This is a genomic window from Streptomyces sp. NBC_01288, assembly GCF_035982055.1.
GTDB lineage: Bacteria > Actinomycetota > Actinomycetes > Streptomycetales > Streptomycetaceae > Streptomyces.
This window is the reverse complement of the sequence record NZ_CP108427.1, coordinates 6740870-6856212: the sequence shown is the minus strand read 5'-3', so window position 1 is coordinate 6856212 and position 115343 is coordinate 6740870. Positions and strand designations below refer to the sequence as shown.

106 protein-coding genes are annotated in these 115343 nt (G+C 70.4%); 55 read left to right on the top strand and 51 right to left on the bottom strand.

Features of this window, described 5'->3' with window-relative positions; translation table 11 throughout:
• Positions 1 to 39: 39 nt before the first annotated feature.
• From OG194_RS31085 to OG194_RS31020, 14 genes are all read right to left on the bottom strand, one after another.
• Positions 40 to 1182, bottom strand: coding sequence for a MinD/ParA family protein (locus tag OG194_RS31085; RefSeq protein ID WP_327404099.1), 1143 nt, complete (start codon positions 1180 to 1182; stop codon positions 40 to 42).
• 34 nt (positions 1183 to 1216) lie between these two features.
• Positions 1217 to 2572, bottom strand: a complete 1356-nt coding sequence (eccD, locus tag OG194_RS31080) for a type VII secretion integral membrane protein EccD (RefSeq protein ID WP_327404098.1) — start codon at positions 2570 to 2572, stop codon at positions 1217 to 1219.
• Between the two features lie 14 nt (positions 2573 to 2586).
• Entirely contained in the window at positions 2587 to 2892 is a 306-nt protein-coding gene (locus tag OG194_RS31075) for a hypothetical protein (protein ID WP_327404097.1), read from the bottom strand.
• A gap of 39 nt (positions 2893 to 2931) precedes the next feature.
• Positions 2932 to 3480: an HD domain-containing protein gene (locus tag OG194_RS31070; RefSeq protein WP_327404096.1), complete on the bottom strand. Its 549-nt coding sequence runs from the start codon at positions 3478 to 3480 to the stop codon at positions 2932 to 2934.
• A gap of 229 nt (positions 3481 to 3709) precedes the next feature.
• On the bottom strand, positions 3710 to 4456 hold the full coding sequence (locus OG194_RS31065) for a DUF6508 domain-containing protein (protein ID WP_327404095.1): 747 nt from the start codon (positions 4454 to 4456) through the stop codon (positions 3710 to 3712).
• 5 nt (positions 4457 to 4461) lie between these two features.
• Entirely contained in the window at positions 4462 to 4866 is a 405-nt protein-coding gene (locus tag OG194_RS31060) for a hypothetical protein (RefSeq protein WP_327404094.1), read from the bottom strand.
• The gene (locus OG194_RS31055; RefSeq protein WP_327404093.1) at positions 4859 to 5257 is read right to left on the bottom strand and encodes a hypothetical protein; all 399 of its coding nucleotides are present in this window, start codon (positions 5255 to 5257) and stop codon (positions 4859 to 4861) included. The genes OG194_RS31060 and OG194_RS31055 overlap by 8 nt, the downstream gene beginning before the upstream one ends.
• Positions 5258 to 5343: 86 nt before the next feature.
• Positions 5344 to 5745, bottom strand: a complete 402-nt coding sequence (locus OG194_RS31050) for a hypothetical protein (RefSeq protein ID WP_327404092.1) — start codon at positions 5743 to 5745, stop codon at positions 5344 to 5346.
• A gap of 17 nt (positions 5746 to 5762) precedes the next feature.
• The gene (locus OG194_RS31045) at positions 5763 to 6125 is read right to left on the bottom strand and encodes a hypothetical protein (protein WP_327404091.1); all 363 of its coding nucleotides are present in this window, start codon (positions 6123 to 6125) and stop codon (positions 5763 to 5765) included.
• Between the two features lie 81 nt (positions 6126 to 6206).
• Positions 6207 to 9008: an ADP-ribosyltransferase gene (locus OG194_RS31040; protein ID WP_327404090.1), complete on the bottom strand. Its 2802-nt coding sequence runs from the start codon at positions 9006 to 9008 to the stop codon at positions 6207 to 6209.
• Positions 9009 to 9010: 2 nt separating this feature from the next.
• Positions 9011 to 9415 (bottom strand): DUF6507 family protein, encoded by a 405-nt coding sequence (locus tag OG194_RS31035; RefSeq protein ID WP_327404089.1) that lies wholly within the window; start codon positions 9413 to 9415, stop codon positions 9011 to 9013.
• Positions 9416 to 9555: 140 nt separating this feature from the next.
• Positions 9556 to 9870, bottom strand: a complete 315-nt coding sequence (locus tag OG194_RS31030; protein ID WP_327404088.1) for a pore-forming ESAT-6 family protein — start codon at positions 9868 to 9870, stop codon at positions 9556 to 9558.
• A gap of 77 nt (positions 9871 to 9947) precedes the next feature.
• Positions 9948 to 10280: a hypothetical protein gene (locus OG194_RS31025; protein WP_327404087.1), complete on the bottom strand. Its 333-nt coding sequence runs from the start codon at positions 10278 to 10280 to the stop codon at positions 9948 to 9950.
• Between the two features lie 219 nt (positions 10281 to 10499).
• A complete protein-coding gene (locus OG194_RS31020; RefSeq protein WP_327404086.1) occupies positions 10500 to 11678 on the bottom strand; it encodes a PP2C family protein-serine/threonine phosphatase in 1179 nt (392 codons plus the stop codon).
• Between the two features lie 162 nt (positions 11679 to 11840).
• Here OG194_RS31020 and OG194_RS31015 point away from each other — a divergent pair, with 162 nt between their 5' ends.
• The gene (locus tag OG194_RS31015) at positions 11841 to 13103 is read left to right on the top strand and encodes a GNAT family N-acetyltransferase (RefSeq protein ID WP_327404085.1); all 1263 of its coding nucleotides are present in this window, start codon (positions 11841 to 11843) and stop codon (positions 13101 to 13103) included.
• A gap of 38 nt (positions 13104 to 13141) precedes the next feature.
• Here OG194_RS31015 and OG194_RS31010 read toward each other — a convergent pair whose 3' ends face one another.
• Both OG194_RS31010 and OG194_RS31005 read right to left on the bottom strand, forming a co-directional pair.
• Positions 13142 to 13957 carry an Fpg/Nei family DNA glycosylase gene (locus OG194_RS31010; RefSeq protein WP_327404084.1) on the bottom strand — a complete coding sequence of 272 codons (816 nt, stop codon included), beginning with the start codon at positions 13955 to 13957 and terminating at the stop codon, positions 13142 to 13144.
• A 69-nt stretch (positions 13958 to 14026) separates the two neighbouring features.
• The gene (locus OG194_RS31005; RefSeq protein ID WP_327404083.1) at positions 14027 to 14512 is read right to left on the bottom strand and encodes a ribose-5-phosphate isomerase; all 486 of its coding nucleotides are present in this window, start codon (positions 14510 to 14512) and stop codon (positions 14027 to 14029) included.
• A gap of 215 nt (positions 14513 to 14727) precedes the next feature.
• Here OG194_RS31005 and OG194_RS31000 point away from each other — a divergent pair, with 215 nt between their 5' ends.
• A complete protein-coding gene (locus OG194_RS31000) occupies positions 14728 to 16170 on the top strand; it encodes an amino acid permease (protein WP_327404082.1) in 1443 nt (480 codons plus the stop codon).
• Positions 16171 to 16189: 19 nt separating this feature from the next.
• On the opposite strand, the gene OG194_RS30995 is transcribed toward OG194_RS31000, so the two are convergent.
• Positions 16190 to 18202 carry a serine/threonine-protein kinase gene (locus OG194_RS30995; RefSeq protein ID WP_442811811.1) on the bottom strand — a complete coding sequence of 671 codons (2013 nt, stop codon included), beginning with the start codon at positions 18200 to 18202 and terminating at the stop codon, positions 16190 to 16192.
• Between the two features lie 248 nt (positions 18203 to 18450).
• On the opposite strand from OG194_RS30995, the gene OG194_RS30990 reads away from it, so the two are divergent.
• Positions 18451 to 19191 (top strand): LPXTG cell wall anchor domain-containing protein, encoded by a 741-nt coding sequence (locus OG194_RS30990; protein ID WP_327404080.1) that lies wholly within the window; start codon positions 18451 to 18453, stop codon positions 19189 to 19191.
• A gap of 132 nt (positions 19192 to 19323) precedes the next feature.
• Entirely contained in the window at positions 19324 to 20649 is a 1326-nt protein-coding gene (locus OG194_RS30985) for an FAD-binding oxidoreductase (protein WP_327404079.1), read from the top strand.
• On the opposite strand, the gene OG194_RS30980 is transcribed toward OG194_RS30985, so the two are convergent.
• Positions 20633 to 21214: a biotin transporter BioY gene (locus OG194_RS30980; RefSeq protein WP_327404078.1), complete on the bottom strand. Its 582-nt coding sequence runs from the start codon at positions 21212 to 21214 to the stop codon at positions 20633 to 20635. The two genes, OG194_RS30985 and OG194_RS30980, sit on opposite strands and share 17 nt — an antisense overlap.
• A 450-nt stretch (positions 21215 to 21664) precedes the next feature.
• Between OG194_RS30980 and OG194_RS30975 the strand changes: the two genes are divergently transcribed.
• The 10 genes from OG194_RS30975 to OG194_RS30930 all read left to right on the top strand — a co-directional run bounded on the left by OG194_RS30975 (position 21665) and on the right by OG194_RS30930 (position 33120).
• A complete protein-coding gene (locus OG194_RS30975) occupies positions 21665 to 22864 on the top strand; it encodes an ROK family transcriptional regulator (protein ID WP_327404077.1) in 1200 nt (399 codons plus the stop codon).
• A gap of 263 nt (positions 22865 to 23127) precedes the next feature.
• Positions 23128 to 24198: an ABC transporter substrate-binding protein gene (locus OG194_RS30970; RefSeq protein WP_327404076.1), complete on the top strand. Its 1071-nt coding sequence runs from the start codon at positions 23128 to 23130 to the stop codon at positions 24196 to 24198.
• Positions 24195 to 25079: an ABC transporter permease gene (locus OG194_RS30965; RefSeq protein ID WP_327404075.1), complete on the top strand. Its 885-nt coding sequence runs from the start codon at positions 24195 to 24197 to the stop codon at positions 25077 to 25079. Before OG194_RS30970 ends, OG194_RS30965 begins: the two co-directional genes overlap by 4 nt.
• A complete protein-coding gene (locus OG194_RS30960; RefSeq protein ID WP_327404074.1) occupies positions 25055 to 25789 on the top strand; it encodes an ABC transporter ATP-binding protein in 735 nt (244 codons plus the stop codon). Before OG194_RS30965 ends, OG194_RS30960 begins: the two co-directional genes overlap by 25 nt.
• A 147-nt stretch (positions 25790 to 25936) precedes the next feature.
• The gene (locus OG194_RS30955; protein WP_327404073.1) at positions 25937 to 27271 is read left to right on the top strand and encodes an LLM class flavin-dependent oxidoreductase; all 1335 of its coding nucleotides are present in this window, start codon (positions 25937 to 25939) and stop codon (positions 27269 to 27271) included.
• 12 nt (positions 27272 to 27283) lie between these two features.
• Positions 27284 to 28174 carry a TauD/TfdA dioxygenase family protein gene (locus OG194_RS30950; RefSeq protein ID WP_327404072.1) on the top strand — a complete coding sequence of 297 codons (891 nt, stop codon included), beginning with the start codon at positions 27284 to 27286 and terminating at the stop codon, positions 28172 to 28174.
• A gap of 75 nt (positions 28175 to 28249) precedes the next feature.
• Positions 28250 to 28885 carry a superoxide dismutase gene (locus OG194_RS30945; RefSeq protein WP_327404071.1) on the top strand — a complete coding sequence of 212 codons (636 nt, stop codon included), beginning with the start codon at positions 28250 to 28252 and terminating at the stop codon, positions 28883 to 28885.
• Between the two features lie 184 nt (positions 28886 to 29069).
• Entirely contained in the window at positions 29070 to 31268 is a 2199-nt protein-coding gene (locus OG194_RS30940; RefSeq protein ID WP_327404070.1) for an MMPL family transporter, read from the top strand.
• 5 nt (positions 31269 to 31273) lie between these two features.
• Positions 31274 to 32479, top strand: a complete 1206-nt coding sequence (locus OG194_RS30935) for a sensor histidine kinase (protein WP_327404069.1) — start codon at positions 31274 to 31276, stop codon at positions 32477 to 32479.
• On the top strand, positions 32476 to 33120 hold the full coding sequence (locus OG194_RS30930; protein ID WP_327404068.1) for a response regulator transcription factor: 645 nt from the start codon (positions 32476 to 32478) through the stop codon (positions 33118 to 33120). Before OG194_RS30935 ends, OG194_RS30930 begins: the two co-directional genes overlap by 4 nt.
• Positions 33121 to 33131: 11 nt before the next feature.
• Here the strand turns inward: OG194_RS30930 and OG194_RS30925 are convergent, their stop codons facing one another.
• Together OG194_RS30925 and OG194_RS30920 are read right to left on the bottom strand one after the other, a co-directional pair.
• A complete protein-coding gene (locus OG194_RS30925; RefSeq protein ID WP_327404067.1) occupies positions 33132 to 33746 on the bottom strand; it encodes a histidine phosphatase family protein in 615 nt (204 codons plus the stop codon).
• Complete coding sequence (locus OG194_RS30920; RefSeq protein ID WP_327404066.1) at positions 33743 to 35182, bottom strand: FGGY-family carbohydrate kinase; 1440 nt, start codon at positions 35180 to 35182, stop codon at positions 33743 to 33745. The genes OG194_RS30925 and OG194_RS30920 overlap by 4 nt, the downstream gene beginning before the upstream one ends.
• A 71-nt stretch (positions 35183 to 35253) precedes the next feature.
• Between OG194_RS30920 and OG194_RS30915 the strand changes: the two genes are divergently transcribed.
• The 3 genes from OG194_RS30915 (at position 35254) to OG194_RS30905 (ending at position 38295) form a co-directional block, all read left to right on the top strand.
• Positions 35254 to 36294 carry a 2-hydroxyacid dehydrogenase gene (locus OG194_RS30915; protein ID WP_327404065.1) on the top strand — a complete coding sequence of 347 codons (1041 nt, stop codon included), beginning with the start codon at positions 35254 to 35256 and terminating at the stop codon, positions 36292 to 36294.
• Positions 36295 to 36571: 277 nt separating this feature from the next.
• Entirely contained in the window at positions 36572 to 37993 is a 1422-nt protein-coding gene (locus OG194_RS30910; RefSeq protein ID WP_327404064.1) for an FGGY-family carbohydrate kinase, read from the top strand.
• Positions 37994 to 38100: 107 nt separating this feature from the next.
• Entirely contained in the window at positions 38101 to 38295 is a 195-nt protein-coding gene (locus OG194_RS30905) for a hypothetical protein (protein ID WP_327404063.1), read from the top strand.
• Positions 38296 to 38307: 12 nt separating this feature from the next.
• Here the strand turns inward: OG194_RS30905 and OG194_RS30900 are convergent, their stop codons facing one another.
• Entirely contained in the window at positions 38308 to 38961 is a 654-nt protein-coding gene (locus tag OG194_RS30900; protein ID WP_327404062.1) for a mycothiol-dependent nitroreductase Rv2466c family protein, read from the bottom strand.
• A gap of 150 nt (positions 38962 to 39111) precedes the next feature.
• Between OG194_RS30900 and pepN (OG194_RS30895) the strand changes: the two genes are divergently transcribed.
• Both pepN (OG194_RS30895) and OG194_RS30890 read left to right on the top strand, forming a co-directional pair.
• A complete protein-coding gene (gene pepN / locus OG194_RS30895; RefSeq protein WP_327404061.1) occupies positions 39112 to 41724 on the top strand; it encodes an aminopeptidase N in 2613 nt (870 codons plus the stop codon).
• Positions 41725 to 41945: 221 nt separating this feature from the next.
• A complete protein-coding gene (locus tag OG194_RS30890) occupies positions 41946 to 42983 on the top strand; it encodes a hypothetical protein (RefSeq protein ID WP_327404060.1) in 1038 nt (345 codons plus the stop codon).
• Positions 42984 to 43055: 72 nt separating this feature from the next.
• Here the strand turns inward: OG194_RS30890 and OG194_RS30885 are convergent, their stop codons facing one another.
• Entirely contained in the window at positions 43056 to 44273 is a 1218-nt protein-coding gene (locus OG194_RS30885; protein WP_327407259.1) for a glycosyltransferase, read from the bottom strand.
• 154 nt (positions 44274 to 44427) lie between these two features.
• Positions 44428 to 44844, bottom strand: a complete 417-nt coding sequence (locus OG194_RS30880) for an ATP-binding protein (RefSeq protein ID WP_327404059.1) — start codon at positions 44842 to 44844, stop codon at positions 44428 to 44430.
• 203 nt (positions 44845 to 45047) lie between these two features.
• Between OG194_RS30880 and OG194_RS30875 the strand changes: the two genes are divergently transcribed.
• Together OG194_RS30875 and OG194_RS30870 are read left to right on the top strand one after the other, a co-directional pair.
• Complete coding sequence (locus tag OG194_RS30875; RefSeq protein WP_327404058.1) at positions 45048 to 45929, top strand: helix-turn-helix domain-containing protein; 882 nt, start codon at positions 45048 to 45050, stop codon at positions 45927 to 45929.
• 4 nt (positions 45930 to 45933) lie between these two features.
• Entirely contained in the window at positions 45934 to 46140 is a 207-nt protein-coding gene (locus tag OG194_RS30870) for a DUF397 domain-containing protein (protein WP_327404057.1), read from the top strand.
• Here OG194_RS30870 and OG194_RS30865 read toward each other — a convergent pair.
• On the bottom strand, positions 46129 to 46497 hold the full coding sequence (locus tag OG194_RS30865) for a helix-turn-helix domain-containing protein (RefSeq protein ID WP_327404056.1): 369 nt from the start codon (positions 46495 to 46497) through the stop codon (positions 46129 to 46131). The genes OG194_RS30870 and OG194_RS30865 overlap by 12 nt on opposite strands.
• Positions 46494 to 46868, bottom strand: coding sequence for a type II toxin-antitoxin system RelE/ParE family toxin (locus OG194_RS30860; protein WP_327404055.1), 375 nt, complete (start codon positions 46866 to 46868; stop codon positions 46494 to 46496). The genes OG194_RS30865 and OG194_RS30860 overlap by 4 nt, the downstream gene beginning before the upstream one ends.
• A 180-nt stretch (positions 46869 to 47048) precedes the next feature.
• On the opposite strand from OG194_RS30860, the gene OG194_RS30855 reads away from it, so the two are divergent.
• A complete protein-coding gene (locus OG194_RS30855) occupies positions 47049 to 47309 on the top strand; it encodes a hypothetical protein (RefSeq protein ID WP_327404054.1) in 261 nt (86 codons plus the stop codon).
• 26 nt (positions 47310 to 47335) lie between these two features.
• Positions 47336 to 47506: a hypothetical protein gene (locus OG194_RS30850; protein ID WP_327404053.1), complete on the top strand. Its 171-nt coding sequence runs from the start codon at positions 47336 to 47338 to the stop codon at positions 47504 to 47506.
• 80 nt (positions 47507 to 47586) lie between these two features.
• On the opposite strand, the gene OG194_RS30845 is transcribed toward OG194_RS30850, so the two are convergent.
• From OG194_RS30845 to OG194_RS30825, 5 genes are all read right to left on the bottom strand, one after another.
• A complete protein-coding gene (locus OG194_RS30845; RefSeq protein ID WP_327404052.1) occupies positions 47587 to 48726 on the bottom strand; it encodes a serine hydrolase domain-containing protein in 1140 nt (379 codons plus the stop codon).
• Positions 48727 to 48841: 115 nt separating this feature from the next.
• On the bottom strand, positions 48842 to 50623 hold the full coding sequence (locus tag OG194_RS30840) for a TIGR03767 family metallophosphoesterase (protein ID WP_327404051.1): 1782 nt from the start codon (positions 50621 to 50623) through the stop codon (positions 48842 to 48844).
• Positions 50624 to 50875: 252 nt separating this feature from the next.
• Positions 50876 to 51334 (bottom strand): NUDIX hydrolase, encoded by a 459-nt coding sequence (locus OG194_RS30835; RefSeq protein WP_327404050.1) that lies wholly within the window; start codon positions 51332 to 51334, stop codon positions 50876 to 50878.
• A 129-nt stretch (positions 51335 to 51463) separates the two neighbouring features.
• Positions 51464 to 52354 (bottom strand): pyridoxamine 5'-phosphate oxidase family protein, encoded by an 891-nt coding sequence (locus OG194_RS30830; RefSeq protein ID WP_327404049.1) that lies wholly within the window; start codon positions 52352 to 52354, stop codon positions 51464 to 51466.
• Positions 52355 to 52356: 2 nt separating this feature from the next.
• Positions 52357 to 52818 (bottom strand): VOC family protein, encoded by a 462-nt coding sequence (locus tag OG194_RS30825; protein ID WP_327404048.1) that lies wholly within the window; start codon positions 52816 to 52818, stop codon positions 52357 to 52359.
• Positions 52819 to 52928: 110 nt separating this feature from the next.
• On the opposite strand from OG194_RS30825, the gene OG194_RS30820 reads away from it, so the two are divergent.
• Together OG194_RS30820 and OG194_RS30815 are read left to right on the top strand one after the other, a co-directional pair.
• Positions 52929 to 53492: a CGNR zinc finger domain-containing protein gene (locus tag OG194_RS30820; RefSeq protein WP_327404047.1), complete on the top strand. Its 564-nt coding sequence runs from the start codon at positions 52929 to 52931 to the stop codon at positions 53490 to 53492.
• Between the two features lie 113 nt (positions 53493 to 53605).
• Positions 53606 to 56899 (top strand): S8 family serine peptidase, encoded by a 3294-nt coding sequence (locus OG194_RS30815; RefSeq protein ID WP_327404046.1) that lies wholly within the window; start codon positions 53606 to 53608, stop codon positions 56897 to 56899.
• A gap of 62 nt (positions 56900 to 56961) precedes the next feature.
• Here OG194_RS30815 and OG194_RS30810 read toward each other — a convergent pair whose 3' ends face one another.
• Both OG194_RS30810 and OG194_RS30805 read right to left on the bottom strand, forming a co-directional pair.
• The gene (locus OG194_RS30810) at positions 56962 to 57696 is read right to left on the bottom strand and encodes a hypothetical protein (protein WP_327404045.1); all 735 of its coding nucleotides are present in this window, start codon (positions 57694 to 57696) and stop codon (positions 56962 to 56964) included.
• A gap of 1 nt (position 57697) precedes the next feature.
• Positions 57698 to 58216, bottom strand: coding sequence for a sigma-70 family RNA polymerase sigma factor (locus tag OG194_RS30805; RefSeq protein WP_327407258.1), 519 nt, complete (start codon positions 58214 to 58216; stop codon positions 57698 to 57700).
• Positions 58217 to 58530: 314 nt separating this feature from the next.
• Here OG194_RS30805 and OG194_RS30800 point away from each other — a divergent pair, with 314 nt between their 5' ends.
• On the top strand, positions 58531 to 59547 hold the full coding sequence (locus OG194_RS30800; RefSeq protein WP_327404044.1) for an aspartate-semialdehyde dehydrogenase: 1017 nt from the start codon (positions 58531 to 58533) through the stop codon (positions 59545 to 59547).
• 93 nt (positions 59548 to 59640) lie between these two features.
• Here the strand turns inward: OG194_RS30800 and OG194_RS30795 are convergent, their stop codons facing one another.
• Positions 59641 to 60117, bottom strand: coding sequence for a DUF1203 domain-containing protein (locus OG194_RS30795; protein ID WP_327404043.1), 477 nt, complete (start codon positions 60115 to 60117; stop codon positions 59641 to 59643).
• Between the two features lie 112 nt (positions 60118 to 60229).
• Between OG194_RS30795 and pepN (OG194_RS30790) the strand changes: the two genes are divergently transcribed.
• Positions 60230 to 62833, top strand: coding sequence for an aminopeptidase N (pepN, locus tag OG194_RS30790; RefSeq protein ID WP_327404042.1), 2604 nt, complete (start codon positions 60230 to 60232; stop codon positions 62831 to 62833).
• A 34-nt stretch (positions 62834 to 62867) separates the two neighbouring features.
• Here pepN (OG194_RS30790) and OG194_RS30785 read toward each other — a convergent pair whose 3' ends face one another.
• The 4 genes from OG194_RS30785 to OG194_RS30770 form a co-directional block, all read right to left on the bottom strand.
• Positions 62868 to 64190 (bottom strand): M14 family zinc carboxypeptidase, encoded by a 1323-nt coding sequence (locus OG194_RS30785; RefSeq protein WP_327404041.1) that lies wholly within the window; start codon positions 64188 to 64190, stop codon positions 62868 to 62870.
• A 109-nt stretch (positions 64191 to 64299) separates the two neighbouring features.
• Positions 64300 to 65073 carry an SDR family NAD(P)-dependent oxidoreductase gene (locus OG194_RS30780; protein WP_327404040.1) on the bottom strand — a complete coding sequence of 258 codons (774 nt, stop codon included), beginning with the start codon at positions 65071 to 65073 and terminating at the stop codon, positions 64300 to 64302.
• Positions 65074 to 65167: 94 nt separating this feature from the next.
• On the bottom strand, positions 65168 to 66496 hold the full coding sequence (locus OG194_RS30775; protein ID WP_327404039.1) for a sigma-70 family RNA polymerase sigma factor: 1329 nt from the start codon (positions 66494 to 66496) through the stop codon (positions 65168 to 65170).
• Positions 66497 to 66529: 33 nt separating this feature from the next.
• Positions 66530 to 67474, bottom strand: a complete 945-nt coding sequence (locus OG194_RS30770) for an EamA family transporter (RefSeq protein WP_327404038.1) — start codon at positions 67472 to 67474, stop codon at positions 66530 to 66532.
• Between the two features lie 152 nt (positions 67475 to 67626).
• Here OG194_RS30770 and OG194_RS30765 point away from each other — a divergent pair, with 152 nt between their 5' ends.
• A complete protein-coding gene (locus OG194_RS30765) occupies positions 67627 to 68121 on the top strand; it encodes a MarR family winged helix-turn-helix transcriptional regulator (RefSeq protein ID WP_327404037.1) in 495 nt (164 codons plus the stop codon).
• Positions 68122 to 68175: 54 nt separating this feature from the next.
• Here the strand turns inward: OG194_RS30765 and OG194_RS30760 are convergent, their stop codons facing one another.
• A complete protein-coding gene (locus OG194_RS30760) occupies positions 68176 to 69609 on the bottom strand; it encodes an FAD-dependent monooxygenase (RefSeq protein WP_327404036.1) in 1434 nt (477 codons plus the stop codon).
• Positions 69610 to 69708: 99 nt separating this feature from the next.
• On the opposite strand from OG194_RS30760, the gene OG194_RS30755 reads away from it, so the two are divergent.
• Positions 69709 to 70293: a TetR/AcrR family transcriptional regulator gene (locus OG194_RS30755; protein ID WP_327404035.1), complete on the top strand. Its 585-nt coding sequence runs from the start codon at positions 69709 to 69711 to the stop codon at positions 70291 to 70293.
• A 91-nt stretch (positions 70294 to 70384) separates the two neighbouring features.
• Here the strand turns inward: OG194_RS30755 and OG194_RS30750 are convergent, their stop codons facing one another.
• The 3 genes from OG194_RS30750 to OG194_RS30740 all read right to left on the bottom strand — a co-directional run bounded on the left by OG194_RS30750 (position 70385) and on the right by OG194_RS30740 (position 73168).
• The gene (locus OG194_RS30750; protein ID WP_327404034.1) at positions 70385 to 70663 is read right to left on the bottom strand and encodes a hypothetical protein; all 279 of its coding nucleotides are present in this window, start codon (positions 70661 to 70663) and stop codon (positions 70385 to 70387) included.
• A 66-nt stretch (positions 70664 to 70729) separates the two neighbouring features.
• Positions 70730 to 72856, bottom strand: coding sequence for a 4-alpha-glucanotransferase (gene malQ, locus OG194_RS30745; protein ID WP_327404033.1), 2127 nt, complete (start codon positions 72854 to 72856; stop codon positions 70730 to 70732).
• Positions 72857 to 73168: a hypothetical protein gene (locus tag OG194_RS30740; protein ID WP_327404032.1), complete on the bottom strand. Its 312-nt coding sequence runs from the start codon at positions 73166 to 73168 to the stop codon at positions 72857 to 72859. It abuts the gene before it with no gap.
• Positions 73169 to 73532: 364 nt separating this feature from the next.
• On the opposite strand from OG194_RS30740, the gene OG194_RS30735 reads away from it, so the two are divergent.
• The 4 genes from OG194_RS30735 to OG194_RS30720 all read left to right on the top strand — a co-directional run bounded on the left by OG194_RS30735 (position 73533) and on the right by OG194_RS30720 (position 76598).
• On the top strand, positions 73533 to 73931 hold the full coding sequence (locus OG194_RS30735) for a hypothetical protein (RefSeq protein ID WP_327404031.1): 399 nt from the start codon (positions 73533 to 73535) through the stop codon (positions 73929 to 73931).
• Between the two features lie 218 nt (positions 73932 to 74149).
• The gene (locus OG194_RS30730; RefSeq protein WP_327404030.1) at positions 74150 to 75283 is read left to right on the top strand and encodes a hypothetical protein; all 1134 of its coding nucleotides are present in this window, start codon (positions 74150 to 74152) and stop codon (positions 75281 to 75283) included.
• A complete protein-coding gene (locus OG194_RS30725) occupies positions 75280 to 75858 on the top strand; it encodes a hypothetical protein (RefSeq protein WP_327404029.1) in 579 nt (192 codons plus the stop codon). Before OG194_RS30730 ends, OG194_RS30725 begins: the two co-directional genes overlap by 4 nt.
• Positions 75855 to 76598 (top strand): ATP-binding cassette domain-containing protein, encoded by a 744-nt coding sequence (locus tag OG194_RS30720; RefSeq protein ID WP_327404028.1) that lies wholly within the window; start codon positions 75855 to 75857, stop codon positions 76596 to 76598. The genes OG194_RS30725 and OG194_RS30720 overlap by 4 nt, the downstream gene beginning before the upstream one ends.
• 89 nt (positions 76599 to 76687) lie before the next feature.
• Here OG194_RS30720 and OG194_RS30715 read toward each other — a convergent pair whose 3' ends face one another.
• A complete protein-coding gene (locus OG194_RS30715) occupies positions 76688 to 77224 on the bottom strand; it encodes an HNH endonuclease (RefSeq protein ID WP_033284586.1) in 537 nt (178 codons plus the stop codon).
• Positions 77225 to 77568: 344 nt separating this feature from the next.
• Here OG194_RS30715 and OG194_RS30710 point away from each other — a divergent pair, with 344 nt between their 5' ends.
• Complete coding sequence (locus tag OG194_RS30710) at positions 77569 to 78663, top strand: mechanosensitive ion channel family protein (RefSeq protein WP_327404027.1); 1095 nt, start codon at positions 77569 to 77571, stop codon at positions 78661 to 78663.
• Between the two features lie 194 nt (positions 78664 to 78857).
• Positions 78858 to 79478 (top strand): Uma2 family endonuclease, encoded by a 621-nt coding sequence (locus OG194_RS30705; RefSeq protein WP_327404026.1) that lies wholly within the window; start codon positions 78858 to 78860, stop codon positions 79476 to 79478.
• Between the two features lie 21 nt (positions 79479 to 79499).
• Here the strand turns inward: OG194_RS30705 and OG194_RS30700 are convergent, their stop codons facing one another.
• Entirely contained in the window at positions 79500 to 79811 is a 312-nt protein-coding gene (locus OG194_RS30700; RefSeq protein ID WP_327404025.1) for a hypothetical protein, read from the bottom strand.
• 266 nt (positions 79812 to 80077) lie between these two features.
• The gene (locus OG194_RS30695; RefSeq protein ID WP_327404024.1) at positions 80078 to 80542 is read right to left on the bottom strand and encodes an ATP-binding protein; all 465 of its coding nucleotides are present in this window, start codon (positions 80540 to 80542) and stop codon (positions 80078 to 80080) included.
• Between the two features lie 165 nt (positions 80543 to 80707).
• Between OG194_RS30695 and OG194_RS30690 the strand changes: the two genes are divergently transcribed.
• Positions 80708 to 81589: a helix-turn-helix domain-containing protein gene (locus tag OG194_RS30690; RefSeq protein WP_327404023.1), complete on the top strand. Its 882-nt coding sequence runs from the start codon at positions 80708 to 80710 to the stop codon at positions 81587 to 81589.
• Positions 81586 to 81762, top strand: a complete 177-nt coding sequence (locus OG194_RS30685; RefSeq protein WP_327404022.1) for a DUF397 domain-containing protein — start codon at positions 81586 to 81588, stop codon at positions 81760 to 81762. Before OG194_RS30690 ends, OG194_RS30685 begins: the two co-directional genes overlap by 4 nt.
• On the opposite strand, the gene OG194_RS47695 is transcribed toward OG194_RS30685, so the two are convergent.
• Together OG194_RS47695 and OG194_RS30675 are read right to left on the bottom strand one after the other, a co-directional pair.
• On the bottom strand, positions 81743 to 82402 hold the full coding sequence (locus OG194_RS47695) for an alcohol dehydrogenase catalytic domain-containing protein (RefSeq protein ID WP_442811655.1): 660 nt from the start codon (positions 82400 to 82402) through the stop codon (positions 81743 to 81745). The genes OG194_RS30685 and OG194_RS47695 overlap by 20 nt on opposite strands.
• Positions 82403 to 82968: 566 nt before the next feature.
• Positions 82969 to 83547 carry a hypothetical protein gene (locus tag OG194_RS30675; RefSeq protein WP_327404020.1) on the bottom strand — a complete coding sequence of 193 codons (579 nt, stop codon included), beginning with the start codon at positions 83545 to 83547 and terminating at the stop codon, positions 82969 to 82971.
• A 353-nt stretch (positions 83548 to 83900) separates the two neighbouring features.
• Here OG194_RS30675 and OG194_RS30670 point away from each other — a divergent pair, with 353 nt between their 5' ends.
• From OG194_RS30670 to OG194_RS30605, 14 genes are all read left to right on the top strand, one after another.
• Positions 83901 to 84734 (top strand): hypothetical protein, encoded by an 834-nt coding sequence (locus tag OG194_RS30670; protein ID WP_327404019.1) that lies wholly within the window; start codon positions 83901 to 83903, stop codon positions 84732 to 84734.
• Between the two features lie 201 nt (positions 84735 to 84935).
• Positions 84936 to 86162, top strand: coding sequence for an ROK family transcriptional regulator (locus OG194_RS30665; RefSeq protein ID WP_327404018.1), 1227 nt, complete (start codon positions 84936 to 84938; stop codon positions 86160 to 86162).
• A 183-nt stretch (positions 86163 to 86345) separates the two neighbouring features.
• Entirely contained in the window at positions 86346 to 87683 is a 1338-nt protein-coding gene (locus OG194_RS30660; RefSeq protein ID WP_327404017.1) for an ABC transporter substrate-binding protein, read from the top strand.
• Positions 87684 to 87690: 7 nt separating this feature from the next.
• The gene (locus tag OG194_RS30655) at positions 87691 to 88659 is read left to right on the top strand and encodes a carbohydrate ABC transporter permease (RefSeq protein ID WP_019065214.1); all 969 of its coding nucleotides are present in this window, start codon (positions 87691 to 87693) and stop codon (positions 88657 to 88659) included.
• A 2-nt stretch (positions 88660 to 88661) separates the two neighbouring features.
• On the top strand, positions 88662 to 89555 hold the full coding sequence (locus OG194_RS30650) for a carbohydrate ABC transporter permease (RefSeq protein WP_019065213.1): 894 nt from the start codon (positions 88662 to 88664) through the stop codon (positions 89553 to 89555).
• Positions 89556 to 89668: 113 nt separating this feature from the next.
• Complete coding sequence (locus tag OG194_RS30645) at positions 89669 to 90934, top strand: 6-phospho-beta-glucosidase (RefSeq protein WP_327404016.1); 1266 nt, start codon at positions 89669 to 89671, stop codon at positions 90932 to 90934.
• Positions 90925 to 91896 carry an N-acetylglucosamine kinase gene (locus OG194_RS30640; protein ID WP_327404015.1) on the top strand — a complete coding sequence of 324 codons (972 nt, stop codon included), beginning with the start codon at positions 90925 to 90927 and terminating at the stop codon, positions 91894 to 91896. The genes OG194_RS30645 and OG194_RS30640 overlap by 10 nt, the downstream gene beginning before the upstream one ends.
• 185 nt (positions 91897 to 92081) lie before the next feature.
• Entirely contained in the window at positions 92082 to 93527 is a 1446-nt protein-coding gene (locus tag OG194_RS30635) for a hypothetical protein (RefSeq protein WP_442811653.1), read from the top strand.
• Between the two features lie 14 nt (positions 93528 to 93541).
• Entirely contained in the window at positions 93542 to 94603 is a 1062-nt protein-coding gene (locus tag OG194_RS30630) for a glutamate ABC transporter substrate-binding protein (RefSeq protein WP_327404014.1), read from the top strand.
• 65 nt (positions 94604 to 94668) lie between these two features.
• A complete protein-coding gene (locus tag OG194_RS30625) occupies positions 94669 to 96000 on the top strand; it encodes a hypothetical protein (RefSeq protein WP_327404013.1) in 1332 nt (443 codons plus the stop codon).
• A 26-nt stretch (positions 96001 to 96026) separates the two neighbouring features.
• Positions 96027 to 98567 (top strand): serine/threonine-protein kinase, encoded by a 2541-nt coding sequence (locus OG194_RS30620; RefSeq protein ID WP_327404012.1) that lies wholly within the window; start codon positions 96027 to 96029, stop codon positions 98565 to 98567.
• Positions 98568 to 99911 (top strand): PP2C family serine/threonine-protein phosphatase, encoded by a 1344-nt coding sequence (locus OG194_RS30615; protein ID WP_327404011.1) that lies wholly within the window; start codon positions 98568 to 98570, stop codon positions 99909 to 99911.
• A gap of 114 nt (positions 99912 to 100025) precedes the next feature.
• Positions 100026 to 101372 carry a vWA domain-containing protein gene (locus OG194_RS30610; protein ID WP_327404010.1) on the top strand — a complete coding sequence of 449 codons (1347 nt, stop codon included), beginning with the start codon at positions 100026 to 100028 and terminating at the stop codon, positions 101370 to 101372.
• Positions 101373 to 101433: 61 nt separating this feature from the next.
• Entirely contained in the window at positions 101434 to 103386 is a 1953-nt protein-coding gene (locus OG194_RS30605; RefSeq protein WP_327404009.1) for an FHA domain-containing protein, read from the top strand.
• A gap of 88 nt (positions 103387 to 103474) precedes the next feature.
• Here OG194_RS30605 and OG194_RS30600 read toward each other — a convergent pair whose 3' ends face one another.
• Positions 103475 to 104458 carry a methyltransferase domain-containing protein gene (locus OG194_RS30600; protein WP_327404008.1) on the bottom strand — a complete coding sequence of 328 codons (984 nt, stop codon included), beginning with the start codon at positions 104456 to 104458 and terminating at the stop codon, positions 103475 to 103477.
• 77 nt (positions 104459 to 104535) lie between these two features.
• Here OG194_RS30600 and OG194_RS30595 point away from each other — a divergent pair, with 77 nt between their 5' ends.
• The 4 genes from OG194_RS30595 (at position 104536) to OG194_RS30580 (ending at position 112177) form a co-directional block, all read left to right on the top strand.
• On the top strand, positions 104536 to 104949 hold the full coding sequence (locus OG194_RS30595; protein WP_327404007.1) for a globin: 414 nt from the start codon (positions 104536 to 104538) through the stop codon (positions 104947 to 104949).
• 77 nt (positions 104950 to 105026) lie between these two features.
• Positions 105027 to 108329 carry an ABC transporter permease gene (locus tag OG194_RS30590; protein ID WP_327404006.1) on the top strand — a complete coding sequence of 1101 codons (3303 nt, stop codon included), beginning with the start codon at positions 105027 to 105029 and terminating at the stop codon, positions 108327 to 108329.
• An 82-nt stretch (positions 108330 to 108411) separates the two neighbouring features.
• On the top strand, positions 108412 to 111123 hold the full coding sequence (locus tag OG194_RS30585; RefSeq protein ID WP_327404005.1) for an ABC transporter permease: 2712 nt from the start codon (positions 108412 to 108414) through the stop codon (positions 111121 to 111123).
• A 97-nt stretch (positions 111124 to 111220) separates the two neighbouring features.
• Positions 111221 to 112177: an ABC transporter ATP-binding protein gene (locus OG194_RS30580; protein ID WP_327404004.1), complete on the top strand. Its 957-nt coding sequence runs from the start codon at positions 111221 to 111223 to the stop codon at positions 112175 to 112177.
• A gap of 6 nt (positions 112178 to 112183) precedes the next feature.
• Here the strand turns inward: OG194_RS30580 and OG194_RS30575 are convergent, their stop codons facing one another.
• From OG194_RS30575 to OG194_RS30560, 4 genes are all read right to left on the bottom strand, one after another.
• The gene (locus tag OG194_RS30575) at positions 112184 to 112852 is read right to left on the bottom strand and encodes a hypothetical protein (RefSeq protein WP_327404003.1); all 669 of its coding nucleotides are present in this window, start codon (positions 112850 to 112852) and stop codon (positions 112184 to 112186) included.
• On the bottom strand, positions 112849 to 113262 hold the full coding sequence (locus OG194_RS30570; RefSeq protein WP_327404002.1) for an acyl-CoA thioesterase: 414 nt from the start codon (positions 113260 to 113262) through the stop codon (positions 112849 to 112851). The genes OG194_RS30575 and OG194_RS30570 overlap by 4 nt, the downstream gene beginning before the upstream one ends.
• Before the next feature lie 5 nt (positions 113263 to 113267).
• Positions 113268 to 114932 (bottom strand): energy-dependent translational throttle protein EttA, encoded by a 1665-nt coding sequence (ettA, locus tag OG194_RS30565; RefSeq protein WP_327404001.1) that lies wholly within the window; start codon positions 114930 to 114932, stop codon positions 113268 to 113270.
• Between the two features lie 200 nt (positions 114933 to 115132).
• The gene (locus OG194_RS30560; RefSeq protein WP_327404000.1) at positions 115133 to 115321 is read right to left on the bottom strand and encodes a hypothetical protein; all 189 of its coding nucleotides are present in this window, start codon (positions 115319 to 115321) and stop codon (positions 115133 to 115135) included.
• Positions 115322 to 115343 lie beyond the last annotated feature (22 nt).

Genomic DNA, 115343 nt, shown 5'->3' with positions numbered 1-115343 from the left:
TCGGGTTCGTTCGGTTCCGCGGTCCTTCCTGTCGGGCGGTCAGCGCTGCTTCTGGGAGAGCTGGAAGACGTCGGCGGCCAGCCGGGTGGCGGCGTGCCGGGTGGCCCGGGCGAGGAGATCCGTACGGATGGTGCCGCCGGACGCGAGATGGCGGTCGTAGGGCAGGACCCGCACGGTGACTCCGGCTTCGGTCAGCTCCCGGGTCGCCCTGCCGAGGTCGACGCCGGGGTGCGGTGCGACCTCCGTGAGGACGACGACGGTGGAGGCCAGCACGTGCGGGGGCAGGTTGCGCATCCACTCCAGGACGGCGCGGGTGCTGGCGATGCCCTCCAGCGTCGCGGGCACGGTGAGCACCCGGGCCTGCGCGGCGGACAGCGCGGTACGGGCGACCTCGGCGGGCAGGGTCTCGCAGTCGACGACGGTCACGCCGAAGAAACGGCGCAGCGACACCATGACCCGCTCGTAGCCCGTGGTGTCGAGCATGGCGCCGACCCGGCCCTGGCTGCCGGGCAACAGCCAGGCGTTGCCGGGGAGTTGGACCAGGTAGCCGGTGACGTCGAGCAGCGACATCTGCGGTTCCACCAGTCCGGCGAGGTCACCGGTGGTCCAGCGCAGGGTCTCCGCGCCGAGCCGCAGCGGCAGCGAGCCGAGCGCCGGGTCGGCCTCGACGAGGAGCACCGGGTCCTGGCGGTAGTGGGCGTAGGTGGCGCCCAGCAGCGCGGCGACCGTCGTCTTGCCGGAGCCACCGCGGATCGACGTCACCGCGATCTGCCGCCCGGTGGTGACCGCCTGCTGGAGCACCTCGGCGGTCGCCGCGCTGTCGGCGACCTCGCGGGCCGCGGAGGAGGAGACGGTACGGCGTACGGCGCGCAGGGCACGGACACCGAACGCCTCACCCCGGCGCGGCTTGAGCGCGGCGGCGGCGAGCCGTTTGTCGAGCACGGGTCGGGAGTCGGGGGTGACGCGGTGCGCCGGCGGGGCCTGGTGGTGCTGGTGCTGGTGGTGCTGAGGAGGCGGGTCGGGGTACGCCTGCTGCTGGTGCTGAGGAGGCAGGTCGGGGTACGCCTGTGGCTGTTGCTGTTGTGGCTGTTGCGGCGGCACAGGCTGCTGATGCTGATACTGAGGCGTACCGCCTCTCAGATCGCGCAGCACGTCGCTCTGCCAGTTGTCCCCGTTCGGCATGTCGCCCTTCACTCCTGCCACTCTTGCCCTGGCCTCAGAACTTGTTGAGCAGTTGCCCATAGATGCCGAACACCCCGACGGCGAGCGGGAAGAGCCCGATCACGCCGAGGGACTCGATCAGGTCGCCGATCCGCCGCAGCCGCACCTGCACGTGCTCGGGCGGCTGAACCGCGAGGACCAGCAGCGGCAGCACCCCGGCGACGCACAGCAGCACCAGCGCCCCGGCGCCGCCCGCGCGGTCCACCCACTCCACCGCGAGCCGTACGACGAGCAGCGCGGCGCCGCAGAACAGCGCCACGACCTCGGCGACCAGGGGAAAGGCCCGGGCCTGGGACAGCAGCACCACGGCGGTGAGCGAGGTGAGGGCCACCGTCCACACGGTCGGCCGCCCGGCCGCGGTCAGCAGCCAGCCGCCGGCGGCCGCCGAGACCGCGGTGGCGATGGTGATCAGCGCGAGCCCGCGGTGCGTCGCGGCGAGCGCGTTGGCGACCTGGTGACGGCTGACCGACGCGCCCGCGGAGCGCCGGTCGTCGAGTCCCGTCAGCCCCGAGGCCATCAGCGCCAGCCGCGGCAGCACGCCGAGCAGCACGACGGAGAACACGGCCATCACCGCGCCGAGCCGGTCCGGCCGGTCCTGCACGGCGGCTACGGCCTCCCACACCAGGGTGATGAAGGCGGTGGCGCCGGCCCCGAGGAGCGCGCCCCGGCCGAGCGGGGAGAAGTAGGCGAGCAGCACAAGGGTGAGCACCAGTGCCGCGACGACACCGGCCAGCCGGGCCGGTCCTGACCAGCCGTAGGCGTCGGCGGCGGTCCAGGCGGCGAGCAGTCCGAGCCCCCCGGAGGCGAGCAGCAGCGCCGTGGCGAGCCCGCGGTTGCCGTCGCCGATCTTCGAGACGAGCGCGCCGACGACCAGGAACACGATCGTGACGGCCGCGAGCGCGGTGGTGACGGACTCAAGCGGGAACTCGCGGCGGGCCAGGAGGGCCGCGGCCACGGCGAACACGACGGTGGCCACCCCGGAACTGGCCCGGCGTGCGGCGGGCCGCCAGCGCCAGGCACGCAGATCGAGGTCGTCGGCGACCTGGTCGGTGACGTCGTGCACGACGGGGGCGGGCGGCGCGGCATGGGCGCGCACCAGCTGGAGCACGGCGCCGTCGGGCACCTCGGACGACGACAGCGTGGCCTCGTGCGGCAGCACCGAGCCGTCGGAGGTGATCAGCTGCCGGGTCATGGGCCGCGCGGCGGCCCGGTCGTCGAGCAACTGGAGGATGTCGGGCAGCAGTTGCCCGATCGGGGTGTCCGACGGCAGGACGATGTCGACGCGCCGGCGCTCACCGACCAGCGTGACCCGGCTCAGTTGTGTCCGGGACGTCGTTGCTGTACTCACCACTTACCGGAACCCATTCATCGCGAAGTTGTGGCCGAGGATGCCGAGGACGGCTGTGCGGAGGGGCCGCTGTACTGCTGCTGCCCTTGCTGCTGCTCCTGCTGCTGTTGCTGCTGTTGCTTGGCCAGGGTGGCCTGGAGGAAGGACCATCCGACGCATCCGGCGCACAGGACGGCCGCGATGGCGATACCCGCGAACACCTTCCCGAGCCGCTCGTCGGCCGAGCGCCGGGTGCGCTGCGCGCCGAAGAGCAGCGCGTCGCGCATCCGGCGCCGGCGCACCGCCACCGACTCCAGCAGTTGGCTGTCGTAGTCCCGTGCCATTGAGTTGGTCCTGTGCCTGTGTTCTCTGTGCGGTCGTCGTCAGTCGTCGGAGGTCGTGGAGGTTTCGGGGATGTCGGGGATGCCGGGGTTCTCGGGGTTCCCGGGGTTCTCGGCGGTGATGCCGAGGTACTGCCGCATGGCGGCGTACTTCCGCGTCAGACGCCGTGCGGTGGGCTCGTCGAGTACGGCCAGCCGGCGCGGGTCGGCGTTGTGCGCGAGGTCGGCCGCCTTGACGAGCCGAGCGCCCTCGGTGGCCAGGATCCGCTCCGCGTACGCCCACGGCTCCTCGCCCGGCCGCTTGCTCAGGGCCCGTACGACGTCCTTGGTGCGCCGGGTGAGCGCGGCCGCCGCCAGCCACTCCTCGCTCAGCACACCGTCCTCGACCGCGTCGTGCAGCCAGGCGGCGGCGATGAGTTCGCAACCGCCACCACGGGCGCGTACGCCTTCGGCGACGGCCTCCAGGTGTTCGACGTAGGGCCGACCGGCCTTGTCCCGCTGGGCGGCATGCGCGGCACGGGCGACGGACTCGACCTCGGCGAGGGTCATGACCGGAGCGGACGACCCGTCGGACGACTCGTCGTACGGCATACAGCACCCCCCTCGTCCCCGTGACTTCGCCCGTGCAACATAAAACACGGACGGGCGGGCGGCGTACCCAGGGCGGCCGGGCTGCCGGGAACGACGCCGAAACCTCCGCAGAACCTGCACACCCAGAGTCCCGGTTTCGGGATTCCGCGCCGCCGATCGCGTGATCGGCCGGCCATTGAACAGTCACATCGAACAGGCACATCGAACAGGCACCTGGTGCTGGACGCGCTCACGTGGTGCGACGGAATCTCGAATCCGGCTCACTGGAGGCGTGTGCGGCGTGCTGGTCCAGGAGTGCGACGACCATGGCGTCGAACAGGCCGCTCCGCACCGCTTCGTCCACCGACCCCTCGTTGACGCGCTCACCGACCGCGAGGAACGTGGCAGCGCGAACGGCGTCCGCGGGGCGCAGCCGTCCATGGGGCGGCACCGCCGGAGGGGGAGCGGCGCTCCAGCGGTACTCCGGCGTGACGGCACCGATGCCCCACAGAGCTCTGACGACCCGCCACAGCGGCCTGCTGTAGATCGGATACGGCCACTGGGTCGCTCCGTTCGCGTTCTTCTCGCCTCCGCCCCAGCGGACGTCACGGTCGTCGTCGGTGAGGGCACCGTAGGCGTCGGCCAGCTCCTGCCAGGCTTCGGTGGCGCCGTGGTCGAGCTGGGCCAGCAGGCGCCGGTCGTCGGCCTCGGTGACGGCGCGGGCGAGTTCGTCCACGGCCTCGGGGCCGCGGACGTCGACCGGGGGTCCGGTGCCGGCGTCGCGGGCGAGCAGAGTCAGCGCGCCGGCCAGGGGGATGCCCCGCTCACCGGCCTCCGCCACCTTGGCCTCCCACGTCTGGCCGAGGCGATACCCGTCGACACCGGTCGCGGTGCGCCGCGCCCACTTCAGAGTGCCTGCGGCGTAGTCGGCCCAGACGTATCCGACGACTTCGCCGTCGGGGGCCTCGACGGCCACGTACTGGACGGGGTTCTGCATGGGGGTCAGGTCTCCTGGGCAAGGGCCTCGACGGCGGCGGCGTTCGGGGCATCGGTGAGAGAGCCGGGCAAGGGCCGCCCCTTGCCGGCCGGGTCCGGGTCGGCCGAAAACTCGGCGAGGGCCTGGGACGGCCGAAGGCCGCGTTCCTTGGCGTTACGCAGCCGACGGATCCAGAAGCCGCCCTCGTTCATCGCCCGAGGCCCTGCGGCCTGCCGCGGCTCATACGCCGCGGCTTCGTCCTCGTCGCAGGCCCACACATACCCGAGGACCGCACCGCCCTCCTTGTCGACCACCGTGAAGTACCGCACCGGCTTGTCGGTCCGGGTCAGGTACCTCGGCGGGCCCGGCCTCACGAGGTTGAAGTGCACGTCCTCGTCGAAGCGCCGGTTGATCGGCGTGGGTTCAGCCACCAAAGGCCATTTCCTTGAGTGCGGCAAGCGTCGGGGCCTCGGTGAGCGAGCCGGGGACGGCGTGGCTCGGCTCGCTGTCGTTGGTGCCCCGTGCCAGCTCCGCGAGCAGGGCCGTCGGGGCAAGCTCCCGGGCCTTGCCGGCGCGCAGGGCCCGCAGCCACCTCGCACCGGCGTTGACCGCGCCGGCCGAAAGCCCCGACGGCACCAGCCAGCCGGCCGCATCGTCCTTGTCGTTCGCCCACACGTACCCGATGACCGAGCCGGTCCGGTCTGCGACGCTCAGGTACGCGACCGGCCCATCAGTGTTACGGCCGTACATCGCCGGACCCGCCACCTGCTTCAGCTGGAGGTCTTCTGCGAAGCGCGAGTTGACTGGTTGTTCGCTGCTCACGAAGTCCGCACTTGTTTCCAGACTCGGGGCCCCGCCGAAGCACCGGTCAATCGGTCGTTTACTACTCATGCTGGCACATATGTCCGTTAGTCACCCTTGGCGAGTGCCTCGCCCGCGGCGGCGTTCGGGGCGTCGGTCAGGGAGTCCGGCAGGGCTCGGCCCTTGACGCCTTCCGGATTGACGAGCAGCTCCCTGAGGGCCTGGGACGGCGGGATGCCCCGCCCCTTGGCACCCTCCAGCCTGGCGTGCCAGATGCCGCCCTCGGAGAACGCCCGGGGTCCGGCGACCTCGCGCGGTTCCCACGCGGCGGCGTCGTCCTCGTCGTTGGCCCACACATGTCCGAGGGCCGCGCCACCCTCCTTGTCGGCCACCGTGAAGTACCGCACCGGCTTGTCGGTCCGGGTCAGGTACCTCGGCGGACCCGGCCTCACGAGGTTGAAGTGCACGTCCTCGTCGAAGCGCCGGTTGATCGGCCGTTCACTGCTCACGGTGGTGCGTATCCCTGCTAGTCACTCTCGGCAAGGGCCTTGACCGCCGCGGCGTCCGGAGCGTCCGTGAGGGAACCCGGCAGAGGACGGCCTCTGCCACCGGCCTCCGGTCCGGCCAGGAACTCAGCGACAGCCTGGGACGGGCGGATGCCCCGCGCCTTGGCTTCACGCAGCCTGCTGATCCAGGACATGCTCTCGTTCGCCCCCACGGGACCAGCGGCCTGCCTCGGTACATACGCGGCGGCGTCGTCCTCGTCACCGCCCCATACGTATCCGAGGACCGCACCGTTCTGCTTGTCGACGACCGTGAAGTACTGCACCGGCTTGTCGGTCCTGTCCCGATACCGTGCCGGGCCGCCGGGTACCTCAACGAATCTCATGTCTTCGGCAAAGCGTGAATTGATCGGTCGTTCGCTACTCATGAAGTCACATTCCTCTGTCTGTGCCTGGCCTCAGCGAGGTCACGGCTTCCGCAGGACCTCGCCGTAGGCGTGGTACTGACCCGCCCCGTCCTGGAACACGCGAGTCACCCTGTAGTGGGTATCACGGGCGAGCAGCAGTTCCCGCTCCCCTTTATTCACGGAGATGTGGTCGATCCACAGAGCGGGTGCACCCTTCGGCACCCGAAGGTGCATGATCACCGGCTTGTAGTCGAAGGCCGCGTCCTTACCGAGCGACGTGGAGAGAAAACCAGCGTCGTGGTACGTGTTGCCCGCCATTTCATACGGTGAGGCCAGCTCAAGGTGATCGATCGCGGTACCTCGGACAACCATGACGTTCTCGGGCAGGGGGCGGCTGTCCATGACGCGGTCCATGTTGTCGACCAACTCCTGGACCTTGGGTTCAAGAGCCGCGCTGGGGCCGTATTTACGGAAGTCTCGCAACTGCCCGTTGATGTGCTTGTAGTAGAAGCTGCTGTACCTTTCCAGCGAATCCTTGGCCTTGGGGTCGAGGCTGTCCAGGAAGTCGTTCCAGTACGCGTCGCCGTACGCCTTTCCTGCCTCATTGCTGGTACTGGGCAAGGGATTCGTCCCCCGGTCCAGTTCCGCGGTGGCCGCCGCATGCCGCTCGGCGTCGGTAGCCAGGTTGTTGAAGTCGTCATCCGACATGTACGGCTTGTACTCGAACGGCTCCCCGCCCCCGCCATGCCCCGGCACCTCCCCACCGGAATGACCCGGCGCAGCCGCGTCGGCGCCGTCGTGCCCTGCGATGTCCGCCGCGTCATGGCCTAGGCCGGAGTGGTCGAGGCCGCCGTGGTCACCGCCGTGCCCGGCGTCGTGGTTGTGGCCGGCGTCGTGACCGGTGCCGTCGTGACCCCCGTGGCCGGAACCATCGTGACCGGCACCCTGGTCCGGGTGCCCCCCGGTGCCCGGGGTGTCATGGCCCCCCGTGTGCGGGGCGGTCGGCGGAGCGTCGTGCGGGGTGGTGTGCGGCACCTCGTGCGCCGGGCCCGTCGGGGTCTCGTGGTACCACGCCGAAGGCGTCCCGGCGTGCTCGCCCGCCGAGACCGCGTCGCCCGTGCCGTGCGGGATGCCTCCGTGAACGCCGTTGCCGGGGACGTGCGGGACGCCTCCGGCGACGCCGTTGTCCGGGACGTGCGGAACCCCACCGTGAACCCCGTCACCGACGGACTTCGGGATGCCGCCATGAATGCCGTTGCCCACGGACTTCGGAATACCACCGTGGATCCCGCTGCCGGGGACGTGCGGGGTGCCACCATGCACGGCGTTGCTCACGGAGTGCGGAACCCCGCCGTGAACACCGTCCCCCACGGACTTCGGGATGCCGCCATGAATGCCGTTGCCCACGGACTTCGGAATACCACCGTGGATCCCGTTCCCGGGAACATGCGGGGTACCGCCATGCACGGCATTGCTCGCAGAGTGGGGAACCCCGCCGGGGACGCTGTCCCCCGTGTGCGGGACGGGGGCTCCGTGTACGCCGTCATCCGCCGCGTGGGAGACCCCCACGGCCGCCGGTTCCGACGCCGGGACGGTCCAGTGGGACGGGAGCCCCGGGGCCGCTTCCTTCGGGATCGGGGTCGTCTCGACGTTGCCTGCGTGGTCGAGGAGGTTTCCGTTCGGCTCCAGGACCCGGCCGTCGGGAAGGTGTACGGAGCCGTCGGGAAGGGTCGGGACGTCGATCTTGCCGATGCCCTTCAGGTTCTTGGCGATGTCGCCGACCTTGGACAGACCGGCGCCGGCGCCCTTCATGACGTACGTCATCGGGTCGATGATCTTGCCGGCCTTCCCGACCAGGGAGACCGCCTTGGCCACCGCGCCCGCCTTGCCGGCGCCGGCCAGGGCCGCGCCCTCGCCACCGGTGAAGACGGTGGTGACGACGTTGAAGGTGACCGCACCCGCCGCACGCGCGGGGTTCTTGCCCCACTCGTCCCACGCCAGCAGCGCCTTCCCCGTCTGCTTCATCGTGTTGCGCGACTCACGGAACCACGACGGCAGGGCCTTGTCCGGCAGCGCCCAGAAAAGGGTCTGGGCACCCGGCATCATCGACAGCGTCAGCCCGGTCGCCAGCTGCGCCAGGCCCTTCCACGCCTGCCCCATCGCGTCCCAGCCGCCGAACCCGACCAGCGTCCCCAGACCCTTGATGGTGCCCCAGACGCCGTCCACGATCAGGCCGTCCCACACGAACGACTTCACCCAGTGCCCGACGTCGTACCAGTGGTGCTTCTGGTCCACCGGGTCACCCCACGGCAGCTTCGCGTCCTTCAGGTCCGACGCGTTGTAGCCGTACTGGTCCTTCCTGTCCGAACCGTCACCGGCGACCATCTGCGTGCCGTGCCACAACGCCGTGATCTCGTTGTGGCACGTACGCTCGGCGGCCCAGAACGCCGCCACCGCCGCCGTGATGTCGTCACGGATCCGGTTGTGCCTGTCGACCTTGTCCCCGTCGTACTCCCAGTCGTCGTCCCCCTTGACGGAGGTGACGAACTCCGTCGCCTCCGTCTTCAGCTGCTTCAGCTTCGCCACCAGCGGACGGATCTCGGTCGCGTACCCCGACAGCGCCGAGGAGACCGTCTCCAGGTCCGTGGCGAAGGTGTCCGAGCGATCCGACACCGGCTTCGTCGACGCGAACAGCGTCTCCGCCTCAGGAGCGTGGTAGTACGCCGACAGCCCCTGGAACTGCGTGTGCACATCCGCACCCGTGGAACGGATGTGCCCGGCGTCCTTCTTCAGATCGCCGTAGTCCTTCTCCAGCTGCTCCAGGTCACCGGTGAACTCGGGAATCTCTTCCGGATCGATCACGCCTAGCCCACTCCCGGCATCGTCACCCCGGGCGTGGACGCCTTGCGCTGTACCTCTGCGGCCATCGCGTCGTCGCCGTTCAGATACGCCGTCGTCGCGTCCACCGCGCCCTGCATCGACTTGCCCGCCCGGGCCGCGATGAACTGAAGGTCCTTCATCGCGTGCTCGGCGTACTGCGACAGCGCCAACGCCACCAGGCCGCCCTGTGCCTTCCCGCCGTCCTTGCCACCCTGACCGCCCGATGCCCCGCCCGATCCGCCGTCGGCGGAGATCGTGCCCGCGCTCGACGCCGCCGACTGCAGATGCGCGCCGTAGTCCTTGGCGTACGTCTCCAGATGCGACGCGGTCGTGCCCGTCGTCGTCAGCACATGCTGAATGCCCTGCGGACGCAGGTCCCAGCCCGTCATACCAACCCCCGTGAACCCGGCACCCGGCCGTCACGAACCATCAAGAACCACAACAACCGCCCCAGCGGCTCCCGGTGAACCACCGACCGAACGACCGACCGAGCGACCGAGCGACCGAGCGACCACCAACTGGGCACGGTTCAGCCGATGTTGTCCACCGCGGACTTCGCCTTCGCCAACGTCGAGTGCGCCGTCGAGTCGTTCTTCTCCATCGTCGTCTTCAGCAGCTGAATGATGTTCCGGACCTCCTGCGAGGCCTGGTTCCAGCGGTGCTCCTTGCCGTGGTACTCGTCCGCCACACCATCGGCCGTGAAGTCCGACATCGCCTTCTTCACCTGCTTGTCCCGCGCCGAGATCACCGCCTCCAACTGGGCGATCACCCCCGCGAGATTCCCCTGGACGTCCCCCGACGCCGTCGTGTCGTAGGAACGACGATCCGTACCCGCACCCGCCATCACACACCACTCCCCGAAAACACCCTGAACAACCCGACCAACCCGAGCGAAGCGAACGAACCGAACGAACCGAACTCTCAGCGGCCGGAGAACCGTGCCGCGTCGAAGTTGGCCGACCCCATGTGCTGCCGGGCGTTGTCGCGCTGCTCGTCGTCACCCGTACCGAACGCGCTGTCCATCCCGGACTGGCCACCCAGGATCGCCGCCAACGACGAGTTCAGCTCCTTCGTGATCCCGTCCGCCCGCGCCTTGAACTGGTCGAAGGCCACCCGTCCACCGCCGTTGAACTTCCCCTCCAACGGCTCCGCCGCCTGCACCAACTGCCGGATCAGCGTGCCCAGATCCTGGCTCGATCCGCGCGAGTCACGCATCAGCGTCGACAGCGCCTGCGTACCCATGTCGAACTTCATCTCGGCTCCCCCGGTACAGGCTCACGCGGCGTGTGCCGCTCGTGTCGCATACGGACCCATGCCTATCAACTCCCGGATCGTCCGGGCAACTCGGGGTCTTCACCATTACAAAGTCAGCAAACTTTCCTCACCGAAACCGAAACTGAAACCCGAAGCCCGAAACCCGAAGCCCGGGGAGGAACCGCCCTCGCCCGCCCCGCGCCGCCCGCCGGTGACGCGTCAGCGCGCCGCCTGGGCCGTCGGGCCCTCCCGGCAGACCAGCAGCAGGGCCCGGTCGTCGTTGACGTCCTTCGCGACCGCCTCGATCAGGTGCCAGGCGGCGCCGTGGAAGCCGCCGGCGACATAGCGGTCGGCCTCGCCGGTGAGGCGGTCTATGCCCTCGACGATGTCCCGCTCGGAGGTCTCCACCAAGCCGTCTGTGAACAGCATCAACACGTCCCCGGGCCGCAGCGATCCCTTCACAGGGTCGAACTGCGCGCCGTCGTACACACCCAACAGCGGGCCATCGGCCGCCTTCTCCTCCCAGCGGCCGCTGCCCGCGCTGAGCTGGAGGCCCGGCGGGTGGCCCGCGGAGAAGAGTTCGTAGTCGCCGGAGTCGAGGTCGAGGACAAGGTGGATCGAGGTCGCGAAGCCCTCGTCCCAGTCCTGGCGGAGCAGGTAGCCGTTGGCGGCGGGGAGGAACGCGTGCGGGGGCAGCGAGCCGAGCAGGCCGCCGAAGGCGCCGGAGAGGAGCAGGGCGCGGGAGCCCGCGTCCATGCCCTTGCCGGAGACGTCCGTGAGGACCACTTCCATGGTCCGACCACCGTTCGTCCGGGCCGCGACCACGAAGTCGCCGGAGAACGACTGGCCGCCCGCAGGCCGCAGCGCCATCTCCCGGTGCCAGCCCTGCGGGAGTTGGGGCAGCTTGCTCTGCACCCGGATCCGCTCGCGCAGGTCGAAGAGCATGGTGCCGCCGCGCCGCCACGGCACGCCCACCCGGCTGCGGAACTGCGCGATCAGCAGCCCGAAGAAACCGCACGCGGCCACCACGAGCACCACGCCCGGGGTCACCCGCGCCGGACCCTCGGTGTACGGGCCGAGCTTCACCGACTCCACGATCAGACCGGTGGCCGCCGCCGCGTACAGGCCGAGCAGGCTCGCGGGGCGCAGCAGCAGGCCGCCCGCGACGATCGGGAGGACCAGCGCGGCCGCCGAGAACCACACCGCGTTGGCGAGGGTCATGGCCACGATCACCGGGATCGTGATCAGCAGCCCGGCCAGCGCGACCCAGTCCGAGCCGTCCCCGCGGAAGTAGTCCACGGCACTTCTGCGCAGGCCGGTGCGGACCCGGTGAACCAGCTTCTTCAACCGGGCCGTGAACGTGTCGGCCTCCGCGCGCCGCTCTCGTCCTGCTGCCATTAGTTCGGGACCCTATCCATCCGACCAGCCGCTTGGCACGGGAGGTCCCACTTGTCCCCCCTGCGAGGTTCAACTTCACAGTCAACTTCACCAGAGGCCGCTGTGCGGGCGGCGAGCGGAAATTCCCTGGCTCGTCCCGCAATGCGCTGGTAGGCATGGTCCATGGGGACAGTCGCGAGAAACACACCGTACGGGCCGACCGAGCTGCGGGTACTGCGCCGGGACGAGTGGAACACCTGGTACGACAACCTTGTCGACGCCTTCGGTGGCGTCCCGGAGTCGCCCGACGAGCGTGAACTGTGGCAGCGGCTCACCGAGTTCGACCGCTCCCTCGGCGTCTGGGACGGGGACGCGTGCGTGGGGACGGCTGGCGCCTTCAGCTTCCGCCTCACCGTGCCCGGCGGCGCCTCCGTGCCCGCGGCCGGCGTCACGATGGTCAGCGTGGCCGCCACGCACCGGCGCCGGGGCATCCTGAGGTCGATGATGCGCCGGCAGCTGGACGACGTACGGTCCTGGGGCGAGCCGCTGGCCGTCCTGACGGCCTCCGAGCCGGAGATCTACGGCCGCTTCGGGTACGGCATCGCGACGATGCGGACGACCGCCGAGATCGACACGGACCGGGTGCGGCTCACGGTGCCGCCGGGGACGGACGACGTACGCCTGCGCTTCGCCGAGCCCGCCGCCGTACGGGACCAGTGCGAGGCGGTGTACGCGCGGCTGGTGGCCGGGCGGCCGGGGATGACGGCGCGGCGGCCCGGGTGGGAGGACCTGCCGCTGCTGGACCCGGAGAGCGGGCGGGAGGGGTCCTCGCCGCTGCGGTGCGTGGTGGCGGAGCGGGACGGTGAAGTCGTCGGCTACACGCGGTACTTCGTCAAGCCCGAGTGGGACGTCCAGGGCCCCAAGGGGACAGTCCTGCTACGTGATCTGGAGGCGCTGGACCCGGCGTCGTACGCGGCGCTGTGGCGGTTCCTCTTCGACATCGACCTGACGCGGAAGGTGACGGTGCGCAGCCGTCCCGTCGACGACGCCTGGCAGCATCTCGTCTCCGACCTCCGCCGGTGCTCGATCCGGCAGGTGGACTCGCTGCACGTACGGCTGGTGGAGCTGGGGGCCGCACTGGAGGCGCGTACCTACCAGGCGCCCGTGGACGTCGTGTTCGAGGTCGCGGACGCCTTCTGCCCCTGGAACGAGGGGCGTTGGCGGCTCACCGGCGATGCGAAGGGCGCCGCTTCCTGCAAGCGCACCGAGGAGCCGGCCGATCTCGCGCTGTCCGTACGGGAGTTGGGGGCCGCGTATCTCGGCGGGGTGTCCCTCGCGTCGCTCGCGGGGGCCGGTCGGGTGCGGGAACTGCGGGCCGGGGCGCTGGCCGAGGCGTCGTTGGCGTTCGGGTCGACGGTCGCGCCCTGGCTGCCGCACGGGTTCTAGACCATCCGGAGAACACCCGGAGACCATCCGTAACAGCCCTACCGCTGCTGGCAGTCGGGGCACCAGAACAAGTTGCGGGCGGCGAGGTCGGCGGTGCGGATCTCGCCGCCACAGATGTGGCAGGGGCGGTTCGCCCTGCGGTAGACGTAGACCTCGCCACCGTGGTCGTCGACGCGCGGCGGGCGGCCCATCGCCTCGGGGGTGTGCTCGGGGCGGACGGTGTCGATGCGGTTGTTGCGGACGCCCTCGCGCATCAGCCCGACGAGGTCGGTCCAGATCGCGTCCCACTCGGCGGGCGTGAGGTCCTTGCCCGCGCGGTACGGGTCGATGCCGTGCCGGAAGAGGACCTCGGCGCGGTAGACGTTGCCGACGCCCGCGATGACCTTCTGGTCCATCAGCAGGGCGGCGATCGTCGTACGGCTGCGGGAGATGCGCTTGTACGCCGCGTTCGGGTCGGTGTCCTTCGGCGGGCGCAGGGGGTCGGGGCCGAGGCGGTCGTGTATCGCCTGCTTCTCAGTGTCCGTGATCAGGGCGCAGGTGGTGGGGCCGCGGAGATCGACGTACGACGTGTCGTTCGCGAGGCGCAGGCGGACGGTGTCCGTGGGCGGGGGTGCTGGGGCTCCGCCGAAGCCGACCTTGCCGAACAGGCCGAGGTGGATGTGGATCCACTCCTCGTCCCGGAAACCCAGGAACAGGTGCTTGCCGTGGGCTTCGGTGCGGGTGAGTTCCGTGCCGTTCAGCAGCGCGGCGGCGTCGCTGAACTTCCCCTGGGGGCTGGTGACTTGAGTGGCTCGGCCGGCGAAGTGAGCGCCGTAGTCCAGTGCGAGTCGGTGGATCGTGTGCCCCTCTGGCACCGGACGAACTTCCTTTCCCACCCGCCCACCCGTCTCGTTCGCTTGACGGGTGGGCCTTGAAAAGCGTGCCTACTGCTGCGGATGGTGCGCCGGAATCTCCGGCAGCTCCCCCGTCGCCTCGTACTTCGTCAGCATGTCGATGCGCCGAATGTGCCGCGGGTCCTCGGAGAACGGCGTACCCACGAAGATCTCGACGAACTTCGTCGCCTCCTCCTCCGTGTGCATCCGCGCGCCGACAGCCACGACGTTCGCGTTGTTGTGCTGCCGCCCGAGCGACGCCGTCTCCTCGCTCCAGGCGAGGGCCGCCCGCACGCCCTTGACCTTGTTCGCCGCGATCTGCTCGCCGTTGCCGGAGCCGCCGATGACGATGCCGAGGGCCTCGGGGTCGGCGGCCGCGCGCTCGGCGGCGCGGAGGCAGAAGGGCGGGTAGTCGTCCTGGGCGTCGAAGATGTGCGGCCCGCAGTCGACGGGCTCGTGGCCCGCCTCCTTGAGCCACTCGACGAGGTGGTTCTTGAGTTCGAAGCCCGCATGGTCGGAGCCGAGATACACGCGCATGCGTCGAGTGTGACACGGCTGTTTCCGGGAAGCAGCTCCGGGGCCCGACCTCGTTAAATACAGGCAACACCTAGCAACCTCAAGGAAACCTCAAGTAACGATCTGGATTCAAAGGTTCAGGAATTCCTTTACCTCAGATTCACTGGACCGACTCGTACGCCGCTCGTACGAGCACCCCCCACCGGCATCCCAACCGGCGTAAAGGAATTCCCCCCATGACTGCCCCCATGACTGATGGCTCCGGCCTCCAGGCAGGACTCAAGAACCGACATCTCTCGATGATCGCGATCGGCGGTGTCATCGGCGCCGGCCTGTTCGTCGGTTCGAGCACCGGGATCGCGACCGCGGGCCCCGGCATCCTGCTCTCCTACGCGCTCGTCGGCACGCTCGTGGTGCTGGTGATGCGCATGCTCGGCGAGATGTCGGCCGCGAACCCCACCTCCGGCTCGTTCTCCGCGCACGCCGACCGCGCGCTCGGCCGCTGGGCCGGTTTCTCGATCGGCTGGCTGTACTGGTTCTTCTGGGTCGTCGTGCTCGCCGTCGAGGCGACCGCCGGCGCGAAGATCCTCGAAGGGTGGATACCGGCCGTACCGCAGTGGGGCTGGGCACTCATCGTGATGGTGGTGCTGACCGCCACGAACCTCGTGTCGGTCGGTTCCTACGGCGAGTTCGAGTTCTGGTTCGCCGGGATCAAGGTCGTGGCGATCGGCGCGTTCATCGTCGTCGGCGCGCTGGCGATCTTCGGCGTACTGCCCGGCGCCCACACCGACAAGGCGGGCCTCGGCAATCTCACCGACCACGGCGGCTTCCTGCCGAACGGGCCCGGCGCGATCCTGACCGGCGTACTCCTGGTCGTCTTCTCCTTCATGGGCAGCGAGATCGCCACGCTGGCCGCCGGTGAGTCCGAGGACCCGCAGCGCGCGGTCACCAAGTCGACCAACAGCGTCATCTGGCGTATCGGCGTCTTCTACCTCGGCTCGATCTTCGTCGTCATCTGCCTGCTCCCGTGGAACGACCCGTCGATCAAGGCGCAGGGCTCGTACGTCGCCGCCCTCGACTCCCTCGGCATCGCACACGCCGGCCAGATCATGAACTTCATCGTGCTGACCTCGGTGCTGTCCTGCCTCAACTCCGGCCTCTACACGGCCTCCCGCATGGCCTTCTCGCTCGGCGGCCGCGGTGACGCGCCGAAGGCGTTCGCCCGGACCACGTCCCGCGGTGTGCCGATGGCGGCGATCATCGCCTCCGTCGTCTTCGGGTTCGTCGCCGTGTTCTTCAACTACGCCTTCCCGGACACGGTCTTCCTCTTCCTGGTCAACTCCTCTGGCGCGGTCGCCCTGTTCGTGTGGTTGGTCATCTGCGCGTCCCAGCTGCGCCTGCGCCGGATCATCGAGCGCGAGTCGCCCGAGAAGCTCGTCGTGCGGATGTGGCTGTACCCGTATCTGACCTGGGCGACGATCGCCCTGATCGTCTTCGTCCTCGGCTACATGCTCACCGACACCGAGGGCGAGAGCAGCGGCCGTACGACCGTTCTGCTGTCCCTGCTGGTCGCGTTGGCGGTCGTGGCGGTGTCGGTGATCAAGGAGCGGGTGCGGGGCGGAAAGGGGGTCACGACCGCCGAGACGGACACCGACACGGACAAGGTGTCTGTGGGCTGAGGGAGTTCGCCGAAGCCGTTCACAGCACGACGAAGCTGTTCTTGACCTTGTCGTAGGTCTTCAGGGCCTGGGTCTCCACGCCCGGCTGGTACCAGGTGTTGATCTGGTACGACTTCCCGTCCTCGTCGAAACCGAGCAGCCGGGCGTGCCACGGGACGCCCTTGAGCGTGAACGTGTACTCCCAACTCACCGCCGGATACCCGCGGAACGTCGTCCTGTCGAGGCGGATCTTCCGGTAGCTCTGCCCCTGGTGGGCGCTCCGCTCCGAGGCCTCCCAGGTCTCCATCAGGTCACCGCGCGCGAGGGACGACTTGCCGACGAGCTCCTGGGTGCCGTCGGGGGACGTGTAGTGCACCTCGGCCCCCGTCTTCAGATCCCGCCGCCACCCGTCGGGCGTCGCCCACGCGAACCCGCCCGCCTCTCGATGCGTGCCCGGGGGCAGGGTCGGGGGGCGGGATGTGCCCTCGACTGTGGGGGACGGGGAGGCGGACGGAGACGGGGACGTGGCTGTGGGGGACGGGGAGGCGGACGGGTCGGTCGATGCTGAAGTGGACGAAGTACTGGACGAGCCACCGGAGTTCGCGAGGATCGTCCCGATGACCGCGCCTGCGACCACCACGGCCGCGGCGGCGATCAGTCCGGTACGGCGGCGGGTGCGGCGGGTCCCTTCGGGCCTGAACGGCTGGGCGGGGCCCGGGAGTTCACCACCGGGCGACGGGGCCGCGGAACGGGGCAGACGGGCGGGGTGGGGGCCCAGGGCGAGGCGCTGCGCAGCCCGGCGGGGCGAGCGGGCCGGCCGGGGGCCGCGAACGGGGTCGGGACCAAGGCCGGGGTGCGGTGGTGCCGGGCGCGGGGCCGGCGGGTGGGCCGGGAGGGGCACGGGCTTTCGCTCGGTCAACGCCGCGGCCTGTTCGGCGAGTTGAGCCTCTTCGCCGCGCTCGGCTTGTGCGGCGGGTTCAGCTTGTTCGGCGCGCTCACCCTGATCGGCGCGGTCGAGGGAGACGCCCGTCCTACGTGGCGCAGCGCGTCCGGAGTTGTTGGACGATGCCTCGGAGCTCAGCTCGGAGGCGGCTTCGGCAGCGGAGGCCGGTTCCTCTACGGCGGGACGCTGCGTCGGTATCGCGTCCTCGACGGGATGGGAGTCGGGGACGGGGTCAGGATCGTAGACCCGGGGATCGCGTGCCGCGCGAACAACTGACGGTTCCAGGAAGGCCGGGGTGGGCGACTCCTGATAGGCACCTGGCTCCTCCGTCAACTCCCCTTCCGCTGCACTGGGTTCCTCGGCCTCCGGCAGAGACGTCACCGGCACCAACGCCCGCTCCAGCTCATCCAAGCCCGGCCGGGCCGCAGGCTGCTTCCGCAGCAACGCCGCGAGGATGTCGCGCAACGGGCCCGCAGCGGAAGGGAGTTCAGGCTCCTCGTACAGAACCGCGTGCAAAGTGGCCAGTGTTGTGTCGCGGGAGAACGGTGAGCGGCCGCCGAGTGCCGCGCACAGTGTCGCGCCGAGGGACCAGATGTCCGAGGGCGGCCCCTGTGGATGGCCGGAGATCCGCTCGGGTGCCATGTAGTCGGGCGAGCCCACCAGCATGCCGACCACGGTCAGCGCCGTGGCGTCCTGGATCGCGGCGATGCCGAAGTCGGTGAGCACGACCCGCCGGCCGTGGCTCTCGACGAGCACGTTGCCGGGTTTGATGTCGCGGTGCAGGACGCCTCCCGCGTGCACCTGACGCAGGGCGGCCACCAGGCCGAGTCCGATACGGGCGGCCTCGCGCGGGCCGAGCGCGCCGTCGTCCGCAAGGATGCGTTCCAGGGAGCGCCCGGCGACCAACTCCATGACGATCCACAGGCGTTCGCCCTCGTCGACGACGTCGTAGACGCGCACGACGTTCGGGTGGTCGATGCGGGCCGTCGCTCTGGCCTCGCGCAGGGTGCGCTCGCGGCGGGTGCGGGTGTCCTCCGCGTCGAGGCCGTCGATGCGCATTTCCTTGACCGCGACCTGCCGGCCGAGCATTTCGTCGGCGGCTCGCCACACCCGCCCCATTCCCCCCTGGCCGATACTTTCGACCAGCCGATAGCGTCCGGTCACCAATAGCCCCGGAGCACCGCCGCTCCCCATGTTCCCCGAATTTCCCATATTCCCCGGCAATCCGCCGCACCCCCACAATGGTCACACTTCATGCCGTACCAGCATAGTGCGGAGAAATCTTGTGGTACCTCTTCAAGTACTGCGAATTCAGGCACGGTCGCAGGGAAATACAGGGGAACACAAGGGGGACGAACATGAGTTCTCGTCGCGCGACGGCCATGGCCACAGCCGTCACAGGATCGCTGCTCACGGCATCTTTCTCGGCGGTGATGATCCTTTCCTTCACCGCCTCGGCGGATGACCAGGGACCGGGGAGCAGCAAGGGCGGAAAGGCGATGGACGCGGCTCCGGCGGGAGTGAAACTGACCACGCTCCTGCCGGAGAAGATCTCGGTCGACAACGGTTCGAAAAAGACGGCGATCACCGCCACCGTGAAGAACGAGGGGACCAAGGAGAGCGGAGATCTCCATCTCCTGGTCGTCGGTTTCGACGGCCTCAAGGTCACGAATGTCCAGGGCTGTTCGGCGATCGGCGAAAAGGATCTGCCGCCCGGTTCGAACAGCGGATTCACGTGCTCCGTCGGCACTCTCGCCGCGGGCAGGTCGAAGTCGTACGCCGTCGACGCGACGTACGACCTGAGCAAGGCCGGGAAGATCTGTCTGCCGGTGATGTCCGCCGACGGCAAGAAGACCTTCTGGCAGCAGGGCCCGGTCCCGTTCGGCACGACGAACCCGTCGCCGAACGCCCCGGCCACCCCGTTGCTGCTCGGCACCGACAACAAGCCGGTGGCACCGGGCGGCGACACGCTGCCCAAGACGGGGGTCGGCGACGACGTCCTGCCCCTGGGCGCGGCCGGCGCGGCGTTGATCGCGGCGGGTGCTGCGGGCCTGTACTGGTCCCAACGACGGCCGGGGCAGCGCCCGTCGGAAAGCTAGGGCAGGGGGGAGGGCCGGGTAGCGGGAGCACTCGGCCCTCCCCGTTGACTCCCCCGTTCACTCCCCCGTTCACTCTCACTCTCGCCGGAAAGCCTGACGGCACATGTCAGGTAATGCGGTCAGTATGACCCCATGAACCACACACAGCCGCTCACCTTTCGCCCCACCGACCCCGGCTACGAGGAGGAACTCGCCGGTTTCCAGACCGGGTTCACCCAGCGCCCCGCCGTGATCCACGGCGCGCGCTCGGCCGACGACGTGCTCGCCGCCGTACGGTACGCGGCCGCCGAGAACCTGCCGGTCGGCGTCCAGGCCACCGGGCACGGGCTGCCGGGTGGCTCGGAGGGCGGGGTGCTGATCACGACGAAGCGGATGGACGGGGTGAGTATCGCCCCCTCGGCCCGCACCGTCCGCGTCCAGGCTGGCGTGCGCTGGGGGCAGGTCGTGGCCGCCGCCGAACCCCACGGCCTCGCTCCCCTCAACGGGTCCGCGCCGAGCGTGGGTGCCGTGTCGTACACGCTGAGCGGTGGACTCGGCATCCTGGCAAGGGAGTTCGGATACGCGGCCGATCACGTCCGCTCGCTCGACGTCGTCACCGCCGATGGCCGACTCCGCCGGGTGACAAGGGAGTCGGAGCCCGACCTGTACTGGGCACTGCTCGGCGCCGGTCATGCCTTCGGTGTCGTCACGGAGTTGGAGATCGGTCTCGCCCCCGTGCGGAGGCTCTACGGCGGTTCGCTCGCCTTCGACGGGCGGGAGGTCGATCCGACGGCCCTGCTGCGGGCGTACGAGGAGTGGACGCGGACCGTACCGGACGAGCTGACCTCGTCCTTCGCCGCCGTACCGTACCCGGACATCCCGGCGCTGCCGCCGCATCTGCGCGGGCGCTACGTGCTCTCCGTGCGCGTCGCCTACACCGGCACGGGTGACGAGGGTGCCCAACTCGTCGCGCCGCTACGGGAGTTCGGGCCGGTGCTCGCGGACTCGTTGCGGGAGATGCCGTACTCCGAGAGTCACACGATCCACAGTGATCCGCCCGCACCGCACGCGTACTACGGGGACAGCGCGGTGGTGAGCGAGCTGGATGTGGCGCGGGTGGGCGAGGTGTTGTCGCTCGCAGGGCCGGACGCGGCCGACATGTGTGTCGTCCAGGTCAATCATCTCGGCGGGGCGCTGGCAAAGGCCGCGCCGAACTCGGTGCCGTATCGCGAAGGGCGCTTCCTGGTAAGGATGTTGGCGGTCGGGGAGCGGGAGGCGGCCCGTGCGCAACTGGACCCCGCCTTCGCGCTGCTCGCGCCCGTGACGCTCGGGCGGGCGGTCACCTTCGCGTTCGGGGCCGGTGATCGGAGCGAGGGGCTGTACGACGCGCAGACGCGGAAGAGGCTCGCCGAACTCACGTCGCGCTACGACCCGGCGAACCTCTTCCGCGGGAACTGGCTTGTCAGCTCTGCTTGTTGACGAACTTCCAGGCGGTCGGCGTCGCGCCCATCGCGAGGGCCGCCTTCAGGGCGTCGCCGATGAGGAACGGGGTGAGGCCCGCGGCGAGCGCGGCGCTCGTCGAGAGGTCGAGGCTCAGCGCCAGGTACGGGACGCCGATCGCGTAGATGATCGCCTCGCCGAGCAGCATCGTGCCGGCCATGCGGAGCACCGAGCGGTCGGCGCCGCGGCGGGCCAGGGAGCCGACGGCGGCGGAGGCGAGCAGCATGCCGACGATGTAGCCGAACGAGGCGCCGCCCCCGGAGGTGCCCTCCGCGAACCACGGCACGCCGGCGAGGCCGAGCAGCGCGTACAGGGCGAGCGAGAGGAAGCCGCGGCCGGCGCCGAGGGACGTGCCGACGAGCAGCGCGGCGAAGGTCTGGCCGGTGACCGGGACCGAGGAGCCCGGCACGGGCACGGCGAGCTGGGCGGCGAGGCCGGTGAGCGCGGCGCCGCCGAGCACGAGGGCGATGTCCCGGACGCGGGAGGCGGGCAGCAGGTCGGCGAGGACCTGGCCCGGGCGGGCGGTGGCGACGGCGGTACTCAAGGGGGACTCCGCAGGTTGACGGGGGTACAAGGGGACCTTGTGACGCTATCCCGGGGCCCTCGGTCCGATCACCGTCAGCGTTCGACAAAGGGTTCGTCGGGGACTTGGTGGGCTCCGGACAAAGGATGCCCGTTACACGCGCCTCGGCGTGATGCCGGTCACGCGGACCTCGTGCCGTCTCGCACACCGGCACCGTCGCCGTCTCGCACACCGGCACCCGTGCCGTCTCGCACACCGGTCACCGTCTGGGCAGCCGTGGGCCGTTTTGCTAGCTTCGACCGCATGGTTGCCCAGGCCCGGAACTTCGCGTCGCGTCGCTATGTCGACCTGCGACGCCAGGCCGCGGCGACCTGTTACCGCCCCTGAGGCGGGCGGAGCGGATCCGGTGCGCCTCGACGTCTGGCACAAGACGACGGCGCACTGTCGGACCCGTTCCCGAGGAAGCTCCCCATGCCCCGTACCGCGGCACCCCTTCTCGCCTCCCACTCCCCCAACTCCCCCGTTCCGCGCGCCGCCGACAGTGACCGGCGGCGCACCAACGCGAGCGTCATCCTGCGCTCGGTGCTGGAACACGGCCCGGTGGCCCGCTCCACCATCTCGCGGCTGACCGGGCTGTCCCCGGCGTCGGTCACCGACTACTGCGCCCGCTTCACCGAACTCGGGCTGATACGGGAGTCCGCCACACCCCAGCGCTCGAAGGGTGTGGGCCGACCCCATGTGCCAGTCGACCTGGACGCGTCACGGTTCATTGTGGGCGGAGTCCATGTGGCGGTGCCCTATACGACGGTCGCCCTGCTCGATCTGCGCGGGCGGGTGGTGGCCGAGCGGCGGATCGGGCACGACGGCACCCACCCGTCTCTAGTGCTGGCGCGGGCCGCCGCAGGGCTGGACACGCTGCTGACGGAGGCGGCCGGGGCCACCCCGCTGGGTGTCGGGGTCGCCGCCGGCGGCTGGGTCGACCGGGACTCCGGAACCATCGTCGACCATCCGCTGCTGGGCTGGCGGGACGTGCCGGTACGCGAACTGCTCGGCGCCCGCACCGGGTTGCCGGTCCATGTGGACGGCCACGCAAGGGCGTTGGTCAACGGCGAGCGGCTCTTCGGGCGGGCCCGCGGCAGCCGTAGCGTGCTGCATCTCTTCGTCGGCAACGTGGTCGACGCGGCCTTCGCCACCAACGACGAGGTGCACCACGGGCCGCGCTCGCAGGCCGGGGCGATCGCCCATCTGCCGTTGCGCGGCGGCACGGAACCGTGCGACTGCGGACGCGTCGGCTGCCTCCAGGTCGAGCTGAGCGAACGGACGTTGTGCAGGCGAGCCCGGGAGGCGGGGATCGTCGACGGGGTGAACCCGACCCACGTCGTGACCGCGGCCGAGCGCGGAAACCCGGTCGCCATAAGGCTGTTGACGCAGCGGGCGCGGATGGTGGGGCGGGCGGTCGGGCTGCTGCTCGACATCCTCAACCCCGAGACGGTGGTCGTCACCGAGCTGGGTGTCATACGGCGGGAGGACTGCCTGCGCGCGCTGCGCGAGGAGGTCGGGGACGCGCGGGCGTCGGCTGTCGTGCCGACGAGTTTTCCGGATTCCGTGCTGGCGGTGGCGGGCGGTTCGGTGATGCTGGATGTGCTGTACCGGGATCCGTTGGGCGTGTGACCCAGTGTGTGACCGAGCGTTCCACCGGGGCGTATTTAATTCAGAAACTCGGAATGTTGACAGGGGGCTCGCATGACCGGGAACATCCTGGTCATGAGCCTGCAGATGAGTTGTCGCACTTCTTGTTGCTGACCCGTTGACGCGCCCCGGGCGCCGGTCTCATCCTGCCTGAATTTCTTTCTCCGGACTGGTCCGTCTTTCCCCGTCCGTGAATTCCGCGTGCCTTCCCGCGTTCCCGCGACTTTTGATCAGGGAGTCCTTCCATGCCTCATTCCCGTGCGCCCGGCGTCGACCGGCGGCTCTTCCTCACCTCCGTGCTCGGTGCCGCAGCGGGCATCGCCGGCCTCAGCGGCTGTGCCACGAGCAGTGCCGCGGCCGCCAAGTCGGGGGCCGGCCTGTCCGCCCCGCTCGCCGAGAAGGTCCCGTCCGGCACGAGCCTGAAGATCTCCTCGTACCTGAACACCCAGCAGCTCCAGTTCAAGCTGGCGAAACTGCCCAAGTTGCCGTTCACCGTGTCGAGTTGGGTGAACATCGGCGCCGGTCCCGATGTCATCAACGCGTTCCGCGCCAAGTCCCTGGACCTCGCCAACAACGCGGGCATCCCGCCGATCCAGGCCCACTACCAGGGCTACGACGCGAAGATCGTCGCGATCGACGTCACCCGCAAGCCCAACTACCTCTTCGCCACCAAGCCCGGCAGCGACATCCGCACGGTCGCCGACTTCAAGGGCAAGAAGCTGGCGTTCTCGCAGGGCCAGGCCCAAGGCGTCGTACTGCTGCGGGCGTTGAAGGAAGCCGGGCTGAAGTACGACGAGGTGAGACTGGTCCCGCTGACCAGCAACCAGTTCTTCACGGCCCTCCAGTCGGGCCAGGTCGACATCGCCCCGCTCGCCAACAGCCAGGCACCGGCGTACCTCAAGCAGTACGAGGCGAAGGGCGCCCGCGCGATCACGACCGATGTCGTAGACCTGCTCAATCTGTTGTGGGCGCCGTCCGCCGTGCTGGCGGACCCGGCGAAGGCGGCCGCGATCGCCGCGTACATCCCGCAGTGGGCGCAGGGTCAGGTCTGGCAGTACGAGCACCCGGACGCCTGGAACGAGGAGTTCTACGCCAAGACGCAGAACCTGACGCTCGCGCAGGCCGAGTCGGTGACCGCGCTCGCCAACAAGCCCTTGTTCCCACCGAGTTGGGACGAGGCCGTGAAGTGGGAGCAGGAGACCGCCGATCTGCTCGCGGAGGGCGGCTTCGTGAAGGAGTTCACGGTGGACTCGCTCTTCGACCGGCGCTTCGAGGGGATCGCGGCGAAGGCCGTGGCGGCGGAGTACCGGAGGTGACCGCCGTGACGACGTCCACGTCCCGGACCGCGGACACGTCCGCCGCAACCTCCGTACCGGTGACCGCAGTTGAGGGGAGCACGGCCGTACGGAGGAGGAAGCGGCGGCGCGGGCTCGCCCCCGGCAAACGGCTGCCCGCCTCTCGGGTCGTAGGCCCCGTCCTCTTCTTCGCCCTCTGGGCCGTCGCCTCCGCCACCGGGCAGTTGGACCCCGCCGCGATCCCCGCGCCCTGGACGGTGTTGCGGACCGCCGGCCGGCTGTGGACGTCCGGCACGCTGCCCACGGACATGCTGACCTCGCTGGAACGCGCCGCCTACGGCTTCGCGCTCGGCCTCACCGCCGGTGTCGTCCTCGCCCTGGCCGCCGGGCTGAGCCGGATCGGCGAGGCGCTGATCGACGGGACCGTGCAGCTCAACCGGGCGATCCCGACCCTCGGCCTCATCCCGCTGTTCATCCTCTGGCTGGGCATCGGCGAGACCTTCAAGATCGCCATCATCGCGATCGTCGTCTACATCCCGATCTACCTCAACCTGCACGCCGCGCTGTCCGGCATCGACCACCGCTACGTCGAACTGGCCGAGGTCCAGGGCCTGTCGAGGCTCCAGTTCGTCCGCCAGATCGTCATCCCCGGCGCCCTGCCCGGCTTCTTCGTGGGCCTGCGCCTCGGGGTGACCGGCTCCTGGCTGAGCCTGGTGGTCCTGGAGCAGATCAACGCCACCAGCGGCCTCGGTTACATGATGTTCCAGGCCCAGAACTACGGCCAGTCGGACGTCATCCTCGTCGGCCTGCTGATCTACGGCGTGTTCGGTCTGATCTCCGACAGCGCGGTCCGTCTCGTCGAACGGAGGGTGCTGTCATGGCGCCGCACACTCAGCAGCTGACCACCGCGACCGCCGTCCCTGTAGTTCCCGCGGTTCAACTCCGGGGGCTTACGCGGTCGTTCGACGGGCGTACGGTCCTCGACCACATCGATCTCGATCTGCCGGCCGGGCAGTTCACCGCGCTGCTCGGGCACAGCGGTTCCGGCAAGAGCACGTTGCTGCGGGCCATCGCGGGGCTCGACCACGAGGTCGTCGGGAGTGGTCAACTCGCCGCCCCTGAACGGGTGTCGGTGGTGTTCCAGGACTCCCGGTTGCTGCCGTGGCGGCGGGTTCTCGACAACGTGCTGCTGGGAACGGAGGGCAAGGAAGCCGCCGCGAAGGGGCGCGAGGCCCTGGCCGAGGTGGGGCTCGCCGGGCGGGAGCGTGCCTGGCCGAACGAGTTGTCCGGGGGTGAGGCGCAGCGGGCGGCGTTGGCCCGTTCACTTGTCCGTGAGCCTGAACTGCTGTTGGCGGATGAGCCGTTCGGGGCACTGGACGCTCTGACTCGCATCCGGATGCACGTGCTGCTCCGTGAGTTGTGGGAGCGGCATCGGCCCTCGGTGCTGCTGGTCACGCATGACGTGGATGAGGCGATCGTGCTTGCGGATCGGGTGCTGGTGCTGGAGGAGGGGCGGATCGGGCTGGACCTGGTGATCGACCCCGAGGTGCCGCGTGCGGAGTATCGGGAGCGGTTGCTGGCGGCGCTCGGTGTGACGTCGGATTCCCGGTGAGCGTCCGCTGGTTGGTGAACGTCGGCTGCTCGTGCCGTCGTCTGGGGGCTGCGCCCCCAGACCCCCATCGGCCCTGAAGGGGCCTCGTCCTCAAACGCCGGACGGGCTGAAGTTACGCACCCGGAACTCCCACCTAAGGAACCTGGCATGCCCCGCCAACTCCACCTGAACGCCTTCCTCATGAACACCGGTCACCACGAGGCCTCCTGGCGCCTCCCGGAGAGCAACCCCTACGCCCACGTCGAGCTGGACCACTACACACACCTCGCCCGCACAGCCGAACGCGGCACCTTCGACTCCCTCTTCCTCGCCGACGGACCCCAGTTGTGGAGCAACCTCGCCCAACGCCCCGCCGGCGCCCTGGAACCGCTCACTCTCCTCACCGCGCTGGCGACGGCCACCGAGCACATCGGCCTCATCGCCACCGCGTCCACGTCGTACAACTCCCCCTACAACCTGGCCCGCAAGTTCGCCTCGCTCGACATCATCAGCGGCGGCAGGGCGGGGTGGAACATCGTCACCACCGCCGGTGCCGAGGCCGCCCGGAACTTCGGTCTGGAGCACGAGCCCGCGCACGCCGAACGGTACGCGCGGGCCGCCGAGTTCCTCGATGTGGCCCTGAAGCTCTGGGACAGCTGGGAGGACGACGCGATCGTCGCCGACAAGGCGGCCGGTGTGTGGGGCGACGACGCGAAGATCCACCCGCCGCGTCACCAGGGAACGTACTTCAGTGTCGCGGGCGCCCTCAACGTCCCCCGCTCACCGCAGGGTTACCCCCTACTCGTGCAGGCGGGTTCGAGCGAGGACGGCAAGGCGTTCGCGGCGCGGTACGCGGAGGCGGTGTTCACCGCCCAGCAGACCCTGGCCGACGCACAGGCCTTCTACAAGGACCTCAAGTCCCGTACGGCGGCGGCCGGTAGGGACCCCGAGCACATCGAGGTGCTGCCCGGCATCGTCCCGGTCCTCGGTTCGACGGAGGCCGAGGCGCGGGCCAACGAACGACTCCTGGAGGACCACATCGTGTACACGCACGGCGTGGACCGCTTGGAGCGACTCCTCCAACTACCCCCTGACACCCTGGAGTTGGACGCCCCGCTCCCCGCCGATCTGCCTCCCGAGGACTCCATCGAGGGCGCGAAGAGCCGCTACACGCTCGTCGTCGAACTGGCCCGCCGCGACCGGCTGACCGTACGGCAGCTCATCGGCCGGCTCGGTGGCGGGCGCGGGCATCTCACCTTCGCCGGTACGCCGGAGCAGGTCGCCGACGCGATCGAGTCGTGGTTCACGCAGGGCGCCGCCGACGGCTTCAACATCATGCCCGCGGTCCTGCCCTCCGGCCTGGACGCCTTCGTCGACCACGTCGTCCCGCTCCTCCGCACCCGCGGCCTCCTCCGCACGGAATACGGCCCGCGCACCACCCTCCGGGAGCGCTACGGCCTCCCCCGCCCCACTAACCAGTACGCCCAACCCGCCCTCGTCTGAAAGGACTTCACCATGTCCATCGAGATCCAGAAGGTCACCGCGAACATCGGCGCCCGCGTGTCGGGCGTGGACATCAACAAGCCGCTGGACGCCGAGCAGGTGACGGCGATCCGTGAGGCCCTCAACGTCCACAAGGCCCTGGTCTTCGACGACGTCCACCTCGACGACGAGGGCCAGGAGGCCTTCGCCCGCCACTTCGGTGACCTCACCACCGCGCACCCCACCGTGCCCGCGGTCGACGGCGCCCCGAACGTCCTGCCCGTCGACAGCGAGCGCGGTCGCGCCAACCACTGGCACACGGACGTGACCTTCGTCCTCAACCCGCCCCAGGCCAGCACCCTGCGCAGCATCACGATCCCGCCGTACGGCGGCGAGACCCTGATAGCCAGCTCGGCGGCGGCCTACCGCGACCTGCCCGAGCCGCTGCGCGTCCTGGCGGACACCCTCTGGGCGGAGCACACCAACGACTACGACTACGCCGTACCGGAGGAGTCGATCGACGACGAAAAGGCGGCCCAGCGCGCCCAGTTCACGTCGATCAAGTTCCGTACGGTCCACCCGGTCGTCCGCGTCCACCCGCTGACCGGTGAACGCGGCCTGTTCATCGGGGGGTTCGCGCAGCGGATCGTCGGCCTGTCGGCGGGCGAGTCCCGCAAGATCCTGGACCTCCTCCAGGCGTACGTCACCCGCCCCGAGAACATCCTGCGCTGGCGCTGGTCCCCCAACCAGCTCGTCCTCTTCGACAACCGCATCACCCAGCACTACGCCATCGACAACTACGACGACCAGCCCCGCCGCCTCAACCGCGTCACCGTCGCCGGCGACATCCCGACCGGCATCGAGGGCAAGGAGAGCTACTCGATCGAGGGGGACGCGTCGCACTACACGTCGGTGGCGGAGTAGCCACACAGAGCCTTCTCGCTGATAGGTTGTAGTTGCAACCTATGTGCAACAAGGCTCGAAGGGGATCGATCCGCCATGCCCGTCTACACGCTGCCCGACCTGCCCTACGACTACTCCGCGCTCGCCCCCGTGATCAGCCCCGAGATCATCGAGCTGCACCACGACAAGCACCACGCGGCGTACGTCAAGGGAGCCAACGACTCGCTGGAGCAGTTGGCGGAGGCACGCGACAAGGAGCGGTGGGGGTCGGTCAACGGCCTGGAGAAGAACCTGGCGTTCCATCTCTCCGGCCATATCCTGCACAGCGTCTACTGGCACAACATGACGGGCGACGGCGGCGGCGAACCGCTGGCCGCGGATGGCGTCGGCGGCCTCGCCGACGCCATCACCGACTCCTTCGGCTCCTTCGCCGGCTTCAAGGCCCAGCTCACCAAGGCCGCCGCGACGACGCAGGGTTCGGGCTGGGGAGTCCTCGCCTACGAGCCGTTGAGCGGCCGGCTGATCGTCGAGCAGGTCTACGACCACCAGGGCAACGTCGGCCAGGGCTCGACCCCCCTCCTCGTCTTCGACGCCTGGGAGCACGCCTTCTACCTCCAGTACCGGAACCAGAAGGTCGACTTCATCGACGCGATGTGGGCGGTCGTCAACTGGCAGGACGTGGCGAGGCGTTACGAGGCGGCGAGGTCCCGCCGGACGATCATCCCCGGGTAGGAAGCGTCCCGCCTCGTGATCGTCTTCTCACCCTTCACGCGGGCGGGCGAATGGAGCGGAAGGCCCCCGCGAGGACGTGACTCGCGGGGGTTTTCCCCCTTCACCGGGTCGACCGATCGGTGGACGGCAAGTTCAACCGAGCACCTCTGTCCGGCGGCTGTGCCCGCCGGTCAGGCTTTTGGGCATGAACTCACTCACTGTGCGGATGGCTCGCTGGAGCGCGCGGCACCCCTGGCGGGCGATCGTCGGCTGGCTGGTGTTCGTCGTGCTGTGTCTGGCGATCGGCGGCGCCGTCGGGCTCAACAGCGCGAAGACAGCGGACTACCGGGTCGGCGAGGCCGGCCGGGCGGAGGCCATGGCGGCCGAGGGGCAGTTGGAACGCAGGTCCACGGAACAGGTGTTGATCTCCGCCCGGTCGGGTGCCCTCGACCGACCTGCCGCCGAGGCCGCCGCGAAGGATCTCACCGGGCGGATGAAGGCGCTGCCCGAGGTCGCCGGCGTGGCCGACCCGCTGCTGTCCGACGACCGGCGGATCCTGCTGGTCCAGATCACGCTCCAGGGCGAGGAGCGGGACGCGAAGGACAAGGTCGACGCGCTGGTCGCGCAGACCGAGGCCGTCCGGAAAGCCCATCCCGGACTGCTGCTCCAGGAGACCGGAAGTCCCTCCATCAGCAAGGGAGTCGAGAAGCAGCGCGGGGCCGACCTGGCGCTCTCGGAGAAGATCACGCTGCCGGTCACCCTGCTCACGCTGCTGGTCGTGTTCGGCTCGGTCACCATGGCCGCGGTGCCGCTGCTGCTGGCCCTTTCGTCGATCGCGGCGGCCGTCGGGCTCTCGATGGTGGTCTCGCATCTCTCCCCGGACGCCGGGGTCGGCACGAACGTCATCCTGATGATCGGCCTCGCGGTCGGCGTCGACTACACGCTCTTCTATCTCAAGCGGGAGCGCGAGGAACGGGCCCGCGGCGGCGGGAAGTTGAGTTCCGAGGCACTGGTCGAGCTGGCCGCGGCGACCTCCGGGCGGGCCGTCATGGTCTCCGGGCTCGCGGTCGTCGCCTCCACCGCCACGCTGTACCTCGCCTCCGACGTGATCTTCTCCTCGCTCGCCACCGGCACCCTCGTGGTCGTCCTGGTCGCGATGGCCAGCTCCCTGACGGCGCTGCCCGCGCTGCTGACCGTGCTCGGTCGGCGTACCGAACGCCGCGCCCGGCGCCGCGCGGAACTCGGCAGGCCCGTCCGGCGGATCCACAGCGAGAGCGGCGGCCGGGTCTGGACCGCACTGCTGCGGCCCGCCGCCCGGCATCCCCTCGTCACCCTCTGCGTCTCGGTCCTCGCCCTGCTCGCCCTCGTCGTCCCGCTGGCCGGCCTGCACATCACGGAGATGAGCCGCGACACACACTCCCGCGACATCCCCGCGATGCGGGTGTACGACCGGCTCAACGAGGCGTTCCCCGCACAGCGCGTCACCCACCAGGTCGTCGTACGCGCCGACGCCCCGCATGCCGCCGAGGTCACCGGAGCCCTGCGCGACCTGGCCGAACTCACCGGCGCGGACCCGCTGTTCACCGGCACACCCCGGCTCCGCACCTCCGCCGACCACCGGATCAGCACCCTCGAACTGAACGTGCCGTACCTCGGCGACTCCGACCAGGCCCACGCCTCCCTCGACCACCTGCGCGACGACTACCTCCCCGCCACCCTCGGCCGGATCGACGGCGCCGAGTACGGCGTGAGCGGCGACGTCGCCCGCTACGCCGACTATCCGGCCCACCAGAACGGCAAACTCCCGCTCGTCCTGGGGGCGTTGCTGCTGGTGACCTTCCTGATGACGCTCTACGCGTTCCGCTCGGTGGTGCTCGGCCTGATCGGTGTCGTACTGAACCTGCTGTCCGCGGCGGCGGCCCTCGGGGTGCTCGTGCTGGTCTTCCAGGGGACGTGGGCCGAGGGGCTGCTGGACTTCCGTTCCACCGGGTCGATCGGGTCGCGGGTACCGCTGTTCCTGTTCGTGATCCTCTTCGGACTCTCCATGGACTACCAGGTGTTCGTGGTCAGCCGGATCAGGGAGGCGGTGCTCGCGGGCACCCCCACTCGGCAGGCGGTGCTCGACGGGATCCGCCGGTCGGCGAGCGTGGTGACCAGTGCCGCGGTCGTGATGACGACCGTGTTCGTGAGCTTCGTCTTCCTGCACATCATCGAGATGAAACAGATCGGATTCGTGCTCGCGGCGGCCGTCCTGCTGGACGCGTTCGTCGTCCGCATCCTGATCCTGCCGTCGGCGATGCTGCTGCTCGGCGAGCGGAGCTGGTGGCCGGTCCGGCCGCGGGGAGGGACGACGGCCCCGCGGGCCCACCGCACCCCCGACCAGCCGGTGGTCGACGTACGTTGATCGGTATGACTGCTCTCGCCGGACCCTCCGCCGACACCTTCTGGGCCCTCTCACTGCGCCGGTGGAACGCGGTGTGCTGGGTGCTCTTCGCCGCGATGGCCGTCGGAATCGTCATGATGGGGCTGCCCGGCGAGGGCATGTACCAGGCGCTGGGACTGCTCGGCTGCGTGGTGCTGAGCTACGCGCTCCTCGACCGCTTCCCCGACAACCGCTTCGTCCGGCCGCACGTCTACCTCACCGTGCTGGTGCTGGCAATCGGCGGGCTGGCGTATCTGCGGACCAGCTATGCGGCGCTGTTCATGGTGACCCTGCCGCACTACTGGATGTTCGGGCGTACCCCGAGGGCGTCGATGGGGTTCCTCGGACTCGCCACCGCCACCACCCTGCTGGGGAGTTGGCTCCAGCAGGGCTGGTCGGCGGAGTTCCTCGGCGAGACGGCCGTGTCCACCCTGATCGTCGTCGCCGTAGGCGTCCTGATCGGACTGTGGGCGCACTCGGTGGTCGAGCAGAGCACCGAACGGGCGCGTCTCATCGAGGAGTTGGAGCAGACACAGGCCCGGCTGTCCGAGGCGCACCAGCGGCAGGGCGCGGCCGACGAGCGGGAGCGACTGGCGCGCGAGATCCACGACACGCTCGCACAGGGCTTCGCCTCGATCGTCGTCCTCGCGGAAGCGGCCCGCGCCGGAATCACCGCCGATCCGGCGCGCAGCGCCCAGCAACTGCGGTCGATCGAGTCCACCGCGCGGGAAAACCTCGCCGAGGCACGGGAGTTGGTCGGCTCGGGGCAGCGGCCGGAACAGGCGGCGGCCGGATCGGTGGCACAGACACTGCGCCGCATCCTGGACCGATTCGTGGAGGACACCGGGCTCACCGTGGACACGACGCTGGCGGACCTCGGCTGCGACCAGCAGACCCGGATCGCGCTGCTGCGCTGCACCCAGGAGTCACTGGCCAATGTGCGCAAGCACGCTCACGCGTCCACGGTCGGGGTGGTGCTGGCCCGGCGGCCCTACGGGGTGGAGCTGGAGATCACCGACGACGGAACCGGGTTCGTGGTCGGGGACTCGGCCGGCTTCGGGCTCGACGGGATGCGCAAACGCCTGGCCGAGCTGGGTGGACGGTTGACGGTCACCAGCTCGGTCGGGGACGGGACGAGAGTCCTGGCGACGATTCCCCTGGAGATTCCCGGGGACCTGGAGGGAGCGGCATGAGCACGAGCCAGGCGGGACTCCGCATCGTCGTGGTCGACGACCACGCCGTGATGCGGGCCGGAGTGGTCGCGCTGCTCACCGGCGAGGACGGCATCGAGATCGTCGGCGAGGCGGGCGACGGCCGCGCGGCCCTCGAACTCGTGGAGCGCCACGACCCGGACGTGGCGCTCGTCGATCTGCGGATGCCGGTCCTGGACGGAGTCAGGACGACGACCGAGATCGTCGCCCGCCACCCACGCACCCGGGTCCTGATCCTCACGACGTACGACACCGACGCGGAGATCGAGCGCGGCGTGGAGGCGGGCGCCATCGGCTATCTGCTCAAGGACACCACGCGCGAGCAACTGGTCGACGCGATCCGCGCGGCGGCACGCGGCGAGACGGTGCTCGCACCCCGGGTCGCGGAGAAGCTGGTCGCCCGGATGCGGCGCCCGACGCAGGACCCGCTGACCGTCCGCGAGACGGAGGTTCTCGGCGCGGTGGCCGACGGCCTCACCAACGCCGAGATCGGCCGGCGCCTCGTCATCACGGAGGCCACGGTCAAGACCCATCTACTGCGCCTCTTCGCCAAGTTGGACGTGAACGACCGGACCCGGGCCGTGGTGGTGGCGATGGAGCGTGGGTTGCTGCGGCGGCCGTAGCGGCTGCCGTGCTACGGCTCGCAGGGCACGTTCAGCGAGAGGAGCGCGGTGGTGCGCGCGTCGACCCGGAGTTCACTCACCGCCGCGTTCCGCAACCGCGGGAACACCCGCCGGTACTCGCCGAGCGGAATCCCCAGCAACCGGCACAGCACCAGTCGGAGCAGGGTGTTGTGGGCCACGATCAGGACGCGTTGGTCGGGGTGGGCGGCCGCGATGCCGTGCAGGGCGGTGGTGCCTCGTTCGGCGGCGGTCAGGGGGTCCTCGGACTCGGGGAACGCGTGCGCCACCGGGTCGGACCGGAAGGCCTCCGCCGCCCCGGGGTTCTCCGCCGCGAACTCCGCGAGGGTACGGCCCTCCACCACGCCGAAGTCGCATTCGCGCAGGGCCGGTTCGGTGTGGGGGGTGAGGTTCAGGGCGCGGGCGGCGGGGGCTGCCGTGAGGACCGCTCGGGACAAGGGGGACGTCCAGATCGCGTCTACCGGGTGGGCTGCCGCCCAGTGGCCGAGGGCTTCCGCCTGGGCGACGCCCGTGTCCGTCAGGGCGACGTCGCTGATGCCGGCGTAGCGGTTCTCGGCGTGCCAGGTGGTCTGGCCGTGGCGGGCGAGGAGGAGGGTGGTGGTGCTCATGAGTCGATCGTGTCCTCGTTCAGGCGGGTGCGGGTGTGGGTCGCGAGCGGGGTCGGCAGCCAGCCTCGGGTCTCCAGTTCGTCCACCAGGCGAGCGTACGGTTCGATGAAGCGGGCCGTGTGGGACGCGCGGGGTTCGAGGACCGTGCGGATGCGGACCATCCGGTCGGCCACATCCGACAGAGCGATGCCGCCCGTCCCCGTTCCGTACGCCGCCAACACCGCCATTCCCAGCGCCGGTTCGATCTGTTCCGGTACTCGGGCCGGGCGGGCGAGGATGTCGGCTCGGAGCTGGTTCCAGTACGCGCTGCGGGCCGCGCCGCCCGTGAAGGTGAGGGGGCCGTCTATCGGGGCGCCGAGGTAGTGCAGGTAGTCCAGGCACAGGCGCTCGGTGAACGCCACGCCCTGCAATACCCCCGCCCAGCCGTCCGCTTCCGAGGCCGGCTTGCCCAGCGTGAACGCCGTGGCCTGCGGGGCGACGAAGGGGAAGCGTTCGCCGGGCGAGGAGAGCGGGTACGTCAGGGCGCCCGACGGTTCGTACTCGGCCGCCCGGATGTCCATCTCCGACGGGTCCGGCCCCACCGGCAGCGCCCCCGCGCCCACACTCGACGCCCCGCCCGGTAGCCAACTCCCGTCCGGCGCGCGGTGGTTGTAGACCACCCCGGCGTCGTCCCGGACGGGGCTCGCGGATGCCCCCTTGAGGACCAGGGTGGTGCCCAGTACCGAGTTCCACGCGCCGGAGCGCAACGCCCCCGACGCGATCTGAGCCGCGCAGCCATCCGTCATCCCCGCGATGACCGGGGTACCGGCGGGAATGCCGGTCGCCTCCGCGGCGGTCCGGCAGACCTCGCCCAGCCGGGTGCCGGGGCGGACCACCTTTGGCAACACCTCGCCCAAGTGGGCCAGTTGGGGCGGCCAGGCCTCGCGCTCCGCGTCGTAGCCCGTCTTGAGGGCGTGACTGGAGTCGGTCGGGATCACCTCTCCCGTCAACTTCGCGGTGATCACGTCGGGTTGGTGCGTCACTCGTCCGGGACCGTATGCATCCAGCAGCCACAACGCCTTCGGCAGCGCCCAGCTCGTCTGCATCCCGACCCGCGCCGCCTCCTCCACCGCACGCCCGTCGTCGTACATCAACCCCCGTGTGAGCGGGCGGCCTTGGGCATCCGTCAGCAGGACCGTCCCGGAGGTGCCGCACACCGCGAGGCCGCCGATCGACCCTCGTCCCCTCAGCGAGGGGATCGCGGCTCGGGACGCCGTACACACCGCCTCCCACCACTCCCCCGGGTCCTGTTCGTGCCGTACGCCGTCCCGGTGGTTGGTCAGCGGGGCGGTGCCCGCGCCCAGGACCGTGCCGTCGGCCGTGACCAGCAGTGCGCGGACGCTCTGCGTGCCCAGGTCGATCCCCAGCCACGCTTCCGCTTCGCACTCGAACATCATCCGGACCTCCCTCAGGGGTTACGCATTCGGCGTTCCCCGTTCATCGTGGCGGAGAGGGAGGGAGCCCCACGATGACCGAGACCCTGCGTGTCGTCGCCGCCGGTGACCATTTCGTACTGCCTTCGCTGATCACGGCGGCCGTCGCCGAGGAACTGCGCGAACACCCTTTCACCGTGAGCGAGTTGACGCTCGGCTGGCCCTTGGAACCCTTCGGGGCCGTTGCCGAGGTGGAGGAAGCCAGCGATGCCGAGGACGAGGTGATCGACGCCCTGCGGGGCAGCGGCGGCCAGGTGCTGGTCACCCAGATGGGCCCGGTCACGGAGCGCGTGCTGGACGCCTGCCCGGATCTGCGGCTGGTCGTCGTGTGCCGGGGCGGTCCCGTCAACGTCAACCTGGACGCGGCGAAGACCCACGACGTACGGGTGTGCTTCGCGCCCGGGCGCAACGCCGCCGCGACCGCCGAGTTCACCGTCGGAATGATGCTGGCCGCCCTGCGTCGCATCCCGCAGGCTCATGAACTCCTCGCGGGGCAGGGGAGTTGGGAGGCCGGGGCCGCCTACTACACGTACGAGCACAGCGGGTTGGAGCTGGAGGATCTGCCGGTCGGGCTCGTCGGGTACGGGGCGGTCGGCAGCCGGGTCGCACGGGTGCTCTGCGCCTTCGGGGCGCGCGTGATGGTGTACGACCCGTATGTGCACGGCGAGATCCACGGGCTGCGCGTCGGGGGGCTGGACGAGCTGCTCCATCGGTCCCAAGTCATCACGCTGCACACCCGGTTGACCCCCGAGACACGTGGTCTGATCGGCGCCCGCGAGCTGGCGCTGCTGCGGCCCGGCGCGGTGGTGGTGAATGTGGCGCGGGGTCCGTTGCTGGACGAGGAGGCGTTGTGCGACGCGTTGGAGAGCGGGCAGGTGTCGGCTGCCGCACTGGACACCTACGCGCGGGAGCCGTTGCCCGCCGGGGCTCGGCTGTTCGGCTTCGCCGACCGGGTCACCCTCACCCCGCATCTCGGGGGTGCGTCCCGGGCCGTGGCCGAGAAGGCGGCGCGGATCGCGGCGGCGGAAGTGGGACGGTGGGCGCGAGGTGAGCGCTTGTCACACCAACTCGGGTGAGGGCCCACCAAGTTCCACTGTCCCCACGTGGACGGCCGAGAGGGAGCCGTAGGGGCGCGCCGGTGTCGAGAGACTGGGGGTCCCCCTCTGGGGGAGCGCGGAGGCGCGCAGCGCCGAGCACGGTGGGTCTCTCGACACCGGCTCCCGGCGCCCCGAAGGCGACCGAACCAAAAGAGGTGCGCGCGTGGGTGCGTTGACAACACAGGACCGCCTACGCGACACCACCCAACACCGACCCACCTCCACCCCACATCACCCACCCCCAGGAGGCCCCCACATGTACGTCGGAATCGATGTCGGCACATCCACGGTGAAGGCCGCCGCATTCGACGGCTCCGGGCACCAACTCGCCGTAGCGGCACGGCCGGTGGGCCTGTCGATGCACGGCGGGTTCGTCGAGCAGGACATGGACGAGATCTACGGCGCGGTCGTCGCCGTGCTCGACGAACTCACGTCGGACGTGAACGGGCCGTTCGAGCTCGCCGGGCTGACCGGGCAGGGCGACGGGGTGTGGCTGGTGGACGCGGACGGGCGGCCGGTGCGGGCGGCGGCGTCCTGGATGGACGGGCGGGCGCATGAACTGCTCGATCAGTGGCTGGCGGACGGGACCTTCGAGACGGTGTTCCGGCGGACCGGGAGCGCGATGTTCCCGGGGTGTCCGGGGCCGTTGCTGGCGTGGCTCGCGGCACACGAGCCCGCGTCGCTGGACGCTGCCGCCACCGCCCTGTACTGCAAGGACATGGTGTTCCAGCGGCTGACGGGGGTGCGGGCGACCACCGATGTCTCGGACGCGTCGATGCCGTTCCTCGACCCCAGGACACGGTCGTACGACAACGGTGTCGTCGAGCTTCTCGGGCTGACCCGGCGACGGCGGCTGCTGGCGCCGGTCGCCGATCCGGTCGCCACGGCCGAGACGCGGGGCGAGGGGCTGCCGGCGGGGACCCGGATCGCGAACGGGCCGTACGACCTGCCCGCCTGCGCGCTCGGCGCGGGGGTGACGGAACCGGGTGACGGGCTGCTCATCGTGGGGACGTGTCTCGCCAGTCTGGTCGCGACCACGGAGCTTGACCTGAGCGGTGAACCGGCCGGGCTGTACATCTCCCTCGACCGGCCGGGGCACTGGTTGCGGGCCATGCCGGCGATGGTCGGTACGGCGGCGCTGGACTGGGTGCTGTCGACGACGGGCGTCCGGCACGAGGAGGTCGACGGGCTCCTCGCGGCGACCCCGCCGGGCGCGCACGGGGTGCGGGTGCTGCCGTACTTCGCACCGTCCGGCGAGCGCGCGCCCTTCGTCGAGCCGCGTCTCCGCGCCGAACTCACCGGTGTCTCCCTGGAGTCGACGCCCGCCGACCTGATCCGGGCGACCTGTGAGGGCATCGGTTACGCGGCCCGGCACTGTCTGGAGGCGGCGGGACTGACCGGTTCGCTGGCCGTGTGCGGCGGGGGTACGCGCAGTCCGGCCTGGATGCGGCTGCTCGCGGATGTGCTGGGGCGGCCGTTGCGGGTCGTGGAGGGCGAGGTGGGTGCGCGGGGTGCGGTGCTCGCGGCGGCCGAGCGGTACGGGGTTCCGCTGGACGCGGGGGTGTGGACCCGGCCGACGGAGGTGGTCGAGCCGGACGCGGGGCGGGCCGCGTTCTACGCCAAGGGGTTCGAGGACCATCTGGCACGGTTGGCGGCCGCGCGCCACCGGAGCCGGTGATTTCGGGGGCGGGCGCCCGCGATTCGCGGTGTACTACCGGCCTGGCCGTGCGTGGCGAGGAGGAGTTCATGGCGGTACGTCGAAAATGGTGCCCGAACTGTCGTGGGATGCAGGACTTCCGGAAGATGGTCGCCGCCGAGAAGGCCGCCGTCCGTGAGGAGAAGGGGCCCCGGTACTTCGTGCACGATCATTGGCGCTGCGACGTCAAGGGCTGTGTGTGGTACCAGCCGTGGTTCAGCACGCGACGCGGCGGCGACCTCCCCGAGAAGTTCCGTGAGGAGAAGGCCGCCGCCCCGGAGTGAGCGCCGCCGTGCTTACACCAGGTTGCTGAAGTCCGGGCCCTTCGTGCGGGTGCGCTTCAGCTCGTAGAAACCGGGGACCGAGGCGACCGCGACCGTGCCGTCCCAGAGGCGGGCCGCTTCCTCGCCCTTGGGGGCGGGGGTGACGACCGGGCCGAAGAAGGCGATCTGCTCGCCGTCGGGGCCGGGGACGGCGATGACGGGGGTGCCGACGTCCTGACCGACCTTGTCGATGCCCTCCTTGTGGGAGGCGCGCAGCTCGGCGTCGAACTCGAAGTCCTCCTGGTCCGCGTAGTCGATCAGGTCGGCGGGCAGGCCGACGTCCGCGAGCGCGCCGGCGACGGCCTCGATGGTCGGGCCCTCGCCGTTGTTGTGGATGCGGGTGCCGAGCGCGGTGTAGAGCGGGCCCAGGATGTCCGAGCCGTGCTTCTGCCAGGCGGCGGTGACCACGCGGATCGGCTTCCACGCCTTGGTGGCGAGCAACTCGCGGTACTCCTCGGGCAGCTCGTCGAGCCGGGGCTCGTTGAGCACCGCCAGGCTCATGATGTGCCAGTGGACCTCGATGTCGCGGACCTTCTCCACTTCCAGCACCCACCGGGAGGTCATCCAGGCCCAGGGGCACAGGGGGTCGAACCAGAAGTCCACGGGGGTCTTGGCGGTCTCAGACATGACGCTCCTCGGAATACGGCCGTTTCCCCACGGCAACACCGCCCCTCGTCACCTCATTCCCGGGTACCCGCCGTCAGGGGCACATGGCAGGATCGGACCTGTCCGCATGTCGAACACCGCATATCGAACACCATCCGAGGGAGTGCCTCCGTGCCCGGTGAGAATCTGACCCGCGACGAGGCCCGTGAGCGGGCCGCCCTGCTGTCCGTCGACGGGTACGACGTGTCCCTCGACCTGCGTTCGGCGGTGGGCGACTCCGCCGAGGGCGAGGGCACTGCGGAGGGGTCGCGGACCTTCCGGTCGGTGACCACGATCCGGTTCCGCTGTGCCGAGCCGGGCGCGGCGAGCTTCGCGGACCTGATCGCACCGGCCGTGACCGCCGTGTCGCTCAACGGCAAGGACCTCGACCCGGGCGCGGTCTTCGACGGCACGCGCATCCAGCTGGAGGACCTGGCCGCCGAGAACGAGCTGATCGTCGACGCGCGGTGCGCGTACTCCCGTACCGGCGAGGGCATGCACCGCTTCGTCGACCCCGAGGACGGCGAGGTCTACCTCTACACCCAGTACGAGCCGGCCGACGCGCGCCGGGTCCTCGCCACCTTCGAGCAGCCGGACCTCAAGGCACCGTTCCGCGCCGAGGTGCGGGCCCCCGAGGGCTGGACGGTGTGGAGCAACGGCGTCGGCGAACTGGCCGACGGCGTCTGGAAGTTCGCGGAGACGAAGCCGATCTCGACGTACATCACGGCGTTCGCGGCGGGCCCGTACCACTACGTGACGGACTCCTACTCCCGCACCTTCGACGACGGTACGACGCTGGAGATCCCGCTCGGCGCGATGTGCCGCAAGGGGCTGGCGCCGTACTTCGACTCCGACGACGTGTTCCTGGTGACGAAGCAGGGGCTGGACTTCTTCCACGACCACTTCGACTACCCGTACCCGTTCGGCAAGTACGACCAGGCGTTCGTGCCGGAGTACAACCTCGGCGCGATGGAGAACCCGGGGCTCGTCACCTTCCGCGAGGAGTACATCTTCCGGGGGAAGGTGACGCGGGCGTCGTACGAGGGCCGGGCCAACGTCATCCTGCACGAGATGGCGCACATGTGGTTCGGCGACCTCGTCACCATGGAGTGGTGGGACGACCTGTGGCTGAAGGAGTCGTTCGCCGACTTCATGGGCACGTTCGCGAACGTCGGCGCGACCCGCTTCACCGATGCCTGGATCACCTTCGCCAACCGCCGCAAGGCGTGGGCCTACCGCGCGGACCAGCTCCCCTCCACGCACCCGATCACCGCCGACATCCGCGACCTCCAGGACGCGAAGCTCAACTTCGACGGCATCACGTACGCCAAGGGGGCTTCCGTACTGAAGCAGTTGGTGGCGTACGTCGGTCAGGACGCGTTCCTTGAGGGTGCGCGGCGCTACTTCAAGCGGAACGCGTACGGCAACACGCGGCTGGGCGATCTGCTGTCGGTGCTTGAGGAGACGAGCGGGCGGGACATGGCGTCGTGGTCGCGGTCGTGGCTACAGACGGCCGGGGTCAACTCCCTGACTCCGCAAGTGGTGTTGGACGTGGAGGGCGGCCGTATCGCCGAGCTGACGGTGCTTCAGGAGGCCGCCGAGTCGCATCCTGAACTCCGCCCGCACCGGGTGGTCGTCGGCCTCTACCGGATGGAGGACAACCGGCTCGTGCGGTACGAGCGGGCCGAGGTGGACGTCGACGGCGCGCGGACGGTCGTGGTGGAGCTGGCCGGTGCGGACGCGCCGGAACTGGTGCTCGTCAACGACGAGGACCTCACATACGCCAAGACCCGCTTCGACGCGGCCTCGTTGGCGACCCTGCGCGAGCAACTCGGCGCGCTCACCGACCCGATGGCGCGGGCGCTGTGCTGGTCGGCGCTGTGGAACATGACGCGGGACGCGTTGCTGCTCGCGCCGGACTTCATCGATCTGGTGGCGCGGTTCGGGCGCCGGGAGACCGACATCGGTGTCCTCCAGATGCTGCACGCCTGGGCGAACTCGGCGCTGGTCAACTACTCGCCGCCGTGGTGGCGCGAGACCGGCGCGAAGATCCTGGCGCACATCGCGCTGCGGGACCTGCGGGACGCCGAGCCGGGCAGCGAGCAGCAGCTGGCGTGGGCGCGGTTCTTCGCGTCGGTGGCGTCGGCGCCGGAGGAACTCGCCCTGCTGCACGCCCTGTTGGACGGTACGGAGAAGATCGAGGGCCTGGCTGTCGACCAGGAGCTGCGCTGGGCGTTCCTGGAGCCGCTGACCGCGCACGGCGCCGCCGACGAGACCGTCGTAGCGGCCGAACTGGCCCGGGACGACACCGCGTCCGGCAAGCGCCACCAGATCCGCTGTCTCGCCGCTCGTCCCTCGTCCGCCGTCAAGGCGCAGGCGTGGGCGCAGGTCGTGGAGTCGGACGCGCTGTCCAACGCGCTCGTCGAGGCGACGATCGCGGGGTTCGTGCAGCCGTCGCAGCGGGAGTTGCTCGCGCCGTACACGGAGAAGTACTTCGCGGCGATCGAGCGGGTGTGGTCGGAGCGGTCGATCCAGATCGGCGTGGACGTGGTGCGGGGGCTGTTCCCCGCCTACCCGGCGGCCGAGGACGCGCAGGCGACGCTGGACGCGACGGACGCGTGGCTGACGTCCCACGAGGGGGCGGCGCCGGCGCTGCGGAGGCTGGTGCTGGAGTCGCGGGACGACCTGGCGCGGGCGCTGCGGGCGCAGGCGGCGGACAACGAGGGGCGAGGCGCTCAGGGGTGAGGGCTGAGGGGCTGATCGTTGGCCTGTGATTGGCCTCTCCGTCACCGTTACTGAATACAGGTAATCGCAGCCGTAACCCCTGGTCCACCCCATCCGGACCAGGGGTTTTCGGCGCCTACTCGGCATCCGAACGCCTGTCCTTTAGTGCCGCGTTGTCCGGATTTGTCGACGGGCGTGTAACAGCGGTTAGGGACCGGATCCGGCGCGGGAAACCCCGTTGCATGAACCACAACACCCCGCTCTCCCCCCGCCCCCTCAGCCACCTCACCGAGGTGCACCGCCGCGTGCTGACGACGGTTCAGCTCCGGGCGCACGGCGTCCCGGCCGCCGAGGTGAACGAGCAGTGCCGTCCCGACGGGCCGTGGCAGCAACTCCTCCCCGGCGTCGTCCTGTTGCACTCCGGCCCGCCCACCGGCGAGGAGCGGCTGCACGCGGTGCTGCTGTACGCGGCGCGGGAGCGGACGGCGGGGGTCCCGGTCCAGCCCGGCGCGGAGGGCCCGCACCGTCCGACGTACACGGAGACGATGGTCACGGGCCTGGCGGCGCTGACCCTGCACGGCTTCACGTCCGCACCGGAGTTGGCCTCCCTCAAGCAGATCGAGGTCCTGGTCCCCCGGATGCGGCGACTCCGCTCGACGGGCTGCGCGCGGATCGTCCGCACGGCGGCGCTCCCCACCCCGCAGCAGGTGAAGGGTGTCCCGGTCGCCCCGGTGCCGCGGGCCCTCGCGGACGCGGTGGCCGAGCTGTCCGACGCGAACGCGGTACGCGGGCTGCTCACCGAGGCGGTCCGCGGCGGGCACTGCGAACCGGCCGCGGTGGTACGGGAGTTGAACAACGCCAAGCTGCTGAGCCGGCCGCACGTGGTGGACGCGGTGGACTCGCTGCTGGCCGAGGGCCGCGCGATCGCGGAGGACCGCCTCTACCGGATGGTGAGCGAGCACGGCCTCCCCGACCCGGTCTGGAACGTCGACCTGCGCCTGCCCGGCGGCCCGCACCTGGGCGGCCTGGACGCGTACTGGCCCGAGCAGGCGGTCGCCGTAGAACTGGACACGCGCGCCCCGCGCCAGGACGAGGACGCGCTGTGGTCGGAGTACGCGCGCAAGCGCGAGCACCTGGAGCGGCTGGGCATCACGGTCGTCCACATCACCCCGAAGAAGCTCCGGGACGCGATGGAGCAACAGGCGGCGGTGGTCCGTACGGCGCTCATGGCGTCGGCGGACCGTGATCCGGCCGCGTATGTCGTGGTGCTGCCCCGGTAGTGACGGACCGGGGCGGGATCAGGAGGGGAGAGGAGGGGCCACCGTGGGTCGGTGGCCCCTCCTCACACGTGCTTACAGGGGCTCGGGCAACGGCGGCGGGGCGGCGCTCGTCGTCGTGTGTCCCGCGTGCAGGCCGTCGATGAGGGCGGCGTAGGAGGCGATCATGCGCGTACGGCTGAAGCGTTCGCGACTGCGGGCGTGGGCCTTGGCGAACTCCGCGCGGCCGGTGACCGCCTCGGTCCAGGCCGACGCGACGGCGTCCGGGTCGGGGGGTGTGACGATGCCGTGCCCGGCGACGATCGACGCGCTGTCACCGACGTCGGTGGAGACGGGTACGGCCCCGCACATCATGCCCTCGATGAGGCACAGGGGCGCGGCCTCGCCGAAGGACGACGTCAGCGCGACGACGTCCGACCCGGCGTAGACGGTCTCCATGTCCCGCCGTACGCCGAGGAGATGAAGCCGATCGGCGAGTTGTTCTCTGTCCCCTCCGAAGGCGTCGTCGATGTCGGCGGAGAGGGCCGGCTGATTGTCGGCGGTCATGCCCGTGCCGCACATGAGGACGTGGCCGGCGGGTTCGCGCCGTAGCCACTCGTGGGCGGCGCGGAGGAAGAGCGGGATGTTCTTCATGGTGGCGTAGCGGGCGGCGAACACGACGACGGGTGCGCCGTCCGGAATCCCGAGGGAGGCGCGGAGGGCGAGCCGCCGGGCGGGGTCGGGACGGAAGCGGAACAGGTCCACGCCGTTGGGGATGACGTGGAGGACCTCGGGCGGGATGCCGGCGGCCTGGTAGGCGTCCCGGGTGGACTCCGCGCAGCAGACGGCGGCGACGACCTTGCCGTCGGCGATGGCGGCTTTCAGTTCGTCGAGGGCGGCGCCCTGGTGTTCGGGGTCCGAACGGTGCAGGCACACCACGACGGGGCGGCGGGGCAGGCCCGCCTGGTTGAGCAGGGAGAGCGGCTGTTCCTTGAGCGACAGGACGACGTCGGCGTCCGCCAGGGCACGGGCCGCGTCGGCCAGCTCGGGTCCGGTGAATCCGCCGGTGACGGTGCCGTCCGGGTCCCGGTCACCGCCGAAGCTGCGGCCGAGGGTGGAGACACCGACTCCGGCTGCGGTCAGTTGCTGATAGCAGGCGTCGTTCTCCATGGCCTGCCGGGTTGCTTCTCGGTGTACTTCTCCGTGGATGCTGAGCACCGTATGGTGCTGGCCGCCCTCCACCAGTCCCAGTACGACGTCGCTGTGGACGATGCGGGCTCCTCCGGAGAAGAACCCCTCGTAGACCGACAGCACGTGCAGCTCGTGTCTAGCGCGCACACGACCACCCGCCTTGCGTATGAATCGAGCCATCCCCGTGAACAGCGGGTTAGCCGTTATGAGGCGGCACGGACATTTCGTCCGAATGAACGCGGCGTCTCGTGTCTGGGTCCGGTTGGTTATCCGGGGGTCAATTGGTACGGGGGCCTACGGCGAGCTGGACGCGAACTGTCTTTCCGATGTCTCCCCGCAGAAACCAATCGAGGGATTCGGAGAGCGCGGAGACGACGAGGAGTCCCCGCCCGTCCTCGTCTCCGGGGGCCTGCCTGACCACGGGGAACGCCGGGGTCGGGTCCGACACGTCGATCGTCAGCCCGGCGTTCTCTTCGTCTACGGCGACTCGTAGCCAGACCTCGTGTCCGACGACCTTGCCGTGCCGTACGGCGTTGGCGACGAGCTCGGAGGTGACGAGGACGGCGTCGTCGATGTCGCCGGGCCAGTTCCAGAGGGTGAGGCGGCGGCGGGTGTGGAGCCGGGCGAGGCGGACGCTCCGCGGGGTCATGGGGTAGCTCATCGACCAGTCGGGGGTGAGGAGGGTGGGGTGCATGTGGGGCCCTTCACGTAGGGGGACGTGAACCCAGCGTGTTCGCCTCTCTCCCACGGCCGCAATCGAAAACGCTCTGAATATTCAGCGGTGCTGAAAGTGGACTATGCCGGGATCTGCACAAGTGCCTGCGTGAAGGCAGCACGCGATGCCACACTCGGCGCAGAACGACAGGTGACAGGTACTACGGCACGAAGGCGACACACATGGCGGCGAAGCGCGGGCGCACGGCACAGCGGCTCGAACTGGGACTTCAGCTACGGCAGTTACGCGAGAACTGCGACGCGGGCGACCACGGAACAGGGCTCACCCGCAAACAGGCGGTGCAGGGGCTACGCATCTCGGAGGCGTCCCTGCAACGCATCGAGACCGGCTCCCTCAACTTCCGGAACGTCGGCGACCTGCGCAAGCTGCTCACCAAGTACGGGGTGACCGACGAGAAGGTCACCGAGTCGCTGATCAGCCTCAACCGGGATTCCAATCAACAGGATTGGCTGACCCAGTACCGGGGGCTGCTGCCTGCGGGGCTTCCCGGGTTCGTCGGACTGGAGCCGGAAGCCCGCTCCATGAAGGCCTACCACCCGACCGTCGTCTACGGCCTGCTCCAGACCGAGGCCTACGCACGGGCAACGCACGAGCTGCACAAGCCGATTGAGGAGTACACCTCGGAGTTCATCCGCAACAGCGTGGAGTTACGGATGCGACGACAGGAGGTGCTCACCCGCGAAAACCCCGTCAAACTGCACGTCATCCTGGGCGAAGCGGCACTGCGGTATCCGGTCGGGGGTGCCGAGGTGATGCGCGAACAGTACGACCGGATCGAGAAGTTGTCGGGCTGGGACCACATCACCATCCAGGTCCTGCCGTTCCGCCGGAGCTACCGCTCGACGAACGACTTCGCGATCCTCGACTTCGGCAACAACCTGCCACCTCGCGTCCAGGCCGACAGCGCCTGGGGTTCCGTCTCCACCTCGGACAAGCCACGTGAAGTCGACCGCTTCACACGCCGGTTCGACGCCATGACAGCATCAGCACTGCCACCCGAGGACACCCCGGAGTTCCTCCGCCGACTGGAACGAGAGCTGTAGAACCATGAACCCCGAGATCGCTGCTGAGTCCGCCTGGTTCAAGTCCTCCTACAGCGACCCGGGCCAGAACTGCATCGAAGCCGCCCACCTCGTGCCCGCCGGCATAGCGGTCCGCGACTCCAAGAACCCCACAGGGCCGGCGCTGCTCCTCCCCGCGACCGCATGGGCCCCCTTCGTCACCCAGTTCCGCGAGACGGACTCACGCGACTGACGAACGCCCACCCTGCTGCGCATCACCCGGCTCGCTCCCACCGTGCGCGGTGAAGACGAACGCCGACCTGTCGCCATCCAGGTCAATGGTCAGCGAGGCGTCCAGCGCCTTGGCCAGCCTGGTGAGCAGAGGCAGGGTGGGTACGGAGTCGCCGCCTTCGATATTGGAGATCTGCGGCTGGGTCATCCCGGCCGCACGAGCCAACTCTGCCTGCGAGAGGCCGAGTTCCGTCCGCCGGTCGTGAACCGCCTGCCCCAAAGCGAAGGCGTACCCGGCCTCCACATAAGCCGACGACTCCTCGACGGACTCACCCAGGAGCTTCCTGGTCCGCCGGGTCTTCCACTGGGAATGGTTCACGACCGATCCTCCTCGATCCGCTCGTAGCCGTGCTCGGCGGATCCATGCTCCGCCTCGCACACTTTCTGCATCTGCTGGGCACGCTCGACCTCGGCCACCTCACGCTGCCTGGTCTTACGGAAGACCGTCAGCAGCACGATCCGCCGGTCCCGAGTGAGCCAGTACGTGATGCGGACGGCATTGCCATCCATGAGGAAACGCAGCTCCCGCACCTTGCCACCAAGGTGCCGCGAGTACGGCTCCCCCAGAGTGGTCGGCTGAGCCGCGAGCATGTCGGCAGCCCGTTCGGCCTTGGCATACTGCGCATCCGAGAGAAGCTCCAGCCACTGCCGGACTTCGGGCTCGATCTCGATCCGCCAGAGGTCACTCACACACCCGAGTATACAGAAATCCATATAACGGGGCGGGTAGGTATTGCCGCCGCCACCTGGCCCCCTCCCTCACGCACCTCCAACACCCCCACTCCTACCTAAACTCCCTTGATTCCTGGGCATAGTTGATAAGGCCCGCCATCCAGCAACCGTTTCCCCTCCCGACATACCGTCAGGTGCATGGTGTCCCTGTTCGCGTTCTTCGGCCCGCCCCTGATCACGATCTTCCTCTTCGCCGTCGGGACACTCCCGTACGCGCTCTGGGTGACCAGGAAGAGGCCCTCGCGGGCGGCCCGCTGGGCGGTGATCGGAGTCGCGGCCGCGATCGCCGCCTACGGGGCCGGGACCGTCTACGGGCTCGCCCCCACGAATCCGCTCGACGTGTGTGCGACAGGAACGGCGACGGTGTGTACAGGGACACCGGGCGGGACTCCACACTGACATCGGTAAACGTGGACGGCTTCCCGATGTCCGTCAGCTGCCACTGGACCAGCGGTTACAGCACCGAAGCGGTGTGGCCCTGGGCCTCGCCCCTGCTGTACGTGGGGCTGGCCTGCGCCGTCGGCTGCTCCGGCCTGCCGCTCGTCAACCGCCACAAGGACGGAAAGGCGCCTCGCGGAATCGAACTGGACACGTAGACGGCTCTAGGCCTCGACCCGGCCCTGTTCCCGCCGCCTTGTGGATGATCCGGACGGAGTCGTCGTAACGCGAGAAGACCTCACTTACCGCAGAACTCCCCCACCACCACCGCCCCCGCGTCCCCCGACCAGTCCCCGTTGAAGTTGAACGCCAGGGAATGGCGGCCGTCCGCCGTCGCCACCGCCGCCGACGACGAGCCGTGGATACCGCCGTCATGGCCCCAGACATGGACACCGCAGGGCAGGGTGATGTCGGTGAGGCCCAGGCCGTAGCGCGTGCCGTCGCTGTCGTCGCCCGTCGCCACCGTCGTCTTCATCTCCTTCAGCTGCTTCGGCGGGAGGAGCTTTCCGCCCAGCAGGGCACCGTAGAAGCGGTCCAGGTCGGCCGAGTCGGAGATCATCGAGCCCGCCGAGGAGGCGATGGTCGGGTTCAACCGTGTGACGTCGTACGTCGGGCCCGTCGTCGCGTCCGCCAGCTTGCTGTAGGCGTGACTGCTGGGCCGCGGGAGCGTGACCCGCGTGCCGGGGAGTGAAGTCGCCCTCAGTTTCAAGGGGTTGATGATGCGGTCGCGGATCTCCGTCTCGTACGAGTGGCCCGTGACCTTCTGGATCACCATCCCGGCCAGGACGTAGTTCGTGTTGGAGTAGTTCCACGACGTGCCCGGCGCGAAGTCCGGCTTGTGGGACATCGCGATCGCCACCAGGTCGGCCGGGGTCTTCGTGTCGTAACGGTGCTGGAAGAAGCCGTCCTTGGTGAAGTACGCGTTGCCGAAGTCGTCGTCCGCCGTGTAGTTGAAGATGCCGCTGGTGTGGTTCATGAGCTGGCGGACGGTGACCTTGCCGCCGTCGTTGCCGTTGCCCTCGACCACGCCCGGCAGCCATGTCGCCACCTTGTCGTCCAGCGACAGGCGTCCCTCCGCCTCCAGTTGGAGCAGCACCGTCGACACGAACGTCTTGGTGATGCTGCCCACCCGGTAGCGGTCGTCGGCCGAACGCGGCGTGCCGGTACGGAGGTTGCCCACTCCGGTCGTCGTCGACCAGGTGGTGCCGCCGTCCCGCACGGTGGCCGTCACGCCGGGGACGCCGTCCTTCACGGCCGCCCGGAGAGCCTCCCGCGTCGCCGCGTGGTCCCGTCCGGCGGGCGCCGCCGTCGCGGGACCCGCCAGCGCCACCGACAGCGCCACCGCCGTCGCACCCATCACTACCGCGCGAACTGCCATGTCTTCCCCCTCTGTTGAGCCCGGTTCGGCTCGGTCGAGGGGAGGGACACGGTCATCCGGTGCGAAGGTTGCCCGGGTCTACGCCAGTTGAGCGAGTTTCAGCCCTTCTGAAACATCAGCCCTTCTTCAGGAGCAGCTCCGTGTTGCGGTCCCTCGCTGCGCCGCCCAGCACCGTGCTGGAACCCGGTGCGTTGTACGACAGTTCGCGGTACAGGGCCGCGAGGCCGGTCTGGGTGAGGTCGGAGAAGTCGGTGCGGTGCGGAGCCGCGGACTCGATCAGCGTGGTGAAGAGGGAGAGCGTGCCGTCCTTGTTGTCCACCAGCTCGATGACGCGGGCGAGTTGGGGATAGTCGACGTGCGAGGCGGTGGAGATCTCCCAGAAGCTGCGGCCGTCGGGCGCCGAGTGCGGGGTGATGACGTTGCGGTGGATGTGGCCGTTGACCCAGGCCAGCACGTTCGGGTGGCTGCCGAGGAGGGCGATGACCGCCGAGCCCTCGTAGCGGCGCTCGGTGGGGTGCGCCGGGTCGGGGCGGGTGTTGTCCATCGTCTGGCTGGTGTGGTGGCTGAAGATCACCGCGTACGAGTCCTTGTTGTCGCGGAGTGTCTTGTCCAGCCACCTCAACTGCGTTGCCCCGATGGACCCTTCGTAGTGGCCGCCCGCGTCCGTGGTGTCCAGGCTGATGCCGATCACGTCGTCGGCGATCCGGAACGCGTAGTACTGGGTGCCCGCGTCGACGTTCGCCGAGGAGTAGCCGTGGCCGACCGGGCCGAGACCCTGGTAGGCCGGGTCCAGGTGCGCCTTGAGGTACTCGGCGGAGGTGTACGGGGCGCGGTTCTCGTCCGGGGTGATCGAGCGCGCGGAGCGGGCGTGCGCCTTGAGGAAGTCGCCGTAGCCCGTGCCTTTGGGGTCCTTGGCGTCCCGGATGGAGTTCTGAAGCTTCTTCGCCTCGGCCGCCGTCGCGGTCATCAACTTCTTGCCGCCGATGGCGAGTTCGGTGAGGTACGGGTCCGCGTGCGAGCCGAAGCAGCCGAGCGGGAGCGCGTCGTGGTTGCCGACCGTCGAGTACCAGGGCAGGTTGAGGCCGGGGCTGCGGACCTCGCGGATCGCGGCGGCCAGGAAGCCCTTGAGGTGCGGGAAGCCGACCTGCTTGTCGCCGTCGCGCACGGTGGAGTCGGGCTGCCAGTACAGCTTGAGGCCGCTGTTCATGACGCCCTCGTAGTGGCGCGGGTCACCGGTGTTGGGGGTGAAGCGCCCGCCGCTCATGATCTTCATGAACCATTCCAGCTCGGACTTCGCGTTGTTGTCCGTGTTGTCGCCGGTGGTCATCACGAAGTGCAGCGGGGAGCCGGTCACCGGTGCGCCGCGCAGCGCGTTGACCCGCTCGACCAGCGAGATCCCGCCCTGCACGGTCAGCGCCTCGTGCGGACGCCAGGCGTGCTTGTCGGTCGAGCGCAGGTACTCCAGGCGCAGCGGGTGCTGGGTGTCCATCAGGTGCAGGTCGGTGAACTGCACGAACGACGCGAGTGCCGTACGGCGGCCCGCGCGCCCGGACTTGGCGTTCGCGAGGTCGCCGCGCACGACGCGCTTCCAGCCGGCGCCGTCGCCGAGCCGGCGGTAACCGGAGCTGGTACGCGGGGCGGCGACCGTGGCGAGGGTGGTGCCCTTGGTGTACGGCGCGAGGGGTGCGGCGGGTGCCACGCGGGAGTGCGCGACGGGTGCCTCGGCGGCGGCGTTCGCTGCGTCGGCGGCATCGGCGGTGGCTGTGGCGGCCTGGCTGTCGGTGGGCCGTAGGGCGTACCCGACGCCTGCGGAGACGGACACGGCCGCGGTGGCGGCGAGGACGGTACGGCGGTTGACCCCCAGCGCGGAGCTGGCGACAGAGCGTGTGCGCGACATGGCGCGATCTCCCCGAGTACGAACTGCGTCGGCAGTGGTCGCGGGGGTTCGCGGCGATCGGTTTTCGATCGCGGTCGCGAACTACCCGCTCGTACTGGATGCTTGGCATCGGGGATGACCTGCGCGTAAACGAGGCGGCAACGCGTAGCGCCGATCACCGTACGTGGATCTTGGCGCCCCCTGTGCGTTCGTGAACGCTCGTCGAGCCGCCTGGAAGCGGCTACTCCGTGTTCATCTGCCGGGGTACTGAAGCTATTCCGGGACCCGTTCCACGCGTCCGGCTGCCGGCCGCTCTCGCCACAGCCGCAGTGCTACGTCGATCAGCGCGACGCGGGGCAGAGCGGGGACGTCGTCCAGCGGATGCCAGGCGGCCATGTCGGTGGATCCGCCGATCTCGTTGCGCAGCTCGCCGCCGAGGATCCTGGCCTCGTAGACGAGCCGGAGGCCGTGCTGGTCCACCTTGCGTCGGTGGCGCCACGGAATGACGTGGTGGATGGAGTCCATGCCGAGGAAGCCGGTGACCTCGACGTGGTAGCCGGTCTCCTCCTCCAGTTCCCGTACGACGGCGTCATTCGGGTGCTCGCCGTGGTCCAGGCCGCCGCCGGGGAGTACCCACTCGTGTCCCCCGCGCTCGGCCGGTGAACGGGCCAGGAGGAGCTGGCCGTCCCTGACGCAGACGGCGTAGGCGGCGACCCTCAGCTTTTGGCGCATCCGGAGACGTTAAGTGCTCTGTGGGAAGTGCCGCAATGTGTCGTTGTTTGGCCGCTGCGCCGTTGTGGCTGGTCGCGCCCGCGCGGCGGAGCCGCACATCGATACAGCCCCGCGCCCCTGAAGGGGCGCTCAACGCGCCCGGGTTGGGTTGGCAGGGGAGTACTCGGGGGCGGACCAGCGGAGTGGGATCGCGGCGGGGGTCTCGACTGCCTCGGTGAGGGTGAAACGCACCCTGCGTTCGCCGGCCTGCCCGAACTCCGGGCTTGCCTCGCCGGTTAGTTGGAGGGTCGTGCCTGTGTTCCAGTCGAGGAAGAGGAGGCCGGCGCGGGGGTCGGTGAGGAGGTTGCCGAGGCTGAGGAACATGGCGTTGCCCGGGTAGTCCGGCCAGGTCAGCTCGTTGGGTGAAGTCGCCTGTACGAAGCCCGGGTTGCCGCCCCGGTGGCTGGCGTCGGCGCCGTGTTCGTGGACGGTGGCGAGGAAGAAGGTGTCGGCGGCCTCGATGAACTCGGCCTGGGAGGTGGTCAGTTCGGTGCTGCGCCGGGGCGGGGCGGGTTCGCGGTCGGCGATGGTCTCGTAGGACTCTCTCCGCTGGATGTATTTGGGGCAGTTGGCGAACACTCGTTCCGCCTCGATCGCCAATCCCTGTGCTGTGCGCCGGAGTTGGCCGTCGACCCGCATGCGGCGGCGGGTGCGGGGGTCGAGGGCGATCGTGCCGACCGGGAGGTCCTGCGCCTCGGTGAGGGCCGGGGTGAGGGGGTCGGTGGGGCGGGTGGCGCCCGTGATCGAGATCTGGTGCGGGCCCGTCGCGCGTACGAAGCCGGGGGTGCCGGTGAGCGGGGAGGCCCATACCCGGCCCGTCGCCGGGTCTGCCGCGCCCAGGATCAGGAGGGGCTGGAGTTCGAGGAAGGCGGCGGCCACGGGTTTGATGCCCTGGCCGATGATCCGGCCGACGTGGTCGGCGAGTTCGCGTACCCCCACCCGGTCCTGCACGGTGCGGGAGCCCGCGTGATAGGCGCCCATGGTTAGAAGAAGCCGCAGGTCGGGGCGTCGGAGGTCGGGGTCGGGGCGTCCTCCGCGCCGGTCGGCACCGAGATCTCCAGGCGGGTGCCGTCCGGGTCGTGGAAGAAGATGCCGCCGGAGGCCGCGCCCTCGCGGTGGGCGACCACGCCCTCGTACGCGAACTCGGCGCCGTAGGCCTTGAGCGCCTCCTCGTATCGCCGGACCCGTTCGATCGAGTCGGCCGCGAACGCCAGGTGGTGCAGGCCGGCGCGGTCGTCGGTGTACGGCTCCTGTGCCTGCTGCCAGAGGGTGAGGACGGGGCGGCCGTCGTCGCCGTCGCCGTCGCCGTCGCCCAGGAACGCGTACCGGCGGTCGTCCTCCTTGCCCTCGGCGAGGACCGCGAAGCCGAGGACGTCGCGGTAGAAGGCGAGCGAGCGGTCGAGGTCGGTGACGTTCAGGCCGATGTGGCCGAGGTGCAGGGTCATGCGAAGCCCTCCCAAAATCTAACCGTTGTAAGTGACGTTAATGGTTAGAGTTAGGAGCGTCAACCGGTCACGTACTCTTGACCGGTTAGATCAGAAGAGAGGCACCCGATATGCCGAAGCCCAAGTCGAAGCCGACGCCCCTCATCGAGGACCCCCGGCCGCTCATCGGCGAGCCGCTCGCGCTCGACCTGCTCAACACGTGGTGGATGCGGGACGGGGCCCTACAGGATCTGCTCACGGTCCCGGGCGGGCTCGCCGTGTGGCTCGGGTCGAACGGGCTCGACGAGCGGTTCGCGGCCGACACGATCACCCTGACGCACCTCAACATCACGCGCGGCGCGCTGAAGACGGCCCTCGACGACGGCCGCACGGACGACCTCGACGCCGTACTCGGCATGGGACGCATCCGGGCCACCCTCACCGCCGACGGGCCCGGCGAGATTCCCGAGTTCGAGGACCCCAGGTGGGGGCCCGGCTGGCTCGCCGCCCGCAGTTATCTGGAGCTGCTCTCCACCGCCCCGGACCGCATCCGCCGCTGCGCGCACGAGGCGTGCGTCCTGCGTTTCTTCGACACGTCGCGGAACGGCACCCGCCGCTGGTGCTCGATGGCGGCCTGCGGCAACCGCGCGAAGGCGTCCCGTCACTACGCACGTTCGAACCCCGGGAGCGAATAGGGGGTTTTCCCCATACGTTCATAGCGTTTCGGTCAACACTTCCCAAACAACCGTCCCTTGGGTAAAGCTGTGCCCTCGTCCGGCACTGGATTCTTCACCTACAAGGGATGCCGATGACCCTCTCCCACCAGAGACGCGTGGCCCGAATATCCGTGGCCGCCGGTCTCGTCGCCGCGCTCTCCGCGGCCGGGCCGATACCCATGGCCTTCTCCGCCGACTCTCCGTCCGCGACCACACCCGCGGACGGCACGGTCAAGTCCGCCGCCGCCAAGCTCGGTTCGGACGACGCCGATCTGCTCGCCACGGCCAAGGCCGACGGCGACAAGAACGTCACGATGATGATCGCCACCGCGCCGGGCGCGACCGAGCAGGTCGCCCAGCAGCTGGACGCGGTCAAGGGCGGCTCCGTGGGCCGCACCTACGACAAGCTCGGCTACGTCCGCGCCACCGTCCCGACCGGCAGGGCGGACTCGGCGATCGCCGCCGCCGCGAAGCTGTCCTCGGTGCACGCCATCGACCTCCGACAGGAGATCGCCCTCGACGACCCGACGCCGAGCGCGGACACGGCCAAGGGCGCCGACAAGGCGACGAGCAAGGCCACTTACTCCGGGCCGAGCAAGAGCACCCCCGCCGAGAACCCGTACAACCCGTCGTTCGAGACGGGCGCCGTCGACTTCGTGAAGAAGAACCCGAAGGCGGACGGCCGCGGCATCACCATCGGCATCCTCGACTCCGGCGTCGACCTCGGCCACCCGGCGCTTCAGAAGACCACCACCGGCGAGCGCAAGATCGTCGACTGGGTCACCTCGACCGACCCGATCGTCGACGGCGACCAGACCTGGCGCCCGATGGTGACGGCCGTCTCCGGTCCTAACTTCACCTACGGCGGCACGAGTTGGACTGCGCCGGCGGGGTCGTACGAGATCAGCACGTTCAAGGAGTCGTACACCACCGGCGGTGACGCGGCGGGCGACGCGAACCGTGACGGTGACACCACCGACGCGTGGGGTGTCCTGTACGACCCGGCGGCCGGCACGGTGACGGTCGACCTGAACAACAACCAGAACTTCAGCGACGACACCCCGATGAAGCCGTACAAGGACGGTTACCAGGTCGGCTACTTCGGGACCGACAACCCGGCGACGGACGTCGTCGAGCGGCAGCCGTTCGTCGTGCAGATCAGCAAGGACGTCCCGATGGACCCGTACGGCGGGTCATGGGTCGGCAAGACCGCCGACTTCGTCAACATCGGTGTCATCGAGTCCGAGCACGGCACGCACGTCGCCGGTATCACCGCGGCCAACGGCCTGTTCGGCGGCAAGATGAACGGCGAGGCGCCCGGCGCGAAGCTCGTGTCGTCCCGCGCCTGCACCTGGACCGGCGGCTGCACCAACGTGGCGCTCACCGAGGGCATGATCGACCTCGTCGCCAACCGCGGTGTCGACATCGTCAACATGTCGATCGGCGGCCTGCCCGCGCTGAACGACGGCAACAACGCGCGCGCCGAGCTGTACACGCGCCTCATCGACACGTACGGCGTGCAGCTCGTGATCTCGGCCGGCAACTCCGGTCCGGGCGCCAACACGATCGGCGACCCCGGTCTTGCCGACAAGGTGATCTCGGTCGGCGCCTCGATCTCGAAGCAGACCTGGGCGGCCAACTACGGCTCGCAGGTGGCGACTTCGTACCAGCTGCTGCCGTTCTCCTCGCGCGGTCCGCGTGAGGACGGCGGCTTCACGCCGACGCTCGTCGCGCCCGGCGCCGCGATCAACTCGACCCAGACCTGGCTGCCGGGTTCCCCGGTCGCCGAGGCGGGTTACACGTTGCCGGCCGGCTACTCGATGCTCCAGGGCACCTCGATGGCCTCCCCGCAGGCCGCCGGCGCCTCGGCGCTGCTGCTGAGTGCCGCCAAGCAGAAGCACATCGCCCTCACCCCGGCGACCCTGCGCACGGCGCTGACCTCAACGGCCGATCACATCAAGGGTGTTCAGGCGTACGAGGAGGGCGCGGGCCTCATCGACATCGTGGACGCGTGGAAGTCCATCAAGGACGGCGCGACCTCCCACGAGTACACGGTGAAAGCTCCGGTCGACACGGCGATCGACTACGCGCTGAAGACGCCCGGCTTCGGAACCGGTCTCTACGACCGCGAGGGCGGCCTCAAGGCCGGCGCGAAGAAGACGTACGACATCACCATCACGCGAACCACCGGTGCGGACAAGGCGGTTCGGCACGAGCTGCACTTCGAGAACAACGCCGGTAACACCTTCCGGATCGTCGGCTCGGACGAGGTCAAGCTCCCGCTGAACCAGCCGGTGACGGTCAAGGTGCAGGCGGCGCCCAGGAGTTCGGGCATCAAGAGCGCGATCCTGGAGGTCGACGACCCGAAGACCGAGGGCCTCGACAAGCAGGTCCTCACGACGGTCGTGGTCGCCTCGCCCGTCAACTACACCTACTCCACCGCGAGTTCGGTGCAGCGCAACAGCACCCAGTCGTACTTCGTGACCGTCCCGGCGGGCGCCAAGGCCCTTGAGGTCGCGATGAGCGGGCTGAAGGACAAGAGCCAGACGCGGTTCATCTCGATCCACCCGTACGGCGTTCCGGTCGAGGACACCGGCACCCCGTACTGCTACAACAACTACCTGGACGGCAACGGCTGCAAGCCCGACGTACGGTCGTACGCCGACCCGCAGGCCGGGGTCTGGGAGATCGAGGTCGAGGCGCGCCGCACCTCGCCGCTGCTCGACAACCCGTACAAGCTGGACGCCACCGTCCTCGGCGCGGCCTTCGACCCGGAGACCGTGACCGTGCCCGAGGCGAAGGTCGGCGTCCCGGCCACCGCCTCCTGGAAGGTGACGAACAACTACGCGGCTCTCACCGGCACGTTGAAGGGCGGCCCGCTCGGCTCCTCGCTGACCGCGCGGCCCACCATCACCGAGGGCGTCACCCAGACCACCACGGTCGACGTGCCCGCCGGTGCCACGTCCCTGGACGTCGCCATCGGCAACGTCTCGGACACCGCGGCGGACCTGGACCTGACGGTGAAGAACGCCGCCGGGACGGTCGTCGGCACCTCCGCCGACGGCGACTCGGAGGAGGCCGTCTCCATCGCCAACCCGGCCGCCGGTACCTACACGGTCGAGGTCGCGGGGTACTCGGTGCCGTCCGGCTCGACCGCGTACGACTACCGGGACGTGTTCTTCTCCCCGGCGCTCGGCACGGTCACCGTCGACGGTTCGACGCCGGTGAAGCTCGCCACGGGCGCCTCGGCGACCGTCTCCGGCAGCGTCACCGCCCTGGCCCCGGCTCCCGAGGGACGCGAGTTCTTCGGCCAGGTCCAGCTGGTCAACGCCCGCGGCACGGTCGCGGGGCTGGGCAGCGTGAAGATCGAGAAGGTCACGTCGTAGCCCTGACAGGGATACGGCGGTGAGGGGGCGGGCGTCCGTACGGGCGCCCGCCCCTTTCGTGTTCAGTCGGCGGGGCAGGTGGTGGTGCGGGAGCCGGGCAGGGCCTTGAGGATCCAGGCGCGGTTCACGGCGACGCGGGTGTCGCCGACGGCCCAGAGACTCGCGTTCTGCCGGCCCCGGCCGACCTCGACCAGCACGTGCTGGCCCTTGTGCGGCTTCGGGTCCGCTCCGCCGTCGAGGAGGAAGGACACCTGGGAAGGTCCCTCGGCGGGCTTGTAGGAGCGGATCACGGTCAGCACGATCCGGCTCCAGGGGTCGTCCACGTACGTCTCCACCTCGGCCACCGTGCCCTCGACCACGAGCCGGTCGCAGGCCAGCGCCAGCTCCGGGTCGGACGGCGCCGGCCCGTCGCCGGACACCTTGGCGGGGGCGTCGGACTTGCTCTGGGCGGAGGAGGAGTCGGCGGTGACGCCGCCGTTGTGGGCCCCGAGCCAGGCGAGCCCGGTGACCATCCCGGCGATCACGGCCGTGGCGAGCGTGCCGTAGGCGAGGACGCGCAGGGCGGGACGGCGGCGCCGGGCCGGGCGGGCCCGCACCACGGGTTCCGGTGCCGGGGGTGCCGACAGTGCCTCCCCGATGATCCCCAACTGCTCGCGCAGCAATGCCACTTCGGCGGTGGCGACCCGGTGCTCGGCCATGAACTCGGCGTCCGCGTCCGCTCCTTGCGGCAGCGGCTCGTCCGTGATCGCGGCCATCAGCGCGTCCACGCCGTCGTATTCATTGCGCTCCGCGGCCACGTCACACCACCTCGTCCTCGTGCAGGCGGTCGCGCAGGGCGCGGACCGCGGAGTGCAGCCGGCTCTTGACCGTGCCTTCCGGGATGCCGAGTTCCTCGGCGATCCCGCGCACGGGCAGGTCGGCGTAGAAGCGCAGGACGAGGACCTGGCGGTGCTGGTCGGGCAGTTCGTCCAGGCCCCGCGCCACCGCCATGGACAGGACGCTCGTGTCCTCGCCGGAGGGGTGCTCCAGCTGGCGCAGGGAGGCCAGCCGCTCCCCCACCCGCTCCTGGCGGCGTTTGGCGCGATGCCAGTCCATGGCGAGGTTCGAGGCGACGACCGCCGCCCACGCCGAGACGTCGCGCGGCGCCTCGTCGCCCTTCGCCGCCCGCTCCAGCAACCGCAGCCGTACCTGCTGGACGCCGTCCGGCAGATCCGCCTGCGGTACGCCGCCGAGCGCGAGCACCGCCCGTACCCGGCGTTCCTGGGCCGCGTCCAGAGGATCGTCCTCCTGGACCCGGCGGGCCTTTCTGCGCAGCACAAGCCACCCCCTCACCGCGTTTCCTCTACGACGCGGGAGCGGGCGGAAACGTTCGGCCGGGCGGGGAGGAGTTTTCCGCGGCGGCGGGCAGAGGCGTGGATCACACCGGCGGGCCGGACGGCTTGCGGTCCGGGACCGGTGCGGGGCGGATTTCTCGCAGCGCGCGGAGCCGTCGCCGCAGGATCGGGCCGGGGGCGGTCCGGTGTCGCATCCCACTCCTCGGGCCGGGCGGCGAAAGGATTGGACAGGCGGGCACGGGTGAGACGCATCATGGAAGCGCTGGACCACGTAGAACGCACGCAAAGGGAGTCGCCGTGAAGGTCGGAATCGTCGGAGCCACCGGTCAGGTCGGCACGGTCATGCGCAGGATCCTCGTGGAGCGGGACTTTCCCGTCACCGAGCTGCGTCTGTTCGCCTCGGCCCGTTCGGCGGGGACGGTCCTGGACGGCGTGACGGTGGAGGACGCGGCGAGCGCGGACTACTCCGGGCTCGACATCGTGCTGTTCTCGGCGGGCGGCGCGACTTCGAAGGCACTGGCCGAGAAGGTCGCCTCGCAGGGTGCGGTCGTCATCGACAACTCCTCCGCCTGGCGCAAGGACCCGCAGGTCCCGCTGGTCGTGTCGGAGGTGAACCCGCACGCGATCGTCGACCGGCCCAAGGGGATCATCGCCAACCCGAACTGCACGACGATGGCCGCGATGCCGGTGCTGAAGCCGTTGCACGCGGAGGCGGGCCTTGAGGCGCTGGTCGTCGCCACGTACCAGGCGGTGTCGGGTTCCGGGCTCTCCGGTGTGGCCGAGCTGCACGGCCAGGCCCTGAAGGTCGTGGCGGACGCCGACAAGCTGACCCACGACGGTTCGGCGGTCGACTTCCCCGAGCCGCAGGTCTACAAGCGGCCCATCGCCTTCAACGTGCTCCCCCTCGCCGGTTCGATCGTCGACGACGGCCTGCACGAGACCGACGAGGAGCAGAAGCTCCGCAGCGAGTCCCGCAAGATCCTGGAGATCCCCGAGCTGAAGGTCTCCGGCACCTGCGTCCGCGTCCCGGTCTTCTCGGGGCACTCCCTCCAGGTCAACGCCCGTTTCGCCCGCCCCATCTCGGTCGAGCGCGCCACGGAGCTGCTCGGCGGCGCCCCCGGTGTCGCCCTGACCGACATCCCGACCCCCCTCCAGGCGGCCGGCCAGGACCCGTCCTACGTCGGCCGCATCCGCGCCGACGAGACGGTCGAGCACGGGCTCGCGCTGTTCATCTCCAACGACAACCTCCGCAAGGGCGCCGCGCTGAACGCGGTGCAGATCGCGGAGCTGGTGGCGGCGGAGCTGAAGGGCTGACGGGCTTTCCTCGCCCCCGCCGCCCCTACCCGTCCCATCCTTCTGGGGCTCCGCCCCGGACCCCGCTCCTCAAACGCCGGAGGGGCTGACCATTCAGCCCGTCCGGCGTACCTCGTAGAAGCAGCAGCCGTACTCCACCGCCCGGACGTGGACGAGAACCACGGACGGATCGGCGAACGCCCGGGCGAAGGCGTCGTCGTCGAGGGTGTCGACCAGCTCGCCGCCCAGGATGTGGCCCTCGGCCGAGTAGCGGCGCAGCACGCGGTGGGCGTTCGCGAAGGGATACCCGGAGCCGGCCGCAGGCCCCGCGCACTCCTCCACGTGGATGAACACCGGGCCCTGTTCGTCGTACGCCCCGGGCTCGGCGCCCGTTTCCGCAGCCCAGCGCCGCAGCGGGGCGTAGGAGACGAGGGCGATCCGCTCACCCGGCTCGCTGCGGCGCAGACAGCAGCGGAGCGGAGCGGCGCCCTCCTCATCGAGTACGGGAACCATTCCGCGCCCCGCGTCGTCAGCAGAGCGCAGCTCCTTCAGGACTGTCGGGTCGATGGGTCGTGGCGTGTACGTCGTCATGGCACCAGGCTCGCGCTCGTCCGCCCCGCTCACCGGCGGGATACGGACATCGCGCTTCCCGCAGCTCCCGTGGAAGGATGGCGCAACCCACACATAACGAGGAGATGACCGCGTGCCTGGCACAAACCTGACTCGCGAAGAGGCGCGGCAGCGGGCAACGCTGCTCACCGTTGACTCGTACGAGATCGATCTCGACCTCTCCGGCGCGCAGGAGGGCGGGACCTACAGGTCCGCGACGACGGTGCGCTTCGATGTGACGGAGGGCGGCACCGAGTCCTTCATCGACCTGGTCGCCCCGGCCGTCCGCGAGGTGACGCTGAACGGCGACCCGCTCGACCCCGACGAGGTCTTCAAGGACTCGCGGATCGCGCTCGCGGGGTTGCTGGAGGGGCCCAACGTCCTGCGCGTCGTCGCCGACTGCGCTTACACCAACACCGGTGAGGGGCTGCACCGGTTCGTCGACCCCGTCGACCAACAAGCCTACCTCTACACCCAGTTCGAGGTGCCGGACGCCCGCCGCGTGTTCGCGGCCTTCGAGCAGCCCGACCTCAAGGCCACCTTCCAGTTCACCGTGAAGGCGCCCTCCGGCTGGACCGTCATCTCCAACTCCCCGACGCCCGAACCCCGGGACGACACCTGGGTGTTCGAGCCGACGCCGCGCCTCTCGACGTACATCACCGCGCTGATCGTCGGGCCGTACCACTCCGTGCACAGCGTGTACGAGAAGGACGGGCAGAGCGTGCCGCTGGGCATCTACTGCCGGCCCTCGCTCGCCGAGTACCTCGACTCGGACGCGATCTTCGAGGTCACGCGGCAGGGATTCGACTGGTTCCAGGAGAAGTTCGCCTACGCGTACCCCTTCAAGAAGTACGACCAGCTGTTCGTCCCGGAGTTCAACGCGGGCGCGATGGAGAACGCGGGCGCGGTGACCATCCGCGACCAGTACGTGTTCCGGTCCAAGGTGACCGACGCCGCGTACGAGGTGCGCGCCGAGACGATCCTGCACGAACTGGCCCACATGTGGTTCGGCGACCTGGTCACCATGGAGTGGTGGAACGACCTGTGGCTGAACGAGTCGTTCGCCACGTACACCTCGATCGCCTGCCAGGCCTACGCCCCCGACTCGCGCTGGCCGCACTCGTGGACCACGTTCGCCAACTCGATGAAGACGTGGGCGTACCGGCAGGACCAACTCCCGTCCACGCACCCGATCATGGCCGAGATCCGTGACCTGGACGACGTCCTCGTCAACTTCGACGGCATCACGTACGCCAAGGGCGCGAGCGTCCTGAAGCAGCTCGTCGCGTACGTCGGCATGGACGAGTTCTTCGCGGGCGTGCAGGCGTACTTCAAGCGCCACGCGTACGGCAACACCCGTCTGTCGGACCTGCTGGGCGCGCTGGAGGAGACCTCCGGGCGTGACCTGAGCACCTGGTCGAAGGCGTGGCTCCAGACGGCCGGCATCAACATCCTGCGCCCGGAGATCGAGACGGACGCGGACGGTGTCATCACCGCCTTCGCGATCCGCCAGGAGGCCCCGGCCCTGCCCGCCGGCGCGAAGGGCACTGCATCTGATGATGCGGCTCCGCCGCGTGGCACTCTCCGCCCGCACCGCATCGCGGTGGGCCTGTACGAACTCGACGAGAACACCGGCAAGTTGGTGCGCGACGAGCGTGTCGAGCTGGACGTGGACGGCGAACTCACCGCCGTACCGCAGCTGGTGGGCAAGCGTCGCCCGGACGTGGTGCTGCTCAACGACGACGACCTGTCGTACGCGAAGGTCCGCCTCGACGAGCAGTCCCTCGCGTTCGTCACCGAGCACCTCGGCGACTTCGAGTCCTCGCTGCCCCGCGCCCTGTGCTGGGCCTCGGCCTGGGACATGACGCGGGACGCCGAACTCGCCACCCGTGACTACCTGTCGCTCGTCCTGTCGGGCATCGGCAAGGAGTCCGACATCGGTGTCGTGCAGTCGCTCCAGCGGCAGGTGAAGCTCGCGATCGAGCTGTACGCCGACCCGGCCGCCCGCGAGGCCCTGCTCACCCGGTGGACGGACGCCACGCTGGCGCACCTGCGTTCCGCCGAGGCCGCGAGCGACCACCAGCTGGCGTGGGCCCGCGCGTTCGCGTCCACAGCCCGCACCCCGGAGCAACTCGACCTGCTGGACGCCCTGTTGGAGGGCACCCAGACGATCGAGGGCCTGGCCGTCGACACCGAGCTGCGCTGGTCGTTCGTCGAACGCCTCGCGTCCGTCGGCCGGTTCGACGAGTCGGAGATCGCCGGCGAGTACGAGCGGGACAGGACGGCCGCCGGTGAGCGCCACGCGGCGACCGCCCGTGCCGCCCGTCCGACCGAGGAGGCGAAGGCGGAGGCCTGGGCGCAGGTCGTCGAGTCCGACAAGCTCCCCAACTCCCTTCAGGAAGCGGTGATCTCGGGCTTCGTCCAGACCGACCAGCGCGAACTCCTGGCGCCGTACACGGAGAAGTACTTCGCGGCGGTCAAGGAGGCCTGGGACACCCGGTCGCACGAGATCGCCCAGCAGATCGCGATCGGCCTCTACCCGTCGATCCAGGTCTCCCAGGACACCCTGGACCGCACGGACACCTGGCTGACGACCGCCGAACCCAACGCGGCCCTGCGCCGCCTGGTCTCGGAGTCCCGCTCGGGCGTCGAGCGCGCGCTGAAGGCCCAGGCGGCGGACGCGGCCGCCGACCACTAGGCAAGACTGCACGGAGGGCGGGTGACCCGGTCGGTCACCCGCCCTCCGTGTACCCACCCTCCGTACGCCCGCCCTCCGCGCACAGCAGCCGGGCGGTGTCGAGCATCGTTCTCAGATGCAGCCCGGTCTGTACGGCCACGGGCACCCAGCGCGGGTCGTAGGACTTGCGCAGTTCCCGGCACCACTCGTGCACCAGGTTCCCGAGGGTCTCGCAGGCGTCGGGGTCGGTGCGGGCGAGGGCGCGGCGCAGCATGGCCGCCGCGCGCAGCGGGACCCGGCGGGCGGAGACGCCCAGGGTCGCGAAGTGGCCCTCGTGCGCGGGGAGTTCCTCGGCGGCCCAGGTGTCGGCGATGGACGGCGAGACGTCGACGAGTTCCAGCCCCGCGTCCCGCAGCGGCCTCAGCTCCTCGGGGACACGGTCCAGCGCCCGCCCGCCGAGTACGGCGGTGAGCTGCCGGGTCCGGTCGAGGAGCAGCTCGCTCACCCGCGCGGTCTCCCCCGCCGGGTCGGCGGCCGGCCTCGGGTCGCCCGTCGCGGCGACGGCCCAGGCGGGCGCCTCGACGAGGGCGGTGAGGGTGCCGTAGCGCCGGGGATGGAGCCAGGTGCTCTCTGCGACGAAGCCGCTCTGGTCGCGTTCGCCCGTGCCCCGGTCCGACGGCAGCACCAGGACGCCGGGCGGTTCCGGGCGCCAGTCGAGGCCGTCGAGGGGGTGATGGACGAGGGGGATCCGCAGCCGGGCCGCGGTGTGCCGGAAGGCGTCGGCGACGCCCGGGACATCCTCGGTCAGCATGACGAAGCCGCCGCCGAACTCGATGCCGTGCAGGGTGAATTGGGCGGCGGGCCGCAGTTCGTCGAGCAGCCGCACCAGCGCCGAGGACTCGGGCAGCGGCTCTCGCCCCTCGCCCCGGGCCGGCATCGACTCGGGCTGGCCGGCGAACTCGGGTCGGTAGAAGGTGTGGTGGCACTCCTCCAGGGACGGCTCCGGTTCCTCCGGCTGCCAGCCCTGCGCGAGGTGCGCTCCGTCCGGGTCGAGGCAGAGCAGGAAGTGCCAGGTGCAGCCGAGCAGTTGGAGGTAGTGCGGTCGGCGCGCGAAGAGCCGTGCCAGGCGGAGCGCGGAGGCCCCGCCCACGGGTTCGTTGGCGTGCGCGCCCGCGACGGTCAGGAACTGCCGGTCCCCGTGCCCGGCCGACAGCAGCCACAACGGACGCCCGGCCCGGCTCTCCCCCACGACGCGCAGGCGCAGCACCCCGGGCGCCCGGGCGACCAACGCGCGGGCCTGCCGCTCCAGTTCGTCGACGCCGGGATACGGCGCGCCCGGGACGAGCGGTGTCCGCGCGCCGGTTCTCCCCTTCGCCACCCTGCCAACTCCCTTTGCCTGTAGGGCTGTTGAACTTCCTCATGGGAGCTCCAGGAGTACGGCGTGTCAAGAGGGACCCCGGGGACGGACGACCCCACCCGGCCCGCCCTCAGCCCGGGAACATCCCGCCCGTGACGTTCACGAACGTGCCCGTGATGCTCGCCGCGTGGTCCGAGGCGAGGAAGACGGCGGTCGCGGTGATCTCCGCGAGGGTGGGGTTGCGGCGGGTCATGCGCAGGCTCGACAGGTGGTCGAGGATGCCCTGGATCGCGGCCTCGTTGAGGTCGGGGTTGACCTTGCCGAGCTTCTCGACGGTCAGGGTCTCGGGGATGCCTGCGGCCCACAGTCCTACGGCGCGCACGCCGCGCGGGCCCAGTTCCATCGCCAGGTTGCGCACGAGGCTGTCGGTCGCCGCGTCGGCGGGGCCGGTGCCGCCCATCATCGGACTGCCGTGCGCGGAACCGCTGTTGAGGGTGAGGACGACGCCGGAGCCGCGTTCGGCCATGCGGCGGGCGGCGGCGCGGGCGGTGATGAAGTTGGCGCGGGTGCCGTTGATCACCGGCGCCAGGAAGGCGTCGACGGGCATGTCGGTGATCGGCAGTCCCTGGACGTCGCCGCGCGAGACGAGGTTGAAGGACACGTCGATGTCGCCGACGCGGGCGAGGTGTTCCGTGACGGCCGTCTCGTCGAGCGCGTCGACGACGGCGACCTCGGCGTCCTTGATGCCGATGCCCTTGATGTCACCTGCCACGGCCTCCAGCGTCTCCAGGGTGCGTCCCACGAGGTGGACGCGGGCTCCCTCGGCGGCGAAGGCGCGGGCGACCGCACCGCCGATCGAGCCGCCGGCGCCGTAGATGACCGCGGTCTTGTCGGTGAGCAGCATGGTGGTTCTCCTTGCGGGTCGTGTGTCGTTCGAGTCGGTCATACAGACGCACGCGGGGTCCACCACTCATCGGTCACCGCTCACCTCTCGTCGGTCACAGCCTCAGCGGCAGTCCGAAGGCCGGGAACAGGTGCGGTTCGAAGGACGTGATCTCCACGATCCGGTCGTCGGCGCCGAAGCGGAGCACGTCGAGGACCTGGGCGCGGTAGACGGTCGTACCGGGGCGACGGACGTAACCCCCGGCCGCGAGCTGCCCGTTGGCGCGGGCGGGAAGGTGACGCCAATGCCCCAGGAACATGGGCGAGTTGGCGTCGAGACTGACACTCAAGAACTCCACGAGCGCATCGCGGCCGGTGAACCAGAACGGGTTCGGCGGCATGGTGAGCGTGACGTCCTCGCTGAGCAGCGCGGCGACCTCGGACAGGTCGAGGCGCTCGGCGGCGGCCATGTACCGCTTGACCAGGGTGCGTTGGTGCTCGGTGGGCTCGTCGGTCGTCCAGTCCGCGCGGCGGCCGGGAAGGCGGTCGCGCAGGGTGGGGCGGGCCCGTTGCAGCGCGCTGTTGACCGAGGCCACGGTCATGTCGAGCGCCTCGCCGGTCTCCACGGCGGTCAGCCCGAGGACGTCCCGCAGCACCAACACCGCGCGTTGGCGCGGCGGGAGATGCTGGACGGCGGCCAGAAAGACCAGTTCGAGGGTCTCGCGGGAGACCGCGGCGGCCTCCGGCTGCTCCTCGGCGGAGGGCAACTCGTCGTCGGGGTACGGCTGTAGCCACGTGATGCGGGCGGGCGGCTCCCCGCCGCCGTGGTTCATGCCGGGCAACGGTTCGTAGCGCTTGGGGCGGCGGGCCGTACGGCGCTGGAAGTCCAGGCAGGCGTTGGTGGCGATGCGGTACAGCCAGGTACGGGCACCGGCCCGCCCCTCGAAGGTGTCCCGGGCCCGCCAGGCCCGCAGGAACGTCTCCTGCACCAGGTCCTCGGCGTCGTCGTACGACCCGGTCATGCGGTAGCAGTGGACCTGGATCTCCCGGCGGTGGGACTCGACGAGGGCCGCGAAGTCGCCTTCGTCGACGGGGACTTGGGGGACGGCAGGGGCTTCCGTGACGGGCGTCCGTGTGACGGATTCCCGGGTCGGCTCCTGGGCGGTGTCCCGCGCCGTCCGCGCCACCCGCCTCAGCCGCGCGACGGACGACGAAAGTTCCGTCACGCCGGAGTAGAAGACGGAAGGCGGCTGCAGCACCAGCTCCTCCACCTGCCGCCCGATCTCCTTGATCAGCCCGTCGACTCCGACCCCGCCACCGCCGCCCTGCCGTTCCCGGTAGGCCTTCTGTCGGCAGGCGGCGGAACAGTACACGGAACGCCGGCCGGTACGGCCCGCCCGTGCGGTGAGCGGCTTGCCACAACTGGGGCAGGAGTCTTCGGCCACGAGCGCCTCCGGCGTTGCGTCACGAGCGATGCGTCACGAGCGTTGCGTTACAGATGTCGCCGCGCGGCGTTGCGTAACGACATTCCCGCGTGACGCTACCTCCCGAACGGGAACAGGAGGCGTACGCGTACCGATCTGCCCGAACACCGTCGCCCCGAACGCCAATGCCATCCCCGCCACCTGCACCGCCGTGAGCGCCTGCCCGAGCGCCGCCCAGCCGACGACGGCCGCGGTCAGCGGGGAGAGCGGGCCGAGGAGGGTGACCTGGGTCGCGGAGAGCCGGCCGATGCCGCGGAACCAGAGCCAGTACGCGATCGCCGTGTTGGCCAGCGCGAGGTACAGGTAACCGCCGACCGCCCGGCCGTCCAGCGCGGGCGGTGCCCCCTCGACCAGGAAGGCGACGGGGGCTATCAGCAGCCCGCCGGCGGTGAGTTGCCACCCGGTGAGGGCCAACGGGCCGACGCCGTCGGGGCGGCCCCACCGCTTGGTCAGCACGGTGCCGGTGGACATCGAGGCGGTGGACGCGAGGGCCGCGAGCACGCCGACCGGGTCGAGCGCACCGGCCGCCTTCAGTACGACGAGACTGACGCCGAAGGCCGCGACGGCACCGGTGAGCACGCTCCGGGCCGTGGGCCGCTGCCCCAGCAGCACCGCCGAGAGGCCTACGACGATCAGCGGCCCGACCGAGCCGACCACCGCCGCCATGCCGCCCGGGAGCCGGTACGCCGACAGGAACAGCAGCGGGAAGAAGGCACCGATGTTCAACGCGCCGAGCACCGTCGCCTTCCACCACCAGGCACCGCGCGGCAGCACCCGGGCGAGCGCGAGGAGCACGAGACCGGCGGGGAGGGCGCGCATCAGGCCGGTGAAGAGGGGGCGGTCGGGCGGGAGGAACTGGGTGGTGACGGCGTAGGTGGTGCCCCAGGAGATGGGGGCGAGGGCGGTGAGGGCGGCCGTCAGGACCGGACGACTGGCCATGGGAGACACCTTCCGAAGTAGGTCACTGGTAACTAGCTTAGCCATAAGCTAGTTACCGTCAAGCCACTGACCGGTGATCCGCTGACCAGTGACCCACTGACCGCTGATCCACTTTCTTGCGACCGACCCACTGACCGGCGGATACTCACCCCATGAACGACAAGGACCCCGTCGACGCGATCGTCGAGCAGTGGGCGGCCGTGCGGCCCGACCTCGACACCGCCGCGATGGAGGTCTTCGGGCGGATCTTCCGGCTGGCCCGGGCCATGGGCGACCGCATGGAGAAGGCGTACGTCCCGCACGGCATCTCGCGCGGCGAGTTCGACGTCCTCGCGACCCTGCGCCGCGCCGACGAGCCCTACACGCTCTCGCCGCGCGAGCTCTCCGCGACCCTGATGCTCACCACCGGCGGCATGACCGGCCGCCTCGACAAACTGGAACGCGCCGGCCTCCTCCGCCGCTCCCCCGACCCGCACGACCGCCGCGGCCTCCAAGTCACCCTGACAGACAAGGGGTTGGCCCTGATCGACGAGGCGGTCGGCTCAGGCCTCGCCACCCAGACAGCGGCCCTCTCCGGCCTCGCCCCCGACCAGGCCGCCCAACTGGCCGATCTGCTCCGGAAGTTGCTGACCTCGACGGAGCGGTAGCCCAACTCCCGCTCCTGACGGCCCCGTTGAACCGCCCGTCTCCTACGGCACCTTTCAGCCGACGTACTCGGCGAGCGCCACGTCGATCTCCTTCCGGTCCGCGGCATCCGCGGCCCACGCCACATACCCATCGGGCCGCACCAGCAACGCCGTACGACGATCGCTCGCCCAGCGCTCCACCGTCAGCCGGTCCTTGCGGGTGTCCTGGTCCTCGTAGGGCTCCGGGGTGATCAGTACGAACCGGCCGCCGCGCAGGGCCTCGTAGAGGCGGCCGTTGTCGGCGAGGGTCACGTCCGGGGCCCGGGTGCCGACGAGGCGGTGGGCGCCTCGGGGTGCCGGGTAGGTGTAGCCGATGCCGGTGAGTTGGCCGAGGGCCTTGCGGCGGGCCGGGGCCACGTGGTCGAGGACCGTGGTGAGGGCCGCGCGCAGGGCGAGGGTCCAGGGGCGTTTGGCCATGGCGAGGCGGACGATGCCGCCGCTGCTGCGGAGGACCGACCTGCCGACGGGGTGGCGCTCGGTCTGGTAGGTGTCGAGGAGGTCCGGGGCCGCGTGGCCGTCGATCACCGCGGCCAGTTTCCAGCCGAGGTTGGCCGCGTCCTGGAGGCCGGTGTTCATGCCCTGGCCGCCGGCCGGTGTGTGGACGTGCGCGGCGTCGCCCGCGAGGAAGACGCGGCCCACCCGGTAGGCGGGCGCCTGGCGTTCGTCGCTGTGGAAGCGGGACATCCAGCGGGCGTCGCGCATCCCGAAGTCACGGCCGAGGGCGAGCCGGGTGATCTCCCTGACCTCGTCGAGGTCGAGGGGCTCGTCGTCGGCGACGTCGTGCGCGCGGTTCCAGCCGATGACCCGGTGGTAGCCGTCACCGAACGGCGCGATGAAGGCGAAGGCGTCGCCGACCGTGGCCACGGTGAGCAGGGTCTCGGGCTTCTCGTCGAGCAGCACGTCCGCGAGGACGACGGAACGGATGACGGAGTGACCGGGGAAGGGCAGCCCGACGGCGTCCCGCACCGCGCTGCGCATCCCGTCGGCGCCCACGACGTACGCGGCACGCAGCGACTCGGCCACCCCGCCCGGCCCACGTACCTCGACGGTCACACCGGCCGCGTCCTGCGACAGCCCGGTCATCTCGGTCTCGTAGCGGAAGTCGACCCCCGCCTCGGCCGCGCGCCGCAGCAGCACCTTCTCCACCTCGTACTGCGGGAGGACGAGGAGGTGGTTGAAGCGGGAGGGGAGAGTGGTCAGGTCGACGGTGAGGCGGCCGAACAGGCGGAGCCGGTCGAGGGGTTGGCCGATGGCCTCCAGTTCGTCGGCGAGGGCGCGGGCGTCGAGTTGCTCCAGGGCGCGGGCGTGCAGGACGAAGGCGCGGGACAGGTTGCTGATCTTCCGCGGGCGCTTCTCCAGCAGGGTGACCGGGACGCCGGCGGCGGCGAGGTCACCGGCCAGGAGCAGTCCGGTGGGGCCGGAGCCGACGACGATGACGGTGCGGTTCACGGTGACCTCCTAGGGTCAACACTTGTTTGCCAACGCTTGTTGGCCAACATAAAACCCGTTCCCTGGACTGTCAACACGTGTTGGCCTACGCTCGTTGGCATGGACGACAGCACCACCGACGGCACCCCCGGCCCCCGCCGCTCCGACGCCACCCGCACCGCCATCCTCGAAGCCGCGCGCGAGCGCTTCGCCACCGATGGCTACGAGCGCGCGACCATCCGCGCCATCGCCAAGGACGCGCGCATCGACCCGTCGATGGTGATGCGCTACTACGGCAACAAGGAGGGCCTGTTCGCGGCGGCCGTCTCCTACGACCTGCGGCTGCCGGACCTGGCCTCGACCCCGCGGGGCGAGGTCGGGCGGGCACTGGTCACGCACTTCCTCGCCATGTGGGAGGAGAACGAGGAGCTGACGGCGATGCTCCGGGTCGGCGCCACGAACAAGGGCGGGGCCGAGCGGATGCAGGGGATCTTCCGGGATCAGCTGATGCCGGTCGCGCGGCAGGCGTGCCCCGACCCGGAGCAGGCGCCGGCGCGTGCCGGGCTGGTCGCCGCCCAGCTCCTGGGGCTCGCGCTCACGCGCTACGTACTGCGCTTCCCGCCGACCGTCGCGCTGGCCCGCGAGGAGATCGTGGCCTGGCTCGGGCCCACCCTCCAGCGCTACCTGACGGCACCGAGCCCGTGACCGGAAGCGGAAGCGGAAGCGGAAGCGGACATGCCGAAGGCGCCCGCCTCACCGCGATGGGTGGTGCGGACGCCTTCCGGAGAACGTGAGGTCAGACCTTGGCGTCGACGGCGGTGCCGGTCCTGCCGGACTTGGCCTTCGGCGCGCGGTCCTTGGACTTGTCCAGCGCCATGACCAGGCCCGCGATGACCGCGAACAGGGCGAGCGGGATCAGGACATAGAGCCCCAGCGTCTCGGCGACACTCAGGCCATGGCCCGGGTCGTCACCGTCGTCGCGGGTGAGCGCGAGCGCGGGGGACGTCATGAGCAGCATCATCAGCGTCGTACCGGCAGCCAGGGCACCGGCGCGCAGGGCGTTCTTCTTGTCCACACCGCAAAAGTAGCGAACGCCCGAACGCGCCGCGCGCCCGGGGGTGCCGTATGGGGCGCACGCCCCTCACGGGCCCTCTTCCTCACCGGCCTCCGTCCCCTCGTCCGACCCCGCCCGCAGCACATCCACCAGCGCGTGCAGCCGCGGCGAGGCGGCCAACTCCTCCAGCGTCACCGGCCGGCCCTCCGCATCGGCGATCGGCAGGCGCCAGTTCGGATACTGGTCCCACGTGCCGGGCAGGTTCTGCGGGCGCCGGTCGCCGACGGTGTCGGGCAGCCAGACGCCGATCATCCGGGCCGGGGTGCGGAGCAGGAAACGGTGGACGGCGTGGATCTCGGCCTCCTCCTCGGACGCGGGACGGCCGCCGCCCGTGGCGTGTTCGTAGAGGCCGAGCCGGGACAGCAGCGCCAGCCACTCCCCCACGTCGGTGGCGGACTCGATCCGTTCCTCCTCCACCGGCCGGGTCAACAGGCCCAGCCGGTCGCGGAGTTCGACGTGTTCGCCGGTGAGCCGGGCCGCGGTGGGCGGCAGGTCGTGGGTGGTGGCGGTGGCCAGGCAGTCGGCCCGCCAGCTCTCCGGCGCGAGCGGACGCCCGTCGCCCTCCCAGTCCCGCTCGAACCACAGCACCGACGTGCCGAGCACCCCCCGCTCCTGCAAGGTCTCGCGGACACCCGGTTCCACGGTCCCGAGGTCCTCGCCGATCACCACCGACCCGGCGCGGGACGCCTCCAGCGCGAGGATCGCGAGCATGACCTCGGCGTCGTAGCGGACGTAGGTGCCTTCCGTGGGCGGGTGCCCCTGCGGGACCCACCAGAGGCGGAACAGGCCCATGACGTGGTCGATGCGGAGGGCGCCGGCGTAGCGGAAGAGCGCGCGGAGCAGGCGGCGGTACGGGGCGTAGCCCGACTCGGCGAGACGGTCGGGGCGCCACGGGGGCAGACCCCAGTCCTGGCCGAGGGAGTTGAAGGCGTCCGGGGGCGCGCCGACCGACATGCCGCCGGCGAAATACTCCTGCTGCGCCCAGGCGTCGGCACCGTCCGGATGCACCCCGACGGCGAGGTCGTGCACGACCCCGATCGGCATGCCCGCGTCCCGCGCGGCCCGCTGGGCGGCGGTGAGCTGGTCGTCGGTGAGCCAGGCGAGGCGGCAGTGGAAGTCGACGCGGTCCATCAACTCGCCCCGGGCGCGGGCGGTTTCGGGTGAGCGCGGGTCGCGCAGGGCGGCCGGCCACTCCCGCCAGTTCGAGCCGTGCACCTCGGCGAGCGCGTACCAGGTGGCGTGGTCCTCCAGCGCCTCGCCCTCGCGGGCGAGGAAGTCGACGTAGGCGGCCCGTCGTCCGGGTCCGAGGGGGACCTCGCGGACGAGTTCCAGCGCCTCCCGCTTCAGCTCCCACACGGCGTCGCGGTCGATCAACGCGCCCTTGTCCAGGACGGATTCACGCAGTCGCCCGGCCTGCGCGAGGAGTCCGCGCAGCTGCTCCCGCTCGCCCTCCTCGACGTAGGCGAACTCGGGGACGTCCTCGACCCGCAGATACACCGGGTCGGGGAAGCGGCGCGAGGACGGCCGGTACGGCGACGGGTCGGTGGGCGCGCCGGGCACGGCCGCGTGCAGGGGGTTGACCTGGACGAACCCGGCCCCGAGCGATCGCCCGGCCCAGGCGGTGAGTTCACCCAGATCACCGAGGTCACCCATGCCCCAGGAGCGCCGCGAGAGCAGCGAATACACCTGCACCATCAGCCCGTACGACCGTTCCGCGGGCGCGGGCAACCGGTCAGGGGCGACGACGAGTTGGGCCTCGGCGCTCCGGCCGTCCGGCGCGGTGGCGGTCAAGTGGTGGACGCCGGGCGGGAGTTGCTCGGCACTCGCCCGCACCTCGCCCTGCTCGGTCTCGATGTGCAGCACGGTGCCCTCGGGCAGCGCGTCGAGCGCTGCGGGCGTACCGCCGTACCGGCCCACGATCGTGGGCGGCAACAGCCGTTCGGCCAGCTCCTGTCGGCGGGCGGCGAGTGCCGCGGCGGTGGCCTGCGGGGTGCTCGCGTCGACGCCGAGGGCGGCCAGCGCGGCGACGACCGCGACGGCCGAGGCGGGGACCGCGCGGTCCGGGGAGGGGCTGTAGGCGGTGGCGACGCCGTGCAGTTCGGCGAGCCGGGACAGGTCCTCGCCGAGGGTGTCGGCAGGCCGGGGTGCGGTCATCTAGGGCCTCGTCGAGTCCGGGTCGGCGAAGGGGGCGACCTCACCGCTCATCGGGTCGCCGATCATGCCGGCCTCGCTGGTGAGCGGTGCGTCCATGGTGGCGGACTCGCTGGTGAGCGGGGTGGCGTCGGCGAGTGGGGGCTCGCTCGTGAGGGGTTCGGCGTCGGCCAGCGGCGGTTCGCTGGTCAGCGGGGTCTCGGCCCAGGCTCCCTCGGAGTCGAGGAAGAACAGGTCGGGTGTGAGGTCGGCGGCCGGCTCCGGGGTGCGTTTGGAGCGGGCCGGGCGCGGAAGCGATGCCGATGCTGCGGCCACGGTGGGCCTCCTTGGTCGTGTCGGGCGTGCGGGCGGGTTACCGCAGCCCTACCCAGTGGGCGCGACGGCAGACATACCGGAAGCGAGACATGTCCCTCTGCTCATTTTGCCCCACTTCAATGCCGTACGGGATGCGGGAGGACGACATATCTGCCGCCAGTACGCATATGGCTGGCTTGAAATCAACCAACCCAAGAAAACATCTAGTTGACCTTCTATGCGCGTCATTGGTACTTTCTTTACCTCAGGGCGGGGGCCCTGAGGCAACGGGGGAACTTGGGGGATTTATGCTTCGCGAGTTCCTTTCCCATGCTTTCACGACGAAAGAACAGGGGAAAAAATGAAGCGCGGTACACGCATATCTGTGATAACCGGTACGGCCGCAGTGGTCACACTCGCCCTGGCGCCCATCGCCGAGGCCAACTGGAGCAGCTCCATCACCGCCGCCAGCGTCGGCTTCGAGTCCCGGCGCTGGTCGGACGAGCTGTACTCCCAGATCACCTTCCACGGCTGCACCACCAGCGGTTCGAAGAGCACCGACGTGCAGATGTGGAACGACATCGCGCTGCAGCCGGACGACGCCTACGACAGCAAGACGTTCACCGCGTGCTTCAACGGCGCTGTCAGCAACGGCGAGTGGACCGACCTGCCGTCCGGCAAGCGGGACTACTACTTCCAGCTCATGAAGATCGGCGGCTCCACCTTCGGCCCGCAGCTGAGCGTCAGCTCGCTCACCATTGACACCACCAAGGCCGACGGCTGAGATTCCAGGTCTGAGGGGTGCCCTCCCGGGGGGCACCCCTGTCCGGCCGACGAACGGTCAAGTGAGACTCAATGAAATTCAGCACCAGCCTGCGCAGCGGCAGTGTGCGATGGGCCGCGCCCGTCATTCTTGTATTGACGTTCCTTTACTACCTCGTAGGAGAGAACGCCCCTCTATCGAGTTATTACCACTACGCACCGAGCATTGTCGCAGCGCCGATGGAGACTCTTTACGCGCTGGCTTACGCGACGGCTGCGGCGCTGTCGTGCTGGGAAAGCGGACGCCTGCGGACCGCCCGGATATGGGCGCTGGCGCCCGCCCGTTCGCGTTACCGGATCGCGGCCAACGTTCTCGCACCCGTGATCGCGCTCTCCTGGGTCGTTCTGCTGCTTCCCCCGGCGATCTCGCTGGCCCGCGCGGCGACGCTGCCCAGCCTCGACAGCCTGCGTCTGCCGCTGGCCGGAATGGTGCTGTGCGTCGCCCACGCCGTCCTCGGCTTCGCCGTCGGCTGCCGGCTCCCCCGCGTGATCGCGACGCCGATCCTGGCGGTCGCCGACTGGGTCACGGTCGCCTTCACCAGGGCGGTGCTGCCGTACTGGCCCCGCCACGTGTCCGGGCAGTTCTCCTCGATCGGTTTCGGAGAGGTGCCGGACCTCGTCACGGTGGCGGTGCCCGTCCTGCTCGCGGGCGGTGTCGCCGTAGGACTGATGATCCTGTGGCTGCCCTTCGGGTGGCGCGTGTTCCGGGTGGCGCTGGCGGCTCTGGTGGCCGTGACCGGTGTCCTCGGGGCGTACCGCACGAGTGTCGACTGGCCGCACACCCCGCCGCTGACCGCCGGGCACGTGGACATGACGTGCACGGGCAGCGCGCCGCGTATGTGCGCGGCGGAGTTCAACGCGCGCTATCTGCCGCAGACCCAGCGCGACACCGCGAAGGTGCTGCGCGTGCTGGACGACGCGGGCGCGATCTCGACCGCACCACGGCTGATCACCGACGGCTATGTCGACGGACGCCACCAGAAGCCGTCCACGGACGCCGTGTGGCGCATGATGCTGACCCCGTCGCTGCCCAGCGGTGACACCGCGTACCAGGTGATGATCCGGGCCCTGCCCTTCCGCTGCAAGCAGGTTCCCGCCCTCGCCGCCCACTCGGCATGGCTGTGGGGCGCCGAGAAGACCGGCCAGGAGAAGGAGTACCTCGAACGCCGGAAGGCGGAGAGCCGCAACCCCGCGGCTCAGAAGCTGGAGAAGCAGGTGCGGGCCGACGTCACCCGTGTCCTCGCCGAACCGCGCGCCGAACAGGCCGAGTGGATCAAGCGCACGCTCGACACCTGTGAGGCGAAAAAGTCGTGACCTGGTGGTTCAAGGCCCGCCGGGGCCACCTCCTGCTGCCCCTCGCCGTGATCGTCTTCGGCGTGGGGCTCTACACGGTGCAGACCAACACCGTGCTGCTGCCGTCGCTCACGGGCAGCCCGCGGATCGCGCTCTCCCTCTTCGTCCCCATCCCCCTGCTGGCCCTCCTGATGGCCTCGCTGGAATCCCGGCTGCCCGCGGCCGAGGTCTCCGGGGTCCGGTCCATGACGCGGCTCGACAACATGCTCGTCACTGTCGTCGTGGCCGTGGCGGTGCTGTGCAGTCTGCTCATCGCCGGCGCACAGGGATCCGCCCAGGCCACAGCGGGGGGCCGCAACGTGCTGTTCCTGACCGGCCTGATGCTGCTGGGCCGGGCCTGGGCAGGTCAGACGGCGGTGATGATCCCGGTCGGCTGGCTGGTCACCGTCGTCCTCGTGGGGTTCCGCGGGAATCTGCCGTACTTCTGGACCGTCATCGCGCTCCCCGCGGACAGCCTGTTCGCGGCAGCCGTCTCCTTGGTGGCCTTCGCCGTCGGCCTTGCCGCCCAGACCCGCTCGTCGAGGAAAACAGCGTGACACTCGAACTCAGCAACTGCACCTACGGCTACCGGCGCTGGAAGCCGCCGGTGCTGCGGAATTTCTCCTACACCCTGCCGGACGGTCTCACCGTCCTGCTCGGTCCCAACGGCGCCGGCAAGTCGACCCTCCTGAAGCTCGCGGCCTCGGTGACCAGCCCGCAGAAGGGCCGCGTGACCCTGGACGGCGAGCCGGCGGGCACCCCGTCGTATCGCCGGACCGTGGCCTGGATGCCGCAGGACATCGTGCCCATGCCCACGCTGACGGCGCGCGAGTACGTCGCCTACATCGGCTGGCTCAAGGGGATGAACCGTACGGACGCCTGGAAGCAGGCCCGCAAGGCCCTGGTGCGCGTCGAGCTGTCCGACAAGGCGGACGCGCGCACGAGCCAGTTGTCCGGCGGCCAGCTGCGGCGCGTCGGTGTCGCCGGGGCACTGGTGCACGGCGCGCGGGTCCTGCTGCTGGACGAGCCCACCGCCGGAATGGACCCGTACCAGCGCCGGGTCTTCCGCGACATCCTGCGCGGACTGACCGGTGACGTACGGGTTCTGCTGTCGACCCACGATGTCGCCGACCTCGCGGAGGAGGCGGACCACGTCACCGTCGTGTACGACGGCTCGGTCCTCCACCACGGGAACACCGACACCTTCCTGACCCACACCCCGCCCGGCACCCTGGAGGGGCGGGCCGCGGAAGCGGCGTACACGGCACTGCTCAGAAGCCGGGGCGTCGCCGCCTGACCCCCTGGCCGTCCCCGTCGCACGACGAACGTACCGTCGGGCCGCGCCCCGCGGCCGGCCCGACGGTACACACAAGGAAGCCCGGATCGTCAGGCGGAGATGCCGTCGATCCGGGCCATCGCGTCCTCCGCGCCGTATGGCTGCAGGTACGGCAGCCAGCGCGGGTCCCTATGACCTGTCCCGATGATGCGCCAGGCCAGGCCGGTGGGTGGGGCGGGTTTGTGGCGCAGCCGCCAGCCGATCTCGAAGAGGTGCCGGTCGGCCTTCGTGTGGTTGCAGCGGCGGCAGGACGCCACCACGTTGTCCCAGGCGTGCTTGCCCCCGCGGCTGCGCGGAATGACATGGTCGACGCTGGTTGCGACGCCACCGCAGTACATGCACCGGCCCCCGTCGCGCGCGAAGAGCGCCCGGCGGGTGAGAGGAACGGGCCCCCGATAGGGAACCCGTACGAATCGCTTGAGCCGGACCACGCTGGGTGCGGGGACTGTGACGGTTGCGCTGTGCATAAAGGCGCCGGATTCCTCAAGGGAGACAGCCTTGTTCTCCAGGACGAGGACGAGCGCGCGGCGGAGCGGTACGACGCCGAGTGGCTCGTACGACGCGTTGAGGACCAGGACATGCGGCACGGATGCCTCCTTGTGCGTCGGCGGCGCGTGGCTCGCGCCGGGACGATCTGTAGTCAGTCTCCCCTCATGCCTGGTGGAAGCGCCACCATGTCCCGGTAACGGGCTGGGAGTGTTTTCGACCACATGTGATGCAGTCCCGGGGGCCTGTGGGTTCGTCCCACCTGTTCATTCCCGGCTGAGCACAGCCTCTCCCCTGAACATGGCAACGATCCACACACGATGCCCCGATAGTGTGGTGTGCCTGCCCCTACGGTGACCTATTCGTGACCTAGAACCGCGTGTACGAAGACGTGTACGACCTTGACCGCAGCGCCGGGGGCGGACCGCACCTGGAGGTACCTGCCGTGTCCTTGTCCGCCGTCCTACTGGCCGCCGCTACGCCGTCGCCGTCCCCGAGCCCTTCGGAGACAGCGGCGACCGTGCCCTCGCTCCAGGACGCCCAGGAGAGCGCGACCAACGCCGCCAGCTGGGTGGAGCAGAACTGGTCCACATGGCTGGCGATAGGTCTCCGGGTGCTGCTGATCGTGGTGATCGCGGCGGTCCTGAGAATGACGGTGCGGCGGGCGATCACCAAGCTGATAGACCGGATGAACCGAACGGTCGAATCGGTGGACGGCACGGCACTGGGCGGCCTCCTGGTGAACGCGGAACGCCGCCGCCAGCGCTCCCAGGCGATCGGCTCGGTCCTCCGCTCCGTGGCGTCGTTCGTGATCCTGGGCACAGCCGCACTGATGGTGCTGGCGACCTTCGAGATCAACCTCGCCCCTTTGTTGGCGTCAGCCGGTGTCGCGGGCGTGGCGATCGGTTTCGGCGCCCGCAACCTCGTCACGGACTTCCTCTCCGGCGTCTTCATGATCCTTGAGGACCAGTACGGCGTCGGCGACCAGATCGACGCGGGCGTCGCCTCCGGCGAGGTCATCGAGGTCGGCCTCCGCGTGACCAAGCTCCGCGGCGACAACGGCGAGATCTGGTACGTCCGCAACGGCGAGGTCAAGCGCATCGGCAACCTGTCCCAGGGCTGGGCGACGGCCGGGGTCGACGTCACCGTGAAGGCCTCCGAGAACCTGGACCGGGTGAAGGCCACGCTCGACTCGGTCACGGAGAAGATGAGCAAGGAAGAGCCCTGGAACGAGCTGCTCTGGGGCCCGATCGAAGTCCTCGGCCTGGACAGTGTGTTGATCGACTCGATGGTCGTCCGCCTCTCCGCCAAGACCATGCCGGGCAAGTCGGTGACCGTCGAGCGAGAACTGCGGTGGCGGGTGAAGCGGGCCTTCGACGAGGCGAACATCCGCATCGTCGGCGGGGCCACGGCGAACCCGGTGGACGACGCGGCGGACCCGACGGAGGCGGTCGCGGCGCCGTCGGTGTACTCGAACTCCGACTCGCCTCAGGTGGCGGCCACCTCGCCGCTTTCTTCGCAGCGGCCGGGGACGCGGTAGCTGTTGGGGGCGCGGGACCCGGGGTTGTACGGGGTCACGGGCGGGGCCAGGGTCGGGCGGAACGGTTCAGCACACCCGTTCGAGTGAACGCATGCGGAAACCCAGGTCGCAGGCCTGCCCCGGCGGCCCATGGTTCTGCCGGGGCACCCGGCACGGGCGTAGCCTGGCAGCAGCGTGACGAGGGAGAAGCATCGATGAGCGCCGAACCCATCATGGAGCCGGTCATGACGCAGCAGGACCCCATCGATCTGCTGATCGCGATCGAGGAGGCGTCGACGACGCCGATTCGACCCGAGTACGTCGAGGGGATGGCCATCGTGCCACCGGCACCGAACGACAATCACAACGACGGCGCTTTCGAGCTGTCCTTCCAGTTCCGCGCCGCCGGACACCGCCTCGTGGGCATGGGCAACGGCTACCGCGCAGCCCACAAGGACGGCACCACGACGGCCCTGCTCATCCCGGACTTCTACGTCCGCCGCCGCAGGCCGAGCGAACTCGACGACTCATACCTGAAGGCCCACAGGGGCTGGTACCCCATCGACATGATCGCCCTGGTCGGCGAGCTCACGTCCACCAACCACGAGACGGACACCGGCCCGAAGCTCCGCACCTACGCCGCCGCAGGAGTCCCGGTCTTCGTCCTGATCAACCGCACCACGAAGACGGCCCACTGCTACACCGCCCCCGTCCTCCCCGGCGACGACCCCAAAGAGGCGTACTACGACGCCGAGTCGAAGGTCGGCCTGGGCAATCCCCTCGTCCTCCCGGCCCCGTACCCCACCCTGGACACGGCACCCTTCCTGGAGAGCTGAGCCCGAGGCCACGGGCACGCCTCAGGCCCCGGCCCGCTCCGCCCCCGTAGCGAAGAACCGCCCCACATACTCGCCGGCGGGCAACCCGCTCTCCCGCATGAGGGAGAAGACCTCGGCACCCTCCCCCGGCTCGCCGAACATCCGGTACGCCTCGGCGAAGTCGGCGTACTCGACGCCGTCGAGGTCAGCGCAGTACTCGTGCGCCTCCAACTCCCCACGGCTGATCGCCTCGTCGAGCGAGCGGGCCCGCCACAGGGTCAACCGCTCTTCGTAGACGCCGAGTTGGCGGTGCCGGAACACACACCGGACGCCGTACCAGGACTGCTCGCTCACCTGTGACCTCACTCAACACCGCTATCCGACCGGCCCACTTGAACCACCACGATCATCCGTGACCTCGCGGTGCGCCGCCCGCACAATTTCCCCGGCTTCACGGATGGCACGGTCGCGTACGACGGGGTCGCCGCTGTTGATCGCCTGCTCGGCTGCGTGGAGTCGGCTTGCCATCTCCGGGTGACGCTCAATCTCGACGACCGTGGCCACGGCCTGTTGGAGCGCCGGGAGCGTGAGGTCGGGATGAGGGATCAGTGGGGTGGCCTTCACTCCCGCACGCCGACAAGCGGATTGCCCACGGCGGGGTCGGCCCCGAGCATCCACTCCGCGTACACGGTCTTGCCGACGGAACGGGGCTCCCACCCCCAGCGGTGGGACAGGGCTCCGACCAGGAGTAATCCCCGGCCGAACTGATCCGTGTCGGCTGCCAGGCACGGGTTCGGCAACCGTTCGCCGCGCGGGTCGCTGACCTCGACGCGGAGGGTGACCCCGGTGACTGTGATGCGGACCCGGATGAGTCGGTCCCGCAGGCTGCCGTGCAGCAGGGCGTTGGTCATCAACTCGGATACGACGAGGGCGACATCACCCGCGAGGGCGGGGTGCCCCCACTCGGTGACGAGGCGTGCGGTGCGGCGTCGGGCGAGGGTGACGCTGCGGGCGAGGGGGGTGTAGTCGAGGCGGTCCTCGTGGGGGACGGGGTCGGCGTCGCGGGTGGTGGGGGGTTCGGTCATGGCACACCTCCGTGTGCGGTTGGCTCAACAAGGAGCGCCGCAGAGTTAGCTGACGAGCACCGACCGTAGCGATCCAGTTGGCTCGGGCACAAGTCGTTCGGAGACACTTGTCTCCAGCGTTCGAAAGTCGTCGACTCACGACGGCGGCAGAGCGACACTTGGGCCGTGAACCGATCAGCTGAACTGGGAAACAGAGCGTCAACTGTGCTGGGACGCAAGCTCGGTAGCGAGCTGCTGCGCCTGCGTGACGCCGCTGGAAAAACCCAGCAACAGGCCGCCGAGACCATCAGTGCGACCAACTCGAAGATCGTGAAGATGGAACGGGGCTGGGTGCCCATGCGGGACCCCGACATCCGGGTGCTGTGCGAGTTCTACGGGCTGGACGAGTCGAAATCCGTAGCCCGGCTGCTGGAGTTGGCGAAACTCGACCGTGAACGCCGCAAGGCCAAGGGATGGTGGCAGCACTCGCCGCAGGCAGAGGCCATGGCCGAGTACATCGCGATGGAGGATGTGGCGACCCGCGTACGGACCTGGCAACAGGCCTTCGTACCCGGCCTGTTGCAGACACCCGAGTACGCACGAGCGGTGGTCGTCAGTGAGGGGCTGTGGCAGGACCCCGACGAGATCGAGGGTTTCGTCGACGTCCGCATGAGACGTCAGGCTCGCCTGTCAGCACCCGAGCCGCTCCAGGTCTACGCGGTGATCGGAGAAGGCGCGCTACGACAGCAGGTCGGCGGCCCCGAGGTGATGCGCGCGCAGTTGCAGAACCTGCTGAAGACGGCCCAACTCCACAATGTCCGCCTCCAGGTGCTGCCCTTCCGGGCCGGTGGCCACGCCTGCATGGCAGGCTCGTTCAACATCATCTCCTTCGCGGAGTCCGAGGCGGTGGACGTGGTCCACGTCGACAGCATCGCGGCTACCGTGTGGGTCGAGAACGATGCCGAAAGCTCGACGTACAGTTCGTTCTTCGAACGCACGGCACGGCTGAGCCTGGCCCCCAAGGACTCGCTCAGCCTGATCGAGAGCATCAGCGAGGACATGCAGTGACGAACGGCTTCGACTTCGTGAAGTCCAGCTACAGCAGTGGAAGCGGCGAGTGCCTCGAAGTCGCCCGCAACATCCCCGGCACCATAGCCATCCGCGACTCCAAGTCCCCCGACGGCCCGATACTCCGGCTGGCCCCCACCACCTGGACGAAGTTCACGGCGACGCTGCACTGACCAACCCCCCGACCCACCCCACCCGACACCCTCCCCACAGAAGCGTGACACTTTCCCCCCGAGTGTCACATTTCCGCACCCCACCCCTCGGCGCCGAGCGTCCCCACACCACCCCCGACCCCACATCCCCCCGCCTCGACAGCCCGGGCCAGTTCAGCGATCCGGTCGGCCGACGGGTCGTTGCTGGACCCCGGACCAACAGCCGCTCACCGGGTGCGAGTCGAGCCTTGTCCGTCAGCGCGGTCAGCGCGGTCAGCGCGGTCGTGCCCGACACCGGAAGCGCGGCGGCGTCGAGCAGGCTCAGGTTCTTCGGCGCACGGGAAAGGCACCGCTCGGGTACGGCGACGTAGTCGGCGATCGCCCCGAAGGTGAGGTGCGGCATGAGTCCCCACACCGCGTCCCCGGCCTGCCACACGCTCACCCCGGCCCGCACCTCCACGACCCGGCCGGCGAAGTCGCCGCCCAGGCGACGGGGGAAGCCCGCGGGAGTCATCCAGCGCAACCTGCCTGCCCGGAAGGCGATCTCCCCCGCGTCCACACTCGCGGCGTGCACCTCCCCCGGCCCGGGACTCGGCGTGGGCACCTCGTCGACGCGCAGCACCCCGGGCGGGCCACAACGGTCGTACCGCACAGCGCGCATGATCGATCGCCCCTGGTCACGGCTCTCCGGGTATCAAGCGCAGGAGGTCAACGTGGTCGACACGGCGGCGCGACGGCCCCTGCGGGCGGCCGGGCAGGCGTGAGGTCGGCGACTCCGCACCGGCACTTCCCTTCCCGGGCCACCCTGTTGCGAGCCGTCTTCCGCGACCGCGTCGAAGCGCTCTGCGCGAAGGCCGAGGAGCACACCCTCGCGAGCGAACCAGGCACCGCCCCCTTCTCCTGGCTACGGGACTTCAACGCCTACGCGGCGGCCAGTCGCGGCCTCGCGCCTCGTCGCTGCACGACGGCCGGGATGCCGGCCTGCTGTAGGAGGACGACGACGGCACACAGGCGGCCCGGCTCTTGGACATCGCGCTCGACGGGATGCGCCTATCCCCTTGCGGCCACCCGACCCCCAGCCCGTAAGACACCCCGGCACCGACGAACGCGCGCCCACTCCACGCCCAAGTCACCCGCGCAGCAAGCCCACTCCTCGGTACGTCCGCAGATCCTGGCCGGCCTGTCGGCGTGCTTCGACGACGTGGCCCAGGACGTCCTCGACGAATGTCACGCCTGGCCCCCGCCCCTCCAGCGCCCCTCGGCCTCCACCAACCCCAACCCCCGGGCCAGTTGACACAACGCGACGAAAGACACCCCCCGCCGCACCCCCGAGATCCCGGTGTACGCCTCCCCCTCGCGAAGGTCGAGCAGGACCGTCCCCGAAGGTTCGTCGAAGGTGATCGAGCCCCAGACCGTGTGGCCATGGCGGCCCGGGCGCCAGCGGAACCAGATCTCCTCGCGCCCCTTCTCCGCCGTGACGGCGACCCGGTCCGACGCCTTCAGCTCCGCGCCCATCCGGTCGGACCAGCCCACGGAGGGCCGTAGCACGCGCAGTTGGCGTGTCTGGCGGTCGGCGAGGACATCCGGGGTGAAGGCGACGCCCACCGTACGGGCCCGTCGCCGTAGCGACAGCGAGGTCACGACCGCCCAGACGACACTGACGGCGGCCCACAACACGACGTCCTCGCCCGCCTCGACCCAGGTGATGCCGTCCTGGCCCAAGGCCACCCGGAGTATCTCGACCGTCCCGAGCACCGCGGCGAACCCGCCGGCCGCCTCCCGCCAGCACCCCACCAACACCCTCACGCCCCGCACCCCGCTCTCTGGATCCCCCTGCCCCGCGAACGCCGCTGATCAAAAGTCAAAAGCCTGTGAGGTGGCTGGCAGGGCAGGTCGGCCCACATCACGAATCGGCCTCGGGGGCGCAGCCGTAGCGGCTGAAAAGCGCCCAACAGGCCTCGCAATTCCGGCAGATCGGGGGAATCTCCGCCACCCGCTCCCACCTGCGGCTTTGTTCATCGTGACGAAGCCGTGATGCGGTCACCTTCACAGGTTCAATTCATTTTCATCGCAGGCTCCCCATGCCTAGGGTCGCCCCACGACGGGCCCTTGTTCTGGAGCGCAATGCCCAGGGGTCCGTTTCGAATGTGGGGACAAGAATGAGAAAACTCGCCATCGGCGCCGCGATGACCGGCGCCCTGGCCCTGACCGGTCTGGCCGCGCCGCTCGCGCAGGCCGCTACGCCGGCCCTGGTCTTCAGCGGGGTGACGGTCAACAAGGGGAAGGCGATCGTCGTAGGGACGACCGCGACGGTGAAGGTGCCCGTCACGTACACGCTCACGCGGCCGTCCGACGTGACGATCGACTACAAGACGACGTTCGCCGGGGTCATGCTCTACCGCGGCTCGCTCGCGGCCTTCGACAACGAGATCGACTCCGACACGACTCCGACCTGCACGACGACCGCGACGACGGACACCACTGTCACCGCCTCCTGCTCCGACACGATCACGATCGACCCCGAGGACAGCCTGTACGAGACGGCCGACGCGACCACCTGGAACGTCGCCGGCGTCTACGCCCACATCGACGCCGACCTGGACGACTCGGACGACCAGATCAGCTACTCCACCGACTTCGCGGCCTGGGGCAACAAGGGCAAGGTCAAGATCCAGCGCGCCGCCAAGCTCACCGCCAACGCCTCCCCGGAGCCGGTGAAGAAGGGGAAGACCATCACGGTCACCGGCGCGCTGACGCGGGCGAACTGGGAGAGCGGCAAGTACACCGGTTATGTGTCGCAGCCCGCCAAGTTGCAGTTCCGGGCGAAGAGTTCGAGCACCTACACCACCGTCAAGACGGTCACCACCGGGACGAGCGGCGCCCTGACCACGACCGTGAAGGCCGCGCAGGACGGTTACTTCCGCTACGTCTTCGCCGGCACCTCCACCACCGGCGCGGCCACCGCCGCCGGTGACTTCATCGACGTCAAGTAGCAGACCCGGCGAGACGCCGGGCAACACCAGCACCTCCCCACCGCCCCCGCAGGTAACGAGTCTGTTGCCTCGGGGGCGGTGTCTATTGACGCCCCCTTCGCCCCGGGCTTACGTTCCTCCCACCCAATTGGAAACTTTCCTAACAGTGATCACGTGACACGCTGTGTGGTTCGGGAGTTCGAAAGGCAGGTGGCGTAAGACATGGCAGGAACCTCCGGTACCCCGGGCACAGGCACCCCGGGCACCCCCCGCGTCCTGCGCGCCATGAACGACCGTGCCGCCCTCGACCTCCTCCTGGAGCACGGTCCGCTCTCCCGCACCCGGATCGGCAAGCTCACCGGCCTCTCCAAGCCGACCGCCTCGCAGTTGCTGGCCCGGCTGGAGGCGGCGGGACTCGTGCTCGCCACCGGGACGAGTGAGGGGCGGCCGGGGCCCAACGCCCAGCTGTACGTGGTCAATCCGAGCGCCGCGTACGCCGCAGGGCTCGACGTCACGCCGGAGCGCATCCGCGCCGCCGTCGCCGACGTCACCGGCCGGACGGTGGGGGAATTCGAGCTGCCCACCCCTGGCAGGCGGCCCGCCCAGCCCGTCGTACGGCAGGTGACGGACGCCCTCGACGGGGCGGTGAAGGCCGCCGGGCTCGCCCGGGACGACGTCCATCGGCTCGTCATCGGCACCCCGGGCGCCTTCGACCCCAACACCGGCCGGCTGCGCTACGCCTCCCACCTGCCGGGCTGGCACTCCCCCGCTCTCCTCGACGAACTCGCCGCCGCGCTGCCGATGCCGGTGGAGTACGAGAACGACGTCAACCTCGTCGCCATCGCCGAGCAGCGGCTCGGCGCGGCCCGCGGGCACGGCGACTTCGTGCTGCTGTGGAACGAGGGCGGTCTCGGCGCCGCCCTGGTCCTCGGCGGGCGGCTGCACCGCGGCTGGACCGGCGGTGCGGGCGAGGTCGGTTTCCTGCCGGTGCCGGGCGCGCCCCTGGTCCGCCAGGTGACCAAGGCCAACAGCGGTGGTTACCAGGCGCTGGCCGGTTCGCAGGCGCTGCCCGGGCTCGCCCGTGAACTCGGCATCACCGAGATCCCGACAGGTCCGCACGCCGAGGTCGCCGCCGCCCTCGTCGCCACCGCCGCCGACCACACCACCGGCCCCCAGCGGCGGCTCCTGGAGATCTACGCGACCCACCTCGCGACCGGTCTCGCCTCGCTCGTGTCCGTGCTCGACCCCGAACTCGTCGTCCTCAGCGGTGGCTCGCTGGCCGCGGGCGGCGAACCTCTCCGCGCCCTCGTCCAGGCCGAGTTGGAGGAGCTGGCGGCATCACGGCCCCGGCTCGTCGTCGGCGACGTCCATGAACACCCCGTGCTGCGCGGCGCGTTGGAGAGCGCGCTGGCAACCACCCGCGACGAGGTCTTCGACACCTCGCGCTGAGACCATGCCCCGACCCGCCAACTCCCGGTCCCCCGGACCGACTTCGACCTAACCGGCTTCCCTGAACCGACCGACCGACCGCTTCCCCGGACCGACCCCGGCCCGCCCGCACCACCCGCATCACCTCGCCCCACCGGCGCCCCTCAGCCACCTCACCCCGCCCTGCCCTTGGGAGACCTCGCCATGCCCGGAATATCCCGGAAAGCGGTCATCGCGCTCGCCGCCTCCGCCTCCTTCGCCCTGCTCGCCACCGCCTGTACGGGGCAGTCCTCGTCCGGCGCCTCCGACGACGCCTCGAAGGACGTCACCATCAACTTCTGGCACGCCTGGAGCGCCGCCTCGGAGTTGAGCGCCGTGAAGTCGCTGGTCGCCGGGTTCGAGAAGGCGCACCCCAACATCCATGTGAACGTCGTCGGCAACATGACCGACGACAAGATCAACCAGGCGTTGCGCACGGGTGGTGGTAAGTCCCCTGACGTGATCTCTTCGTTCACCACGAACAACGTCGGCAAGTTCTGTTCGTCGGGCGCCCTGGTCGATCTCAACCCCTTCTTCAAGAAGGCCGGCATCGACCCGGAGACCACGTTCCCCAAGGCGATGAACGAGTACACCCAGTTCGACGGGAACCGTTGCACCGCCCCGCTGTTGGGCGACGCGTACGGGCTCTACTACAACAAGACGGAATTCGCGAAGGCCGGCATCACCAGCCCGCCCAAGACCTGGTCCGAATTCGAGGCCGACGCCAAGAAGTTGACGATCAGCAAGGGCGACTCGTACTCGCAGCTCGGGTTCATGCCGGACTACCACGGCTGGGAGACCACGACCGAGCACATCTTCGCGCAGTTCTCGCCGACGTACTTCGACAAGAGCGGCAAGTCGGCGCTCGCCACCGACCCCGCGTTCAAGGCCGGTTTCACCCTCCAGAAGAAGCTCGTCGACGAACTCGGCGGCTTCAAGAAGCTGGAGAGCTACCGCTCCACGCTCGGCGACGAGTGGGGCGACAAGCACCCCTTCCACACCGGCCAGGTCGCGATGCAGCTCGACGGTGAGTGGCGGCTCGGGATGGCCACGGCCGCAAATCCCAAGCTGGACATCGGAGTTGCCCCGCTGCCCGTGCCCGACGACCAGGTCGCCCAGTACGGCAAGGGATACATCACCGGCACGATCACCGGCATCGCCGCCACCAGCAAGAAGCAGAACGCCGCCTGGGAGTTCGTCAAGTACATCAGCACGGACACGGACGCGGTGGTGGACTTCTCCAACGGCATCCACAACGTGCCCTCCACCCTCGCCGCCCTCAAGTCCCCGAAGCTGAAGTACGACCCGCGCTTCAAGACGTTCCTGGACATCGCGTCGAACCAGTACTCGACGACCTCTCCCGCCTCCATCAACGGCGGTGTGTATCTGACGACGATCCAGAACCTCGGGTACGACTACGAGAGCGGCAAGGTGAAGGACCTGGACTCCGCCTTGAAGAGCACCGCCAAGCAGATCGACACCGACATCGCGCAGGCGAAGTAGCCCCGGAATGAGCACAGTCACCCTGGCGAAGAAGCGCCGCCCGCCCGGCCTCGCCGCGAAACAGCGGAAACAGGCGCTTCGCACCCTCGCCTTCATGTCGCCCTGGCTGATCGGCTTCGCGGTCTTCTTCGCGTATCCGCTGATCTCGACGGTCTATTTCTCGTTCATGCACTACGACGGCTTCAAGCCGCCGACGTGGGTGGGAACGAAGAACTGGACGTACGTCTTCAAGAACTATCCGTACTTCTGGCCCGCGATGCGCAACACCCTGTGGCTGGTCGTGGTGATGGTCTCGCTCCGGGTTGTATTCGGCCTGGGCGTCGGGCTGTTGATCACCAAGATCAAGACGGCGACCGGCGTCTTCCGAACCCTCTTCTATCTGCCGTATCTCGCCCCGCCGGTCGCCGCGACGATGGCGTTCGCGTTTCTCCTCAACCCCGGTACCGGGCCGGTGAATTCACTTCTGGAGAAGGTCGGCATCCCGGCCCCGGGCTGGTTCAACGACCCCACCTGGTCCAAGCCGGCGCTCACCCTGCTCGCCCTCTGGGGCATCGGCGACCTCATGGTCATCTTCATGGCCGCGCTGCTCGACGTACCCCAAGAGCAGTACGAGGCAGCCGAGTTGGACGGCGCGTCGGCCTGGCAGCGGTTCCGGTACGTCACGCTGCCGAACATCTCGCCCATCGTGATGTTCGCCGTCGTCACCGGCGTGATCCAGACCATGCAGTACTACACACAGCCCCTCATCGCCGGGAAGGTCGCGTCCGGCGTCATCCAGGGCGCCGGCACGCAGTTCGAGCCCGGCTACCCGGAGAAGTCCACGCTCACCCTCCCCCAGCTCGTCTACAACCTCGGCTTCCAGCGCTTCGACTACGGCTCGGCCTGCGTGGTGGCACTCGTCCTCTTCGCCCTGTCGATGGTGTTCACCGCGTTCCTGATGCGGCGCCGGGGCGGCCTCAACCTGGCAGGTGACTGACCATGGCCCAAGTACTCGACAAGCCCGTGGAGTTGAGGGCGCCGGTGACCCCGGCCGAGCGCACCGCTCGCCGCAAGGCGCTCATGGAGTGGATCGCGGTCCACTCGCTCGGCGTCGCCGCGGCCCTCTTCTTCACGCTCCCGTTCGTGTTCGTGTTCCTGACCTCGCTGATGAGCGACAGCCAGGCCCTGAGCCGCGACCTGATCCCGCACACCTGGGAGTGGGGCAACTACAAGAAGGTCTTCGACACCCCGGGCTTCCTCACCTGGTGGAAGAACACGCTGATCTACGCCGGTCTCGGCACCGTCCTGACCGTCGTGTCGTCGATCCCGGTGGCGTACGCGCTCGCCAAGTTCCGCTTCCGGGGCCGGAATCTGTCGCTGATGCTGGTCATCTCGATGATGATGCTGCCGCCGCAGGTCGTGATCATCCCCATGTACCTGTTCTGGGCCAAGCAGTTGGACCTGTCGGGCACGCTGTGGCCGCTGATCATCCCGATGGCGTTCGGGGACGCGTTCTCGATCTTCCTGCTCCGGCAGTTCCTGATGACCATCCCGAACGAGTACCTGGACGCGGCGAAGGTCGACGGCTGCGGCGAGTTCAAGACGCTCGTGCGGGTCGTCCTCCCGATGGCCAAGCCCGGTATCGCCGCTGTGGCGCTCTTCCAGTTCTTCTACGCCTGGAACGACTACTTCGGGCCGCAGATCTACGCGTCCGAGAACCCCGGTGCCTGGACGCTGAGTTACGGCCTGGAGTCGTTCAAGGGCGCGCACCACACCGACTGGAATCTGACCATGGCCGCGACCGTGCTGGTCATGGCCCCCGTGATCCTCGTGTTCTTCTTCGCGCAGAAGGCGTTCGTCGAGGGCGTCACGCTCACCGGAGTGAAGGGTTAACCAGGTATGCGGTGTCTTCCCGGGGGACGCTGCCCCCAATTGCCGCTCCGCGGCGGGCCGGACCCCCGGCAAATGAAAACCGTCCCCGGCGCCCGGAAGCGAGGAAACCTCCAGTGAAACTGACCGTGGTCGGCGGAGGCTCGACCTACACACCCGAACTCATCGACGGCTTCGCCCGGTTGAGGGACACCCTGCCCGTCGAGGAACTCGTCCTCGTCGACCCGGCGCCCGAACGCCTGGAGCTGGTGGGCGGGTTGGCCCGACGGATCTTCGCCAAGCAGGGGCACCCCGGCAGGATCGTCACAACGTTCGACCTGGACGCCGGGGTCGAGGGCGCCGACGCCGTGCTGCTCCAGCTCCGGGTCGGTGGGCAGGCGGCACGTGAGCAGGACGAGACCTGGCCGCTGGAGTGCGGCTGCGTCGGCCAGGAGACGACCGGCGCGGGCGGCCTCGCCAAGGCGCTGCGGACCGTACCGGTCGTTCTCGACATCGCCGAGCGGGTCCGCCGGACCAACCCGGACGCCTGGATCATCGACTTCACCAACCCGGTGGGGATCGTGACCCGCGCGCTGCTCCAGGCCGGACACAAGGCCGTTGGGCTGTGCAACGTGGCGATCGGTTTCCAGCGGAAGTTCGCCGGGCTCCTCGGGGTCACCCCGGCCGATGTGCACCTCGACCATGTGGGCCTCAACCACCTCACCTGGGAGACCGGTGTGCGGCTCGGCGGTCCCGAGGGTGAGAACGTGCTGCCCAGGCTGCTCGGCGAACACGGCGACGACATCGCCGCCGACCTGAGCCTGCCCCGGGTCCTGCTCGACCGGCTCGGCGTGGTCCCGTCGTACTACCTGCGCTACTTCTACGCGCACGACGAGGTCGTACGGGAACTGCGGACCAAGCCGTCCCGGGCCTCCGAAGTGGCCGAGATGGAACGGAACTTGCTGAAGATGTACGCCGACCCGGCCCTCGACGAGAAGCCCGCGCTGCTCGCCAAGCGCGGCGGGGCCTATTACTCCGAGGCCGCCGTGGACCTGGCCGCCTCGCTGCTCGGCGGAGGCGGGAGCCCCTACCAGGTCGTGAACACGTACAACAAGGGCACGCTGCCGTTCCTGCCGGACGACGCGGTGATCGAGGTGCAGGCGGCCGTCGGCGCCAAGGGGGCGACTCCCCTTGCCGTACAGGACGTTGATCCGCTGTACGCGGGGTTGATGGCCAACGTGACGGCGTACGAGGACCTCGCCCTGGAGGCCGCGCTGCGCGGGGGCCGGGACCGGGTGTTCCGGGCGTTGCTCTCGCATCCCCTGATCGGCCAGTACGAGTACGCCGAAGCCCTGACCGACCAGCTGATCGCGCACAACCGGGAGCACCTCACGTGGGCCTGACCGCAAGTGTCCTCGCCGTCGACGCGGGCAACAGCAAGACCGACGTCGCGGTCGTGGCGGCCGACGGGGAAGTCCTCGCCACCGCGCGCGGCGGCGGGTTCCGGCCGCCGGTCGTGGGCATCGGGCCGGCCGTGGACAACGTCGCCGAGGCCGTCGCCCGCGCCTTCGCGGACGCGGGGGTGAGCGCGGTCGACCATGTGTCGGCGTGTCTCGCCAACGCCGACTTCCCCGTGGAGGAGGAGCAGTTGGCCGCCGCGCTGCACGCGCGCGCGTGGGGCACGAGTGTGGAGGTCCGCAACGACACGTTCGCGGTGCTGCGGGCGGGCATCCCGGAACCGCGTGGGGTCGCCGTGGTCTGCGGGGCCGGCATCAACTGCGCGGGCATGCGCCCCGACGGCCGCACCGCCCGCTTCCCGGCGATCGGCCGCATCTCCGGTGACTGGGGCGGCGGTTGGGGCCTGGCGGAGGAGGCCCTGTGGCACGCGGCCCGTGCGGAGGACGGCCGCGGCGGTCCTACGGCCCTGGCGCGCACGCTGCCCGCGTATTTCGGCCTGGATTCGATGTACGGCCTCATCGAGGCGCTGCATCTCGAACAGGTCACGCACGAGCGGCGGCACGAGTTGACGCCGGTGCTGTTCGCCACGGCGGCGGACGGCGACCCGGTGGCCCGGTCGATCGTGGACCGGATGGCGGAGGAGGTCGTGGCGATGGCGACGGTCGCGCTGACCCGCCTGGAGCTGCTCGACGAGGAGGCGCCGGTACTGCTCGGCGGCAGCGTCCTCGCCGCCCGGCATCCCCAACTGGACGACCGTATAAGGGAGTTGCTGGCCGCCAAGGCGCCCAAGGCGGTGGCGACGGTCGTCACCGCGCGGCCGGTCCTCGGCGCCGTCCTGCTCGGTCTGGACCAGGTGGGCGCCGCGGCCGAGGCACATGTGCGGGCCAGGGCCTATTACGAGCACTGACACCCGGGAACCGAACAGATTCCCACGGCGTATTCATGGACAGGGGGGCGGTGCGGGGCGTTGTGTGGTGCCGGAAATCCGGTGACCACGCTGCGATCCGATCAAGATCCAGTGAAGGCCGGTGCGGAATGTCAGTCCCTGCGGCGATACTTGCCGCGACGGGATGACCCTGGGGGAGGTCAGCAGTGACACAACCGCAGAAGAACAGTGCGGCGCCACCGGGCACCGGCGCGCCCACGATGCCGGCGTTGCCGCCGCAGTCGGGGCGGCCGGGGGCGCCCACGCCCCGGCGTACGCCGGACGCCGCACCCGCGCGCCGTACCGCGCTCGCCGAGGGCGTGGACCGGCTGCGCGCGGCGGCCACCACGGAGCCGGGCCGGCTGCGCGCGATCGGCGCGCTGCTGGCCGTGCTGGTGATCGCGTTCGGCGCGGTCACCGCCTGGCAGACCGACAGCCGCGCGACGGCGGCCGGCGACGTGCTCCACCACAGCCAGCCGCTCAGTTCGGACGCGGCCGACATCTACCGCTCGCTCGCCGACGCCAACACGATGGCGGCGAGCGGCTATCTGGCGGGGCTCCAGGAGACGCAGGCGACCCGCGACCAGTACGAGGCGGACATCAAGACGGCCGCCGCGAAGCTGGTGACGGCCGCCGCCAACACCGACCCGGGCTCGTCGTCCGCGACCACCATCAAGCAGCTCAACGAACTACTGCCGGAGTACAAGGGCCTGGTCGAGTCGGCCCGCGCCAACAACCGGCAGGGCTTCCCGGTGGGCGGCGCCTATCTGCGCGCCGCGAACGACACCATGCAGAACAAGATGCTCCCGAAGGCCGAGACGCTCTACAAGACGGAGAACCAGCGGCTGAGCGACGACTACGGGGACGCGAAGCCGTACCCGTGGTTCGCGATCGCCCTCGGGCTCCTCACGCTCGGCGGCCTGGCGTGGGCCCAGCGGCGCAACTACCAGCGCACGAACCGGGTGTTGAACCACGGCCTGGTCGCCGCCTCGGCCACCACCGCGGTCGTCCTGCTGTGGGTGGTCGTCGGCCACACCGTCGCCCGCGCGGGGCTCGACGCCTCGTACGACCACGGCGTGAAGTCGCTCAACGTGCTGCACGACGCGCGGATCGCCTCCCTGAAGGCGCGCAGCGACGAGAACCTGACGCTGGTCAGCCGCGGCGCGGAGACGAAGACACTGGCGGACAAGACGGTCGTGGACGCCTACGACTACGAGTACGACCAGGAGATCGCGAAGCTCGGCAAGGGCCTGAAGCTGGCCGACTCGCTGGCCGACGACTCCGCGGGCCGCAAGCCGGTCGCGGTCGCCAACAGCTCGATGAAGGTGTGGATCTCCCGCCACGCGAAGATCAGCGACGACAACGAGAAGGGCCTCTACCAACAGGCCCGTGACGGTGTGATCGGCAAGAGCGGCGCGACGGGCGAGTGCTTCAACGCCGTGGACGCCTCGCTGAACACGGCGCTGGTGCACGAGACGAAGGAGTTCAGGCAGTCGGCGAGCGACGGCCTGGACGCGATGACCGGCCTCACCGTCGGGGCCGCGGTGCTCGCGGTGCTGGGTGCGGCCGGGGCCGTCCTGGGCATCGGGCGCAGGCTGTCGGAGTACCGGTGAGAGGGGGCGTGACGATGCGCGCACGGAGTGACTTCTTTCGCCGCCTGAGCGCGGTGCGGCGCCTGCGGGCCGGCCTGCGGGGCTGGGGCGGGGTGGGCGCGATGGCGGTCGTCTGCGTCCTCGCGGTCGCCTTCGTGCTGCTGCTGCCGCTGACCCAGTCGCGCGGCGAGGGCGGCGCGGCCCTCGGCGGTCAGCGGACGGTCCAGGGCACCCAGGCCAGGGCGCCCGAGTGCGACGAGGCGACCGTCCAGAACCAGAGCCCGCCCCCGTCGGACGCCGACGGCACCACCATCGACGCCATCAAGGCGCGCGGTGTGCTGAAGGTGGGCATCGACCAGAACAGCTACCGCTGGGGCTACCGCAACCCCAACAGCTCCTCCGGTGACCTGGAGGGCTTCGACATCGACCTGGTCACCGCGATCGCGAAGAACATCTTCGGCGACTCGTACACCGCCAACAGCGTCCAGTTCCTGGCCATCCCGACCAACCAGCGCATCCCCGCGGTGCAGGACAAGCAGGTCGACATGGTGGTCCGCACCATGACGATCACCTGCGCCCGGGCCGGTCAAGTGGCCTTCTCCGCCCCGTACTTCCTCACCGGCCAGCAGGTTCTCGCCCCGAAGGCGTCGACGATCACCGGCTACGACAAGTCCCTGGCCGGCAAGCGCGTCTGCTCCGCGTCGGGTTCCACGGCGAACGACCGGCTGACCGCCGACAAGGCGAGCGGCAAGCTGCCCGCCAGCGTGAGGATCCTGCCCCCCGTAGCCAACCAGCTGGACTGCCTGGTGGAGCTCCAACTCGGCCAGGCGGACGCGGTGGTGACCGACGGCGCGCTCGCCGCGAGCCAGGCCGCGCAGGACCCGACGGTGGAGCTGAAGGGCACCACGTTCACCAAGGAGTACTACGGCGTGGCGATGAACAAGGACGCCACCGACCTGGTACAGCGGGTCAACCGAATACTGGAGGGCTACCGCACCAGCCCGGACGGCTGGCGGGCGTCGTACGCGAAATGGCTGCTGCCCACCCTGGGTAAGAACTCGGAGTCGGCCGACCCGCCACCCCCGCACTACAAGTGACGGACCGTCAACCACTGAACGACACAACGGACTTCCACGGAACACAACGCAGCGAGAGGTGATCGATGGGCGTCACGGGACCCCCCGGGCCGGTAATGGACCGGGACGAGGTGGACCGTGCGCTGGCGCGGCTCGGCGCGGAGCACGAGGCCATCGAGACCTCGCTCCTCGCCCTCCAGGACCACGCGGGCCGCAGACTCCTCGAAGGCGCCGAGCTGACCGGCACGACCAAGGAGCGCTGGGCGTCCACCGACGCGTCGATCACGCTGCTGTGGGCGTACTTCGACGCCTACACGGACGCGTTCCACGCCGCCCAGAGCATCCGCTCCCGGCGCCGCTGGTCCAGCCGTGAGGACCTGGTCGAGCTGACCGAGTTGCTGCGCGGCGAGTCCGTCACGGTCGCCGGTTCGACCACGGCGACGGCCAACATGCCGACGCTGACCGGCGGTTCGAGCAAGCTGAGCCACCAGTTCTCGCTGAACTCGCTCGTCGACGAGATGAACGACCTGTACGCGAACTCGCTGGACATGGTCGTCACCTCGGACGCGGTGTGGTCGGCGCTGCCCGCCCGGATCGATTTACTGGCCGCGGAGTTGCAGCGCACCCGCCAGCTCGCCCACTCCGTCGGCGTCCGCCCGGGCGAACACCCGGCGGGCGACGACCTGGAGCGCATCACACGCGTCCTGACCGACCTGCGCGAGCGGGTCATCTCCGACCCGCTGTCCTACTGGGTGCGGGCGCAGGGCAGTTCGGCCCCCGGCGGCGGCCGCCCGGACACCACGGTCTACGACCGGGAGGCGCGCGCCCTGGAGGACGTGCGCCGCGAGATCGACGCCGTGCTGACCGTCCGGCAGGACGCGGAGGCGCGGCTGGTGAAGCTGCGGGACGTGCTCTCCCGCGCGGACCGCACGCTCGCCGAGGCACGCACCGCGCGCGGTGAGGTCCTCGCGAAGATCGCCGCCACGGAGGTGCCGGTCGTCGGCGGACCGCCGACCGTGTTGCAGGAGCAGCTGTCGACGGCCGCCGAGTACCGCAGACACGCCCAGTGGCACCGCCTGTCCCCGCTCCTGGAGTCCCTGGAGCGGAAGGCGGAGGACGAACTGCTGCGCGCCCGCGAGTCGTTGACCGCGGTCACGCAGCCGCTGGCGGTCCGCGCGGAGCTGCGCGGCCGGCTCGACGCGTACAAGGCGAAGGTCGCCCGGCACGGCCTGGCGGAGGACCCGCTGCTGATCGAGCGGTACGACGCGGCCCGCCGCATGCTGTGGAGCGCGCCCTGCGACCTGCGCGTCGCCGAACAGGCGGTGCTGCGCTACCAGCACGCGGCGGCCGAGCAGTTCAACGCTCCGCGGACACAGCCGCAGGGCGGTCCCGAGGACCAGAGGGGGCCGGGCTCGTGAGTGACGAGGGAGAAGCGGGGTCGGTCATGAGCGAGACACAGCAGAAGTGTCAACGACCGGGGTGCGAGGGCTCGTACGAGGACGTCGGCGGCGGCGAGCTGTACTGCGACACGTGCGGTCTGGCGCCGGTGGTGTCGGCGAAGGGCGCGATCAGCTCACCGCCCACCGGGATGACCAGTGGCAAGGGCTCGCGGGGCACGGGGAGCGGCAGTTCCCGTACCAGCAGCCGCAGTTCGCGTACCTCGTCGCAGTCTTCGAAGTCCCGGCGCTCGGTGTCGGGGCGGCTCTCGCGCTCGGAGTCGGGCCGCTCCACCGGCCGTTCGGTGTCGGTGCGCAGCTCCGGCTCCTCGTCCGGGACCTCCAGCCGCGGCCGGCTCGGCGTCGGTCTGGTGCAGGTGCCGGGGGTGCCGCGGCCCGACCCGCGCGAGATGGTGCTGGAGAACCCGGAGGTGCCCGAGCGCAAGCGGTTCTGCTCGCGCTCGGACTGCGGTGCGCCGGTGGGGCGTTCCCGCGGCGACAGCCCGGGGCGCACGGAGGGGTTCTGCACCAAGTGCGGCAACCCGTACTCGTTCACGCCCAAGCTGGAAGCCGGCGACATCGTGCACGGTCAGTACGAGACCGTGGGCTGTCTGGCGCACGGCGGCCTCGGCTGGGTCTATCTCGCCGTGGACCGTGCGGTCTCCGACCGCTGGGTGGTCCTCAAGGGCCTCCTCGACACCGGCGACCAGGACGCGATGGAGGCCGCGATCTCCGAGCGGCGCTTCCTCGCCGAGATCGAGCACGCCAACATCGTGCGGATCTACAACTTCGTGGAGCACCTCGACCAGCGGACGGGTTCGCTGGACGGGTACATCGTCATGGAGTACGTCGGCGGCAAGTCCCTCAAGGAGATCGCCAACGACCGCCGTACGGAAGGCGGGAAGCGCGATCCGCTGCCGGTGGAGCAGGCCTGCGCGTACGGCATCGAGGCCCTGGAGGCGCTCGGCCACCTGCACAGCCGCAACCTGCTGTACTGCGACTTCAAGGTCGACAACGCGATCCAGACCGAGGACCAGCTCAAGCTGATCGACATGGGCGCGGTGCGCAGGATGGACGACGACGAGTCGGCCATCTACGGCACGGTGGGCTATCAGGCGCCGGAGGTCGCGGAGGTCGGCCCGTCGGTGGCGAGCGACCTGTACACGGTCGCCCGCACCCTCGCGGTGATGACCTTCGACTTCCAGGGCTACACGAACGTCTTCGTGGACTCCCTGCCCGACCCGGACAACATCGAGGTCTTCCGCCGCTACGAGTCGTTCTACCGGCTCCTGGTCCGCGCCACCGACCCCGACCCGGCCCGCCGCTTCGCCTCCGCGCAGGAGATGGCCGAGCAGCTGACGGGCGTGCTCCGCGAGGTCGTCTCACTCCAGACCGGGCGGGCCCGCCCGTCCCTGTCCACCCTGTTCGGGCCCGAACTCAAGGTCACGGACACGGAGTTGTTCCCGACGCTGGACGGGGACGTGTCCCCGCTGGGGGCGAGAGCGGCGCAGCCGCCCAAGCGGATCCCAACGGCCCGCTCCGGCACGGCACTTGCCGAACGACCCCATGGCGGCGCGGTGTCGACCGGGCTCAACGGCAGCGCGCCGAGCATCGTCAAGCAGGTCGACTCCCCGGCCGTGGCCCTCGCGCTGCCCGTTCCGCACGTCGACCCGACCGACCCCAACGCGGGTTTCCTGGCGGGCCTGATGGCGACCGCGGCGACCGAACTGCTCGGCGCGCTCGCGTCGGCGCCGTCGCCGTCCGTGGAGACCCGGCTGCGGCAGATCCGGGCCTGGCTGGAGAACGGCGACTCGTACACCGCGCTGGACGCCCTGGCGAAGCTGGAGGACGAGCGGCCCGACGACTGGCGGGTGGTCTGGTACACCGGCGTGGCCGCGCTGGCGACCCGTGACTTCGAAGCGGCCGCGCTGTCCTTCGACGCGATCTACGACGCCTTCCCGGGCGAGCCCTCGCCGAAGCTGGCGCTGGGCCTGTGCGCCGAGGTGCTGGGGCAGTTGGACAACGCGGCCGAGTACTACCGGCTGGTGTGGTCGACCGACCCGAGCTATGTGAGCGCGGCCTTCGGCCTGGCCCGCGTCCAGTTCGCGACCGGCGACCGGCCGGGCGCCGTACGGACGCTGGAGTCGGTGCCCGAGGCGTCGATCCACTACACGGCCGCGCGGGTGGCCGCCGTACGGGCGCGGCTTCGGGAGCGGGCCGCGACGGCGGACGACACGCCGTTCCTGGACGATCTGACCGCGGCCGCCGGACAGGTGGAAGCGCTGGAGGGATACGGTCTGGACGCGGTCCGGCGCGAGCGGTTGTCGGCCGAGGTCCTCGGGCGCGCCCTCGACTGGATACTCTCCGGAGGCCAGGGTTCCGTACCGCTCACGCGGCGGGAGCTGCTCGGCAGCGAACTGGACGAGCGGGGACTCCGCTTCGGACTGGAGCGTTCGTACCGCACGCTGGCCCGGCTGGCACGGGACGGCGAGGAGAGGATCGACCTGGTGGAACGAGCCAACCGTTACCGCCCCCGGACGTGGGTGTAGTTGATGTCGCAGATGCCCCAGCTCTCCGCCTGCCCGAGCTGCGAAGAGCCCCTGGAGTCCGGTGACCGCTTCTGCGGCGCGTGTGGATACGACCTGTCCGCCGTGCCCGCGCCGCCGGACGACCACCCGACGCTCACCATGAACGGCGCGGTGCCGCCCCCGCCCGAGGAGGCCGCGGACGTGGACTGGCCCGTGGTACCCCAGCCGGAGAGCGCCGAGACCCCGCCGACGGTCCATCTGCCCACCGATCTGGCCGGCACGGACTCGGGCGGCACCCCCCTGCCCTCCAACGCCCCGCCGCCGCCCACCGGTTCACCGGTCTCCCCGGCCACGGGCGTACGGTTCGACCGGCCGCCGGAGCCCGACGAGTACCCGCTACAGGCGCCGGACCCACGGGTCGCCGCCGATCCGCCGACCGCCGGCGAGGGCGTCAAGGTGTGCGTGGCCTGCCGCTCGGGCCGGGTGGACCCGGACGGCTACTGCGAGAACTGCGGGCACGCCCAGCCCCGCGAACGCGACCACATGGAACAGGAGTTGGGGCCACTCGCGGCGGTCAGCGACCGCGGGCTGCGGCACCACCGCAACGAGGACGCCTTCGCCGTAGGACAGTGTGCGCTGCCCGACGGGACGCCCGCGCTGGTCGCGGTCGTGTGTGACGGGGTGTCGTCGGCGACGCGGCCCGACGCGGCCTCGCTGGCCGCTTCGCGGGAGGCCGGTGAGGCGTTGCTGGCCGCGCTGCCGCAGGGGACGCATCCGCAGGCGGCGATGCACGAGGCGATCATCACGGCCTCGCACGCGGTCAACTCCCTTGCCCAGGAGCCCGCCACGGCCCGCGAGCACGCCCCGCACCAGAACGCGCCGGCCTGCACGCTGGTCGCCTCCATCGTCACCCCGACCCTCCTCGTCGTCGGCTGGGTCGGCGACAGCCGCGCCTACTGGATCCCGGTGGACCGCAGTTCACCGCCGGCCCGGCTCACCGAGGACGACTCGTGGGCGGCGCAGATGGTCGCCGCGGGCCTGATGAGCGAGGCGGAGGCCTACGCCGACGAGCGCGCCCACGCGATCACCGGCTGGCTCGGCGCTGACGCGTACGAACTGGAGCCGCACACCGCCTCGTTCAAGCCCGACCGGCCGGGTGTGGTGCTGGTCTGCACGGACGGACTGTGGAACTACGCGGAGTCCGCCGAGGAGATGGCCGAGATCGTCCCCGTCGACGCGGCGGTCCGTCCGCTGCACAGCGCCCAGGTCCTGGTCGGCCACGCGCTGGACGGCGGTGGCCACGACAACGTAACAGTGGCCGTCGTGCCGTTCCCGGCGCCGCCGCAAGGGGCAGTAATCGGCTGAAGGCCGTAAAACCGCGGGATCGCGAAGAAACGACGGTCTCGGACCGGTGGGGACCGGTCCGCACATAGTCATCGCCCCATTCAGGTGGGGTACTTGAGGGGGATCAGAGTAGGCATGGCCAATTTCTCGAAGTCGAACGTGCCACAGTTCTCGGTCGACGTGTACCAGAACGAGTACCTGCCGGAGGGCGGCCGCGAGGTCAACGCGATCGTCACGGTCACCTCGACCGGCGGCGGCACCATCGGGAGCCCGGTCGCGGCGCCCCACCTGTACTCGGCCGGGCAGGGCCCGGACGCGGCCGTGGCGATCATGGTCGACTGTTCGGGGTCGATGGACTACCCGCCGACCAAGATGCGCAACGCCCGGGACGCCACGGCCGCCGCGATCGACACCCTGCGTGACGGGGTGCACTTCGCCGTGATCGCCGGCACGCATGTCGCCAAGGAGGTCTATCCGGGCGGCGGCGCGCTCGCGGTGGCCGACGCCCGGACCCGCGACCAGGCCAAGCAGGCGCTGCGCAAGCTGAGCGCGGGCGGCGGTACGGCGATCGGCACCTGGCTGCGCCTCGCCGACCGGCTGCTGTCCTCGGCGGACGTCTCCATACGTCACGGCATCGTGCTGACCGACGGCCGCAACGAGCACGAAGCGCCGGAGGACCTGAAGGCGGCCCTCGGCTCCTGCGCCGGACGTTTCACCTGTGACGCGCGGGGCGTCGGCACCGACTGGGAAGTGAAAGAAGTCACAGGGATCGCCTCCGCGCTGCTCGGCACCGCCGACATCGTCGCCGACCCGGCCAACCTCGCCGCCGACTTCACGAAGATGATGGAGACGGCGATGGGCAAGGAGGTCGCGGACGTCGCGCTGCGGCTGTGGACGCCGGTGGGCACGGCCATCAAGTTCGTCAAGCAAGTCGCGCCCAGGGTCGAGGAGTTGACCGACCGGCGCACCGAGGCGGGCCCCCGCGCAGGGGACTATCCCACCGGGTCCTGGGGAGACGAGTCCCGTGACTACCACGTGTGCGTCGAGGTCCCCGAGGCCGGCATCGGCCAGGAGATGCTGGCCGCCCGGGTCTCACTGGTCGTCCCGCAGCCCGACGGAAGCACCCAGGCCCTGGGCGCCCAGGGCCTGGTGAAGGCCCTGTGGACCGACGACATGGTGGCCTCCACGTCCATCAACCCGCAGGTCGCGCACTACACCGGCCAGGCCGAACTGGCGCAAGTCATCCAACAAGGGCTCGATCTCCGCAAATCGGGCGATGTCGATGGAGCAACGGCCAAACTGGGACGGGCCGTTCAGCTCGCCAGCGTCTCCGGAAACGCGGATACTGCGAAACTGCTTGCGAAGGTGGTGGACGTGGTCGATGCCGCGGCGGGTACTGTGCGACTGAAGGCGAAGGTCGCGGAGGCCGACGAGATGACTCTCGAAACACGGTCCACAAAGACTGTTCGTGTAAAGAAGTGACTTAGCCAGCACGACTCCGTGAGACCCAGAACGACCCTGTGCGAAAGGGGGACGCGCCGACATGCCGACCTGCCCGAACGGACACCAGTCGGGTTCCGACGACTGGTGCGAGGTCTGCGGTCACCGCATGGCCGGTGCCGTGCCCCCGCCCCCTCCCCCGCCCCCCGGCGGCGGCTACGGCTTCCCGCCGCCCGCACCCGGCCGCGGCCCGTCCGCCGAGGCGGAACTCTGCCCGCAGTGCCGCACGCCCCGCGAGGGCGGTGCGCCGTTCTGCGAGGAGTGCCGGTGGAACTTCCTCACGAACACGGCGACGTCGTACACCCCGGCCGCGCCGCGCCCCACGACGCCCGGCCCCGGCCCCGGCCCGAGCCCGGCGTCCCGCTTCCAGCAGCAGCCTCCGCCGCCTGGTCCCGGTCCCGCTCCGACGTACGGCGGTGACCCCTACGAGTACCAGGGGTCGCGGCCGTCACAGATGAACCGGCCCGCGGAGCCCATACCCCCGTTCGGCAACGAACCTACGGGGCGACCTGGGGCGCCTGGCGGTCCCGGTGGGCCGAACGGTCCCGGTGTCTTCGGTGGCGAACGGCAGGGCGGTCCCGGCCCGCAGGGGTTCGGCGGCGAACGCCAAGGCGGACCCGGTGGTCAGGGCGGACCTGGTGGGCCTGGTGGCCCCGGTGGTCAGGGCGCGCAGGGCTTCGGCAATGAGCGGCAGGGTGGACCCGGCGGCGGTCCTGGCGGCCCCGGGTCGCAGGGCTTCGGCGGTGAGCGTCCGGGCGGCGGTCCCGGTGGCCAAGGTGGACCTGGTGGTCCCGGTGGCCAGGGTTCGCAAGGCTTCGGTGGCGAGCGGCAGGGCGGCCCCGGTGGCCCCGGCTCGCAAGGGTTCGGCAACGACCGGCAGGGTGGGCCCGGCGGTCCGGGTGGACCCGGCTCGCAGGGCTTCGGCGGCGAGCGGCAAGGTGGGCCCGGCGGCCCCGGCACCTCGCAGGGCTTCGGCAATGAGCGCCCGGGTGGCGGTCCCGCGCCCTTCGGGAACAACGACCCGTCCGGTCCGCCGCGGCCGTTCGGGAACGAACCCTCCGGCCCGCCCCCGCCCTTCGGCAACGAGGCGTCCGGTCGGCCCGGCTCCTTCGGCAATGAGCAATCCCCGGGTCCCGGCGGCCAGTTCGGCAACGAGCGTCCCCGTCAGGGCGACTTCGGCGGTGGCCGCCCCGGTACCTTCGGCGGCGAGCGGCAGGGTCCGCCCGGACCGTTCGGCAACGAGCCCTCGAACCCGCAGGGTCCCCCGAACTTCGGCGGCCCCGACCCCTCGCGGCCGATCCCGCCGCCGCCCGGACCGACCCCGCCCGCGGGTCCCGGTGGGACGAGCGGCGCCCCGCAGGCGTTCCAGCAGTCCGCGCCGCCGGCCCCGCCCGGGTTCCCGCAGGAGACGAACCGTCCGCAGCAGGGCGGCTCGCCCTTCGGCGGCGGTGACGACGACTGGGTGATCTCCCCGCCGACCCCGGGCTCTCCGGGTGGTCCCGGCGGTCCCGGTCAGGGCGGTGGCGGCTACGGCTATCCACAGCCCGGTTCGAACCAGGCCCCGCCGCGTCCCGCGTACCAGCAGCAGCCGACGACGTGGATGGCGACGATCGGGCCGGACCGTGAGTACTTCATGGCGATGATGCAGCGTTCGGGGCCGGAGGCCGCGGGGCTCAATCTGCCCGCGTACTCGCCTGAGCAGCAACGGCAGTTGACCGGGAACCAGATCACCATCGGGCGTCGGCGGCACTCCACCGGTGAGTCTCCCGACATCGATCTGTCGGTGCCGCCTGAGGATCCGGGGGTTTCGCATCAGCATGCGGTGCTGGTGCAGCAGCCGGATGGCAGTTGGGCGGTTGTCGACCAGAACTCGACGAACGGTACGACGGTGAATGGCGGCGAGGAGCCTATTCAGCCGTTTGTGCCGGTGCCGTTGCAGGACGGAGATCGGGTTCACGTGGGGGCTTGGACGACGATCACGGTGCGGCGGGGTTAATCAAAGGCCCCGTAGCGTCGTTTGTCGTCTGTCGCGCCGTCGTGGCTGGTCGCGCAGTTCCCCGCGCCCCTTAAGCAGGGGCGTTCAGCTAGGGGAGCTGCCATGTGTGCGGGCCTTCCGGAGCGTCCAGCCATGCCCACGCCTGCTCCCCGGCGAGCGTGATGCCGTAGCGCTCTCGGCCTGGTCTCCCCTCGTGCTCCCACAGCTCTCGGGCCTCCCGCGGATCCAGCGCGCCGTGGGTGAGGGTCAGCAGGAAGCGGAGGAGTTCGTGGTCGCCGGGGCGGTGCGGGATCTCGCCCTGTACGGCGGGGCCGGTGCCGCGCAGGGGGACGAAGTACGCGGCCGTGTTCAGGAAGGTGCCCTCGGCGTGGGTCGCGTCCCGGACCGTGAGGGCGATCAGGCCGGTGGCGAGCGGGGCCAGGATGCGGGCGCCGGGGGTGCACTGGGCCGGCCAGGCTCGCGGGATCGAGGTCAGGGCGCAGGTCGCGATGATGCGGTCGTAGGGGCCGTGTTCGGGGACTCCGCGGGTGCCGTCGCCGGTGACGACGGTCGGGCGGTGGCCGGCGTCGGCGAGGTGGGTGCGGGCGGAGTCGGTGATCTCCGGTTCCAGGTCCACGGTCGTCACCAGGTCGTCGCCGAGCCGCTCCGCGAGCAGCGCCGCGTTGTAGCCCGTCCCCGCGCCGATCTCCAGCACCCGGTCGCCGTCGGACACCCGCAGCTCGGCCAGCATCCGTGCCATCAGGGACGGCTGGCTGCTGGACGACACCAGTTCCCCGTCCCGTAGCCGTGTGGCGAGCGGTACGTCGGCGTAGACCCCGCGCAGCCAGCGCTCGCGGGTGCGCGGGTCGGGGCTGTCCCGCCACAGCCGCTCGTTCCCGTCGGCGACCGCCACGTAGTAGTACGGCACGAACAGGTGCCGCGGTACGGCGGAGAACACCGCCCGCCAGCCGGGGTCCGCGTCCCAGGCGCCGCTCAGGTCGATCGCCCGCACCAGTTCCGCCCGCGCGGAGACGGCGACGGCGTCCAGGTGCCGGCCGTCCTCATGGTCCGCGTCGAGAGCGTGCGCGCTCATACGTCCACTGTCCTGCCGTAGCGGCCGGGAGGCGAGCGGTCCTAAGTCCGAAGTCCTCCGCCGCCCCGTCTGAGACCATGGGGAGTGTGAACGAGATTCGGCGCGGCACGCTTCAGGAGCAGACCTTCTACGAGCAGGTCGGCGGGGAGAAGACCTTCCGTCGGCTCGTCCACCGTTTCTACGAGGGCGTCGCCGAGGACCCGCTGCTGAGGGCGATGTACCCGGAGGAGGACCTGGGTCCGGCCGAGGAGCGCTTCGCCCTCTTCCTGATGCAGTACTGGGGCGGCCCGACGACGTACAGCGACAACCGCGGCCACCCGCGTCTGCGGATGCGGCACGCCCCGTTCCAGGTGGACCAGGCCGCGCACGACGCCTGGCTGAAGCACATGCGGGTCGCCGTCGACGAACTCGGTCTGTCCGAGGAGCACGAGCACACGCTGTGGAACTACCTGACGTACGCGGCGGCTTCGATGGTGAACACGGCGGGCTGACCGCCGTTCACTGAACGTCGGATTCCGGTCGTACGGCATCGGATTCCGGTCACGATCCGGTCAAGCAGTGGTCGCAAATGGTTACTCGCCGCCGGTCCTCTCTGGCAGCATCGCCGGGGAAGATCCGGACGACGGCGGGGGGCCGGGTGGGGTTCGTCCTGGTACGCGCGCGGGCACACCGCCTGCTGCTCGCCGCTGCCCTGCTCACCGTGCTGCTGACCACGGCCGTCCTGACGACTCTCACCGCCTACTCGGGCGCGATCGGCGACGCGGCGCTCCAGCACTCCCTGAACGACGCCCGCAACGCCCCCGACACCGCCCTGCTCGTCAAGGCCGACGTCCCGCCCGCCGAGCGCGCGGCCGCCGACACCGCCGTACGGAAGGCGGCGGGGCGGACCTTCGACGAACTGCCCGTGACCGTACGGACGTTGACGCGCTCGGGGCCGTACGCCCTGCCGCGCTCGCTCCAGCCGCGGGCCGAGCGGTCCGGCGATCCGGATCTCACCTACTTCGGGGCCCTGGACCGGTCGCAGGTGCGGCTGGTCTCGGGCCGCTTCCCGCGCGCGACGGGCTCGGGGGACATCGAGGTCGCGCTGCCCCGCACCGCGGCCGAGGGGCTCGGGGTGCGGGCCGGCACACGGCTCACCCTCGACAACCGGCTCAGCGGGCCCAAGGCGCACATCCTCGTCACCGGTGTCTACCGGCCCGCCGTCGCGAGCGCCGCCTACTGGCTCCTCGACGACCTGCGCGGCCGTGGCCTCAGCACGGCCGGTTTCACGACCTACGGCCCGCTGCTCACCGATCCCGCGAGCCTCGCCGGGTTGAGCGCCGGGCAGTCCGCGTGGCTGGCGTCGGCCGACTTCTCCACGCTGACGACCGGGCGGATCGGCACCCTGCGCGAGAGCGCGGGGGCGGGCAGCACCGCGCTGCGAAAGTCCGGTGCGGTGAAGGGAGTCACGACGGCGACGACCTCGCTGCCGGACGTACTCGACCGGATCGACCGCTCGTTGCTCGTCTCCCGCTCCACGCTGCTGATCGTCGCGCTCCAGCTCGCGCTGCTCGCGGGGTACGCCCTGCTGCTGGTGGCCCGGCTGCTGAGCGCCGAACGGGCGGGCGAGAGCCGGTTGTTGCGGGCGCGTGGTGGTTCCCGGGCGCGGATCGCCGGTCTGTCGGCGGTGGAGGCGCTGCTGCTCGCCGTACCGGCTACGGCAGTTGCGCCCTTGCTGGCGGGTCCGCTCACCGAACTCCTCGCCGGGCACGGCGCGTTGGCGCGGATCGGCCTGCACCTGGACACCCCGGCGGGCGGCCGGGCGGGGGTGTGGCTGGTCGCGGCGGCCGTCGCCCTCGGCTGCGCGCTGGCGGTGACGCTCCCCGCGCTCACGTCGTCCTTCGAGGGCGGCCGGGCCCGCGCGGTCCCCGCTCCGCTGCGCGCGGGTGCGGACATCGGGCTGCTGGTCGTGGCCGGGGTCGCCTACTGGCAGCTGAACCGGCAGACCTCGGGCGCCGTCAGCACCGACAACTCCGGGACGCTGGGCATCGATCCGCTGCTCGTCGCGGCCCCCGCCCTCGCCCTCCTCGCGGGCACGGTCCTGACGCTACGGCTGCTGCCGCCGGTGGCACGGCTGGCCGAGCGCCGGGCCGCCGCCGGGCGGGGGCTGCCGGTGGCGCTGGCGGGCTGGCAGTTCAGCCGCCGTCCGATGCGCGGTGCCGGGCCGGTGCTGCTGCTGGTGCTCGCCCTGGCGCTGGGCATGCTCGCCATCGGGCAGAGCGCCTCGTGGAACCGCTCGCAGGGCGACCAGGCCGACTTCCAGGCCGGGGTGCCGGTCCGCGTACTGGCCGCCGGTGACGGCGGGTTGGGCCGCACGGAGACCTACGCGGACCTTCCCCGCGTACGGGAGGCGGCCCCCGCCGTCCGCACCTCCCTGTCCCTCTCGGGCGACCGCACGGCGACCGTGCTCGCTCTGGACACGGCCCGCGCGTCGGACGCCGTACTGATCCGCCAGGACTTGACATCGGGGCACTCCGGCGGACAGCTGCTGGCCGGCCTCGCCCCGAAGGGGACCACGGTCGGGACTCACATCCCGGCGGGGACGGCCCGGTTGACGATGCGAGCGGGCATCCGCGCCACGGGCCCGCGGACGACGGTCGACGTCACGGCCACGGTCGAGGACCGCTACGGCACGCCGTACCAGGAGCCGCTCGGCCAACTCCCCACGGACGGACGGTCGTACGACCTGACACTCGACCTGTCCCCGGCACTCGGCCCGCTGACCTTCACCGGGCTGCAACTGGACCTGCCCCAGCCCGGCGACCACGCGGCACAACACCGGCTCACAGTCAGCGAGTTGAGCGCCACGGACACGGAGGGAAAGGCACGGCGGCTGACGCTGCCCGCCGCCTGGACGGGGAGGTCCTCCGTCAGCGCGTCGTACGGCAATGCCAACCCGCGCGCTCCCAGGGCGAGTTCGGCGAACCCGCTGACCGTCGACTACGACACGGGATACATCCCGGACAAGGACTTCTGGACGAGCGCCTCCGTCACGGTGCAGCTGCGGGTCGTACAGCCCGCGGCTGCCGAGATCACCGCCGTCGCCACCGACCGCTTCCTCGCCTCGGCGGGCGCGCACACCGGGCAGCGGGTACAGGTGACGCTCGGCGGGGAGGACCTGCCGGTGCGGATCGTGGCGGCGGTGCGGGGACTGCCGACGACGGGTGACTCCGGGGATTCGGCCGCGCAGGACGGGGGTGCGCTGCTGGTCGATCTCCGGTCCGTGAACCGGGTGTTGGGGGCGCGCTACGGCGCGAGCGTCACGCCCACCGAGTGGTGGCTGCGGACGGCGCCGGGCGACGCGGCGACGGTGGCCGCGGCGGTGCGCGCGTTGCCCGATGTCGATCCCACGGAGGTCGTGGTGCGGGAGGAGATCGCCCAGGAACTGCGCGACGACCCGTTCGGCGCGGGACCCGAGGCCGCGTTCGCCGCGGCGGCGCTGGTGGCGGCGGCCCTCGCGGCGGTGGGGTTCGCGGTGAGCACGGCGGGGTCGCTGCGGGAGCGCGGCGCGGAGTTCGCCGTGCTGCGCGCGCTGGGCGCCCCGCGCCGCCAGCTGGCCCGCATGATCGCCGCCGAACAGGGCGTCCTGGTCGCGCTGGCCCTCGTGGTGGGCACGGCCCTGGGCACCGTACTGACCCGCGCGGTGATCCCCCTGATCGTCCTGACGGCCCGCGCGACCCGCCCGGTACCGCGCGTCCTGGTCGAACTGCCCGTCACCCACGTGGCGTTGCTGCTGGTAGCGGTGGCGGTGACCCCGCTGATCGTGACGGTGACGCTGGCGCTGCACCGGGCCGATCCGGCGACTTCGCTCCGGGAGCAGGGGGGTGAGTGAGATGGGGACTGGGAGATCCACAAGTACCGGGAATACCGGGGGCGTTGAGGGCCCCGGAGGTGCCGAGGGTTCCGGTGTCGCCGTGACCGCCCCGTGGGTCCGTACCCGGCTGCGCTCCGCCCCCGGTGCCGCCTGGGCGCTGGCGCTGCTCGTCGTGGTGACCGCGTGTCTGGCCGCCGCGTTCCCGCGGGCCCTCGACCGGTACGAGGACGCCGGGCTGCGGCACACCGCGCGGGAGGCGGGCCCCGACCGGACCTCCGTCCAACTCTCCGGCCCACAGCCCGACTTCGTGCTCCCGCAGCAACAGCGTGAGGCGGACCTGCGCCCCGCCGAGCTCCGCAGGCAGTACGACAAGGTCCGTACCGCGGTCGACCGCCCGCTCGTCATCGACCCCGACCAGTCCGCGTACGGTGTGCGTCCCGCCGAGGACCTTGCCGTGCCGGACAGCTGGATACCGCGCCCGAACGGGCTGCCCGCACACGTCTACCCCGCCGCCCAGAGCGACCTCGCCGGACACGCGACGGTACGGGAGGGCCGGTTCCCGCGCGCCTCCGGCCAAGTCACCGCGCAGACCCCGGAGATCGAGGCCGCGGTCACCGTCGCGACCGCCAAGAGCCTGCACATCAAGGTGGGTTCGGTCATCCACGTACCCGGCGAGGGACGCGCCCCGCTCGCCGTCCGCGTCACCGGCATCCTCACCCCGCGCGACCCCGCCGGCGCCTACTGGTCGACCCAGCCCGTGCTGCGCACCCCGACCCTGGTCGTCCTGCCGACGCCGGACCAGCCGAAGTACTGGCTCGGCGCCCTGCTGTTGGCCCAGGACGCGGCCCCCGCCCTCCTCGGCACAGCGGCGAAGCCGGTCGCGTACTGGCAGCTGGCCCCCGACCTGACGGCCCTGCACGCCCACGACCTGGACAACCTGAAGGCCGCCGTCGCCGCACTCGAATCGGGCCCGGGCCTCCAACGGGCCCGCACCTACACCGACCCCGACACCGACCTGAGCACCGGCCTCGACGACGTGTTCGCCACCTTCGGCCAACTCCGGTCCGGCATCCGCCCGTTGACCGCCGTCGCGGCCTTCGGTACCGGCACGGTCGCCGTCGTCGTGCTGCTCATGGCGGGCGGCCTCACCGCGGACCGCCGCCGCACCGAACTCGCCCTGCTCCGCGCCCGCGGCGCCTCCCTGCGCGGCCTCACCGGCCGCCTGCTCGCCGAGACGGCCGTGATCGCCGTACCGGCAGGGGCAGTTGGCCTGACGGCCGCGCTGCTGACCGTCCCGGAGGGCCGCCGCCGCTACGCCGTCGCGGCCGCCCTCGCGGTCACCCTCACCGCGTCCGCCGCCCTCCCCGTGCGCGCCGCGCTCACCCACCGGGCCGTCAGCGTCCACGGTCCCCGCGAGGACGTGACGACCGTACGTCCGTCCCGGCGCCGCACGGTCGCCGAACTCACCCTGCTGGTGGTGGCGTCCGGCGCGGTGGAGGCCCTGCGCAGACGCGGCACGTCCGGCTCGGCGGGGGACCAACTGGTGTCGCTGGCACCGGTGTTGGTGGGCGTGATCGCGGCGCTGGTGCTGGTGCGCGTGTATCCGTTCCTGCTGCGCCGGCTGGCCCGTCCGGCGAGCCGGCTGCGGGGCGCGGTGGGCCATCTGTCGCTGGCCCGGGCGGGCCGTACGTCCGTCTCCGCGGTCCTGCCCCTGCTGGCCCTTCTCACCGCGCTCACCACGGCCGCGTTCGGCGGTTCGGTCCTCGCGGGCGTGAGCGACGCCCGCGACCACGCGGCACTCCTCGCCGTCGGCGCGGACGCCCGCCTCGACGCGACCGCTCCCCTGCCGAGCCAACTCCCCCGCGAGGTACGCCGATTGCCGGAGGTGCACGGACTCGCCGAGGTGAGCATCACCGACGAGGCGAAACCGCTGGACGGGCTGGAGGCGGTCCCGCTGGTGGGCGTGAACCCCGATGCCTACGCGGAGTTGGCGGGGCACACAGGCCTGGGAGCTTTCCCCGAGGGCCAGTTGAAGCGCCCCTCGGGCTCGGGCACCGTCCTCCCGGCCCTCGCCTCCCCCTCCGTGGCGAGGGCGTACGGCACCCGCCCCTTCCTCGTACGGCTGCCGGACACCAGCGCGGTCACCGTGCGGATCGTGCTCGTCCGGGACATGACCCCGGCCGTGTCCGGCGCCGACTTCCTGGTCGTGGACCGCACCGGGTTGTCCGGTACGGCGGCCCGCCCGAGTTCGCTGCTGGTGACCGGCGACCGGGTGAGCGGGGCCGCGCTGCGCAAGGCGGCCGGGGCCTCGGCCGGTGTGACGGTACGGGCCGAGGAACGCGCCCGGTACGTCGACTCGCCCCTCCAGTCCGGCGCCGAGCACATCTACACGGCGGCGGTCGCGGCGGGCGCCGGGTACGCCGTACTGGCCCTGCTGCTCTCCCTGCTGCGCGCCGCGCCGGAACGCGCCGCGCTCCTGGCCCGCCTCCGCACGATGGGCCTCACCCGAGCACAGGGCCGCCGCCTGCTCGTCCTGGAGTCGCTGCCCCAGGCCCTGTTGGCGGCGGCGGGCGGCACGCTCACCGGCTGGGCGACGATCCGTCTGCTCGCCCCCGGCATGGACCTGACGTCGGTGGCTCTCGCGTCGGCCCAGAACCCGGTCGGGGAGGCCAGGTTGAGAATCGATCCGGTGTCACTGGCCGTCCCGGCGATCGGGGTGCTGCTGGTGGCGGTGGGGGTCGCGGGGGTGCAGGCGTGGTGGTCCGGACGGCGGGGATCGGTACGGGAGTTGAGGGCGGGGGACGCGCGGTGAGCCGTAGAGAAGACGTTCATGGACAAGACATTCATGGACAAGGTGTTCGTGAAGAAGGCTTTCGCCGAGCCGCCGGCTGTGACCGAGGAGAGCGTCGATGACCACGAACCCCACCCTCGCCGACCTGGCCACCCGCGCGGCCGAGAGCCGCAACCGGCCCGCCTACGGCCATGACGCGCTGATCACCTGCGACCGGCTGGTCCGCATCTTCACCACGGACGGAGTCGAGGTGCAGGCGCTCCAGGGGCTCGATCTCCTGGTCAGGGAGGGCGAGTTGATGGCCCTGGTGGGGGCCTCGGGCAGCGGCAAGTCGACGCTCATGAACATCCTGGCCGGGCTGGACACGCCCACCGCCGGTGCGGCCCGGGTCGCCGGCCGGGATCTGCTCACGATGACCGCCAAGGACCGGCTCGCCTACCGTCGCGAGGTCGTCGGGTTCGTCTGGCAGCAGACCTCCCGCAACCTGCTCCCCTACCTGACGGCGGCTCAGAACATCGCCCTGCCCATGCAGTTGTCCGGCATCCGCTCCGGGCGCCGGGCGAAGGCCGAACGCGCCCTGGAACTCCTGGAGTTGCTGGATGTCGCCGACTGCCGTGACCGGCGGCCGCGGGAGATGTCGGGCGGTCAGCAGCAGCGGGTGGCGATCGGGGTGGCCCTCGCCAACGCCCCGGCCGTGCTGCTCGCCGACGAACCCACCGGCGAACTCGACTCCCACACCGCCGAACAGGTCTTCGCCGCGTTCCGCACCGCGAACGAGCGGTTGGGCACCACCATCGTGATCGTCACCCACGACCAGGCGGTGGCCACCGAGGTCCGCCGCACGGTCGCCATCCGCGACGGCCGCACCTCAACCGAGGTCCTGCGGCGCAGCGAGGTCGACGCGACGACGGGCCACGAGACGGTCGTAGCGAGGGAGTACGCGATGCTGGACCGGGCGGGGCGGCTCCAACTCCCCGCCGAATACACGGAGTCGCTGGACATGCGGGACCGGGTGGCCCTGGAACTGGAGGCGGACCACATCGGCGTATGGCCCGACGACAGCGAGCAGCGGTGACCGCGCTCAGCGCACGCTGACGCCGAGCGCCCCAAGTCCCGCCCTGCGTACGGCGATCGAGCCGTACGGGGTGCGCAGCCGCAGCCACGCGCCGGACGAGAAGAGGCCGGACTCCCCGCCGGGGCGGAGGAATCCGAGCGACTGGGCCGCGTGCACGGCGCGTACCGGGAGCGAGGTCTCGCCGACCGTGCGGGACCAGATCTCCCGTCCTATGCGGTCGAGTTCGGTGCGCGTACGGGTCTCGGCGGTCAACTCCTGGGTGCGGGAGCGGAATTCGGCGACTCCGGCCGCGATCATCCCGCGCAGTGCCTGTGGGCCCGGCAGGCCGGACTCGGGGGTCCAGCCGCCGCGCGGCGGCAGCACCCCGGCCCACGGCGGGCCGGTCACCGCGGCCGGTACCCCGGCCGTGGCCGCCGACTCGTCGAGCAGCTCCAGGAATTCACCGGCGGAGACGGTCACGTCGAGGGTGACGTCGAGGCCGTTCTCGTACGGCTTGGCGAGGCGTACCGCGCGGATGGCGAGGACCTCGAAGGACGGCGGACGGCCGAAGACGGCGAGCGCCGTGCCGGTCGCCTGGAGGCGGACCGCGGCGCCGCGGTCGTAGTGGAGCAGCCGGGCGAGGAAGGCCGCGAGATCCGCCGCCTCCCCTTCGTCGGCGAGGTGGAGGACCGTCATGCGGCGACGGCCTCGTCCTCGGCGTCGTCCCGGTATTCCTCAAGGAACTCGCGTTCCTCGGCGGTGATCCGACGCGGGCGCTGGGCCTCGAAGTCGAACGGGACGACGACCGTGGCGGCCCGGACGTAGACCAGGTCGCCGTCCTTCACCTCGTAGGCGATGGTGAAGGACGCCGCCCTGATCTCCGTGATCCACAGCTCGATGTCCACCGGTGTGTGCCGGTGGACGAGCTGGCGTTTGTAGTCGATCTCGTGGCGCGACACCACCGACCCCTGCTGGAAGTCCTTCTCCGGGCGGAACAGGAAGTCGATACGGGCTTCCTCCAGGTAGCGGAGGAAGACCACGTTGTTCACGTGGCCGTACGCGTCCATGTCCGCCCAGCGCAGCGGGCAACGGTAGATGTGGCGCAAGAAGATCAGCCCCGGGTCAGCTTCTTGTAGGTGGCGCGGTGCGGACGCGCCGCGTCGGCACCGAGTCGCTCGACCTTGTTCTTCTCGTACGACTCGAAGTTGCCCTCGAACCAGTACCACTTCGACTCGCCCTCGTAGGCGAGGATGTGCGTCGCGACCCGGTCCAGGAACCAGCGGTCGTGGGAGATGACCACGGCCGCACCGGGGAACTCGAGCAGCGCGTTCTCCAGCGACGACAGGGTCTCCACGTCGAGGTCGTTCGTGGGCTCGTCGAGGAGCAGCAGGTTGCCGCCCTCCTTGAGGGTCAGCGCCAGGTTCAGGCGGTTGCGCTCACCACCGGAGAGGACACCGGCCGGCTTCTGCTGGTCCGGGCCCTTGAAGCCGAAGGCGGACACATAGGCCCGCGACGGCATCTCGACCTGGCCGACGTTGATGTAGTCGAGCTCGTCGGAGACGACGGCCCACAGCGACTTCTTGGGGTCGATGTTGGCGCGGCTCTGGTCGACGTAACTGATCTTGACGGTGTCGCCGACCTTGATGGAGCCGGAGTCCGGCTCCTCAAGGCCCTGGATCATCTTGAACAGCGTGGTCTTGCCCGCGCCGTTGGGACCGATGACCCCGACGATGCCGTTACGCGGCAGCGTGAAGCTCAGGTCGTCGATGAGAACCTTGTCGCCGAACGCCTTGGAAAGGCTCTGGACCTCGACGACGATCGAGCCCAGCCGCGGGCCCGGCGGGATCTGGATCTCCTCGAAGTCCAGCTTCCGCATCTTGTCGGCCTCGGCCGCCATCTCCTCGTAACGGGCGAGGCGCGCCTTGGACTTGGTCTGACGGCCCTTGGCGTTGGAGCGAACCCACTCCAACTCCTCCTTGAGCCGCTTCTGGCGCTTCTCGTCCTTGCGGCCCTCGACCTTGAGGCGGGTGGACTTCTTGTCGAGGTACGTGGAGTAGTTGCCCTCGTAGGGGATCGCACGGCCGCGGTCCAGTTCGAGGATCCACTCGGCGACGTTGTTCAGGAAGTACCGGTCGTGAGTCACGGCGACGACGGCGCCCGCGTACTTCGTGAGGTGCTGCTCCAGCCAGTTCACCGACTCGGCGTCGAGGTGGTTGGTGGGCTCGTCGAGGAGGAGCAGGTCCGGGGCCTCGATCAGCAGCTTGCAGAGCGCGACGCGACGCTTCTCACCACCGGAGAGGTTGACGACCGGCCAGTCGCCGGGCGGGCAGCCCAGCGCGTCCATGGCCTGCTCCAGCTGCCCGTCGAGGTCCCAGGCGTTGGCGTGGTCCAGGTCTTCCTGGAGCTTGCCCATCTCGTCGAGGAGCGCGTCCGAGTAGTCGGTCGCCATCAGCTCGGCGACCTCGTTGAAGCGGTTGAGCTTGCCCATGATCTCGGCGGCGCCGTCCTGGACGTTCTCCAGGACCGTCTTGGTCTCGTCCAGCTCCGGCTCCTGCATGAGGATGCCGACGCTGAAACCGGGCGACAGGAACGCGTCACCGTTCGAGGGCTGCTCAAGCCCCGCCATGATCTTGAGAACGGTGGACTTACCGGCACCGTTCGGCCCGACCACACCGATCTTCGCGCCGGGCAGGAAGCTCAGCGTCACGTCGTCAAGGATGACCTTGTCGCCGTGCGCCTTGCGCGTCTTGCGCATGGTGTAGATGTACTCAGCCAAGAGAAACCGTCCGGCAGCTTGAAATCTGGAGTGGGCAGACGTATCCATCTTGCCTGAGGTCCCGGCTTGGGTGGTAACCCGTTTGATCGGGGGGCTGTGAGCTGGGGGTTCGGGAGTGACGGCGGGTGGATGGGCTGTCGCTGTGGGTCGTCGGGACGCTGATGAGCCCGCGCGGGCTCACCGTCCTCGGTCGATGTCGGTCATTCCGCCCCCGGGTCCGTGCGGCGGGGCACGTAGTACCGCTCGTCCGCGATCAGGTCGACCTGCGCTCCCCACGCGACGCCGGACACCGCCACGACGATCGGCGGAACGGTCGTCGGCCGTACCCGCCTGGCCCACGTCCCCGGAAGCCGCCTGACGGAGGCCCGCCACGCGGCGAGCGCGAGCACGGGCAGAACTCCGCTCGCCCTC

Coding starts and splice junctions, on each gene's coding strand:
- OG194_RS30960 (WP_327404074.1), top strand. CDS start 25,055: ATGGCGCCGCACACTCAGCAGCTGACCACCGCGACCGCCGTCCCTGTA.
- OG194_RS30765 (WP_327404037.1), top strand. CDS start 67,627: ATGAACGACAAGGACCCCGTCGACGCGATCGTCGAGCAGTGGGCGGCC.
- OG194_RS30655 (WP_019065214.1), top strand. CDS start 87,691: ATGAGCACAGTCACCCTGGCGAAGAAGCGCCGCCCGCCCGGCCTCGCC.
- OG194_RS30755 (WP_327404035.1), top strand. CDS start 69,709: ATGGACGACAGCACCACCGACGGCACCCCCGGCCCCCGCCGCTCCGAC.
- OG194_RS30845 (WP_327404052.1), bottom strand. CDS start 48,726: ATGGCAGTTCGCGCGGTAGTGATGGGTGCGACGGCGGTGGCGCTGTCG.
- OG194_RS30780 (WP_327404040.1), bottom strand. CDS start 65,073: ATGCTGCTCACCGACAAGACCGCGGTCATCTACGGCGCCGGCGGCTCG.
- OG194_RS30650 (WP_019065213.1), top strand. CDS start 88,662: ATGGCCCAAGTACTCGACAAGCCCGTGGAGTTGAGGGCGCCGGTGACC.
- OG194_RS30920 (WP_327404066.1), bottom strand. CDS start 35,182: ATGATGTTCGAGTGCGAAGCGGAAGCGTGGCTGGGGATCGACCTGGGC.
- OG194_RS30970 (WP_327404076.1), top strand. CDS start 23,128: ATGCCTCATTCCCGTGCGCCCGGCGTCGACCGGCGGCTCTTCCTCACC.
- OG194_RS31030 (WP_327404088.1), bottom strand. CDS start 9,870: ATGGCGGGTGCGGGTACGGATCGTCGTTCCTACGACACGACGGCGTCG.
- OG194_RS30855 (WP_327404054.1), top strand. CDS start 47,049: ATGGTGTCCCTGTTCGCGTTCTTCGGCCCGCCCCTGATCACGATCTTC.
- OG194_RS30990 (WP_327404080.1), top strand. CDS start 18,451: ATGAGTTCTCGTCGCGCGACGGCCATGGCCACAGCCGTCACAGGATCG.
- OG194_RS30620 (WP_327404012.1), top strand. CDS start 96,027: ATGAGCGAGACACAGCAGAAGTGTCAACGACCGGGGTGCGAGGGCTCG.
- OG194_RS30840 (WP_327404051.1), bottom strand. CDS start 50,623: ATGTCGCGCACACGCTCTGTCGCCAGCTCCGCGCTGGGGGTCAACCGC.
- OG194_RS30850 (WP_327404053.1), top strand. CDS start 47,336: ATGTCCGTCAGCTGCCACTGGACCAGCGGTTACAGCACCGAAGCGGTG.
- OG194_RS30730 (WP_327404030.1), top strand. CDS start 74,150: ATGGAGACTCTTTACGCGCTGGCTTACGCGACGGCTGCGGCGCTGTCG.
- OG194_RS30925 (WP_327404067.1), bottom strand. CDS start 33,746: ATGAGCACCACCACCCTCCTCCTCGCCCGCCACGGCCAGACCACCTGG.
- OG194_RS30695 (WP_327404024.1), bottom strand. CDS start 80,542: ATGACCGAACCCCCCACCACCCGCGACGCCGACCCCGTCCCCCACGAG.
- OG194_RS30870 (WP_327404057.1), top strand. CDS start 45,934: ATGAACCCCGAGATCGCTGCTGAGTCCGCCTGGTTCAAGTCCTCCTAC.
- OG194_RS30985 (WP_327404079.1), top strand. CDS start 19,324: ATGAACCACACACAGCCGCTCACCTTTCGCCCCACCGACCCCGGCTAC.
- OG194_RS31065 (WP_327404095.1), bottom strand. CDS start 4,456: ATGCAGAACCCCGTCCAGTACGTGGCCGTCGAGGCCCCCGACGGCGAA.
- OG194_RS30610 (WP_327404010.1), top strand. CDS start 100,026: ATGGCCAATTTCTCGAAGTCGAACGTGCCACAGTTCTCGGTCGACGTG.
- OG194_RS30625 (WP_327404013.1), top strand. CDS start 94,669: ATGGGCGTCACGGGACCCCCCGGGCCGGTAATGGACCGGGACGAGGTG.
- OG194_RS30600 (WP_327404008.1), bottom strand. CDS start 104,458: ATGAGCGCGCACGCTCTCGACGCGGACCATGAGGACGGCCGGCACCTG.
- OG194_RS31020 (WP_327404086.1), bottom strand. CDS start 11,678: ATGGCAGCAGGACGAGAGCGGCGCGCGGAGGCCGACACGTTCACGGCC.
- OG194_RS31025 (WP_327404087.1), bottom strand. CDS start 10,280: ATGAAGTTCGACATGGGTACGCAGGCGCTGTCGACGCTGATGCGTGAC.
- OG194_RS30930 (WP_327404068.1), top strand. CDS start 32,476: ATGAGCACGAGCCAGGCGGGACTCCGCATCGTCGTGGTCGACGACCAC.
- OG194_RS31045 (WP_327404091.1), bottom strand. CDS start 6,125: ATGAGATTCGTTGAGGTACCCGGCGGCCCGGCACGGTATCGGGACAGG.
- OG194_RS30580 (WP_327404004.1), top strand. CDS start 111,221: ATGACCACGAACCCCACCCTCGCCGACCTGGCCACCCGCGCGGCCGAG.
- OG194_RS30795 (WP_327404043.1), bottom strand. CDS start 60,117: ATGACGACGTACACGCCACGACCCATCGACCCGACAGTCCTGAAGGAG.
- malQ (WP_327404033.1), bottom strand. CDS start 72,856: ATGACCGCACCCCGGCCTGCCGACACCCTCGGCGAGGACCTGTCCCGG.
- OG194_RS31075 (WP_327404097.1), bottom strand. CDS start 2,892: ATGGCACGGGACTACGACAGCCAACTGCTGGAGTCGGTGGCGGTGCGC.
- OG194_RS31005 (WP_327404083.1), bottom strand. CDS start 14,512: ATGCGCGTGTATCTCGGCTCCGACCATGCGGGCTTCGAACTCAAGAAC.
- OG194_RS30770 (WP_327404038.1), bottom strand. CDS start 67,474: ATGGCCAGTCGTCCGGTCCTGACGGCCGCCCTCACCGCCCTCGCCCCC.
- OG194_RS30705 (WP_327404026.1), top strand. CDS start 78,858: ATGAGCGCCGAACCCATCATGGAGCCGGTCATGACGCAGCAGGACCCC.
- OG194_RS30975 (WP_327404077.1), top strand. CDS start 21,665: ATGCCCCGTACCGCGGCACCCCTTCTCGCCTCCCACTCCCCCAACTCC.
- OG194_RS30935 (WP_327404069.1), top strand. CDS start 31,274: ATGACTGCTCTCGCCGGACCCTCCGCCGACACCTTCTGGGCCCTCTCA.
- OG194_RS30880 (WP_327404059.1), bottom strand. CDS start 44,844: ATGCACCCCACCCTCCTCACCCCCGACTGGTCGATGAGCTACCCCATG.
- OG194_RS47695 (WP_442811655.1), bottom strand. CDS start 82,402: ATGCGCGCTGTGCGGTACGACCGTTGTGGCCCGCCCGGGGTGCTGCGC.
- OG194_RS30575 (WP_327404003.1), bottom strand. CDS start 112,852: ATGACGGTCCTCCACCTCGCCGACGAAGGGGAGGCGGCGGATCTCGCG.
- OG194_RS30815 (WP_327404046.1), top strand. CDS start 53,606: ATGACCCTCTCCCACCAGAGACGCGTGGCCCGAATATCCGTGGCCGCC.
- OG194_RS30670 (WP_327404019.1), top strand. CDS start 83,901: ATGAGAAAACTCGCCATCGGCGCCGCGATGACCGGCGCCCTGGCCCTG.
- OG194_RS30905 (WP_327404063.1), top strand. CDS start 38,101: ATGCAGGACTTCCGGAAGATGGTCGCCGCCGAGAAGGCCGCCGTCCGT.
- OG194_RS30835 (WP_327404050.1), bottom strand. CDS start 51,334: ATGCGCCAAAAGCTGAGGGTCGCCGCCTACGCCGTCTGCGTCAGGGAC.
- OG194_RS31070 (WP_327404096.1), bottom strand. CDS start 3,480: ATGCCGTACGACGAGTCGTCCGACGGGTCGTCCGCTCCGGTCATGACC.
- OG194_RS30875 (WP_327404058.1), top strand. CDS start 45,048: ATGGCGGCGAAGCGCGGGCGCACGGCACAGCGGCTCGAACTGGGACTT.
- OG194_RS30945 (WP_327404071.1), top strand. CDS start 28,250: ATGCCCGTCTACACGCTGCCCGACCTGCCCTACGACTACTCCGCGCTC.
- OG194_RS30595 (WP_327404007.1), top strand. CDS start 104,536: ATGGGGAGTGTGAACGAGATTCGGCGCGGCACGCTTCAGGAGCAGACC.
- OG194_RS30950 (WP_327404072.1), top strand. CDS start 27,284: ATGTCCATCGAGATCCAGAAGGTCACCGCGAACATCGGCGCCCGCGTG.
- OG194_RS30915 (WP_327404065.1), top strand. CDS start 35,254: ATGACCGAGACCCTGCGTGTCGTCGCCGCCGGTGACCATTTCGTACTG.
- OG194_RS31035 (WP_327404089.1), bottom strand. CDS start 9,415: ATGACGGGCTGGGACCTGCGTCCGCAGGGCATTCAGCATGTGCTGACG.
- OG194_RS30590 (WP_327404006.1), top strand. CDS start 105,027: ATGGTTACTCGCCGCCGGTCCTCTCTGGCAGCATCGCCGGGGAAGATC.
- OG194_RS30830 (WP_327404049.1), bottom strand. CDS start 52,354: ATGGGCGCCTATCACGCGGGCTCCCGCACCGTGCAGGACCGGGTGGGG.
- OG194_RS30825 (WP_327404048.1), bottom strand. CDS start 52,818: ATGACCCTGCACCTCGGCCACATCGGCCTGAACGTCACCGACCTCGAC.
- OG194_RS30940 (WP_327404070.1), top strand. CDS start 29,070: ATGAACTCACTCACTGTGCGGATGGCTCGCTGGAGCGCGCGGCACCCC.
- OG194_RS30605 (WP_327404009.1), top strand. CDS start 101,434: ATGCCGACCTGCCCGAACGGACACCAGTCGGGTTCCGACGACTGGTGC.
- OG194_RS31085 (WP_327404099.1), bottom strand. CDS start 1,182: ATGCCGAACGGGGACAACTGGCAGAGCGACGTGCTGCGCGATCTGAGA.
- OG194_RS30660 (WP_327404017.1), top strand. CDS start 86,346: ATGCCCGGAATATCCCGGAAAGCGGTCATCGCGCTCGCCGCCTCCGCC.
- OG194_RS30955 (WP_327404073.1), top strand. CDS start 25,937: ATGCCCCGCCAACTCCACCTGAACGCCTTCCTCATGAACACCGGTCAC.
- OG194_RS31000 (WP_327404082.1), top strand. CDS start 14,728: ATGACTGCCCCCATGACTGATGGCTCCGGCCTCCAGGCAGGACTCAAG.
- OG194_RS30820 (WP_327404047.1), top strand. CDS start 52,929: ATGCCGAAGCCCAAGTCGAAGCCGACGCCCCTCATCGAGGACCCCCGG.
- OG194_RS30890 (WP_327404060.1), top strand. CDS start 41,946: ATGAACCACAACACCCCGCTCTCCCCCCGCCCCCTCAGCCACCTCACC.
- OG194_RS30900 (WP_327404062.1), bottom strand. CDS start 38,961: ATGTCTGAGACCGCCAAGACCCCCGTGGACTTCTGGTTCGACCCCCTG.
- OG194_RS30630 (WP_327404014.1), top strand. CDS start 93,542: ATGCGCGCACGGAGTGACTTCTTTCGCCGCCTGAGCGCGGTGCGGCGC.
- OG194_RS31015 (WP_327404085.1), top strand. CDS start 11,841: ATGGGGACAGTCGCGAGAAACACACCGTACGGGCCGACCGAGCTGCGG.
- OG194_RS30665 (WP_327404018.1), top strand. CDS start 84,936: ATGGCAGGAACCTCCGGTACCCCGGGCACAGGCACCCCGGGCACCCCC.
- OG194_RS30910 (WP_327404064.1), top strand. CDS start 36,572: ATGTACGTCGGAATCGATGTCGGCACATCCACGGTGAAGGCCGCCGCA.